The organism is Alteromonas sp. PRIM-21 (genome assembly GCF_027563165.1).
GTDB lineage: Bacteria > Pseudomonadota > Gammaproteobacteria > Enterobacterales > Alteromonadaceae > Alteromonas > Alteromonas macleodii_A.
In genome coordinates this window covers 1-115,343 of sequence record NZ_JADOEK010000010.1, presented here as the reverse complement: position 1 = coordinate 115,343, position 115,343 = coordinate 1, and the positions used below count along the sequence as shown (strand labels likewise).

Sequence of the window (115,343 nt, the reverse complement as noted above, 5' to 3'; positions counted from 1 at the left end):
GAAAACCGGCCCCAATATTTTAAATGCGCCACGCTTCACCGCTATGGGTGACGTTTGTGTTACCAATCTAAGTAAATCATCTCTGTCTTCGTTACGAAGCGGTGGACCACCACCTGAAATAACACGGTTATCACTTATATCGATGGCCACCATTCGCCCTCTCCCTCCACGGGAATGACGATCTAGCGCTCCGCGTAATGGTGCGTCTTGGAAACGATCCTCTTGTATGCGCTCCACCACTTGATTAAGAGCAGCAACTTCACGTGGCTTTATAGGCACAATTTCAAGATCTTCAAAGAAAAGGCGGCTGCCCCATATAGCCAATAAGGCGGTTACAATGAATGTAGCCCAAAACCAAAGAAACAATCGGCCCATGATGGCCCGCGTTGGGCTTATACTGCGTAACAGTTTTACCATCAATGACTTCCAACAATTAGCATATACCCTACACCTCGGATAGTTTTAATTTTTTCATCCCTGGCTACTGCACCGATTTTCTTGCGCAAGTTACTCACGTGCATATCAATACTTCTATCAAAAGCCTGTAATGGCTTACCCAGTATTTTTAAGCTTATCTCTTCTTTTGTTACTCGCTGAGCAGCGTTGAGCATTAACAGGCGCAGAATTAAAAATTCCGTTGTTGTAAGCGTTAGTTCGACATCATCCACTTTCGCCAGCTGACTGCTAGGGCTTAAAAAGATACCGTTAACGAATAAGTCCTGCTCAACGGCTCCGCCCGTAGATGACAAATTATGACGGCGAACAATCGCTTTTATTCGCGCAACGAGCTCCCTGTGATTAAAGGGCTTAGGTAGATAGTCATCGGCCCCCATCTCGAGGCCCAAAATGCGGTCGTAGTCATCGCCTCTAGCGGTAAGCATAAGCACCGGCGTACTGTGGCTTGCTCGAAGCTTTTTCAATACGTCAAATCCATCCATTTTAGGCATCATCACGTCAAGCAATATCAGGTCGTAATGACGCCCAGAGATCGCTTCGGATAGCCCCTCTTCGCCATCGTTGCGCACTTGCACCTGATAACCCATACCCGATAGATACGTGGAAAGCATTTCTGTCAGCTCTAGGTCATCATCAATAACAAGGATAGACTGCAAGTGAAAATCTGTACTCATGGTATTAAACTCTTTAACTGCTAGATTCATGAAAATGCCTGTAAATTAGATAAAACTCAACCTACGCTTTCGGGGTGCTTCGCCTTAAGCTTACAAACAACACTGACAAAACGCGTACTATATCTTTTCAGACCTTTACAATCACAAATCGGCTTTACCTTTACATAAGCTTTACACTGCATTGACTGCTTTTTTAGGTGCGCACGCTAGAGTTAGCATGTCCGAAAAAAGGAGACGACAATGAAAAAGTTATTAATTGCTAGTGTAGCAGTAGCAGCGATTGGCTTAGGTGGCCTTGCACTGGCGCAGCCAGCCGGGCCTGGAATGCGTCACCACGAACCGGTAAAAGAAATTGTTAAACATCTTCGCGGCATCAGCTTAAGTGACGCTCAGCGCGAAGAAATAAAAACACTCGTAAGCGCATTCAAAGACGCTAACCCTCGACCTAAATTTGGTGATATTGAAAAACCTAACCTAGATTTTGCAAGCGCCACTGAAGCCCAGATAAGCGCTTTTATCCAAACCCAGATTGAAGAGCGCGAAGCAACGCATTTTGCTTTTGCTCAACTGCGCCACGATATCTACAACGTGCTAAATGAAGAGCAACAGGCAACTCTCTTAGCTCGAGACGCTAAAAGAGAATTAGATAGACAAAAACATCATGATGCTTTCGCAAAACAAGAAGCACGCTTTGCAAAACGAATGGATGGTGAGGTTAAAGGTCCTAAACGCAAGCCTAGGGAATTTTTGTTCGAAGGCATTGAATTAACCGACGAACAAGTAGCCAGCCTTACAGAACTTCGCGAGTCATTCAAAGATACATCTAAAGCGAATAGAGAGAAGCTACGCAATTTTAAAGATGCCCAGCGGGATTTGGTTCGTAGCCAGTCTTTCTCTCAAGACGCTTGGGACGCGCTTTTCGCCCAATACAAAGACGACCTTGTAAATGCTAAAGTTGAGAAAGCCAAACAGTATCAAGCCATGTTTCAAGTTTTGTCATCTGAGCAACAAGCGAAACTAGAAGCACTGCGTGAAGAAGAACGTAAGCTACGCGAGATATTTAAGCCTTAACGCTTAGCCTTTTTTACCCATCTTACCCACCGTAAAAAGTGCTGGCTTCGGCCAGCCTTTTTTATGGCTGAGCCTCAGATAATTTTTGTTTTACGGATAAGGTTAGTGGCGTCACAAAATCACCAACATGTACGCTATCACTACCTGGCTCAGCCTTAAGCAAGCTAACTTCGTCAGCCACTTCAAATACCTCTAAAGTAAGGGTATTACTAGAAAATAAACCCGATTTTCTTGATAACCCTAGGGTGGGTAACGCGCGCTGCTTTACGAGTGAAAATTTATCTCCTGCCACCAAACCGCTATTTTTACCTAGGTCGATTGCAATATAGTCAGGCGATATATCTATAACCTGCGCATAGGTTGTTTCACACTGTAATGCCCCATGAATATCGGTAATGGCAGCGTGTATAGTGTTTAGCACCATTCGACCAAAATCACTTCGCCACAAAAGGCTATTGTTACTGTCTACAGAATCGTGTTGAGAGAACGGCCAGTCTGCTTCACTGTGATAGCTATCATTAAAAATAACCTTTGCTTTAAACGTATCGAGTACGTAAACCTGAACAGTAAAGTTTCTGCGAAGTGCCGTACTATCGCTTTCAAATACCGACGTTGCTTGTGACACTTGCTCGAAAAGCGAAATGTCTTTAACAAACCCAAATACCACAAATTGCTGACCATACTCATTTCGAAGGTACGTGGACATCGCCGTCAAATCGACATCAGAGAGACTAGAGGTTAGCCAAGTATTTACGTTAATGAGTGAAACGGGAATCTGGCTAACACTATTGCCGTTATAAAGCCCATTGAGCTGCTGTGTAAAACGTTGAGATACATGACTACCAAAAGAATAGAGCATACCGGTTGCGGCTTGCTGCGGTGAAGTTAAAGAAAACTCCGTTACTAGTATCCGATGGGCTAACCCATTATTAGTACAGTTAAACAAAGGCGTAATATTAACGTTTACCACTACCGTAAGTAGGTCGTCTTTAAGTGTTTCACTTATAATTTCTACACGCTGTATTCTTCCCTGAGAGCGAATTTCTGCCTTACTAGAAAGCAGTAAACCATCTACCATAATATCTTGCGCTGAAATCGTGCTGCCACTTTGAAAAGCCGCATCTGCGATAGCGTTTTGTATAGCACTGGTTCTTATATCGCTTAACTCAGCCCCTGCGAGAGCCACGGTAGACTCGCCTTGCACCCATTGAGCACACGCTTGCTTAATCACCATTAATGACGAGAACAAAACTAACCCAGTAAGCGTTTTACGTAATCGGCTTTTGTACATGGGGTTCTCGTCACTAACCAAAAATTGAAAACAGCTTGCCGATTACCGAAGGCTGCTGATTGTCCTGCAGTTCACCCGTACCGCTGTATTCAATTAATGCGTTACCAACTTTAGATGACAACACGGTATTACTTTCATCAACGTCTTTTTTACGTACTTCTCCGGAAAAGCGAATGTACTCTTTTCCCCTATTCATGGTTATCCACTTTTCTCCGGTAACAAGTAAATTTCCAGCAGGGGTTATGCCGGTTACGTACACTGTAATACTGCCGCTCATTGAGTTTGATTGTTTGGTTTGAGCGGAGCTAGCAAATTCGCTGTCTTGCTCATGCTCTACTTCAACATCATCTCCTTCAACCTGAATACCACCTAGTTTCAATGTGACAGGCGCTAAATCGAACGAAGTATTTTTGTCGGTATTAAAATCAAGAGACTTCTCTGATTGGGTCTGCTCATCAAGCTTAACCAGTATCATATCCCCTACTTTAAAGTTCGCATGACGCTCATAGAGCCCTATTGATTGCTCAGGGTTAAATAAAGAGCCGGTAGGCACATGTAAAGTGGGCGTGGGCTGCGCTCTGGGTGGTGAATAGCGCGGATGACCAGGTTTCGGTTCGTCTTCTACTTGACTAACTGCCCGTTGCGACACATTGGGGTTAGTGGGGCTATTTTGAACCACTTGCTCCTCTTCAGTAATTGTTTGGGCGCAGCCCCCAAGTGTAAAGATTGCGATAAGTGTGTGTATATGGCATCGAACTTTCATGACATTGCTCAGTATTATTTTTTATGCAGTGTGTAATTTAAGTGCCATCCATGACCTGACAGGAGCAAGTTTAAACGAACAAATCAGAAGAAATCTCGTTCACTTTCTCTATTTGCAAAACCTTTACAAATCAACTATATGCCTGCGGGTAAGGGGATGTTATGGCCTTAGAAAACACAACCACCAGCTCTGTTGGATCTGGCTTCAATGCACTGTTATCAAAGCTTGATTTAGCGTCAGGCTTCAATGGCAGTAAAGCTGTGGAATCGACAAATTCTTCAACAACATCAGATATTGAAGCGGCAAAAAGCGGCGAGTCTTTGCCGTCTATTTTCTCATTATTACTTGAACAACAGAGTCAGACGAATGAACCAGTGGGTACATCAGATACCGTTGCGGATATCAGTGCTACAAGTCTTGCAGAAGATGCTCTCTCACCACTGACAACTATAAGTAATGCACTTTCAGATGATGCTATAGCCGCTATGCAAGGTACGTTATTAACTGCATTGCAAAACAATATATTTCAAGCGTTATCCACTAATAGCGACACCACCAATACAGCTACCAGCGCAACTTCTAACCTTAGCAATGCTAGTATTAATCAAAGTGAAACCAGCCCAACTTTATTCGACACGCTATACACAAACGCATTCGGTGATGACGGGCTTAACCTTAAAGATGGCTTTGATGTCTTAAATATTGCAAACCACCTGCCCGTAGTTTCTGATATTTACGAGGCAACCACCTCTAGCCACACTGCCGCCGCGGCTAGTTTGGCTGGTAGCTTTTTATATGGCGGCATAGGCGGCCTTATGTATAACGCTGTAGACTTAGCCGTAGAAAACGTTACTGGGCAGAGTATTTCAAATAACCTGTGGTCAATGGGCCAAGCTTTTGTGTCGTCGTCCTTCGGCAAAATCAATGCTGATAGTGCTTCACAGGTGTTAAATGAAAGTGTATTGACCTCAACGCCCATCGAGACTAATGATATAAAGGCAGGAATTGCCAATAAAGCCGCGGACGCTACTTACCAATTCGTTCAACGAGGCTTAAATTAAAGCCTCTACTTTGAACAAAGGCACGTAGCGACAATAGTGTGTACCTTAAAGCCTTAGAAGTTAGGTTTAACTGGCTTGTATTCGGGAGATAGGAAGAGCGGTGACGTGATCACTAAATCTGCTGTGGCTGGTGTGCAGGCTACTGGTACGTTCCACACTGAACACAGCCGCAATAGCGCTTTCACGTCGGGGTCGTGGGGCGCTGGGTTCAATGGGTCCCAAAAGAAGAATAGTGCGTCTAGCTTGTTTTCTGCGATCAACGCGCCTATTTGCTGGTCCCCACCAAGCGGGCCACTTTTATAGCGTGTGACGTCTAACCCTGTTTCGTTGGCAATTAAGCCGCCCGTAGTTCCTGTCCCCACCAAATTACACTGCTTAAGCACGTCAATATGCTGTTTAACCCATGCTAGCAATTCGGGCTTCTTATGATCGTGCGCAACCAGCGCTAAAGTAAGTTTGCTCATTTTATTTTCCGAGTTTAATCCCAACAACCTATTTTCACAGTCTTCTGTTTAGGTCTATAGCAACCTATCACTTATCACTGTCTGATTTCATGCGCTACTTGCGCTTTACAATTAGGGCCCGTTTTCCTTTGCAAAAACAGACTAGATTCTTAGCTGATTAAGCAGCAACGCTGCCATAAATAAGTACAACGACTACTTATTAGGTGCCAGATATAAATATTCAGTTCTATTGGGCTTGTTGTCAACTTACTGTCATAACTATAAATATATTATTAAGTATCTTTTTAAAGACGAAACAGCATAAATATAAGATAAAATATTTATACATTTTTATTGCATAAACATTCAAATTAGATACACTAGTCCACGGTTAAAGCATCCAACCCGTAAATTCGGGTTGTAACTTTATAGGAATTGATGATGACACAACCAACTCGCGTTGTTGGTTCAACCACTAGCAACGATAAAGAGTTTATCTCTCCCCTGGCTGGCTACACCATGCATAGCGCACGACGATGCGTGTGCACATCTATGCTTATTCAGTAGCACACTTTTTACCTTTGTAATGTGGTCGCGGTTAGGCAAGGATATTCGCCCAACCAGTTTACAAAGGTAAAAAGTGATTTTTTTCTCCTTTTATTGAATTTTTAAATTATGTATAGCGTTTCAATTATTGGTGCCAGTGGTTACACAGGTGCACAACTTGTTCAGTTGGTTAATCAACATCCAAAACTTGAGTTAGCGGGTACTTATGTATCTGAGAAAAGTAGCGATGCGGATAAAAATATCGCACAGCTTCACGGCAACTTGGCCCATGTCAACGCTACGCTCACGCCTATCTCAGATGCAGCCCTAAAAGAGATGGCTAATGGTGTTGATTTTATTTTTTTAGCAACGCCACATGAAGCAAGCCACGACTGGATGCCTGTCTTATCTTCAGGTAAAGCAAAGGTACTTGATTTATCAGGTGCCTTTAGGTTGAAAGACACCCAAGTTTTCGAACAGTTTTATGGCTTTCCTCATACGCAAAAGGAAAGCCTAACTCAAGCCGTTTACGGTCTTGCCGAGTGGCACGAAGCACAGATTGCTAGCGCAGATGTTATTGCTGTTCCGGGTTGCTACCCCACGGCTAGTCTTAGTGCACTTAAACCACTTGCTGAAAATAACTTGCTTGATGCAAATGTACGCCCTGTAATTAATGCCGTTTCCGGCGTATCAGGTGCAGGTAGAAAAGCCAGTTTAACCACCAGCTTTTTTGAGGTCAGTCTTCAAGCATATGGCGTACTAGGTCATCGCCATACGCCTGAAATTGAAGCGTATTTAGGCACACCCGTTATCTTCACCCCGCACCTTGGCAACTTCAAAAGAGGTATTTTGGCAACGGTCACCGTGAAGGTAAAAGCTGGTACCACCAGCGAGCAGCTTGAACAAGCGTACACTGACGCCTATGCTGATAAACCTATTGCGCGTTTGCGTACCAGTTTCCCAAAAATTGACGACGTTGCTCATACCCCATTTGTTGATCTTCACTGGAAGCTAGATGAAGCATCTGGGTATGCGGTGGTTACCGCTGCAATAGACAACGTAATGAAAGGCGCAGCCTCTCAGGCTATTCAGTGCCTTAATATAATGACGAAACAACCAGTAGAAACAGGGTTAGTACTATGAGTGTTTCACCTATCGTAATTAAAGTTGGTGGTGCATTGCTTGACGATGCAGCAGCAATGACACGCTTATTTTTAAGCGTAAAAGAAGTTCAAGCCATACGCCCAGTTGTGGTAGTTCATGGTGGCGGCCCGTTGGTTGAGACCCTAATGGCGAGCCTAGGTCTTCAAAGTACGAAAATTGATGGCCTTCGCGTTACGCCCGATGAGCACATGCCTTATATCTGTGGTGCGCTTGCGGGCTCTGCGAACAAACAGCTTTGTGCAGCGGCACTTGCCACGGGTATTACGCCAGTTGGTTTATCTCTGCTAGATGGAAATATGGTGGTATGCGACCCACTGGCTGATCAATATGGTGCGGTAGGTGTACCTTCAACAGCTGATGCTTCTTTCCTAAAAAGCGTACTAGCACAGTCTACACTTCCGGTAATTAGCTCTATTGGTTCAAGCCCACAAGGTAGATTACTGAATGTAAATGCTGATCAAGCAGCCACGGTTATTGCTGAACTTCTTAACGCGGAACTTTTATTACTTTCTAATGTTGAAGGTGTACTAGATGGCGACAAATCGCTAATTAGCGAACTTAACGCTACAAGTATTTCAAAGTACGCAGATGAAGGCGTAATCACAGACGGAATGAAAGTAAAAGTAGATGCGGCACTTGCGTCTGCAGAAAGCCTAGACCGCGCGGTTTACATCGCAAGCTGGGCAGCTGATATCAACGATATTTTAAATAAGAAAACGGGCACACAAATTCTGCCCGCAGCGCTGGCAAACTCAGAGTCGACAAACGCTGACTTACACCACACCGACGTAACAAAAGGCAATGCCGGAGAAGTACAATGAAACAGGACCTACTTACTTTTGCAGACTGGACACCAGACGCAATGAAAAACTTGCTGCAATTGGCTGTAGAAATTAAACAAGCACCGGCAAGTTACAACAATGTGCTAGCAGGAAAATCAATCGTTGCCCTGTTTGAAAAACCGTCTTTGCGAACCCGTGTAAGCTTTGATATTGGTATTAATAAGCTTGGCGGTCATATGGTGTACTTAGATGCACAGTCGGGCAAATTAGCAGGTCGAGAAGATGCAGTAGATACCGCAGCTAACTTAGCCTGCTGGGCTGACGCGATTGTCGCTCGCGTGTTTTCTCACGAAACCCTAGAGACCTTTTCTAAAGCGGCCAAAGTACCGGTAGTTAACGCACTGTGCGATAAATACCACCCATGTCAGGGCCTTGCCGATTACCTCACTATGTTTGAACGCTTTGGCAAGACCGAAGGTCTTACCATGGCATACGTAGGCGACGGCAATAATGTGACCCATTCACTATTAATTGTTGGTGCGCTTTTAGGTTGCAACCAAGTGGTAGTAACACCAAAAGGTCACGAAGCGGCCCCTGAAATTGTGGCGCAAGCCATGGCGATTGCAAAAAAGACAGGTGTATCGATTGTTGAAAGCACGGACCTTAGTGCAGCTAACGGCGCAGACGTTATCTATGCAGATACATGGCTTTCAATGGGTGACGATACGCCACTTGAAGTGATCAAAGAAAAGTTCATGCCTTATCAGGTAAATGAGGCGCTGATGGAAGCAACGGGTGCTAGCTACGTAATGCACTGTCAGCCTGCCCATCGCGACCTAGAAATTACAGGCTCGTTAATTGATAGCGATAAGTCGCTATTAATGCAGCAAGCCGAAAATAGAATGCATGGCCAAAACGCCATTCTTACTCAATTACTTAATGCCTAAAAAGGCACCTAAGAGGTTTACTTAGATGCAAAACGTTAAAAAAATCGTACTGGCCTATTCAGGCGGGCTTGATACATCAGCTATCATTCCATGGCTAAAAGAAAATTATGGCTGTGAAGTTGTCGCATTTGCGGCAGATGTGGGCCAAGGTGATGAAGAGCTAGAAGGCCTTCACGAGAAAGCTATCGCGTCTGGCGCGAGCGAATGCCACATTGTTGATTTAAAAGAAGAGTTCGTAAGCGAATATATCTTCCCTACTATCACGACAGGTGCGGTATACGAAGGTGAATATTTATTGGGTACGTCAATGGCGCGCCCGGTAATCGCAAAAGCGCAAGTTGAGATTGCCCGTAAAGTAGGTGCCGACGCCCTATGTCATGGTTGTACCGGTAAAGGTAACGACCAGGTGCGTTTTGAAAGCACCTTTGCCGCCCTTGCCCCAGATCTTACCGTGATCGCGCCATGGCGTGAGTGGGATATGGTAAGCCGCGAAGACTTACTTGCTTACCTAGCTGAACGCAATATCGCGACAACAGCGTCAGCGACAAAAATTTACAGCCGCGATGCCAACGCATGGCACATTTCACACGAAGGCGGCGAGCTTGAAGATCCATGGCAAGAGCCTACCAAGCAAGTGTGGACTATGACGGTTGACCCAGAAGATGCCCCTGATGCCCCTGAGCGCGTTACCCTGACTTTTGACGAAGGTAAGCTGACGCACGTTGATGGTGAAGCATTATCGCCTTATCAAGCACTTGTTAAGCTAAACACAGTAGCAGCAGCCCACGGTGTTGGACGTATCGACATTGTTGAAAACCGCCTTGTAGGCATGAAGTCTCGCGGGTGTTATGAAACGCCTGGCGGCACTGTATTGCTTAAAGCGTACAAAGCGCTTGAAACCATGGTGCTAGATAAAGCCGCACTTAAATACCGCGAGCAAATTGGCCTTGAGTTCTCGCACGTTATGTACGATGGCCGTTGGTTTACTGCCCTTAACGATGCACTACTTGCTGGCGCTGCGTCTTTCGCTAAGAAAGTGACAGGCGAGATAGTGGTTAAGCTTTATAAAGGCCAAGCTACTGTTACCCAGCGTAAATCGCCCAACAGCCTTTACTCTGAAGACTTTGCAACCTTTGGTGCAGACGATGTTTACGACCAGAAGCACGCTGAGGGCTTTATCCGCCTATTCAGTCTTTCAAGTCGTATTGAAGCACTAAAAAATCAAGGTTAATTGTATACCGCGCGTAGCTTTTAACACCTCCGCGCGGATAGCAAAGGCAACAAACAGTATTTAAGGAGCATCGCATGGCGTTGTGGGGTGGCCGGTTTGAATCCGGTGCAAGTAGTATGTTTAAACAGGTTAACGACTCGCTGCCGTTTGACCAAGTTATGGCAAGCCAAGATATTCAAGGCTCTATCAGCTGGTCTCGTGCGCTGCAAAAGGCAGGCGTACTAACTGCTGACGAACAAGCTCAGCTTGAAGCAGCACTTAGTGAGTTGAAAGCGAAAGCCGATGCGGGTGAATTAGACTTTGACGCATCGAGTGAAGAAGATATTCACAGCTTTGTAGAAGCTGCGCTTATTGAAAAGCTTGGCGATATTGGTCGTAAACTACACACAGGTCGTAGCCGTAACGACCAGGTGGCTACTGACTTTCGCCTGTGGGTACGAGAACATATTGCCTCACTTCGCGCTGATGTTTTAGGTGTTATTAAATCACTTCTAAATGCCGCAAGCCGTCATCAAGAAGCTATCATCCCAGGTTACACTCACTTACAGCGTGCACAGCCTATTCACTTCGCACACTGGTGCTTAGCTTACGTTGAAATGCTAAAGCGTGACTTGAGCCGCTTAGACGACTTAAAAGCGCGCATGAATCAGTGCCCTTTAGGCTCTGGCGCATTGGCAGGTACCACGTTTCCTGTAGACCGCCACGCTATTGCAGAGGAATTAGGCTTCGACTCTCCCTGCCTAAATAGCCTTGATGCCGTGTCGGATAGAGACTTCGTTCTTGAACTTTTGTTTGTGGCCAGCACCAGCATGATGCACTTATCGCGTCTTGCTGAAGATATGATTTTCTATAACTCTGGCGAAGCAGGCTTCTTACAGTTAGGCGATAGCGTAACCTCAGGTTCATCGCTTATGCCGCAGAAGAAAAATCCAGACGCGCTAGAGCTTATGCGCGGTAAATGTGGCCGTGTTTTTGGTTCTTTGCAGGCGCTGTTAGTTACCATGAAGGGTCTTCCACTTGCGTATAACAAAGATATGCAAGAAGACAAAGAAGGCGCTATCGATACGGTAAATCAGTGGCATATTTGTTTATGCATTGCCAGCGAAGTGCTCGACTCCCTGCAGCTTAATGAAGAACGCTGTCGTACCGCAGCAACTCAAGGCTTTTCTAACGCAACCGAGCTTGCCGATTATCTGGTAGGTAAAGGCGTGCCGTTTAGAACAGGTCACGATATCGCGGGCCGTGTCGTGCTTCAGGCTATAGATAAAGGCTGTGCTATTGAAGATTTACCGCTAAGCGACATGCAGGCGATTTGCGATAAAATCGAAGACGATGTTTATCCTGTACTTCAATTGGAATACGGCGTAAACCAGCGAAATATCCTTGGCGGAACCAGCAAAGAAACAGTTACTAAAGCACTGTATCAAGAGTTGGAAGACTTGGATAAGCAAGGGTAGCGGTAAGGAACTACTTAGATGGTACTAGCGCAGCAAGATGGCATAAAACTGTTTCGCAGTTCACTGCCATACATTAATGCTCATCAGGGAAAGACCTTTGTACTGATGTTCGGTGGCGAAGCCATTGAACATCCTAATTTTCCCAACATTATTCAAGATATCGCCCTATTGAACAGCCTTGGCGTACGTGTGGTAGTGGTGCACGGTGCCAGACCTCAAATAGACCAGCGAGTTGCGTTACGCAATATAGAAGGCCGCTTCGAAAACGGCGTGCGCATTACCGACAAACAAACACTTGAATGTGTAAAAGACGCAGCAGGCTCGGTTCGTTCACAGGTAGAAGCCTTACTTACTATGGGGCTTCCAAATTCCCCCATGCACGGTGCACAAATACGGGTGTGTTCGGGCAACTTGGTGGTGGCCAAACCTATGGGCGTACGTGGCGGTGTAGACTTTGAAAACACGGGTTTAGTACGTCGTATTGATACGACTGGCATTAACGACCATCTTAACGACGGCTCGATTGTGCTGCTATCGCCTATGGGCTATTCATCAACAGGTGAAGTGTTTAACTTATCCCATGAAGATGTAGCTACACAGGCAGCTATCGCCCTTAAGGCTGACAAGCTGATTGTGTTTTCAAACTATGATGGCGTATACAACCGTGACGGAAGATTACTTCGCACCATTGAACGTCCTCAGCTAGAACAGCTAACTCTAGCAGGTGACATCACCACCGAAGATACAGTACTAAGCGCACTTACCACCAGCGTTGCTGCCGGCGTTCCCCGTGCGCACTGTATCAGTTTTGAAAAAGACGGTGCCCTGCTTCAAGAATTGTTCACCCGCGACGGTACGGGCTCGCTTGTAATGGAACACCATTACGAGCAATTACGTGCAGCGACCATCGAAGATGTGGGCGGGATCTTAAAGCTAATAAAACCGTTAGAAGAAAGCGGCGTGTTAGTGAAGCGTTCTCGTGAGCGTTTAGAGAACGAAATAAACCAGTTCATAGTGATAGTGCGTGACGGCATGATCATCGCCTGCGCTGCTTTATACTTGTACCCAGAAGATGGCTGCGCCGAATTAGCCTGTGTGGCGACACACCAAGACTATCGCGGCAAAAACCGTGGCGAACGGATTTTAGATGAAGTGCGAGTGCGTGCTAAAGAAGCCGGTATTAACCGCATTTTTGTATTAACAACGGTAACAGCGCATTGGTTCTTAGAACAAGGGTTTGAGCCCGCAGACATTAGTGCTTTACCTGCCGTGAAAAAAGAGCTGTATAACTTCCAGCGTAATTCTAAGGTGTTTACTCTGTCAGTCTAGTTTGCAAGTTAGATCATACGAAGCACTTATTTATTAAATAATATGGTGTTTCGTATGTTTTGTAACATATTGTGTAAATCAATATTAATCCTTCCTAATGCCTATCCCTAGCACTATTTAGCGGTTATATTAGCTTATCTAGTTACGTGAATTAGTTTCAATTCTTTGTATTGAACTAATACTAATCCCAGCGGTTTAATAGTGATTTCTCGCGCATTAAAAATAATAAAAAACTACCTTCTTCTTAACGACGACAACTTAAAAACAACTGACGCTAATATATGGCGACTTAGCGTGCTAAGGTCAATATTACTTATAGGTGTTATTCTCACATCAGCCATTGTTGTTCATTCATCCTATACCGCTTATGTTCAAGAACTTTACTATGTTCTTTACTTAACAATAGGGTTTACAGCCTTCCTTTTTGCGACACTTTCTATTGGCTTAAAACACATAAAAGTTGCTTCAGCTTTTTTAGTTTTCGTTGTGCTTGCAGCTTCGCTGTGTATTTTATTTTTTACTACCGATTTAATTTCAGCTCAATACGGCTTACTCTTTCTTTTCACCCTTCCTATTATTGTTCGTGTTCTATACGGTACAAAAGCGTCAATAGTTACCATGCTTTTAAACCTTATACCCTACTTTCTGTTGGTGACTAAAACTAAAGTTTCGCCTTTGTTTGGTATAGATATCACATTACCCGATACGCACACTTATCTGGCGTCATTACTATTCTTATTCTTTAATTTCTGTATTCCAATGGCCGTGTTACGAGTTATGTCTTCGTTAGAAAAACAGTCTGAGCATAACCAGTTACAAAGTAAGAAACTCGACAAAATAGTAAAAGGGTACCAAGAGATATTTAACAACGGGGGAACGCCTTCATTCTTTTGTGATGAGCAAGGGCGAATACTACAAGCAAACAAAGCAGCCAGAACCTTAGTCAAAAAATTTCGTCCTAATAGTAAATACATTCAAGACCTGTTTTCTTTGAGCTTGCCTATAACACGTGGAGTTAATCAGACCGCTTCAATTTATAATAACCCTGAACAAGAATTTGAAATTCAGCCAGCTAGCTTAATGCACCATAAAAAACAGCTCATTCACTGCCATGACTTGTCTGTAAACAAAAAGAATCTACTGGAATTCGACGCGTACAAAAAGCAGCAGTACGAAAAGCACTACTTTAATGAACTTACAGGTTTAAAGAACCATCACTTTTGGAAACAGATGGAAACTAGCGATAGCATTTTGAACCAACATATTGTGCTATTGAAGCTAGCTAACCTCCGCGAAATAAATCTTCAGTATGGCTATAGCCAAGGCGATAAACTTTTGATAAAAGTGACATCGCAGCTACAAAACGAACTCGCTAACTGCGCGAGGCTCTATCACTTTCCCGGCGCGAAATTTTTATTTACTCTGAACACCAAGCAATTATTTTCTAGTTCCATCGAACACTTTTTGATCCGAAAACTGCCGAATACTATTACCGTAACCTCCAATAATGTCAGTGTTGAGCACACGCTAAAATGGCGTGTAGGGCATTATCATGTAAGTCGAGAGATAAGCGCTGATGCCGCAGCTGAGTGCTGTGCTATTGCGTTAAGCCAAAGCAGTGAATTGTCGCCCTACATGTCATTTAGTATTAATACGGTGAAGTCTATTAGGGAAAATACTCAGCAAAAAGATAAAGTAAAAGCGCTTATTGATAATGGCTGTCTTGCGGTTTATCTACAGCCCCAGGTCTCAATTGATGAAACTATTATCGGTTTTGAAGTCCTTGCGCGTTTAAAAGACCCATCGACAGGGTCGATATTACAACCCCATCATTTTCTTTCATTGATAGAAGCGAACGGTTGGGAGGTGTTGTTTACTCAAAAGATTATCGACGCAACTCTGTCACTTCTTGATACGTGGCCAGCTAGCCTGCCGCAAGTGCCTATCGCTATCAATCTATCTGGCCCTGAGCTATTAAGTGATCTTTTCTACGAAAAGCTTTTACGCCGCTTTTCAGAAAGCCCAGAGTTATGCCAAAAATTAAAGCTAGAGCTCACTGAAACCTCGGTACTGGCAAGCCATAGTGAAACAAAGCGTCGCCTAACCTCTTTAGCTAACGTAGGAGCGACTATTATTATCGATGACTTTGGAACAGGTCACGCTTCCCTATCTCAGCTGATAGACATGTCAGCAAGTGTCATGAAAGTTGATAGGGAGTTTGTTGACCGTGTGGAAACTTCTGAACGACACCGAAAAATCGTTAAGATGACTTTAGATCTAGCTAAGAGTTTAGAAATGCAGACAATAGCTGAGGGAGTAGAAACACGGGCCCAGCTGGCAGTATTAAAACAAATGGGGTTCAAACATTTTCAAGGTTACCTTTTCGGTAAACCAGCTCCCATTGAGCACTGGATAAGTGAACTAAAAGCGCAGGCGTAACTAAGCGACCAAAGATTGAATCAAACCTAATATGAAATTATCACGAATTGAAATAAATCTTTTTGTTGCAAACTCTGCATAAGAAGGCTTTACTGGTATGACCAGATGAAGTTAAAGAGTAAGGTACACCTAGTGAGCACCCCAAAACCTAACAATATTACTGTTACGTGTAAGGACAGCATAAGTTTAAGCGCAACGCTTTTCACCCCCGAGCGGCCTGCTAAAGCAGCCATTATGATTGGTCCTGCCACGGGTATTAAACGTCAGTTTTACAGCGCATTTGCCACTTATTTATGTGAGCAAGGGTTTGGCGTTATCACGTTCGACAACCGAGGTATTGGCGAGTCGGTAAAGGGCAGCGTTAAACAAAGCGATGCATCACTAGTAACCTGGGGTGAGCAAGATATGCCGGCGGTGCTAGAGACACTAAAGATTCATTTTCCTAATGTACCCTATTTTCTTGTTGGCCATAGTGCAGGCGGTCAACTACTGGGTTTGATGTATAACGTACACGACCTTACTGCATTTTGTAACTTTGGCAGTTCATCAGGTAGCTTACGTAATATGCGTAAAAGCTATCTGCTAAAAGCGCATTTCTTTATGAATTTCTATATCCCGGTGAGTAATTTACTGTTCGGCCATACAAAATCTCAGTGGGTAGGCATGGGAGAGCCACTGCCTAAAAAAGTAGCGCGCCAATGGCAAAAATGGTGTAACGGTAAAGGCTACGTAAAAACAGGGTTTGGCAGTGATGTTAACCAGCACCACTACGACACCATTCAGATACCTTCTAAGTGGTTACTCGCCAATGACGACGACATTGCTAATATTCACAACGTCCACGATATGATTAGCGTATTCCCCAATATGGAAGCTGAGGTGGAGGAACTCGACCCACTGGCTCATAACGTAAAAGAAATAGGCCACATGAAGTTTTTCTCACGGAAATGCCAGCACTTATGGCCTAAAGTCACCGATTACTTTAATCAATACGTGTGATATCGCCTTCAACCGAGCGCTTTTATCAAAGCGCTCGAACTTAACGAAGGTGACGAGCTCCACCCTAAACAAGTGTATAAATTCTTCCTTCGTCTGAGGGAATCTGACCTTGTTGATGCTGGCTAAAGTCATCTTGTAATGCGCTTAAGCCTTCACGCTCTTTAACGTTCAACCAACCGGCGCTCCACCCAATGGCTTTTGATACAAACCCGCTACTCAACTTTTGGTACTCAACAGCCCCAATCTCAGACATACGCTGCTGAATATGAGCAGGGGCAAAGAAGAACTCCTCATCGCTTGAGGGCTTAACGTCCTGCCAGTGAGTAAGCCCAACGTTGATGTATCTAGTTAGGTGCGCACCAAGTCTATGTCTAATTGATTCCTTGATCTGCGCGTTACCAGACATGTCGACCACAACGGTGCTTTTCAGTTGCAACATTTCCAGTTTTTCATAGCTAATAACGGTGCTGTATACATCCAATGCTTCTAGTGATGCAACACGCTTTTCAGAGGTTACACCTATTGCGTCTATGCCCGCTTCTTTTAACGCAAAAGCAAGCCCTAAACTGGTTTTGCTTGAAGCACTTAGTATTAATAACTGTTCTCTTTGTACCCCAGGTATAGCATCGACCACTTCTGATAAGCAGTAAGATGTTGCGTAAAGCGGCCACAGCAACATCTGATAATTTTCTTGCTCATGCTGCTTAGTGTTTACTTCATCGTTAGCATTGCTCTTTAGGGCGGGCAGTGGGCGATAGACGTTATAACCTTGCGGTAACTTCAAGCGATGAGTACTGCAGTCAATAAGGTTACTGCCATTAACTGTGGTGTTACCCATCACCAAGTATTCAGCGGGCGGGAAATAACCGAGAAAACGACTTCCTACTTCTACTGCATCGTTTTCAGAGCTAATTACTTGACCCACGCCCCATACCGGAATAACGCCCCAGTTTTCGTTGCTATTTGTATTAACAGGTGGAAAAAACTGCCAATAACCAAGCTTGTCACCCACCATATAATAGGTCAGGTTATTGGCAGTAAATGCGAACCTTTCAATTTTGATTATTAGGCTTTTCGCCTTTCCAGCTCCCTCTATCTGTGCGTTATCATGACTATCTTCTGCTTGCGTTATCCGAAAGCGGTTTGGGTTCGTTTTGTCTATTTGAAACTGTTTCATCGTTATTTCTAACCTTTTAAAGTTGTCCGCTCGCTTTTAAGCTGTGTATGTAGGTCATCAGTTTTTGCATTGCCGGAGCCGCTGCTTCTTTCAAACGCCCTAATACCTGCATTTTTTGCATATCGTCTTTTGCCACGCCATGTACTATTTTTGAAAAGCCATCCAGCCGACAATGGTAGATCCACGCTTTAAGCGCCGAATCTTCACCCCAAATTTGCATATTCCGTAACATGGCGGCGGTCATAGGCAACCAATCGACGTCTCGATTAGGCAGCGGGACCACTTGTGTCAGCATCTGCTTTTGTTGTTCATCGCTGTAGGCAGCCTCAACGTGGGCAATAAGCGCCGCACTAAAAACAGGTTGATAGGCACGCACTGTTTGAGGGGTGATGGTGTCGCCATCGAACACTGCTTTCATCTCTAGGTTAGTCAGCGCTGAAGCAGAACAATCAATAACAAGGGCGTTATCCGGCATACTCCATGTTGTATTTTCAAATTGGAGTTTATCGCGGCTGATATGCTTAACCCGACCTTCCCTAACGATAGACGGAAGCGTTTGTAAAGCTTTTAGCTCTAATTCACTCACCGTTGCGCCGTGGAACATACTCGGTCTTACTTTCTTATCAATGCGCAGTAAAACACCGCGCTCTTCTAGTTTGTCGAACATATCTTCTATGGAAGTTGACGCAGCAATAGCTTCCATCTGATTCGCTTGTGCCCCAATAGAGTCGAAGAAGAAGTCGTCCAAAGGCTGGGTATTTTTACGGTTAAGTAACCACGCATCTCGCGATACCACCCAGTGGATGTTATTTGGGGCCACATGGTTTTCGAGCAGCCATAGGCAGGTATCAATACCTGTTTTCCCCCCACCGACCACCACGTAGTTATCAAAGCCTTCGATATTTTCAACCACGGTATTAACTGGCGTAAATGCAACATCGTTGTCGCGAGTAAAGCTTGGAGTATGGGTAAGTGGAATATTGGTATTTAAATAAGTGGCATCAACAACTTTCTTGTTCACGGTGACGTTGTAGTGCTTGCCATTTAAAGTTGATACAAACTGTTTATTTCCTTTGTACTCGCAAAGCGGGTAATACTGTACACGACTTGAAGGTAAAAAGGTTTCGTTCATTACCGCATCGAAATACGCACTAACTTCTTGCCCTGAAGCTAACCCCATTAGGCCTTCATTCATTCCGCACTTGTCGATTACGCCCCGATTTAGCTCTTTTGAGCACACACCATAGAACGCTGAAGGCTGGTGTAAGGTGACAAAGGGGTAAGCGTAATTCCAATGCCCGCCAGGCTTCGCATTTTTATCTACAATCAGAATGTTAGCGTTAGTTTCGTGAAGCAGTACATCGGCGAATGCCATCCCTACCGCGCCAGCGCCTACAATCAAATAATCGCAGGTTAATTGCTCAGTTTTCATATATAGTGTCCTTATGAATAACCTGCGGGCAGGCAGGTTAAATGTTAAACCAAGAGATATAACAGCGTTATAAACCCACTTTACATAACGGTGTTATATTGCGCAACATGTAAATGATGTGTAAATGAAAAAAGATACCCGACAAAAGATCTTAGATGCTGCTTCAGCACTGTTTTTAAAAGGCGGTACAAATGCGCTGAGCGTGCGTGCTATAGCCGAAGGCGCTGGTATGTCTACTATCGGCATTTATAGCCATTTTAAAGGTAAGCAGGGCATCCTAGATGCGCTCTATATTGAAGGTTTTGGATTGGTAGAGCGTGAAATGTTGGCGGCGGATGGCAATACTGCGGCGGAAAAAGTGATTAATGGCTGCGAGCGTATTTTAACGTTTTCAGAAACTCACGCGGCTCATTATCGACTAATTTTCGCTTCTAATTTGAAAGACTATACCCCATCAGATGAGGCGATAGAGGCAGGTGAAAAAGCGTTTATCACGCTAACTAAGCTTACCGCGGCGTTGATTAAAAAGGATCTGTCTGTTGAAGAAAAGCAAGATGTGGCTATGCAGGTATGGGCGCTTAATCACGGGTACATTACCTTAAATCAGCACGAAATTAGCAACCGTATTACCTGGAACAATTGGAAAGAACGCGCGCTTCAAGCCATTCGCTTACACGTATACGCCCTAGTCGCTACCCAGTAAAAAAAGGGGTCAGAGTATATTTTAATAAAGTACTCTGACCGCATTTACTCTATTTGCTGGCAACCGCCTCTCTTACACGAGCGCCATAATCACTATCAGCTAGGTCGTATTGTACGAACATGGCTTCTTGAACATCTTGTGTCGCTTGGCTTAGACCATCAGCGATATTGTTTACTAACTGCTGTTTTTGATCTTCACTCATAATGCGATACAGATCGCCTGCCTGAGAGTAGTTGTCTTCATCACGGTTATCATAAATGTCTAACCATGCATCTTGCTCTAATGGCATCGGTGGCTCTTGTACCTCTGACATTTCAGCAGGCTCACCAATTCGTGCTCGGTTATTCGGATAGAAGTTTGCTCCACTTCCCGCAAGCGCTGGGTTAATCCCTGCAAAAGCGCCATCTCGCTGATAATTGTGTACCGGACAACGTGGTGCGTTTACCGGTATTTGATTGTAGTTTGCACCAATGCGGTATCGATGCGCATCTTGATATCCAATTAATCGCGCTTGAAGCATTCTGTCTGGCGATGCGCCAATACCCGGTACCAAATTGCTCGGCGCGAACGCTGCTTGCTCAGTTTCTGCAAAGTAGTTATCAACATTGCGGTTTAACTCCAACTGTCCTACTTCAATTAATGGGAAGTCGCTGTGCGGCCATACCTTGGTCAAGTCAAACGGGTTAATATGATAATTGCGGGCTTCCTCTTCGGTCATGATCTGCACGTTCACTGTCCACGATGGAAAATCACCGTTATCGATACTTTCAACCAGGTCTTGTTGGGCACCAAAGGCAGGCATTTTCGCTGCTTCTTCATTAGTTAGCGTTTTGATACCTTGGTTAGTTTTAAAGTGCCACTTCACCCAATAGCGCTCACCTGCGTTATTCCAAAAGCTTAAAGTATGTGAGCTATAGCCATTCACGTGGCGATAGGAAAGCGGAATACCGCGGTCAGACATCAAAATTGTTGATTGGTGTAATGACTGCGGGTTGTTAGCCCAAAACTCATATACCGCCTGCGGATCTGGCAAGTTAGTGCGTGGGTTCTTCTTCTGGCTGTGTATGAAGTCAGGGAACTTAATACCATCTCGCAAGAAGAATACAGGTGTGTTATTTCCCACCATATCCCAGTTACCCTGTTCCGTGTAAAACTTCACCGAAAAACCACGAGGGTCACGAGCGTAATCGCTTGAGTCTTGACCGCCACCTACAGTAGAAAATCGCAAGAACACATCGGTTTTCTGCCCTTCTTTTTGCAAAAAGTCGGCAATAGTATAATCAGACAAGCTTTTAGTTAGCGTGAAAGTACCATATGCTGCACTGCCTCTTGCGTGAACTACGCGCTCTGGAATTCGCTCGCGGTTAAAGTGCGCAAGCTTCTCGAACAAATAGTGGTTGTCGAAAGTAACGGGGCCGCGGGGGCCTGCAGTTCGGCTTTGGTTGTCATTGGCAACGGGCGCACCATTGCTAGACGTTAGCGTGGTAGGGTTTATAGCTGTACCTGAAAATGGACACTTACTCATTGCGAATTCCTTCTAGTTCTTTTCTCGCCCTCTTTTCAGCTTTACTTAACGTGTCGCTAAAATTGGGCACTACGTACGTAACTAACAATGTTTGTTAATCACCTTTTCGTTTAAAAAGATAATCGCTGATTCACCCATGTAATTAAAGTGAACAAAATAGATAATGCTAATCGTGATTTCAAATCACGCTAAAACACTTATCGTTAGGTGAATTTTTTGCATATGTGTTTTTGCTACTTGGACATCGCACGATGAGGGTAAGCGTCGGCGAGCTTTGTATGACTGGAAGGAGCGAAAGCTACTCATCGCTATTGTTTGGCATCTTGGATAGTTGATTAAGCTTACAGGTCGAATGGATTTTTCGACTCAAACGTTTGGTTAACTGAGGTTAAAAAGCTATACAGAAATAAGGTAAAGAGAATTACTTTTTTGCAATGAAGGTCTAGCATTGTGCTTTTTTCGTAGCAAAGAACTAAACATTCGTAATCTACTAGGGGCTTGTGCCATGACAAAGCCACTCATATTCATCACCGGTTTTATAATGTTGTGCGTCATTGTCTTTGCATCTTGGAATACTTTTGAAACGCTTTGGCGTATTAACCACAAGAACAACGAGCTAACTTTTATGGGAAGTTCAGGTTGGCAGTGGCATAACAAATCACAAGGGCTTCAAATTAAGCGGGTCGATGGCTATTTGCCTGCGATGAGGAAAGTATCAGACAGCAAAGAATATGCTTCGCTTATTACCATTACCGAAAGCGGAAATTATCGCGGCTTTGTATTTTTTGACCAGGACTGTGAAGAAGGCGCTATTGTCTCAGAGCGTGTAACTTACAGTGCGGCAGAGCCGCCAAAACTTGAAGTATTACACTGCCTGCATGGAAAGCTGGTGTATATGAAAAACTGGACAACAGCACCTACAGAAAGATGGCGTGGCCGTGTGGGCGACTTCGAATTCGACGAAGCCTTAAATGAATGGGATTTCACACCGCTTCAACAAGCCTATTTAAAAAGTGTGGCAGAGCTCATTTGAAAATTGGGGGTCAGAGTACTTTTTGTCCCGCTTTTTGTCGATGCCCCTCTTTAGCCACTGTGATGCTAAAAAGGAAATTAACATAACTAAAGTACACTGACCCCATAATTTGAGTAATGTACTCTGACCCCATTATTTAGGTGTTGGCGAGGGCGTCGTCGATATCTTTTGCGCTGTGGCGGTTTGCTAACTGGCCGTCATCGCCCCAGGTTTTGTTGACAATACGACCTCGTTTGACGCCTTCTCGTTGCTCTAGCTGTTTAGCCCATCGTACCAAGTTGGTGTACTCGTGTACTTGAAGAAACGTTGCGGCATCGTAAAGATTTCCAAGCACTAAATTGCCATACCATGGCCATACAGCCATATCAGCAATGCTGTATTCACTTCCCGCCATAAACTCATTATTTGCTAAGTGCTTATCTAGCACGTCTAGTTGACGCTTAGTTTCCATAGTAAAGCGATTGATAGGATATTCCATTGGGTAAGGTGCATAGCTATAGAAGTGCCCGAAACCGCCACCTAAGTAAGGCGCCGAGCCTACCTGCCAGAATAGCCAGTTGAAACATTCCGTCTTGGCATGGGCATCTTGTGGAATAAACTTTCCAAACTTTTCCGCTAGGTAAACTAAAATTGAACCCGACTCGAAAAGCTTGGTTTCTGGCGACGTGGTCCTGTCGACCATAGCAGGAATTTTACTATTCGGATTAACGTCTACAAACCCAGAAGAAAACTGATCGCCCTCACCAATGTTTATTAGCCAAGCGTCGTATTCTGCTTCGTTCACGCCAGCAGCTAACAGCTCTTCAAGCATGATAGTCACTTTTTGACCGTTAGGTGTGGCTAACGAGTAAAGCTGCAAACCGTGTTCGCCATTCGGACGAGCCTTTTCATGGGTAGCGCCCGACACTGGGCGATTGATACTGGCCCATTTGTTGCCATCATCCTCAGCCTGAGTCCAAACTTTGGGTGGCGTGTAGTTACTTTCTGTCGACATAGCAATTCCTTTAAATGACTTTATCGTTAAGATTAGTGCAATACATAGCTACTAAGAACAGCTTTTAAAGACTTATAGCTCAACACTGTCGACTAATAAACGGCGATATACGTTTACTGACATAAAAAAGCCGCGTACCAGAGTTACCCGAAGCGCGGCGTTTGAATAAAAGGCGAGCAGTCCTTTGCCCGCAAACTGGTACTATTCGATAACTGCCGTTTTGGTGTCGCCAGCTTCAACTGTGGCAGTATCGATAGTGTGAAGAAAAGATTGGTCGCGAGTCACTTAACCTTGTAGTAGGCGTCAATTAAGTCGGATTCATCCAAATAGGCAAACATTTCACTTTGTTCATCCAGCGCGCTTTCTGAAACTGCACTAGCAGTCGTTTTAGTCGCTTTCTCTTTTTGTGCTGCCATATCAATATCGGTTGCATCGCAAGCAGAAAGTGTTGCAAGAGCAGCCATAACTAGCGACGTAGAGAATGAGCGCTTAATAATTCGCGCACAGAAAAGACTTACCTTGTTTTTAAACTTGGTCATCAATAACACCTCTTGCTCCTTGTTGTGACTGCCAAGAGGTCTTTCAATTATTGTGCCAACAAGAATTAATCGTTTAATTACATATAGTTAACCATTAGAACACGGTAAATAGTGCAAGTTGAGCGAAGGAAATGTTGCGCATAGGCAACACCGTTTTACATTTGAAAGATGCTTTGCAAGAAATGGGTAAAATACCGGCAGGTGTACCGTTAGTTTAAGCCTCTATTAAGTGAGAATGTGTTCTGCAAATGGTATTTATGCATAAAAAAAGCAGGCTTTGCCTTAATGCCGATCAGTTAAGAAATATTTTAGCGATCGGTTGACCGATCTTTTATAGATGTAAAAATCCGATGAGCACTCGCCATCGGATTTTTTTATGGATATCAAAACAGCGTTAGATACTGCTTTCAATGCCAGTACCCAGTTTCACTCATTCGAAAAGCTCTCAACTTTCTTAGACCCTTCAATTATCGACGAAGCCTTTGTAGAAGCAGGTGTGGCAACCGTTAGAAAGCGCCGCTTACCGCTTGAATCGGTAATGTGGTGTGTCATGGGAATGAGTCTTTTTAGGCAAGAATCAGTGTGGAATATTGCTACTAAGATGGATATTGCATTGCCCGGTAAAGCACCGCTGGTAGCGCCAAGCGCTATGGTTCAGGCGCGACAGCGCTTGGGAACTGAGGCCGTTGAACAGTCTTTTAAAAAGATGGCTAAACATTGGTACCAGCAGAATCAATTCGAAACATGGAACGGGTTGAATTTACTTGGTGTCGATGGTGTCGTATGGCGAACGGCTGATACTGCAGAGAACCGAGAAAAATATGGCTCTGGCAGCACACAATATGGTGATACAGCCTTTCCTCAGATTCGCATGGTCTGCCAGATGGAGCTGACAAGTCATCAACTTATAAACAGTGTATTTGACAAGTATAAGTCTAACGAGATGGTGCTAGCAGAACAGCTAATTAAAGACGCGCCTAACCACTCGCTCACTATGTTTGACCGTGGTTTTTATTCGTTGGGTTTACTCCACCAATGGCATAGCGAAGGACAAGAAAGACACTGGATGATACCCGCCAGAAAAGGCCTCCAGTTTGAAGTATTAGAGAGCTATAGCCGTGTTGATAAGCGGGTAAAACTAACAACCACACCTCAAGCGAGAAAGAAACTTCCCACGCTTCCCAATGAAATTGAAGCGCGACTGATTACGAAGAAAATTAAAGGAAAAGAGTGTCGAATTCTTACATCTCTTACCGATGTCATGCGCTATCCCAGTGACGAGATTGTAGATTTATACAGCCATCGCTGGGAAATTGAATTAGGGTACCGAGAGATGAAGCAGACACTACTGAATAGTGAATACACGCTTCGGAGTAAGCGGCCTGATATGGTTGAGCAGGAGTTATGGGGATTACTGCTGGCTTATAACCTGATACGAGTGGCAATGACTGAAGTTGCACTGCGCAAAGGCATCTGGCCTAATCAGCTAAGCTTCAGTGGGTGTTCTAGCGCAGTGATTGCATTCCTTCTAACAACAGGGCTTACAAGCCCCGGGAAGCTGCCCGTGTTGTATGAAAATCTTATCAATCAGCTGACTTACTACGAGCTACCGACACGCCGAGAAGACAGGTTATATCCGAGATGTGTTAAACCTAAACCGGGTAAGTACCCCACTAAAAAGAAAAATGCCAGTCAGCTTAACTGACTGGCATTAAGGCTTAGCCTGCTTTTTCAAAAGCGTTAGCTGCTTTTAGATGCTAACACGCTTGTAAGGGCGATATTCTGCTTTCCAGAAGTTACGCTCAATGCTGGCGCGCAGTGCGTCGTCAGACATTTCGAGCGCTAACCCTTGCTCCATAGCAACTTTACCTACTTCAAAAGCGATTTCGCGGCTTATTTCAGCAATGGCTGCAAGGGGTGGTAGCAGTGAACCCTGCCCCGTGTTGACTAATGGCGACGCTGCCGCTAGCGCGTTACTTGCTGCCATAAGCATTTCATCGCTTATCAGCTTCGCTTTTGATGCGACAACACCAAGGCCGATACCCGGGAAAATATACGAGTTATTACACTGAGCAATAGGAATAATATTGCCATTGTACTCAACAGGCTTAAATGGGCTGCCTGTTGCAATAATCACTTCACCTTCGGTCCATTCAATAACTTGCTCAGGACGCGCTTCAACCTGACGCGACGGGTTACTCAGTGGGAAGATTATTGGCAACTCACAGCCTTGTTTCATGGCACGAATCACTTGTTCAGTGAACAAACCTGGCTGGCCTGAAACACCGATAAGTACGTCAGGCTGCGCACAGTACATCACATCTAAGAGTGACGCGTAATCTCCACTGAATGTCCAATCAGCTAAATCTGCATTTTTCTGCTGAAGCTTTTGCTGGAAGTCGCGTAAACCTTCCATACCCTCAGTTACCAAGCCAAAGCGATCAATCATAAACACTTGCTTACGCGCTTGTTCGTCAGTAAGGCCTTCAAACACCATTTGTTGAATAAGCATTTCGGCAATGCCACAGCCAGCCGAACCTGCACCCACGAACACAACTTTCATGTCGCGTAGTTTTTGCTGCTTGGTTTTACACGCCGCCAAAATAGTACCAAGGGTAACGGCAGCGGTACCTTGAATATCGTCATTAAAACAGCATACGTCGTTGCGATAGCGGTTTAATAACGGCATAGCGTTTGGCTGCGCAAAATCTTCAAATTGAATCATGACATCAGGCCAGCGACGCTTCACAGCGTTAATAAACATATCAACGAATTCGTCGTATTCTTCCTGCCCAATACGCGGGTGGCGAGCGCCCATATACATTGGATCATTCAGTAGCTTTTCGTTGTTAGTGCCTACATCTAACATCACAGGCAACGTGTACGCCGGGCTAATTCCCCCACACGCGGTGTAAAGTGATAGCTTTCCGATAGGAATGCCCATGCCACCTATACCTTGGTCACCCAAGCCTAGGATACGCTCACCGTCGGTTACAACAATGACTTTTACCTTGCGTTTTGTCGCATTGCGAACGATGTCATCTAGCTGGTGGCGTTCTTCATACGATACAAACAACCCACGCGAGCTACGATATATGTCGGAAAACTGTTCACACGCATCACCCACTGTTGGCGTGTAGATAATAGGCATCATCTCATCGATGTGCTTTTGAATAAGACGGTAAAACAAGGTTTCGTTGTTGTCTTGTATAGCGCGCAGATAGATATGCTTATTCAGAGCTTCATCAAAGCTGCTGTACTGCATGTAAGCACGTTCAACCTGCTCTTCAATGGTTTCGTACCTCGGTGGTACTAAACCCGTTAAGTTAAACGCTGCTCGCTCACGAGCAGTGAAAGCACTACCTTTGTTAAGTAGGGGCGTTTCCAGCAATGAAGGGCCGGCATGAGGAATATAAAGATATCGCTGTGAATCTTCTGACATTGGTTTTCCGATAATGTGTTCAGGCAAATATACCGCCTAAGCTCGAAGCGGCACGCTCATGGCGTGCCCTTTTTTGTAATTAGAATATTTCTTCTGGCTCTGGCGCAGTAGTCTTGTCCTGCGTGGCGGGATCTAACACTTCGTCATCGCGAACGTAAGTCGTTGGTTCCGTACCTTGCAGGAAATATTCGAATAGTGTCGTATGGTCTGTACGTCTGGTCAACTTTCCACTGGTACGATCAATGCGAACACGTACTATATTCTCTGGTACGGGCATAGGCGTATGCGGTTTATTTTCAAGGGCATGCTGCATAAATCTTATCCATGCAGGCTCCGCCGCTTTCGCGCCATCTTCAATACCAATCAAAGCGTTACCAATCCAGTTGAACTTCTCAGGGTCCTTGTTGATCAGGTTTTGGTTACGCGTTGAACGGCCTAATTGACGGCCCATATTGTCGAACCCAACCCAGGCAGTTGCTACTAAGTCCTTATGGAAGCCACTAAACCAGGTATCACGAGAGTCATTTGTAGTACCCGTTTTACCAGCAATATCGGTGCGCTGAAGAATATTTCGGGCACGCCAGCCTGTGCCTAACCAATAGGTCTTTTTGCTCCAGTTTCCGTTTGCTCTAACAGCTGTTCGCATCATTTCTGCCACTAAGAAAGCGTTTTGAGCAGTAATGACCTGCGGCGCTATTACCTTTTCCGTGATTTCATCATCACCGTTGATGTCACCAAGTAAAATATCTTGATTCAGTTCAGCAGCTAGTAAGGCTTCAATATCCGCTTCTTCGTCTTCCGGTAATATTTCCGGGTCGCTTTGATTCTCACAACGATTGCACGCCCAAACTGGGTTCGCTTTCCAAAGCTCATCACCGTTTTCATCAAGCACTTTGCTGATAAAATGGGGGTTTACTAAGTAGCCACCGTTCGCAATGACCGACATGCCCCGTACCACTTCAAGTGGCGTATGTGAGCTGGACCCAAGGGACACAGTTTCATCAAGCGGAATATCGTCTTTATTAAATCCAAAGCGCGTTAGATAATCAGCCGTTTCTCTAAGACCGACACCACGGAGTAATCGAACCGATACTACGTTTTTCGATTTACCAAGGGCTTTACGCATTCTGATTGGACCGTCGTATTCAGCCGGCGAGTTTTGGGGGCGCCACGCTACACCTGTAGCCGCGTTCCATTGGTTAATAGGCGCGTCGTTTATAATAGAAGCAAGGGTGTAACCACTGTCTAACGCTGCTGAATAAACGAAAGGTTTAATGTTTGACCCCACTTGGCGCTTAGCCTGCGTTGCCCGGTTAAACTGGCTTTGATAGAAGCTATAGCCACCAACAACTGCTTCAACCGCACCGTTTTTCGGGTTAAGTGCGATAAAGGCTCCGCTTACCTCGGGAATTTGCGAAATACGCCACTGCCCTTCTTGCTGCCTAATGTAAATAACCGCACCTTCTTGGGTTACATCTGACGCGGTTTTAGGGTCACTGCCCTGTCTAAAATCCGTAATGTAACGTCTCGCCCAGTCCAAGCCATCCCACTCTACCGTAATGGCTCTTCCATCAACGGCAAGCACATCGATTGACTGTTCATTTACCTTTGTTACCACAGAAGGCAGTAGAGGCTTAATGTGAGGGATTTCTTCTAGCACTCGAATAAGTGATTCGTCATCCCATTCTTCTCGCGTTGTTTTATTACTTACGTCAAAGCTTAGCGAAAGCTGAGGAATTACGTCATCTTTGCCTTCTTGCTTTGGAATATCCCATAGGTACCCCAACGCCCCTTTATAACCATGACGTTCATCGTAATCGTGAAGGTTTCTCACTACCGCTCGTTGTGCGGCTAATTGAAGGTCAGACGTTGCTGTTGCGAATACTTGATAGCCTCCAGTTTCTGCTTCTTCTTTGCCATAAATTTCGACCATTTCGTTGTAAATGGTGTCAGCCAAATAGGGCGCATCAACTTCAATTTCGGCGCCGTGCTTTTTGGCCGTAACTGGCGCATTAGCAGCTTCATCAAACTGTGCTTTAGTGATGTATTCTTCATCTAACATTCGAAGCAGCACAACACGTCGGCGCTCTACAGAACGCTGTGGCCCGCTGATTGGGTTAAGCACTGAAGGTGCTTTTGGAAGACCTGCGATAGTAGCAATTTGGGCTAAAGAAAGCTCGTTAAGCGGTTTACCATAATACACCTGAGCCGCCGCACCGAAACCAAACGCTCTATGGCCTAACTCAATTTTATTTAGGTACAGCTCCAAAATTTCTTGTTTGGAGAGCTCTTGTTCCATATGAAGGGCAATGAAGATTTCTTTAATCTTACGAATGTAGGTTTTTTCGCGGCTAAGAAAGAACCCTCTTGCAAGCTGCATGGTTAAGGTGCTTGCACCCTGACGCTTCTCGCCCGTTAGCACTAAACTGACTGCAGCACGCATTATGCCGATAGGGTCGATACCGTGATGTTCGTAGAAGCGGCTGTCTTCGGTTGCGAGTATGGCATCGATTAATTCTTGCGGAACTTCCTCAAGTTTTACCGGGATCCGCCGTTTAACTCCATACTGCGAAATAAGTTTTCCGTCTTTGGTGTATATCTGCATAGGGGTTTGCAGCCTTACATCCTTAAGTACAGTAACACTTGGTAGGTCAGGTTTGATATAAAAGTAAATACCTACCAGTGCTGCAAAACCGAGAAGGCCTGATAGAAAACTAAATAAAATAAGTGGTTTAATGTACTTCACTGTAACGGATACCAAGACATTTTGTTGAAATGACGTATATTCTATACGTATGTGTTATCTGTAGAACCATACGCACAATACTAATAGAGTAATATTGTACTTTAGAGCAACTACCTTTGAAACTGGACACTTGCACATGAAATCGCTGTTCAAAAAAAAGCTGCCGCCCATTGTGGGCTTAGACATAGGCACGCGTCAAATAAAAGCGGTATGGCTAGAACAATCAAGAGACGGGTTCGTCCTTCAAGGGTATGCCTGCGAACCCATTACTAAGATCGCTTTTTCAGAGCGAGATATCAAAGATTACGAATCGGTCAGCATCGCGCTTAAAAAAATTCGCAAATCTTTGAAGACAAAATTAAAGTTAGCGAATGTTGCGGTGGCAGGTACGTCGGTAATTAGTAAAATTGTATACATGGATCCTGAACAAAACGATTACGATCTTGAAAATCAAATTGAGATAGAGGCAGACAGTCTTATTCCCTACCCCCTTGAGGAAGTTTATTTAGATTTTGAAGAAATGGGCCCAAGTACAACGCATACCGGCAAAGTAAACGTATTGCTGACCGCCGCTCACAAAGATTTAGTAGATAGTCGCCTTCTACTGACAAGAGAAGCCAATTTCGAGCCTAAAATTGTTGATATGGAAAATTACGCTATTGGTAATGCGTTAGACTTCTTTCATGCCCCTCAAGAGGAAGATGAGCCGCTTTGCTGTATTAATGTCGGTGCCTCATTACTTCAGATATGCGTGATTAGAAATGGTGACGTGATTTACACCAAAGAGCATGCATTTGGGCTTAACCAACTAATCAATGATATTAGCGCCATCCATATGGTAGAACGAGAGGTGGCAGAGCGTCAGTTATTAGATGGGACACTTTCAGGCAATTGGGTAGAAGACACCCTCCCCATTTTTGCAGCTAACCTTCAACAGAACATCAATCGTGCACTTCAGATGTATATGAGTACTCTGCATGCAGAGCGACCAAAGAAGATCCTGTTAAGTGGTGGCGCAGCAACTATCGAACCATTGGTAGACATTCTGAAACAAGACTTAGGCCTTGAAGTGGATTGCTTTAACCCGTTTAGCAATATGACAATAAATCCAAAACTAGATACCACTCGACTTAACAAAATTGCGCCGCAGCTTGCGATTGCTGCAGGTCTGGCGAGCCGGAGTTTTACGCCATGGCACATGTAAACTTACTGCCCTGGCGAGAAAAACAGCGCCAACATCAAAAACAACAGTACTTAGCTGGACTAGTTGCCGTAGCGGCTATTGTGGGACTCATTTTTTGGTTTATTGGGCAAGCGATTGACCAGCAGATAAATAATCAAAATTCACGTAACCAATACCTTGAACGTGAAATTGCCGTTCTTGACGCACAAATTGGTGAAATAAAAAAAGTTAAAGACAAAAAGAACGCTGTAGAGCAACGTATGGCCTTAATTGAACAACTTCAGGCCAGCCGAAACGTAGCACCTATCGTGTTTGATGAGTTAGCCAAACTGGTCCCTCAAGGCGTTGCTTTTGAGTCAATGACAAGAAGTAATAACAGCATCAAAATAGAAGGGATAAGCGATTCAAACAACCGGTTATCAGACTTTATGCGAGCCTTAGATAACTCTAAAGTATTCGTAGGCGCAGAGCTTTCTACTATAAAATCTGACAGCAGTGCGGCAAGAGCAATCAGTAACTTTACCCTTACGTTTTCGATAAACCCGAATGTTGCTCCCCTAGAAAGCACAAGTAGTGAGGCGCAATAATTATGAAGTTTGACGTTTCGAAACTTAAAGAATTAAACGAGCTCGATTTTGAACAAATAGCAATCTGGCCGAATGAAGTGCGTATTGTCGTTGCTGCATTCGTTGCAATTTTAGTAGGCGCGCTGAGCTACTATATGTTGGTAAGCCCAAAACTCCCTATAAGAGATGCTGCTGAGTTAAAAGAACAAGAGCTAAAGCTGCAGTTTGAAGCGAAGTATCGTATCGCGGCGAATTTAGAGGCCTATGAGGCGCAGCTAGCGAAAATTAAGGAAGACTTTTCTTCCATGCTTAAGAGCTTACCCACGAGTAACGAGACACCAGGTTTACTTGACGACATCACCTACGTTGGTACGTCGGCAGGCCTGACATTTGAACTGCTCAACTGGCAACAAGAAGTACCAAAAGAATTCTATACTGAGCTCCCTATCGAAATGGAAGTCAGTGGCGGATACCACAACTTCGGCGAGTTTGTATCTAAAGTTGCTGACTTACCTCGTATTGTTACGCTTCACGACTTTGATATTAAACGTGAAGTAGGCGGCCTATCTCTTAAGCTTCAAGCTAAAACCTATCGCTCTGAAAACTCCTCTGATTTTGAAGGAGATGAGCAATGATCCGTTCACTTATCGCCCTTTTGACCTTAGTCCTCATCGCGGGCTGCTCGCCAAAACTGAATGACCTTCAAGCCTACACACAAAGTGTGAAAGAACGCGCGCAGCCTCAAATTGAGCCCTATCCAGAATTTAAAAGTCACCCGCCATTTAGCTATACGTCAAGCGCGTTGAGAAGCCCATTTGACCGCCTGCGCAACGATGCAGCGCCAGTAGTTAAAGCGCGCGTGGAAAACTGTCTACAACCTAACTTTCAACGTCCAAAAGAAGCATTGGAGGCTTATGGCGTAGATGCCCTCGCACTTGCAGGCAATTTTGCTGTTAAAGGAGTGAACTGGGCATTATTAAAAAGCAACGATGGCGCTCTACATAAAGCTAAAGTAGGGAGTCGTATCGGATTGTTTTATGGCAAAATTATGCAAATTGGCACCGACTCAATTACTATTGAACAATTGTTACCTGATGGTGCAGGCTGCTGGCAAAGGAAAACAACAACAATGACTACAGCATCGAAGGCGGGAGAGTAAGCATGGCCGAACGATACATTTTCAATAAATCTCTCAATCGTAGAGCGCCTAAATGGTATTGGCTGGCCTTCGCTGTCGCTGCAATATTTTCGTTTACTTTTTTAATTTCTCACCCTGTTAAAGCACAGGAGCCACTACTGGTAGATCCTAACGCTAAGCGAAACGAAACGGCGCCCACAACTACCATTACGAACATAGACTTTACCCAAGCTGCAAATAGCACTGCGGTTACCTTGGTAGAATTTGTAGGCACAGCACCAAAGGTGCAACTTATTGAATCTCAGGGCAAGGTAACACTTACGCTTACTAACACAGCATTAGCTGAAGATCAGCTAGTAGAACTATCCGTGGCTGATTTCGGCACTATCGTTTCAACCATAGAAACCTTCGAAGACAACAGCGACGCTCGTATTGAGATAAATTACTCAGGTCAAGTTACTGTAAAAAACACGGTGAAAGATAGTGTTTTACGCGTAGCAATCTCGCCAATGGACAGCGAACAACAAGAAGCCCTTGAGGCAGAGAAAAAATACACTGGCGACCCTATATCTTTAGACTTTCAAGACGTACCAGTAAGGCAAGTTCTACAAATTATTGCGCAAGTAAATGGCTTTAACCTTGTAACGACTGACACCGTATCAGGTAATGTCACCATTAGTTTGTCTGGCGTTCCTTGGGACCAAGCCTTAGATATGATTTTGCGCGTCAAAGGATTAGACAAGCGTTTAGAGGGCAATATCTTGTTGATTGCGCCGGCAGAAGAATTGTCTGCTCGTGAAACTCAAGCGTTACAATCTAAAAAACAAGTTTCAGATTTGGCCCCTCTGCATACAGTAAATATTTCTGTTAACTACGCTAAAGCTTCTGCATTAGCCACTATTTTGAAATCTACCGAAGGCGGTATTCTTTCCGAGCGTGGCGGTGTTACGGTAGATGAGCGGACCAACACCCTACTTATTCGCGATACCTTAGCGTCTATTGATGAAGCAAGAAAAACCATCAACGCGCTAGATATTCCCGTAAAGCAAGTGCTGATAGAAAGTCGCATGGTTACTGTCCTTGACGATGTTGACGAGCAGTTAGGCGTTCGGTGGGGGTTCAGCGACCGCCAAGACGATAACGGCGTATCAGGCTCCCTTGAAGCAGCCGATACCATTGCCGGAGGCGTAGTGCCTAGCATTGATAACCGTCTTAATGTGAACCTTCCAGTGACCAGCGCTGCGGGAAGCATCGGCTTTCAAATTGCAAGTTTAGTAGACGGCACAATTCTAGATCTTGAACTTTCTGCGCTGGAATCAGAGAACAAGGGTGAAATTATTGCAAGCCCCCGTATTACCGTGGCTAATCAGCACGAAGCTTACATTGAACAAGGTACAGAAATTCCTTACGTTCAAGCAACGTCGAGCGGTGCAACGTCGGTAGAATTCAAAAAGGCTGTGCTATCACTTAAAGTTACGCCGCACATTACGCCAGACAATCGCATAATTTTGGATTTAGTTGTAACCCAAGACACCCGCGGTGAGACTGTGTCTACCTCAACCGGTGATGCGGTAGCCATAGATACCCAGGAAATCAAAACCCAGGTATTGGTAGAGAATGGTGAAACTATCGTGCTTGGCGGAATTTTCCAACAAACCAGTTCAGACGGCGTATCTAAGGTACCTTTATTTGGTGATTTGCCTTTTATAGGCGCCTTATTTAGAAATACCTCACAGCTTCAACAGAAGCGAGAGCTACTTATTTTTGTTACACCTAAAATTGTTACAGAAAGACCATAAGTAACATTTCACCGACAAAAATCGCGCATCTTGATGCGCTTTTTTTGTTTTAAGGCTTTTTTTGTAACTAAATTTACAGGTATACGCTATTTGTTAGTAACAAAACTTGCATCGCCTTGCATGAAACTGAGATAATCCCCGCCTCGAAATTTAAGCGAGGTTTAAGGAGTGGTGCTTATTGGACACTAAATAGGCACGAGTCAATGGGTAGGCTGGTAAGGCAACAGTGCACTGCCCCTAACATGATTAAGTTGTGATATAAGCAAATATGGCTGAAAAACGTAATATCTTTTTAGTTGGCCCAATGGGTGCTGGCAAAAGTACCATCGGTAGACATCTGGCAGACGAACTTCACCTAGACTTTTTTGATTCGGATCAGGAAATTGAGCGCCGTACCGGTGCGGATATCGCCTGGATCTTCGACCTTGAAGGCGAAGACGGTTTCCGTAAACGCGAAGAAAACGTCATCAACGATTTGACAGATAAGCAAGGTATTGTACTTGCCACTGGCGGCGGTTCTATTGTAACTAAAGCAGTGCGCAATCGTTTATCTGCCCGCGGCATCGTTGTTTATCTACAAACCACAATCGATAAACAAGTAGCCCGTACACAACGCGACAAACGTCGCCCTTTGCTACAAAACGAAGATCCAGAACAAGTTCTTCGCGATCTTGCAGAAATGCGCAACCCGCTTTACGAAGAAGTTGCTGATTACATTGTTGATACAGACGACCAAAGTGCACGTGCTGTAGCAAATCAAATTATCAGTAAAATCGGTCTATAAATTAAATATGTAATAGGAGGTGCTACGCCAATGTCAACCTTAACTGTGGAACTTGGAGAACGTAGCTATCCTATACAGATAGAGGCTGGGCTGCTTTCGCAACCCGGCCTTTTTAGTGCCTACATAAAAGGCCCGCTGGCGGTTATCGTAACAAATGAGACCGTTGCCCCGCTTTACTTAGAAACCGCTAAAGCAGCATGTGGTGACGTTCACGTTGAAACCATTATTTTGCCAGATGGCGAGCAGTACAAGAATTTAGAACAATTCGAAGTAGTCATGACTCGCCTTCTCGAACTAAATGCGGCAAGAGATACAACACTTATTGCCCTTGGCGGTGGTGTGATAGGTGACCTCACAGGCTTTGTTGCAGCAACTTACCAACGCGGTGTGCCTTTTATTCAAGTCCCTACTACCCTGCTTTCTCAGGTAGACTCATCGGTAGGCGGGAAAACCGCAGTAAACCACCCTCTAGGTAAAAACATGATTGGTGCTTTTTACCAACCTGTTTATGTTGCTATCGATACTGACTCACTTGCGACACTACCGCCAAGAGAATTTGCTGCTGGTATGGCAGAGGTTATTAAATACGGCATTATTTACGATGCACCGTTTTTTACGTGGCTTGAAGAAAACGTTAATGCACTTACGTCTCTTGATACTGAAATCCTTACCTACGCCATTTCTCGCTGCTGCGAAATAAAAGCAGATGTGGTTGCGAAAGACGAACGGGAAGGTGGCTTACGCGCCATTCTTAACTTAGGCCACACGTTTGGTCATGCTATTGAAGCTGAACAAGGTTATGGCAATTGGCTACACGGCGAAGCGGTAGCCGCTGGTACTATAATTGCTTGTAAAGCTGCTGAAGCATTAACATGGTTTGAAGCGTCAGAAACACGACGCGTGACAGCGCTATTCGAAGCTTTTGCACTGCCTATTGCAGGGCCTAGTAGCATGACGAAAGACGACTATGTTAAGCACATGAAACGCGATAAGAAAGTGGAAGCCGGCAATATTAGATTTGTACTTCCTCAAGGCATTGGCAAAGCGGTTGTTACTAAAGACGTCACCGACGCCATTCTTACTGACATTCTCTCTTAGTCAATCGCGTTCGCGACAAACTGGCAGCGTGCCCTTTCATTATTCCCGAGACTTGGGAACTAATAACAAGGTGCGTTGCTAGACTAGTTTTAAAGCAACGGTGAATAAGGGCAAACTCCCATGCAAAGTGAACTGCATGAACGTTTGGAATATCTGGTTAATTACTCCTCTCAGCTGATCTTTGTCAGCGGTGAGTCTATTGCTCAACAACAAAAAACCCTTGAAGCCTTTGTCTTTCAACAGCACGACGATACCGAAATTGCGTATTTGACCGCGCAAGATAATATGGAGCCTTCCGACTACCGTAGACAGCTTTGTCGGCAGCTACTTGGTCAAGTAGTGGGAAGCTTTGTTCGCCCCCTTAATGAATTACTTTCTGATTTGAATAGCCACGAAGGCCCAATTCTAATCGCTATCACCCAAGCCCATAACCTTCCTGATGCACTGTTACAAGAGCTGTGGGATTTGGTCTTACAAAGTCGATTTGCTGGAAACAAACAACATTTAAACGTGCTTTTATTTGCAAATAACGCATGGGCCGAGCGCGCTAAACAATGGCTTCCTGCTAAAAATACTGAAACTCCGCTTATTATTAGCAGCCAGTCTGTGATTAGTGAGCAGCCTAATTACGAGTCAGACCTCGATAAAATGATAGCTTCCCGAAGAGAAGCGTTTCAGGCTCATTTAGAAAATAGACAACGTGAAAATACTAAGACATTCACTAACCCGCTAAAAACAAAATGGTTTTATGCTGGTGTAGCTCTGGTGTTTCTGGCCACATTCTCTGGCCTAATTTATTGGCAGTACGGTGAAAAGCTGGCATCAATTTTCACTCCTATTAGCCAGCAAACTCTTGAATCTAATCAAACTCAGGTTGAACCGGGTTCAGCCTATAACAAGCTAATTGCTGACGGCAATGGTGACGAAAGGCTTAATGCCGACGAGGAAAAAAACAGAGAAGTCACAGCTGCTGAAAAGCAAAATGACGTAAGCGCACAAACCGGTAATGTGGAAATTGTCTCGGCTCCAAGTGTAACTTTTGAGCTAACCGGTCAATCAACCCTTGATAAGCCAATGGAAAATGAAATAGCAGAGAATGACTCGCTAATTACCGACTGGGAAAGCGCAGTATCATCATTACCTGATGCAGGCTCTTTGTCTGAAACAGAAGGCGTTAATAGTAATATTACTTCAAGGGCGCAAAGCAGTAACTCTTCCTCTGTCGAGACTAGTCGAGGTGAAAGTAATGGGCAAACGGCTTCAGAGAATACACAAACAGCACTAACGAACCCGCAAAACACTGATACGGCGCTCAGCAACGATAATGTAAACCAAACATCACTGCAGGCAAACCAGTGGATTAGCGCTAACGATTACGCCATTCAGATGCTAGCGATGAAAAGCGAATCGGTGCTCAATGCGTTCTTGCGAGAAAACAATCTTGTAGACCAAACCCGCATTTATAAAACTGAACGCTACGGTGGCGATTGGTTTGTGGTTGTTTTTCGAGAAGTTTACCCCTCACTATCGCAAGCACAGCAAACTCGCGCAGCGTTACCCGAATACCCTGGCAGACAAAATGCGTTTATAAAGCGGGGGAGTCAGATCCTAGCTGAAATAGACAGAGCGCAAAATTAAGCCGATTCGAAGTCATAAGCGCCTAGTTAGTTCTGATTATTTAGCTAAATTCCACTCTTGCGACACTTGTTGGTTGTCCGTTTTACTGATGAAAGTTACAATCTACCTTTAGCGTGGTGATATCTGATACTGATCAGCGTAAAAGTATAAAGACGACCCTTTCCCTTGGAACGGCGGCGCAAGGAAAAACCACCGTCTTCATTCCGTCTAGGTAGTAACGTTTAAGCATGATGCAGAAAAAGAACCGTGCCTTTTTAAAGTGGGCCGGTGGCAAATACAGCTTGGTTGAGCACATTCAGGCCAGATTACCGCAAGCTAACAAACTTATAGAACCGTTTGTTGGTGCTGGATCTGTATTTCTGAATACGCAATACAAACGCTACCTGCTTAATGATATCAACCCTGACCTCATTAACTTATACAACTTCTTAAAAGCCCAACCCGACGCGCTTATTAACGATGCGCGCTCATTTTTTGACGGGAGCCGTAATGAAGAGAAGATGTATTATGACCTACGTGAAGAATTCAACGGCACGCAAGACGAATACTATCGCGCCATTCTTTTTCTTTATTTGAACCGCCACGGCTATAACGGTTTGTGCCGATATAGCCTTCAAGGTCGCTTTAATGTGCCTTTTGGCCGGTACAAAAAGCCTTACTTTCCAGAAGACGAAATGTTTGTGTTTTCCGAAAAAGCACAAAAGGCCACCTTTACCTGCCTACCGTTTGAGAAGGTTTTTTCAAGAGCTAGGCGAGGCAATGTTATTTATTGCGACCCACCCTACGCACCTATTAGCAAGACAGCAGCTTTCACCAGTTACGCGGCGCGAAGTTTTGGGCAAGAGTCACAAGAAAAGCTAGCAGAACTGGCCACCCGAGCTTCTAAAAAGCGTGGTATACCTGTGTTGATATCAAACCACGATTTACCGCTAACCCGTGCTTTATATCAAGGTGCAGACTTTAGCATGCTGTCAGTTAAACGTTCGATTAGCCAAAATGGCGCGAAGCGACAGCCAGTAGATGAGATATTGGCTTATTTCCCACCCGCTAAAGTCGTTGTGAAACGAAAAACACGCAAGAAAAAAACAGCTCAGCGCCCTTCTGCTGAATAATTATTGCAAGATGAAAGGTTAGAAAACACCTATTTGAAGCAATGAAGCGCTTTTGCTAAGTGTGAAGACCTATCAACCGTAGCCTGTATACCACTTTACGAACATAAAAAGTGAAACGACGAATATCACAACTAAAACAACACCGATAATAGCAAAGCTGATAAAGGTACCTTTGGTAAAGTCGCGTTCATAGTTTTTGTGGCTTTGAACACCGAACAAACTTGCCACTACACTACCTAGAACTGACCAGAAACCAGTACCAGATTGCATAATATCCCCTTAAGAGTCGTTTGAGGGTGAGGTGAAATCGCGATTACCATCGTCGCTGTGTAGCAACTCTAGTAAATCTAAAAAGTGAAACTGGAAGGACGGTGACTTTCCTGCTATCCATGACAGCCAGCTAACCTCTTCAACTCCCTCTTGATGACGGGCGCATTGGTTTTGAATGTGGCTTGCAGGAAGTTTTGGATTAAACTCGGTAACAGGCTGAAATTCACAAACAGACGAGCGTGAGCTTGGCGGGTTTGTAACGGCCACGCTAACTAGGGCGACGGCTCCACAAATCGCAAAAAAAGGAAGAACTTTCATCCTGAATACCCCTTACACTCGTTTAAAATTTAATCTCATTATAATCAAAAGCAGGTAACGAACAAGTTAAAAATACGTGCTATTTAAAATGAAAAGCCTAATGCAATTACATTAGGCTTTTACTACTCAACGTTTTAATAAAGAGGTCGATCCATCGGACTCTTTTTGAAAAATTAAAGCTCGAAGTCTACTGAATAAGCTACAGTAAATTTAACTGCATCGTTATCATATTCGTCGTCACCGCCCATATCATCAAGGTCAGTGCCTGTAATTGCAAAACTAAATCCGTCTTTTGCAATTGAAACACCGTAGTCTACATAACCTTCAACGCCATTGAACGCTTCAGCAAAGTCACCTTCGTGATAACCTACGTGAAAACCAAGTTCAGTACCGTTTAAAATTTCGGTGCTGTAATCAAGTGATGTGTATGATGCTTGAGCGAAACCAAAGTCCTGCCCTTCGCCCTCATCGGCCTCAGTGTGAGCTAATAAGTAAACAGTAAGGCTAAAGCCCCCCATGCCTACTGAGCCATATACTTCTGCGAAGTCGAAGTTCGCTTCATCATCGTAGTTGTAGTAAAGGTAACCGAAATCATACGCGATGCCGTCAGACTCGCCAGCAAAACCAAAATACATATCGTGCTCGTATGAATATTCATCACCTGCACCGTAATTCACGTTAGACGCCCACGTACCCGCATAGAAACCACTCTCGTGTGCGTAGTCGATACCGCCCTGTACAGCAGCTTCGTTAGTTGTCTGTGTTAGACCACGCCAAATGTAGTTGCTGGTAGCACTTGCATTGGCAGTAAATTCGCCTTCGGCATAGCTCGGCATTGCAGTTAGTAGACACGCTGAAGAAATAGCAGCGGCAAGTAGGGTTCTTTTTGTAGATGTTTTCATGTGTGTTCTCCAGTCAAATTCAAACTTGTTGTAATTCGTTTTTTCTGTCTGTGTTTTCTTTTTTGGACTGGGTAACGCAAAGTTAATGCCCATTTATGGTTCATTAAAAATGCCTGCTAATTTATTCGTAACGCATTGATAAAAAACAATTTATAAATGCATCCTTAAATCCTTCTGTAATTTATTCAGTTGAAGCGCAGTTTAAAAATGCACCAATAAAACGCAGCCTCACCAAAATTGGGCAGCAGCACGCTTTACGGTTGTCTGTCTTAAATTTATGTCAAATCAACCTTGATGTGCCCTTTGCATAGTAAAGAAGCATGGTTTTGGGTAAACTTTCGCTACCTTATACCGTAAGTGGCAACGCACCTTGTTGTTTTTGACTTGAAGGACACGCAATGAAACCCTTTTTAATTGCCCCATCAATACTCTCTGCCGACTTTGCTCGACTTGGTGAAGACGTAGAAAAAGTATTAGACGCAGGCGCCGATGTGGTGCATTTCGATGTGATGGATAACCACTATGTGCCAAACCTTACGTTTGGGCCAATGATTTGCGAAGCATTGAGAAAATACGGCATAACCGCGCCGATTGATGTTCACCTTATGGTAAAACCAGTAGATGACCTTATTGAGAAATTCGCCAATGCAGGGGCAAGCTACATCAGCTTTCACCCAGAAGCGTCTGAACACATAGACCGGTCTCTTCAGCTTATTATTGATGCAGGCTGCAAACCCGGCTTGGTATTTAATCCAGCCACGCCGCTACACTACTTAGATCATGTTATGGATAAACTACACCACATTCTTATAATGTCGGTGAATCCTGGCTTTGGCGGCCAAAAGTTTATCCCCAGCACCCTAGATAAAGTACGTGCGGTGAAGCAGCGTGTACTAGAAAGCGGCTATGACATTCGAATTGAAATTGACGGTGGCGTAAAAGTCGATAACATTCGCGCAATAGCAGAAGCTGGTGCAGATATGTTTGTGGCTGGTTCGGCCATTTTTTCTCAACCCGATTACAGCGATGTGATTGCGCAAATGCGCGATGAACTTTCATCGCTATCTAAAGCTTAGTTTTTAACAAAATTTAACGTATTACAGGTAAATAGAAATGAGTAATAAACCCGTTGTATTAAGTGGCTGCCAGCCTTCAGGACAACTTACCCTTGGCAACTATATGGGTGCACTTAAACAGTGGGTTTCCATGCAAGACGATCACGACTGCTTATACATGATTGTCGATTTACATGCGATCACTGTAAGACAAGATCCAAAGCAGCTTGCCGAAGCCTGTCTTGATGGCCTTTCTCTTTATCTAGCTTGCGGTATTGACCCGCAAAAAAGCACGCTATTTTTGCAATCACATGTGCCTGAGCATGCGCAGCTGTCGTGGGTATTAAATTGCTATGCTCAAATGGGCGAGCTAAACCGCATGACGCAGTTTAAAGATAAGTCTGCGAAAAACGAGAACAACATAAACGTGGGCTTGTATAGCTACCCTGTGCTTCAAGCAGCAGATATTTTGCTTTATCAAGCGGACAAAGTACCTGTGGGTGAAGATCAAAAGCAACACCTTGAGTTAACACGCGACATTGCTACCCGCGTGAATAACTTATATGGCGATGTATTCCGTTTACCTGACCCTTATATTCCAGAGTTCGGTGCTCGTATCATGAGCCTGCAAGAACCAGAAAAGAAAATGTCTAAGTCAGATAACAACCCCAATAACTTCATTGGTCTGTTAGAAGATCCTAAGAAGCTAGCTAAGAAGATTAAACGCGCGGTAACCGACTCTGACGAACAAGCCAATATTTACTTCAATCCAGCCGAGAAACCAGGTGTATCTAATCTACTTACCCTGCTTTCATTAGCAACGGGTAAAACAGTAAAAGAGCTTGAGCCTGAATATACAGATAAAATGTACGGCCACTTAAAAGGTGATGTTGCAGATGCCGTGGTATCTTTACTAGAGCCTATCCAAACCCGCTATGCTGAAATTCGTGCGGATAGAGCGTACTTAGACGACGTTATGCGCCAGGGTGCGGAGAAAGCATCAGCACGCGCAGCAGAGACTTTAGCCAAAGTTTATAAAGCAGTGGGTTTTATTCCAAAGCCGTAACTTAAATACTGCAACTAAAAGACATGAAGCGTTAATAAAGCGCTTCATGTCACAACCGTTGCTTTATAGATATACCAAGGATTAACACTGCTGTGTTGCTGTTAATTGATAACTTCGATTCGTTCACTCATAACCTTGCTAGGTATTTCACAGAGCTAGGTGCTGACGTTGAAGTAGTGCGAAACAACGCCCTCAGTCTTGACGATATATCGCGCTTAGCACCTTCTCAGCTTGTTATCTCGCCAGGCCCTTGCACACCTAACGAAGCGGGTATTAGTTTATCTGCAATAGAGCATTTTGCCGGTGAAATTCCCATAATGGGCGTTTGCTTAGGTCATCAAGCCATAGGTCAAGTTTTTGGTGCAGAAGTGGTAGGCGCAAAAGAAATAAAACACGGTAAAGTTTCAGCATTGTCCCATCACAATACAGGGCTATTTAAAGGGCTACCAAACACCTTTAACGTAACCCGCTACCATTCATTAGTATTAAGCCCTGAATCTTTACCTCCATCACTACGCGTCGATGCTTGGTGTGAGACAGCGTTGGGTACAAAAGAAATTATGGCCGTTTCCCATAATCGCTACCCTATATGGGGTGTTCAGTATCACCCTGAATCATTACTTACCGAACACGGTCATAGCGTGCTTGAAGCTTTTCTTCACCATAAAAAGGTTTAAGTCTACAGTCTTGTTGCCGATACCCTACATAGTGTAAAAGGTTGCGCTTGAAGGCCGTTAAAATTCGCAATTCACTGATTTTTCGTTTAACTTTTCATAATCAAGTTTAGCCAAGCGCTAACTGAGCGTTATGTTGAAAACTACATAAGCGATATCAATCATTGTAGGGTGCTAACTGTGCTTTTAAGTGGTAGCTACATCTTCATCATTACCGTAGCTAAAGTTATAAAGGCCCCTAATGTACGATAATATCGCCGTTCACCAAAAAGTTATGAGCAGGAGTGCTTTTAATATGACCATGGGGGCAACCACACCGCCGACGATAGATGATCGATTTGAAAATATGATCATCTCACCCGAGCGCGTGCTTGAAATGCTAGGAAAGCGCAAGGTGGGTCAAGTCAGCTTCGAACAGTCAGAACAGGGTGACGCACGCAGGCTTCTACTTCACGTTGAAAAAGTCGCAATTGAAAACAAACGCCTACAGGAAAAAACAGAAGCCTCTTATTTAGAGTCGGTTAGCCACCACCTTCACGAGATTTTGCTTGGTGAACTTACTGAACAACTTAGCTACACCGATGAACTCGTTCAGAAAGTACTTAACTTGCCAGAAAACATTGGTGAGCTATTAGATGCCTTATCTGTAAAAGCATGCTCAGTGTCAAAGCTAGAGCCTATAGTCGCCACTATGCCATGGCTTTACGACGAACTTATCGTAGTAGTAAATACGCCCCGATTTAGGCGAAAAGACTCGCGAGGGCGTATTATTGTTGTTGAAACCTTACGTACCGCTTTAAGCTTTTTAGGTATCGAAAACTTACGTACGCTAATCCCGTCGCTGATATTAAAGCGTGCAATGCCCCAAATTACCGATCCTTACCCGCTGATAAAACAAAAACTAACGCATTACTCTACGGGCGTCGCGCTCACTGCTAAGCGCCTTGCTTCATTAAGCGACCTTAATAAAAACCAAGCCTACGTGTTGGCAATGGTAAGTAATTTAGGGCGCTGCGCTGTCACGCGGCTTTACTTTAAACTGTTTGATAAAATTCAGCTGCATCTGCTGCAAGAGTGTCAAAAAGATAAAGAACAAAAGCGTCACGAAGCTTTACTCAGAATTGCGCCATCAGCGAATCACCTTATTGCCTTACAGCAAGAGTTTGCTGATGCAATTAGCGCAGACATTTTAGAGTGGATGCACTTTACCCGTCTGCCAATTGCACAGCCAATGCGTGCTTGTGCTGATAAACAGCCGGCACAGACCAAGACGTTGAGCAAAATACTCCACCAAGCGCGCGCGTATACGCAAATACGCATGTTGCATCAATTAAAGCTTGTCGACATTAAAGAAGTTAAACCACTTTTCGCTGAACAAAAATACCCTGCGGGTGCACTTGAGGCACTTAAAAGCACGGATATCTTTACCCTTCCGTTGGTGAAGAATGAAGATAGTTACTAGAGCTAATTGCTACACTCTACTCGTTTAGAACAAAAATCAGCCAAAATAGCGCACTAAACGTGAAATATTTTATGGATATTCATGCATTGGTTATGCACTTTTCGCATACTAGCTGTCTGATACTTAAAAATATTGACCGTAACTCAGTACTTTGCCTGTTTTCAGCTTGAGTAAACAGGCAAATTTGTCGCGGCGCACTACCCTCTTTAATTCCGTTAAAGCACCATAAAACCTCTACGCGGCGCTTTTCTTAGCGTAAAAATTGATTATTACTAATTGATATAGCCCAGTAGTTAATAGTTATTCACTTTTCCTGCAAATTAAGCCACAGTCCTTATAAATAAAGGGCTGCAGCCCTTTACATAGAAGACAAATGTTAAAAAAAATGGCATACTGTAAATCAAATCCGATTAGTTTTTATGCGCCCAATTAATGCTTATTGACTCACGCAGCACGTATAAAACGTGCGCATTGATTATACAAGCAAGCTCACATAGTGTGATTGGCGCCCAATGCAGAGGTAACAAAGATGAACGTAACTCGCGCTACATTTGATGATGTAATGGTTCCTAACTATAACCCAGCAGGTATGGTACCTGTTCGAGGTGAAGGTTCACGCGTATGGGATCAAGATGGAGCTGAGTACATCGACTTTGCAGGCGGTATTGCAGTAAACGTTTTAGGTCACTGCCACCCTGAGCTAGTTAAAGCACTTAATGAACAAGGCAGCAAGCTTTGGCATTTAAGTAATGTATTTACCAACGAACCAGCGCTTCGCCTTGCTAAAAAGCTTAACGATGCAACTTTCTCTGACAAAGTTTACTTTGCCAACTCTGGTGCGGAAGCTAACGAAGCGGCACTTAAGCTTGCTCGTCGTTGGGCACTTGATAAGCACGGTGAAGACAAAAATCAAATCATTGCTTTTAATAAAGGCTTCCACGGTCGTACTTTCTTTACCGTAACAGTAGGTGGTCAAGCGGCTTACTCTGATGGTTTTGGTCCTAAGCCAGGCGCTGTTGATCACTGTGATTACAATGACCTAGCTGCTTTTGAAGCCCTAATTTCAGATAAAACTTGTGCTGTAATGATGGAACCGCTTCAAGGTGAAGGCGGAATCATTCCACCGGACGCCGACTTTGTAAAAGGTGTACGTGAGCTTTGCGACAAACACAATGCACTACTAATTTTTGATGAAGTTCAGTCAGGCGTTGGTCGTACTGGTCACCTTTATGCTTACATGGGTCTTGGCGTAACACCCGATATCCTAACTACAGCTAAATCGCTTGGTGGTGGCTTCCCAATTGGCGCTATGCTAACGACAAGTGAAATTGCTGCACACCTTAAGCCTGGTACCCACGGTAGCACTTACGGTGGTAACCCACTGGCATGTGCTGTTGCGGAAAAAGCATTAGATATCGTAAATCAACCAGAAGTGCTTGAAGGCGTACTTAAGAAAGAAGCGCTTTTCCGCGAGTTGCTTGGCGCAATCAATGACAAGTACAACGTATTTGAAGAAGTGCGCGGCCAAGGCATGCTGTTAGGCTGTGCACTAAATGAAAAATATCAGGGCCGTGCACGCGACTTTATGATGGCAGCCACCAAAGAGAACCTAATGTGTCTTGTTGCTGGCATGAACGTTATTCGTTTTGCACCTTCACTTGTTATTCCTGATGAAGACATTAAAGAAGGTCTTGCACGTTTTGAGCGCGCCGTTGCCGCCGTTGTAAACGCCGAATAATTACAACACGAGTAGCGAACATGAAAATCATTCGCCCTATCACGAAGGCCGACTATAACGCGCTTAAAGAAATCGCTGTTGAATCAGGTATTGGCTTTACGTCTTTACCTGTCAACGACGAGTTGCTGCAGCGTAAAATTGATCGTGCAGAAACCGCGTTTAACAAGCCAAACGTAACTGAGCCTGGCGATGAGTCATACTTGTTTGTGATGGAAGATACCACTACCGGCCAGGTAGTGGGTACAACAGGTATCGAAGCTGCAGTTGGCATAGATGACGCGTTTTATCACTACCATTTAAGCAAGGTGGTACATGCCTCGCGCGAGCTGAACATTCACAATACGGTAGACATTCTAACGTTTTGTAATGACTACACTGGCGTTACTGAGATATGTACCTTGTTCCTTCGCGAGCAAGCCCGTGGTGGAATTAACGGCCGCTTCCTTTCGAAAGTTCGATTCTTATTCATGATGGAGCACCGCGAACGCTTCTCGGAAACCGTTATTGCTGAAATGCGCGGTGTGAGTGACGAAGAAGGACGTTCACCGTTTTGGGAATGGCTAGAAACTCACTTCTTCTCGATGGACTTCCCTACAGCTGACTACTTAACGGGTATAGGCAACAAGGTGTTTATTGCTGAGCTTATGCCTAAGTACCCGATATACGTAAATCTACTCAGCAAAGAAGCACAAGAAGTCATTGGTGAGGTGCACGACAAGACCCGACCAGCCCTTCAGCTTTTAGAAGAAGAAGGCTTTTCGTGCCGCGGTTACGTAGACATTTTCGACGCAGGCCCTACGGTTGAGGCGAATTTAAGCCACATTCGCACGGCTCAAACGAGCTTGAAACTGCCCGTTGTCATTGATGATAGTGCAGCTGCTCAAGGGCAAACCTACTACATCATAAACACATCAATATCTGATTTTCGTGCAGTAGCCACCGAAATGACGTTTAGCGAAGAAAAGCAAGTTGCCGTGCTTTCTCGCCAAACCGCTGCTGCATTGAATGTCAAAGAGGGTGAGCACGTGCGTTTTGCCCCCGTTACATTCAGAGATTAAAAGGACACCCACTATGCTACATACACATTTTATCAACGGTGAATGGGTTGCCGGACAGGGTCACGATTTAACGTCAGTTGACCCTGCAAAAAACGAAGTGATTTGGGAAGGTAAGTCTGCAACTGCCGCTCAAATTGATGACGCAATTAACGCCGCTCGTGCTGCGCTTGTAGCGTGGAGCATGAAAACGGTTGAAGAGCGTCTCGAGATCATAAAGGTTTACGGCGCTAAGCTAGAAGAAGCCAAAGCGCACCTGGCCAAAGTTATGGCAAAAGAAACGGGCAAACCAGAATGGGAAACGGCCACTGAAGTTGGCGCCATGATGGGCAAAATTGGCATTTCTGAAAAAGCCTATTTTGAGCGCACGGGTAACGTAGAAAACCCAATGCCAGTAGGTAAAGCATTCATTCGCCATAAACCTCATGGCGTTGTTGCGGTATTCGGCCCATACAACTTCCCTGGCCACCTGCCAAATGGACACATTGTTCCGGCCCTTATTGCAGGCAACACGGTTGTGTTTAAACCAAGCGATTTGACACCTATGGTCGCGCAGGAAATGGTGAAACTATGGGACGCTGCCGGACTGCCGGCGGGCGTACTTAACCTAGTTCAAGGTGAAGTTGAAACGGGCAAAGCGTTGGCGTCGCATAACGACATTGACGGCCTTTTCTTTACGGGCAGCTCACGCACAGGGAAAATCCTTCACGAGCAGTTCGCAGGACACCCGGGTAAAATCTTGGCACTCGAGATGGGCGGCAACAACCCACTTATCGTAAAAGACGTGGCTGATGTTGATGCAGCAGTACACGATATCGTGCAATCTGCTTTCATTACTTCAGGTCAGCGCTGTACTTGTGCTCGTCGCTTATTCTTGCCAACTGGTGCCAAAGGCGACGAGATCCTCGCTCGCCTTATCGAAGTAACCAAAAACATTAAAGTTGGCGATTACGATGCTGAAGACCAGCCGTTTATGGGCGCTATGATCTCAAGCAACGCCGCTGCACTTATGGTGAAAGCGCAACAAGAACTTGAAGACCTTGGTGGTAAGGTGCTGGTTCGTCTTGAACAAAAAGACGAAAGCAAAGGTTTTGCTACCCCGGGGATTATTGATGTTACTGACATGCTTGCTTCACTGCCAGACGAAGAACACTTTGGCCCACTACTTAAAGTAATCCGCTACAGCGACTTCGATGCTGCCATTGAGGAAGCGAATAACACCAGCTTTGGCTTGTCAGCAGGCCTTCTAGGTGACAACGAAGAAGACTATCGTTACTTCTTCGCGCGTATTCGTGCGGGCATCGTAAACTGGAACAGACCTATTACCGGTGCGAGCAGCGCTGCGCCGTTTGGCGGTGTGGGCGATAGTGGTAACCACAGAGCAAGCGCGTTTTATGCCGCTGACTACTGTGCATACCCAGTAGCTTCCGTAGAGCTAGACAAAGTCACTATGCCGGGCAAATTAAGCCCAGGCTTGTCGATGTAAGCCAAGCTTTTACAGCGGTATAAAGGCCGATGCAGAGTGCGTCGGCCGATTAAGCACCAACCCTATACGAACTATTCATTTAGAAATAGTCGACGACAGAAAGGACCCTATCATTATGCATAGCAACATCGATACGTTGTTTAGCAACATGTGGGACGATTACGTAACTATCACTCCCTCAGCGCATAAAATCCATGCACTTTTGGCCGGTGAAGAAAACACGAACGATATCGTTAACGACCATGTGGCTTTTAGAACTTTTGCTTTAGATAAAACTCGCTTAGATAAGCTTGCTGCACATTTCTTGGCATTGGGTTATGAAGCGAAAGGCGACTATGACTTTGAAGCTAAAAAGCTGACTGCAAAGCACTTTGAGCACCCTGACGATACTAAACCAAAAGTATTTATCAGCGAGCTTCGCGTAAATGAGCTTTCTGAAACTGCTCAAGCAATTATCAAGAAGATGGTTGATCAAATGCCTGAATCTGTAGTGGATGCAGATAACTTCTTGTACTCGGGTAAGCATTGGGACGTCACGAAAGCTGAATACGACACACTGCTTAACGAGTCAGAATACGCGGCGTGGATGGCAGCATGGGGCTTTCGTGCTAACCACTTCACGGTAAGTGTCAATCACTTAACCCGCACTGACGAGCTGACCGACGTAAACACATTGCTTAAAGAAGCAGGCTTTGTGCTAAACACCTCAGGCGGCGAAATTAAAGGCGGTCCAGACGTATTTTTAGCGCAGTCGTCAACTATGGCTGACCGTGCTGACGTAGCATTTAGCGATGAGACTGTGGCTATTCCAAGCTGTTTTTATGAATTCGCACAGCGCTATGAAATGCCTGACGGTAAACTATATAAAGGCTTTGTTGCTGCATCAGCTGATAAAATCTTTGAAAGTACAAATGCTAAGTAACGCGCTTGCTTAGTCATTAAAAAAAGCCCGTTAGGGCTTTTTTTGTTTAAGCTTAGCAAAAGACATTACCGATTAGGCTCAGTGGTATGCCTGGCAAGAAACTGGTCGTAAGGCATAGGTTTATCAAAGTAGAACCCCTGCATTAACTTGATATCTGCTTGCTCCATAAAAGGTAGGTAAGACTCTAATTCTACCCCTTCAGCCACTACATCTATCTGCAGGCTCTTCAACATAGCTATTAGACCATTAAAAAGCGCGTTTGCTTTGCTATCTTGATGTATACCTTGAATTAAGCTTTTATCTACCTTGACCACCTCAAACTGAAAACTCCTCAGGTAGCTAAGTGATGAGAAGCCACTGCCAAAATCATCTAAAGACAACCTAAACCCACTCTCTCTGAGTGTATTTAATGCTCTTAGCGCTGACTTTTCGTCCCGAATAAACACCGACTCAGTAAGCTCTAATTCTATAAATTCCGGAGATATATTGTTATCCAGACAAATGGAGGCTGCTTGGTCGGGAAATTCCGGGTCGAGCATCTGATTTGCACTAATATTAACCGATAGCGGAATAGCTTCGCCTTGTTGCGACTCCATTATCGAAATATAATCACAAGCAGCTTCTAGCGCTTGTAAACCAATGGCGCTATCTAACTTGTGCTCTTCTGCTATGGGGATAAACACTGCTGGCGAGACGACACCGTGCAGACCTGAGATCCAGCGGCACAACACTTCGCCACCTTTTAATACGCCATTTAAGTCATATTTACCCTGAATATAAAAATCAAGAAGATGGTTTTCTACGGCCTTGCGCAAGTCGTTCACCATACTGACCTGCTGCGTCATGCTCTCATAAAGCCCTGGCTCATAAACAAAAGTTTGCCCTTTCCCAAGCTCTTTTGCGCGATACATTGCTGCATCGGCGCACTGAACTAATCCTTCAATATTGCTGCTGTGTTCTGGAAATTCGGCAATGCCAATACTGGCCGACAGTCTGAGCTCTGTCCCTTTTACAACAATGGCGTCTTCTTCAATTTGGCTAATAAGTTCCTGTGAACGTTCGGCAATGTCTTCAATATTTTGGTTAGGCACTACGGCAATAAATTCATCACCGCCCCACCTGCCAACTTCCCCTATGGGACCGAACATACCGGTTAATAATGCTCCCATGCGCTGCAGTTCTGCATCGCCTCTTTCATGCCCCGCGTTATCATTTACAGCTTTAAACCCATCTAAGTCTATAAATACGAGAGAGAAAGGCTGCACTTTTTTCACTAATGCTGAAATAGACTCACGTAGCGAGTTACGATTAGAAAGACCGGTTAATTCATCGTGCAAAGCGAGTTGACGTAGCTTCGCCTCGTTGCGCTTTCTATCGCTGATGTCGCGCATTGTTGCGATTAAGTAAGACGAGGTTTGTTGATAGGTTTCGAACAAAGCCACAGAAATATCTACCACTTTCATTTCGCCGCTTTGGTTTTTTATTTTTGACTCAAATCTAACCTGCTTATCGATGGCCAATTGCGCTTTATCAACTTTCTCTGCGATAAATATTTGATTGAAATCTAACCCTACACATTGCTCTTTTACTGACATACCAAGTAAATGGATAAAGGCATCATTACACTCTGTAATAACAAGGTCGGGAGAGAGGACTAACATTGGCTCTCTTGAACTAGCGAACGCAGAGGCCATTAAATGAAAAGATTGTTCGGCTTTGCGCTGCTGGGTAATATCTTTGGTCGTTCCCACAATGTGCAGTGCTTCACCCGCGCTGCCCCGCTCTAGTACACGGCCGCGTAACCTTACCCATTGGTAGCTTTTTTCTAGCATTAAGCGAAAGGAGAATTCAACGCGATCGCGATTGCCGTGAAGTGCCATGGTCCAGTGAAACTGAAGCCCTTCCAAATCGTCCTCATGGACCCGTTCAAGAAGCTGAATTAAGGTGCCCGACCACGTAGATACGCTTTGTGAGTGGAGAGAGAAAGAGCGAATCTCCATTATGTCGCTTTGCGCCTCCCAACTCCAAAATGACTCTTGCGAAGCCCACAGAGCAAGCTCTAGATCCTTTTGCGCTTGTTGGCTCTCTTGCAAAGTAGCATATAAGCTTTGAGTCTTTTCTCTGAGCAAGCTTTCAGCTTGCTCTCTGGCATTTCGCTCTCGTTTTAAACGACGCTCCATTAAAGCTGACGCGTCATTACTAACAGGCTTGCCATTCGATGATTCATCTGACATTACATCCCCCGTTAAACAACAAGAGATATGCTAAATTCGTACGTGTGAGGCGTTTCTAGTTGATGGGTTTCCCTTTCAAGTTTGCAGTTGTAATGGGCTGCAGCGGCGTCCATCAGCCCCTCAGCTAAGGGGTATAACTCTCTTTCAGAGTAGTATTGTAGGCGCATGGAGGTGTCTGTGCGTGACAGCACCTTAAAACGAGGGAGGTCTGCGTCAGGATAAAGCTTTTTAACCTGGACATGGATATCGCCGTCCAAGTGTTCCAGCATGTCTAGCATGCTATTGGTATTGGCTAACACGTCACCGTGTACGGCACCTAACTTACCGAATAAATAAAAACCAAAATCGTATAAGAGTTCATTAGCAGATTTACCCGTTCTCTCCACCAGCACGCCTACCAGGCGTTGCATCTGTTCAAACGGGTAATAACCCACTGCAGTATAAGCTCCGTCGTTCTCTAACCCAGCTTCCATGATGACATCATCAGCGAACTCGGGAGAAACCTTCTCCTCAAGCATATCGATTAACGATGTAAAAACTATGCCTAACATGTAAATTCCTCATTCATACCTTTAATGAGTGTAGTTCACCTAAGCATAAGAACAACTTAAACTTTATGACAAATCTTCAGGTGCTTCGTCTTTATTTGGTAGCACCACTTCTACGCTATCAACCCGCTGTAGACCACGAGGTAATTTATTCCCCCTACGGCCCCTTTCCCCCTGATAATGGGTAAGGTCTTCAGCACTTAACGTCATGCTGCGCTTCCCTGCTCCAACCTTAATGGCCGCGCCATCAGGTACAACGGTCAGCACTTTGACAAACTCTTCACGGGACTGTGATTTTGCTGAAGGAATATTGATTAGCTTATTTCCTTTTCCTTTGCCTAAACTGGGCAAGTCGCGAAGCGGGAACATAAGCATTCGCCCTTCGTTAGAAATACTTAAACACCAATCAGAGTCAGGGTTAGTCACAGGCATTGGTTTCATAACTTTCGCTGCTGTAGGTAAGGACAAGTAAGCCTTACCCGCTTTATTCTTGCTAACCATATCTTTGAACGTGCCGACGAAGCCATAGCCCGCATCAGAGCCCACCAAGAACTTACTCTCGTCTTGCGCCATAATCACGTGTTGGAAGGATTCCCCACCAACGATATTGAAGCGGCCGGTTAAAGGTTCGCCTTGACTTCGTGCAGAAGGAAGACCGTGAGCGTCGCACGAGAATGTTCGCCCTGAGCTATCCATAAATACGGCAGGTTGATTACTTTTGCCTTCGGCGCTAGATAAATAAGCATCACCCGCTTTATAACTTAGTCCTTCAGCATCAATATCGTGACCTTTTGCACAACGTGCCCAGCCTTTTTCTGAAAGTACAACTGTGACTGATTCTGCAGGCACTAACTCTTTTTCAGACAGCGCTTTAGCTTCGCTACGCTCGACAATAGGTGAGCGCCTATCGTCACCGTATTTCTCAGCGTCAGCAAGGATTTCTTTTTTAATGAGGGTTTTAAGGCGACGGTCTGAGCCAAGTAGTTGCTGTAGCTTGTCACGCTCGGCAGCTAGCTCGTCCTGCTCACCCTTAATTTTCATTTCTTCTAATTTGGCTAAGTGGCGAAGTTTAAGCTCTAAAATGGCTTCGGCCTGTTTATCACTTAAACCAAAACGCGACATAAGCTCAGGCTTAGGTTTGTCATAGGTACGAATAATTTCGATAACTTCATCGATATTCAAAAACGCAATTAACAAACCTTCTAAAATATGTAGACGCGCCAATACTTTATCTAAGCGATACTGCAAACGTCGTGTCACTGTATCTTTTCGATACTGCAACCACTCAGATAAAATAGTACGCAAGTCTTTAACCTGAGGGCGACCGTCTAGGCCGATCATGTTCAGGTTAACTCGGTAATTTTTCTCAAGGTCGGTAGTTGCAAACAAATGCTGCATTAATTGGGTAACGTCAATGCGATTTGAACGAGGAGTAATAACTAAGCGGGTTGGATTTTCGTGATCAGACTCATCGCGAAGGTCACTTACCATTGGCAGCTTTTTCGCCTGCATTTGCGAAGCTATTTGCTCTAGAATCTTTGCGCCAGACGCCTGATGAGGTAGAGCAGTAATCACCACATCCCCATTCTCTTCACCGTAAACAGCACGCATTTTTATTGAGCCACGCCCAGTCTCGTAAAGCTTTTTAATATCGGCTTTTGGCGTAATAATTTCGGCTTCAGTTGGGTAGTCAGGCCCATTCACATGTTCTAGGACATCGCTAAGCTCAGCTTTACTGTTGTCCAGCAACATCGCGCAAGCGTTAGCCAACTCCCTTACATTGTGAGGGGGAATATCAGTGGCCATACCCACTGCAATACCTGTCACACCGTTAAGCAGTATATGCGGTAAACGGGCAGGTAGTACACTTGGCTCTTCTAACGTACCGTCGAAGTTGGGCACCCAGTCTACCGTACCTTGACCAAGCTCGTTTAAAAGCACTTCCGAGAATCGAGAAAGCTTAGCTTCGGTATAACGCATGGCTGCAAACGATTTAGGATCATCCGGTGCGCCCCAGTTCCCCTGACCGTCAACCAAGGGATATCGATATGAGAAAGGCTGCGCCATAAGCACCATGGCTTCGTAGCAGGCAGAGTCACCATGTGGGTGAAATTTACCAAGTACATCACCTACGGTTCTGGCAGACTTTTTATATTTTGCATTCGCGCTTAAGCCTAAATCGGACATCGCATAAATAATACGTCGCTGTACCGGCTTTAAACCATCGGAAATATGCGGAAGAGCACGGTCCATGATGACGTACATGGAATAGTTTAGATAAGCGTCTTCGGTGAAACGTCGAAGAGGGAGTTGCTCTACCCCATCGCGATTAATGATGATCTCGTCACTCATGATAGTTTTTTCGTTTTGTTATTAATACCAATGCGCTCGTAATAGAAAGGCCGTCATTCTCGTTGTGTTGTAGCGCACTACTTACTGAATGTACGCGAGCGTTTAGGCTATTGTGGGGTAAACCGCATTTGTGTGCAATCTTTGAAAACAATTGTCATCACTTTTCAAATAGCCAATGCCTCACCGTCTTTGCCATTTAGCAAAGATCCTTGCAATGTAAATGCTATCAATGTGTTAATGGTTTGCTTTGTTATTCTGCAAATAGAGTGTTTAAATAGAGCGGGTTGAAGTTTCCGTTCAATATTCACCCTAAAAATAATAAAACCCTTATCTAAATGGTAGTTAAAGTACAGAATAATATGGCAACCTTTCGCGCACTTTCTTTCCTATTTATTTTGCTAGCTAGCTTCTGGCCTTCTTGTTCCCAAGCGCAACATATCGAGCAGTTGTTTGATGAACAAAGTACGCTAGATTTATCAGACTCGCTGTACTTTCTATTCGAAACCGATTACCAGCTTACTATTGGGGATGTATCAAGAAGACGAAATGACTTTCTTATGCATCCTCACGGAAACCCTAACTTTGGCTTTCGCAATAATGGGATGTGGTTACTAACATCCGTTGCCAATGTTTCAAACGACAAGAACTGGGTGTTTTCAATAAACTTTAGTCAGCTCGATAACGTTGATTTCTATTTAGTACAAAATGGAAAGGTGATTAGCCAAAGTCATCAAGGTAAGGCGCAAAAAGAGCAGCGCTTTCGCGTTCCTACCTTTCGGGTTGAACTCGCTAACAGCGACCCCGTTGACCTTTACATACGCATTGAGAGTCATTCATCAAGCCTCATCGCTCCACTTCGCATACAAGCTGAGCCTTTACACAGCAGTTATTTCCAAATGGACAGTTTGCTCTGGGGCTTTTTTTACGGTGGCTTACTCATACTTGCCATTTATAATTTGGCCTTATTTTTCGGCGTAAAAGAGAAAAGCCTGATTGCTTATGTTGGTTACATATTAGCGGTGATCTTGTGGCAATTCGTGTGGGGCGGTCATACACACCTTTTATTTACTCAAGGAATTCCCTCTTGGCTAGTCGGTCATTCGGAATTGATATTCGTCATTATCGGTATCAGTTCAGGCTTGTTTACCATAACCTTCTTAGAAACCGAAAAGCACTCGCCCACTGCACATCCTATTATAAACTTATTATTAGTGTGCCAAGCACTCACTGGACTCGTGTGCTTTGTCGATCTTCTTCCCTCTATCTGGAAGAACAACCTGGTATATGGCGTAGGGCTGGTAGCGATTTTGAGCTATATCTACGCAGGGGTGGAAGCCTTCCTCAATAATTTCAGGCCCGCACGCTACTTTATTTTTGCATGGGGTATGCTTGCTACCGGTGCCATTATTGGCATGTTAAGCCTTATCGGTCTGCTGCCCTCAAACGACTTTACTACCTACTGCTTCCAAGTTGGCGTTTTCCTAGAAGCTGGACTTTTTTCTTTTGCACTCATGGAGAAAAGTCGAAGCCAGCTTGAAAGTGAAGTAGAACAAGCAACCGATGATTTACGCAATAATGTGGAGCTTATTGAAGAGCAAAATGCACGCTTAGACATTGCGCGAAAAGACGCCATCAAGGCCAGTAACGTAAAGTCTCAGTTCCTTGCCAACATGAGCCATGAGATACGCACGCCGCTAAATGCAATATTGGGGTTTAGCAAAGAACTCAATAACGCATTGCTTCCTACGGACCAGCAAGAACAGGTTCGGATCGTTAATACTGCTGCTGAAAACCTGCTCACTATTGTTAACGACGTACTGGACTTTTCAAAAATTGAAGCGGGCAAACTTCAAATAAACAACCAACCTTTTTCACCTAATAAACTGCTCGAAGAGATGGTCACCATTATGGCTAAATCTTCGCACAGCAAGCGCATCGAGTTCGTTTTCGACTTAAATCCGCTGCCTGAAAAACTTATTGGCGATGTATTTCGCATCAAGCAAGTGCTTAATAACTTACTCAGTAACGCGCTTAAGTTTACCTCTAGTGGAGCCATTACATTCTCAGCAAGCGGACGCTCGCTTCCTCATGGTATCCACGAATTAAATATTGTCGTTGAAGACACGGGAATTGGCATTAGTCGTCAAGACAGGAAAAAGCTCTTCAGCGCTTTTTCACAGGTAGACGATGCGCTAAATCGAAATTACCAAGGTACGGGCTTAGGCCTTGTTATTAGCAGAGAACTCGTTCGTCTGATGAACGGAGACCTTTCACTTAAAAGTGTGCTGGGCCAGGGCTCTACGTTTAGCGTTTCTCTTCGCATGAATCAGCTTAGCCAAAAATATTCATTGACGAGTAGCGAAGACTGGAAAGGCAAAAGCGTTGTTATTTTCGACCCCATTCCCGCAACCCGCCGCTCAAGCGCTAACATGTTGTCGATATTAGGTGCCAAGGTTACTTCAGTGGAATCGTTAGATTATTTAGCTACGATAAACGGTCAATATGACTTCTTCATGGCAACGGTACCGGTAAGTAAAATGGCATTGCGTGATACTTACCTAAGCCGGTTTGTACAGTTTCCAGCCACAAAACGAATTCTCTGGTACTCTGGCCCCGAGCCGTACGCTCAATATCCAAGCCTATCGCAGCACTTTTACTCTCAGATACGTATGCCAATAACCTTGACTAAGTTAGATAGCTTGGTAAACCAGCACGCTACCCCTGCGAAAAATGCCATGCAAGAGAAGATCAGCAGTTTGCCTAACGTGAAAGTATTGGCTGTTGATGACATGGAAATGAACCTGAAACTCCTACATACGTGGCTTGACCATTCACCTGTAGAGCTCATTACAACGATTAGTGGGCAAGATGCGGTAAATCAGTGTCAGACACAAGAGTTCGACCTGATTTTAATGGACGTTCAGATGCCTGGGATGGATGGTATACAAGCAACTAGGGAAATTCGCAAATCCCCCGTAAATATGGGTACACCTATTATTGCTGTCACCGCTCACGCATTTAAGGAAGAACAGGAGCGACTACTCGCATCAGGTATGGATGATTATCTCCCTAAGCCTATCGAAGTAGAGTTACTTATTAACCTAATCAAATCCTGGTGCCATAGCATTGAACCTGGGGAAATAGAGCTTCCCTCAGTTGATTGGCAGCTTGCGCTAAAACGAGCCAATCAAAACCAAGACACCGCGAAAGAAATGTTAGAAGGCTTTATAGAGCTGCTCCCTGAAACCATTGAATTACTTTCAACGCTGTGGGAAGAAAAAGATTATAACGCGCTAAAAACCGAGGTACACAAGCTTCATGGAGCGTGTTGTTATACTGGCTTGCCGCGCATGCAACATCTGGCGAATGATACTGAAAGCGCGCTCAAGTTAGGCCAGCATAAACTTGTTGATGAGCATTTACCTGCACTTATCGCTGAAGCAGAGAAAGTGTTACGGGAGAGCAAACCCAGCGTATAACAAATTATTGGCCACGCATATAGCACTGGTTATTGCGTGGCATTTTGCTCTTGAAAAAACTTCCGTGATTGCTGACATTCAGAGATCAACCTAGCAAATTCGCTGGCGTCTCTATCTAACTCTGAGCTTGCGATAAAAATATCAAAACCGAGTCGTTTTCGAAGCTCTACCATACGATGAGCTAACATGGCTTTTATTCCTTTAATGATAGTACCGTCTTCCATAACGTATTGCTTATCGTCAAACATTGATTGTTCGTAACAACTTCCCGACGCGCAGTTTTCGTCAGTATTTTGCATTAGCAGAGGCCGCTGCTCCATCAGTAAGTGTGTAGCAAGCCTAGGTGATATTGTATTTAAAAAATCAGTATAGCTTTTTATTTTGAAGCCGACTGTTTCTAAGGGAACGTGATCCAACCCATGGCGCACACGTGGGCAATCTGCACGCTGTAGGTTGTCCCAGTGAATTCGCCAACTGCCAAGACGGTGGCGATAGGTGATGTAATCTCTGGCTATTTCTAAGCTGAAGTCTGGCTCGCGTACCTTAAAATAACCAACTAGCAAACACACCAGTGCCGCACTTGTCAGAAAAATACCGGCTAAAAACAACCAATCTGGCAAAAAGACCAGCCACAAGGCTGCGACGAACAGCCCTACACAACCCAATACCAGGCTAGTAATGCCGTTACTTTTTGACGCAGCTCGGATATAGATAGGTTCAACACTAGTGCCAGACATACAAGTACACCACCAACATAATTATGGCCCAAACGATATAGAGTCTGACCCGTTTACATTTCACGCAGTCAGTCTGCCACCAGCGCAATATTGGATAAGATTTTCGCATACGCTGATACACCCTTATTATACGCTCATTAGAAAGGGATAGTTTAACCGCAAAATTAAGCTAATGTATGGTTTCTATAACGATATCGTTGAAATGCCGCCACTATAGTTGGCGTAAATACTAACGACAAGATAACCGAAAAACCAACTCCACCTGCGAGCACTACAGCCAATGGCGGCCAGAAGCTTCCTTCACTGAACAACAACAGTGGAATTAAACCGCCCACCGTTGTAAAGGTTGTCGATAATATGTGGCGGCTACAACTCATGGTTTCTTCAACAATGGCCTTGGTATCGCCTTGCTTTGCTTTGGGATTAGCATTGATTGCAGCAATGACCACTATCGAACCATTGATTGCAACACCAATAAGCCCTGCACAGCCAAGTAAAGGGTTAAATCCTACTGGCAAGCCTGAGATCCACAAACTAAACATTCCCAACCCCACCGAAAGTATCGCGACTAGGGCAATAACACCTGCCATACGCAAACTTGTGAATGTCAGTATAAGCGTAGTTATCATAAGAACTAATAAAACAGGTGCATAAGTAGCAAGTTTACCTAGTGCCTGCTGCTGTTCATCTGCATCACCCGCCAAGTGAATTCTATAGCCCTCGGGTAGTTCAAGTTGGCTGTCAAGCAAGTCTCTTAACTGATTACTGGCATCAACGGCCGGTACGCCAGGTAATAAAAACGCCTGAATGCGGTTAAGCCTTTCTCCGTCAACACGGGTAATGCTGCTAGTTGCAGGCTGTAGCGTTAAATTAGTAACCGCGGCCAGTGGTGACCACGAGATTGCATTATCACCCGCAACAGGTATTGGCATAGCATCCACACTAGTGACGTTTTGTCTGTAAGTCTCATCCAGCCTAACTCTAACCGGAATTTCTTCTGTGCTCTCTAGTACCGAGCCACCGGTGATCCCCGAGAAGTTAACCTGCATTTGATTAGCAAGCTCAGAAAGGGTTAGGCCAAGGTAAGATAAGTTATCACTATCGGCATTGATTTTAAGTTCAGGCTCGCCCATAGAGATACTGGTGATGGACTGAGATATGCCGTCAACTTGTGACATCAACATACGAACTTTATCGCCTAGGTCATTCAGTATATTAAGATCTGGGCCAAATATTTCGACTTCTACAGGCGCGGCAATGGGTGGACCTTGTCCAAACGCCCGTACTACAATTTGTACCTCTGGGTACTCGCTATCAAGAGAATGTTGTAACTCGCCCACCAACGCTGCCGCCTCTTCTACCGTGTGGGTAGAAACCACGGCATTGGCGAAATAAGGCATGTTGTCGCGGGTCATCATTTGATTGTAATACACCGAAGGGGCAGAGCCGCCCACCAACCAGCTAACCTGCTTCACACCTTGCTCTAAGCGAATAGCGGCATCAATTTCTTTAACGTAATGGGTGGTGTTGTCAATGCTGCTTCCTTCTTTCGTCCACAGATAAACTTCGAACTGGTCTCTATCTGCGCTTGGGAAGAACACATTGGCCAGTGTCGAAGACAGCACAAAGCCAGACAGGCAAAGTATAGCAACAGCCGGTAGCACGAGAATGGGCTGTTTTATCCAACGACCTAACTGCCTTTTAAAAGCTAGGCTTAACTGCGGCGCTTGAAGACCAACTTTCCACCACGAATTGGATACGGCTTTACTTTGCGAAGCATCATCGTGCTTTGGTAAAAATCTTGCGGCTAGCGCGGCAATAATAGTCAGTGAAATAAATAAAGAGCCAATGAGCGCCATGACCACGCTTATCGCTATTGGCCCTACGAAATCACCTATATTTCCATCAAGAAGAAAGATAGGCATAAAGCCAAGAATAGTCGTAAGTGTTGAAGCTAAAAGTGGCGCAAATAAGTGAGAAACACTTTTTGCCATAGCCCCTACCCGCGTTAGGTTAGGGTCTTGTAAGTTAATCCGTATTTCATCGGTAATTACGATAGCGTTATCAATAAGCAGGCCGATGGCGATGATCATGCCGAAGATTGACATTTGGTGTATTTGCTCGTTGTAAAAGCTCAATGAAAACAGCGCAAAAGCGGCGCACAATGGCAGTGCTAACCCCACAATCCATGCTGCGCGAAACCCCATGAAAAGTAGAATAACCATCATGACAACGGCACACCCCATCAATAAGTTCATCGATAGGTCGGCAAGGCGCGTAGCAGTATATTCATTTTGCTCAAATGCCACTGTCGCGGTTAAGGTGCCGCTGAAATCTTTATTAAACTGCTCTACCACCGCTAATGCATTTTTCGTCCATACGTCAGAACGCAATGACGGCTGCATGCGGGCGGCTACAAAGATAGACTCTTCACCATTTAAAAAGGCTATTTCGCTTCGTGGAGTGGTGTAACTGCGTTCTACCGACGCAACATCTTCGACTCTCAAATAGCGCCCTTGTTCATTAACAAGAGGAATAGACGCTATCATGTTTACACCATTTAAGCCCTCTCCCACCGTAAAGCGCAGGTTACTTTGTTCGGTATTCAGTATACCTGCAGGCAATTTGGGATCAGCACGACTGATGGTATTGCTGACCTGCTGCAATGTAAGGCCTGTAGCAGCTAGCTTGATAGGGTCTATGTTGACACTAATTTCTTCCTGCGGTGCGCCGTATACACGCACTAACTCAGTACCGTTAACATTGCGAAGTCGGTCGGTAAGTTCTTGAGCCAAACGAGCGGTGAGCGTGATAGGTGTATTATCAAAGTGTTCAGCGCGCACAGAAAGCAACAAGGTAAAGGCAGTCGCGCCGCGTTTTTCATCAAATATCGGCGCCATTGCGCCTTCTGGAAATGACTCAGCGGCAGCACCTATTGCATCGCGGATCTCACTAAATAGCTGTTCGTTACTTGTGTTGTCTATCCAGTCCTGTGTTTCAATCAGTATGATGGAAATCCCTGCACGAGAGGTAGATTTCACTTCCTTAATCTCAAATATTTCCCTTAACCTATCTTCAAGTACGTCGCTGACTAAGGCTTCAACTCGCTCGGCTGATGCGCCAGGATACTGGGTAATAATTAGCGCGTTTCTTGTATCAATTCGAGGGTCTTCTATTCGTGGTAATGAGCCCAAAGCTGATAACCCTGCGGTAATCAAAATCAATAGACTCAAAACCAGCAAGTGACCCCGACGATAAAAAAGCGTGTACCACGGGTAGGGTTTATCGGTATCGAAGTTAAATGACTTCATTAACGGGCCCCAGCATGTTGTTCACTGGGTATAGCTACCATTTGCCCTGGCGCTAATTTATGGGTGCCCTCTTTAACATAAACATCACCGTTTTTGAGCGCGCCGCGAACAAACGCTTTTTTACCGTCGGTATATACCACCTCGACAACACGTGCTTCTATGGTGGTGTTTGACTCACTGGATAAAACAAAAACACGCCACAAGCCTCTAAGGCCATTACTTAGCGCGTTTACAGGAAGCCAAGCACCTGTTTCAGAATGAGAGCGGAAGGCAGACAGGATTGCCATATCGCCAGGACGAACCTGTTCGTTACTATTAAGTGTGACCAGAATATCTACGGTTCGAGTCTGCACGTTACGTGTGGGAAGGCGCTGAGATACCGTACCCGCAACGTCAATGTCGCCAACACGCACAAGCACAGGTTCATTAACATCAAACTGCTCTACGACGTCAGCAGGTACCGCAAAGCGGGCTTGATAATTGTCGATACTTGTAATGCCAAATACAGGGCTTCCTGCACTCACCACACTGCCTTCATCAAAAAATCGGCGATTAACAACACCATCAAAAGGCGAAACGAGCGTAGTTTTTGCTATCTCTACATTGAGAGATTCGAGCGCAGCCTGCATTTCGCTAACCTGCGCTTTCGCTACGTTTAAATTCGCTTTTGCTTCATCCAGTCGTTGTGCTGACTCTAGCTTTCTCTTTACCAATGAGGTGGTTCTATCACTGTTAACTTTAGCAAGTGCAAGGTCAGCATTTGCTCGCTCAAGCGCTGCTTGTAGCTCTCGCTTTCGTGCATTTAGGCGCTGCAAATCTTGGTGAGCAAGTATATCGCCTTGACTGACTACATCGCCTTCTTCTACAAGCATTCGGGTAACTTGACCAGCGACATCAAAGGATAAAGATGTGGCCTTAGGTGATTCAACTAAACCAAATACGTTAATAGGCGTTTCAAAACCTGATTGAATGGTGACCGTACCTGTTGATACCGCGACGGGTAGTCTTGCCTCCGGCGTTTGCGTTGCGTTCCCCAAACCAGCAGTCATCAGTAATACCACCAGTGCTGCTGTAAAAACGGCAATTGAAATAAGTAACGTGAATTTGCCACTTTTAGACGGTGTATTTGCAGCAGTCATAACAGTTCCTTTAACCAATTCAGCGTGTGCTTTAGGCTATATTTGCATACTTATTGTGCTATGCTAGTATATAAATACTAGACCGTCCAGTTTGATATTTAAAAATTCTGCAATAAAGTGAGAACGTACGTGGCTACCATCAAAAAGCAAGGCCGTCCCAAAAGTGAAGAAAAATATCATCTTATATTACACGCTGCGTCTTGCCTGTTTTTAAAAGAAGGGTTTGCTAGTACGTCAATGGACACCGTGGCTAAGGCCTCTGGAGTGTCTAAACAAACGGTTTACTCTCATTTTGAGAGTAAAGATGCTCTGTTTAAAGCCGCAATCTCTTCCAAATGCCGTTCTTATCAACTCGACACTCAGCAGCTTATTGACGCCTCCTTAGGCTCGCTTTCACTGTTTGAATGCTTGCAAAAAGTGGGGTGTCAGTTTGTTCGTCTATTACAAGACCCTGAAGCTATCGCTATATTTCGCGTCATTATTGCCGAAGCAGTAAATAGCCCCCACGTAGCCACCTTGTTTTATCAAGCCGGTCCTGAGGCATCACTCGCCACACTTAGCACAGTGATAGAGAAATTTGGACAAGGTAGCTTAAGTGCTGATGTTGCGCAGCAGCTAGCCGTGGATTATTGCGCACTACTTAAAGGTGAGTACCACACCATGATGTTATGCGGCATACAGTCTCCACTGACAGACGACGAAATCACAGCGCATGTTGATTGCGCCGCTGAAAAAATTCTGCTGCTTTTTACTCATTACACGCAGCAAAGTGGTGAAAGCTGAACATTGTTCGGGCCATTTCACACAGCACAAATACCATTTAACCATGTGGTCAAACCGGCAAAAACGTAAAGCAAGATTAACCTTGGCCTAATGACTTAACACCTTCGGTATTATAAACTAGCGGCGTTTTCGTTGATGATTGAGAAGCGCATGTCTGACTTTACGGGTAACCACATTCTTTCGGTTAATCAATTTGATCGCGAGGCCATTGAGAAAGTCTTCTCAGTCGCCAATTCCATGAAGCCTTATGCGAAGCGGCAAAAGCGCACTACCGTACTAGACGGCGCTATTCTCGGAAACCTTTTCTTCGAACCAAGTACGCGTACCCGCGTGAGCTTTGGCACCGCTTTTAACCTTCTAGGCGGCGAAGTAAGAGAAACTACAGGCATGTCTAGCTCTGCACTTGCTAAAGGCGAATCACTTTATGATACTGCCCGAGTGCTCAGCGGCTATTCTGATATTATCGCCATGCGACACCCTGCAGCCGGCTCCGTCGCTGAGTTTGCAGAAGGTAGTCGAGTGCCTGTAATTAATGGGGGAGACGGCGCAAACGAACATCCCACACAAGCACTGTTAGACCTATTTACCATTAAACGTGAACTTGAGTACAACGGTCACGGTGTTGATGGATTACACATCGCAATGATTGGCGATCTGCGATACGGCCGAACGGTACACTCTTTATCACGCCTATTATGCCTGTTTAAGAATATTCGTTTCACGCTGATATCCCCGAAAGAGCTGGCCATGCCTCAGCCAGTTATTGATGCAATTGAGAACGCTGGACACCAGCTTACTATTACCGATACGCTCGAAGGAAATATGGATGCGGATATATGCTACCAGACTCGCATTCAAGAAGAGCGCTTCCCTTCTCAAGAAGAAGCGAACAAATATCGAGGTAAGTTCCGCTTAAATCAGTCGATTTACACAAAACACTTTCAGTCGAAGACCGTTATTATGCATCCACTTCCTCGTGACTCACGTATGGAAGCCAACGAATTAGATAACGATCTAAACCTTAACCCAAACCTCGCTATCTTTAGGCAAACCGACAATGGTGTGCTTGTAAGGATGGCCCTGTTTGCGCTAACGCTTGGTGTAGAAAACCTTCTGACCAAGTACGAGCGCGATGTCGTTTGGTACAGCAATAAGAGTAAGTAATTACATGCAAAAATCTGAAGCCCTATTTACCCGCGCCCAAAAAACCATTCCTGGTGGCGTAAACTCACCTGTTCGCGCATTTAAAGCCGTAGGCGGCACACCCCGCTTCATTACCAAAGCTGATGGCGCTTATATGTGGGATGCGGATGGTAAGCAATATATTGACTACATCCAGTCTTGGGGGCCGATGGTACTAGGTCATAACAATGAAAAAATCCGCGAAGCAGTGATTGAAGCATCATACAGCGGCCTTTCATTCGGTGCGCCAACCGAAGCAGAAGTGATCATGGCCGAACTTGTTAGCGAGTTGGTGCCATCTATGGAGATGGTACGCATGGTTAACTCTGGCACAGAAGCCACCATGTCAGCCATTCGACTAGCTCGCGGCTACACTAGCCGCAACAAAATCGTTAAGTTTGAAGGCTGCTATCACGGTCATGCCGATTCACTTTTAGTGAAAGCAGGCTCTGGCGCATTAACCCTTGGTGTGCCTAGCTCTCCGGGCGTACCTTCCAACGTAGCCGAGCATACGCTAACGGTTGAATACAATAACCTAGATAGCGTAAAAGAAATTTTTGAAGCCCACGGCGATGATATTGCGTGTATTATTGTTGAGCCAGTCGCTGGCAACATGAACTGTATCCCACCGGTGGAAGGTTTCCTTGAAGGGCTTCGCGCTATCTGCGATGAGTACGGCAGCGTACTCATTTTTGATGAAGTAATGACAGGGTTCCGCGTATCTCGCGGCGGAGCACAAGAACGCTACAAGGTTAAACCAGACCTAACTTGCTTGGGTAAAGTTATCGGTGGCGGTATGCCTGTGGGCTGTTTCGGTGGTCGCCGCGACATCATTACTCATATTGCTCCAACCGGCCCTATCTACCAAGCCGGTACACTTTCGGGTAACCCTGTGGCTATGGCGGCAGGACTTGCTGCGTTAACCCAAATCAAACAGCCTGGTCTTTACGATTCTATCTTTGAGAATACACAAAAACTCGTTGATGGATTTCAGGCACTAGCAGACAAACACAATATTAGCCTAACTACTAATATTGCTGGCAGTATGTTTGGGATATTCTTTACAGACGTAGAGAAAGTCACTAACTACAAGCAGGCGATTAACTGTAATACCGAGCAATTCAATAAGTTTTATCACGGTATGTTAGAACAAGGTGTTTATTTGGCTCCCGCTTCCTATGAAGCAGGTTTTGTCTCGAAAGCACACGATGCTGAGGTCATTGAAAAAACATTGGCTGCGGCAGATAAAGTGTTCTCAACCCTATAAGTTAATTGCCCCTTACCGTTAATTAAAAATCGGCGCTAACACTTTTTGTAAATGTAATTAAAAGTAATGTGTTAACGCCGAATTATCCTTTATACTTTCTTGGCAGCATAATTATTGACCGCATTTTTGCTGTTTTTCTGTAGGAAATTAAAAGGTGTGATTAACAATGGACTGGCAAATAAGCGCGCTTGTTGCACTTACTGTTTATAGCACTGTTATCAGTATTCTTTATGTAAGGCGAAGCAGGCGCTTCAAGTATCGACTTAGAACGGCCCTATCCCGCAACACGAGTAAGTATGAAGCAACACTGCAGGCTGCAGACGAAGCCCGGTTTCAGGCCGCTGCTGATGAAGCCTTAAAACTTACCCAAACTTTCCAGAAATTTGTACCCCGCCAGTTCGTTGAGCACATGGCAACTACCGATGTAGATTCATTGGAGCTTGGCTATGCGGCTGAAAACGATGTTGCCATCATGTTTTGTGATATTCGTGGCTTTGCAGGTTTTTCCGAGCGTATTACTCCACAAGAACTAATGAACTTCCTCAATTCGTATTTCACGCGAATGAATGACCCTATTCACCAAAACCGAGGCTTTATCGACAAATTTATGGGTGACGGCATCATGGCGTTATTCGACCATCAAGGTGGCACGCCTAAAGAAAAAGCATTGGATGCGGTACAAGCTGCATTAGATTTACGTAAGGCATTAACGATTTATAACGGACATCGGAAAAACTGCGATTACGAAGCTATAAATATGGGGATAGGTATTCATTTCGGCCAAGTCATTATGGGAACCGTGGGCTCGGAAGATAGAATGGATACCACGGTTATAGGCGATAGTGTAAATATAGCCTCTCGACTAGAAGCCCTAACGCCTAAGTATCAAGCCGACATTATTGTGAGTGCTCAGGTGCTTCAAATTATCGGCCCTAACGATTCTCTTAGAACCCGCCTACTTGACTGGGTTAGAGTTAAAGGGCGAAAAGCGCCAATCGAGATATACGAAATTCTCAGCCACCTGCCAGAAAAAGAGCAGGAAAAGAAACTTGCGGTGCAAACGAAAATAGCCGCGGGTTTGGCATGTAGAATCAATCAGCAATGGGATGAATCTATTGCATACTTTGAAACGGCCTTAGCAATAAGCCCCAATGATTCACTTGTACATCACCACCTGGATGTGTGCCGTATCTACAAAAACTTAGATCTTGCCCCTGACTGGGACGGTGCTTTGGTTCTTTAGTCTTTATCGCGCTATCACCTTCAAGCGACTAACATCCTGATGGAGTATTCCACCTTCTAATCAAGATGGGCGTTAATTCAACACTCTTAGTTTTCCGATAGCTTCGCTTGTTGCCGAATAAAGGTCACAGAGGGTGCAAAGAAAGCAGCACCTGTTTCGGCACTGGTGAAATCTAGCCAGCGGTCGTAGTCGCCTTCTCCGTTGCCGTATATCTGACTATGAAGCATTTGTTTAAAAGGCCGCGCGCTCGCACTACAACTTACAAAGAATAACCCTTGGGAAATCATATCGCCGTAAGGCATGCCTTGCTTTATTAGTCTTGGTTCATCGCCATCAGGGGCCACCGTACTTGCCCTGACATTATGTGACGACTCTGACTGCTCACTACTGACTAAGTTATGCTCTTGCGTTGTGCCCATGACCTGTTCTTGTTGACGGCTAGACAGGCTGTTCCAGCGCCTTAAATCATGGCGATAACGTTGGACGTGAACATAGCTGCCACCGCTAAAATCAGGGTCATCTTCTCCGATAATCCCCACTTTTCTGCGCTTCATGCCGCGAGGGTTATCCGCGCCATAAAGATACCCATTGAGGTCACGCCCATCTAAATATCTAAACCCTCTTATCTGTTCAACAAGCTCTACGTGAATGCGCAATAGGTCCATCACTTCAATGCCAACGGCGTGGCAGATATCTAGCCTATCAGCGCGAATTTGAATAAAGAGATCACAAGGCATAGTGGGCGCACTTCGGTCTTCGCATTGCATATCGGGAAAGGGGGCAAGTTCAATGGGTATCAAACCCGGGTAGACTTCTGCCCAATAACCAGTACCTATGGCTACTACTCCTGTAACCATAGCCTCGTAATGCTCATTTTCGAAGTGCTCAAAAATATCCAGCACGCGAGACAATTTTGCGCGCACGGCTTGGCTATCATCGTCAATTACGTTCAGTAACAAATACTGTGCATGTAAGTTGGGCTCAGCGCAGAGGCCTTTTTGTGGTTGTGTCATTGCCGCTCTTTTTGTTATTAACGTCTTACTATGACGCTTCGCTGCCGACGAACATTCGTCACGCTTTGTATTGCGAACCTTTTTATCAATTGTAGCAACTACTTCAAACTTAAAAACCTTTTCAAGTGAAGCTAAGTTTTATTGAGCAGATAGTCTATCGCTTAATATTTACTCTAGTGTGCTTAATAGCCCGCTGCTTGTCCATCTTTTCGCGTTTCTGACGCGCCAAAATAGACACCTTTTTGCTCATCCCAAGCAATGGCTTGGTAACCGCCAAATGCGCCTACAACGCGCTGTAGCTTATGCCCTCGCTCCATGAGCTCTCGTTGAACGGTTTCACTAAAGCCAGACTCTAAGCTCACATAGCCGCCATCGGTCATAAGCGCCCCAGTTGGGCTACTTGAACCACTGTGTAGTATGCGGGGAGCATCTCCCGCTTCTTGTAAATTCATACCGAAGTCGAGAATATTCACAATAATTTGTGCGTGCATTTGCGGCTGTGTCCCGCCGCCCATTACCCCAAAGCTCATTACGGGGTTGCCATTTCTTGTTACGAAAGCAGGAATAATAGTGTGGAAAGGACGCTTGCCTGGGCGGTACTCGTTAAAGTGCCCTTCTTCAAGCGTAAACATCTCGCCTCTATTTTGAAGAATAAAACCAAGTCCAGGCGGCGTCATTCCTGACCCCATGCCGCGGTAGTTGCTTTGAATCAAAGACACCATATTGCCCTCTTTATCAGCAACGGTAAGATAAATGGTATCTCCTTCATAAATGCCCGCATCAACACGATTTGCAGCGCGTTCGCTGTCAATCAGCTTTTGGCGCTCAGCGGCATATTCTTTTGAAATCAGCCAATCGACGGGAATCTCATTAAAATCTGGATCAGCGTAGAACTTAGCGCGGTCTTCGAAGGCAAGCTTTTTGGCTTCAACAAAGGTATGTATGTAGTCAGCTGAATTAAACCCCATTCCTTCGATATCGTAACGTTCTAGCACATTAAGAATCTGTAGTGCTGCGATGCCTTGTCCGTTTGGCGGAAGCTCCCATACATCGTAGCCGCGGTAGTTAGCGGAAACAGGCTCTACCCACTCAGAGGTATGTGAAGATAAATCCTGGTATGACAAAAAGCCCCCTTGGGACTTCATATAAGCATCGATAGTACGGGCGATATCCCCTTTATAAAAGGCATCACGCCCCCCAGTTGCGATCTTTTCATAGGTCACGGCTAACCCGGGGTTTTTAAAAATGTCACCCTTCTGCGGTACCTTACCATTGATAAGAAAGGTCTCCGCAAAGCCATCGTAATGGCCAATTCGTTCTTGATTCATCTGCCAGTAGTAAGCAATGACCTCGGAAACCGGAAAGCCTTCACGGGCATATTTGATAGATGGCGTGAGCAACGCTGACATAGGCAGTTTGCCAAACTTCTCGTGTAGCGCAAACCAACCGTCTACAGCACCAGGGACAGATACGGGCAGAGGACCAAATTTGGGTATTTGATGAAGACCGCGTTCAGCAAAGACCTTTTTGGTTAGCTGTCTTGGCGATCGGCCAGAGGCATTTAAACCTACCAGCTTTTCTTCTTTTGCATCCCACACAATGGCAAATAAGTCGCCGCCAATACCGCTACCTGTTGGCTCAACCAACCCCAACATGGCGTTCGCCGCAATGGCTGCGTCAACCGCGCTACCACCTTGTTTTAAAATATCCAACGCTACTTGCGTGGCTAATGGTTGGCTAGTGGCCGCCATGCCGTTCTTTGCAATAACTTCTGAGCGACTTGCGAAGGGTTGCCCCGTTATTCTGTCATAGCCCAAACAATTGATACTGAAAAAAGCCAATATCAAAGGTAGTAGTCGCACACTTACAGTCATAACTATCCTTTTACAAAAACGTTGCCGTTGATAAATCTAGCCTAAACCCTTTAAAACATAGTGTAGCGTTATTGTCACATTACGCCTAGGGCCTTTTCTTTAGTCTTATAGCAACTAAAAAGTACATGACTTTGAACGAAAAAAGCCCCGCAAGTGCGGGGCTTAAACGAAGTAATAAGGCATTATTATTGTTATTTCATTTGCCTAATCGAGACTCTCTTACGAGCGGCCGCTTGTAAAGTCTGGGTATGCTTCCAGACCACACTCGCTCATGTCTACGCCGTCGAACTCTTCTTCTTCGCTCACACGTACACCCATTACCGCTTTAATCACTAGCCATACCACTAGGCTTACTACGAATACCCATACAAAGATAGTCGCGGCGCCAATTAGCTGACCAGAGATGCTTGAACCGTCATTTGTGAAAGGTACAAGGATTAGACCTAGTAGACCAACCACACCGTGAACTGAAATTGCGCCCACTGGATCGTCAATCTTAAGTTTATCTAGTGCAACAATGCTAAGCACTACTAGGATACCGCCTAGGCCACCAAATAGAGTAGCTTGAAGAGGCGTTGGTGTAGATGGCTCGGCTGTGATTGCCACAAGACCAGCTAGCGCACCGTTAAGTACCATAGTTAGGTCAGCTTTACCGAATAGAATACGTGCAACGATAAGTGCAGCAATTGCACCACCTGCAGCTGCAGCATTCGTGTTCATAAATACGATTGCTACTGAGTTTGCACTTTCAACAGTTGCAGTAGCCAGTACTGAACCACCGTTAAAACCAAACCAACCCATCCAAAGGATGAATGTACCTAACGTTGCCAGCGGCAGGTTAGCACCAGGGATAGCATTTACTTTGCCGTCTGCAGTGTATTTACCTTTACGCGCACCAAGCACAAGCACGCCAGCAAGCGCCGCAGCCGCACCAGCCATGTGAACAATACCAGAGCCAGCAAAGTCAGAGAAACCTAAATCGCCAAGCGTATACATACCGAATACCGCTTCGCCGCCCCATGTCCAAGCACCTTCCATTGGATAGATGAAACCTGTCATAACAACTGCAAATGCTAGGAATGCCCAAAGCTTCATACGCTCGGCAACCGCACCAGATACGATAGACATTGCTGTAGCAACAAAAACGACTTGGAAGAAGAAGTCAGCAGAAGGTGCGTATGTTGCTGGATCTTCAGCTACACCTGTTGCGCCGTCACCCATGATACCGCTTAGGAATGGACCCCAGTCGCCACCGCCATACATAATTCCGTAGCCGCAAATCATGTACATGGTGCAAGCAATTGCAAATAGTGCCACGTTTTTAGTTAGAATTTCTGTGGTGTTTTTCGCTCGAACTAGACCAGCTTCAAGCATCGCAAAACCTGCAGCCATCCACATAACCAGTGCACCGCAGATTAGAAAATAAAAGGTATCTAGCGCATACCCAAGTTCAAAAGTGATTTCCATTATGGTTTTCTCCGCAAATATATCGTTGTGGCTTACAGCGCGTCGCTATCCGACTCACCAGTTCGAATACGAACGGCGTGTTCAAGGTCATAAACAAACACCTTGCCGTCTCCAATTTTGCCTGTTTTGGCAGCGCCAACGATGGCTTCTACCAGGCGCTCTACTTGATCATCCTGAACAGCAATTTCCAGTTTGACTTTAGGTAGAAAATCCACCTGATATTCCGCTCCGCGGTAAAGTTCAGTGTGTCCTTTTTGACGTCCAAAGCCCTTCACTTCGGTCACGGTCAGACCGTCGATACCGATTTCTGAAATGGCTTCACGAACATCATCTAGCTTGAACGGCTTGATGATCGCTGTGACTAGTTTCATGAGTTGCTCCCAGTTTGTTTTGGTTATTCTGTGATTTATGGTCGTGTTTCCAACTACGGGAAGATAAACCAAGAGCCATGCCACAAATGTTTCCATATAAAAATCATATATATAGCTACAAACAAGCGGTCCTTGCACAAAAATAATGCACATTAATGGTGCACAAGTTAAAAATTGCCCAACAATGAAGCGGCAAAAGAAATTACTGAGGTAAGGTGACTAAAAAGTGCGATGAAATTAGGATGGAACTATTCGATAGCGTGAATGGTCTGTTGTTTACTATGACAACTATCACTCCTACTTTCTTTGCGCCTGAACGCAGCATCGAACACCATGCCCTTGCTAAAAAAACGGCGTGGCGGCCGCTATTAATTTCAGGAGGTGTACACGTATTTGGGGTGATTTTGGTTGTCTTACTTTCTCAGTTGAGTATTGATGATCAAAAAGCACGTGTAAACATTTTGGAGCGAACATCCGAGATAAAAGCTCGCCTGTATTACCCTCCCATGCCACGACCTCAAGTGACAGAAGATAAGCAGGTTGAACGCCTTAATGAAACACGTAATAACGAGCTTAAGCCTGATGTGTTTAAGAGTCCGCAAGCGACTGATAGTAAACCCAAACCATCAGAAAAAGTAGAAGCCCACCAAGAGATAAACCCAGCGACTGAGGAACAGCTAGCACCGGTTGAAAGTAAGCCGGATAAAACGCCGCCATCCTCGAGTCTTTCCAATGATGTAAATCGACGGGCGGGTTCGTTAAACCTATCGGTTAAAGACGGGGCTGCACGCTATTTTGAAGAATATAACAACAACAAACTCGCTGAAGACGCTAAACAAGCAGCAAGAGAATTTCAAGAACAAAAAAACAGCCCTATATTAAGCGGGCCAAGCACACAGCAAATACAAGCAAAAGAAAATCGACGCCCTTCAAAGCGCGTAAACTGTAGCAGTACGACCAATAAAACCTTGGCTATATTGAGTGGAATTGCGGGTGGTAGCCTGGAATGCACCAAAATGGACGATCACAAACGTTTTATAGACGCCAGAGTGAAAAAATTACCCCAAGATGAAAATCGAAACTAGGGCGTGTTGATTATTGCTTTGCTTTTTTATAGTAGTCCGTAGCTAACGAGTGCTCCCCTTTAGCAAGGCGTATTACTTTCTCTTAAAAGTCTTTGGTGGTTGCCCGAAATACGTTTTAAAACGACGGCTGAATGCCGCAACGTCTTCATACCCCGTGGTTTGAGCTATGCTCGACATAGGCGTATCGGTATTTCTAAGCAGCGCTTTGGCTTTCTCCATCCTTATCTTCACTAGGTAATCACGTAAGCTAAGCCCAGTGGCTTGTTTAAACCGAGTTTTGAACTGTGTGGTTCCCATACAGGCCATCTCTGAAAGCAACTGCAACGTATGCGATGCCCCTAAGTCATCATGTATATGGCTTATTACTTGGGTGATTCGCTTGTCTGCTCCCGCGCCCACCTCACTTTTTGCCAGCAATACCTGAAATAACGCGGTCATTTCATCGTGCCCGTAAAAAGCGTAATTGGTTAACTGCACTTCGACAAAACTTAAGAAAGCTTGAAGGGCGGTATTAACCTGGAAAATAGGGTTGTGTTTGTCTTGCAACTGTACTGGTACTGAACGTAAGTCGGCAACCACAAACTTTGCATTTTCGTTTGCACTAAAGCTATGTACTTCGAGGGGCGCAATACACACTCCCTCCCCTACACCAACGCTGCCTGTAAAATAGTCTTGCGCTATTTCTATATGCCCGTTTACAGGCAATACTAACTGATAAAAAGGATGTGCGTGACTACAGGCTTTTCTGGCATAAGAACGAACTGAAAGCGACGGTAATTGTGTTGCTTCATCTATTTCTCTGTCGTTACTCACACTGACTCCTGCCTTTTTCTCTGATGTCACGTTATTCATAAGTTGCCAAAGGTAAGATGCTGCGCGTATTCTTTGTATGCCGCAACTACTTATCGCTTGCCGATTTGCTATGTTAGTGAAATATAAAAACAGCACACTTAATAACAACGAATACAAGGAAAATCACTGTGGCCGCAGCTAACTTACTTGCCCTACTTGATGATATTGCAACGTTAATGGATGACATCGCAACCATGTCAAAAGTCGCAGCACAAAAAACAGCGGGCGTTTTAGGTGACGATTTAGCAGTAAATGCCGATCAGGTTCAAGGGGTTAAAGCAGATAGAGAACTGCCTGTTGTATGGGCTGTTGCAAAAGGCTCGCTTATCAATAAGGCCATCTTGGTTCCCGCAGCGTTAGCCATAAGTGCCTTCATACCTTCACTTATTACCGTGTTATTGGTGCTGGGCGGATTATATTTATGTTTTGAAGGCGCTGAAAAACTGCTTCATAAATATCTCCCCCATGAAGATGAGGAAGAAATACGAGAAGCCCGAATTGAAGCGCTCTCTAAAGACGATGTTGATATGGTGGCTTTTGAACAAGACAAAATCAAAGGCGCTATACGCACCGACTTTATATTATCTGCTGAAATCATTGTTATTGCGTTAGGTACCGTGACAGATGCAACGCTCACAACGCAAATTGGTGTGTTAGTGGCACTAAGCTTAGCCATTACACTTGGCGTATATGGACTAGTCGCGGGCTTGGTTAAAATGGACGATGTGGGCCTTTACATGCTTCGTAAGTCACTAACAGGCTCAATGAACACCCTTCAACGACTTATCGGCAGAGCATTGTTAGTTGCCGCGCCCGCGCTAATGAAAACCCTTGCGGTAGTGGGTACGGTGGCAATGTTCTTAGTGGGCGGCGGCATCCTTACTCACAGCATAGGCTTTCTACATATTTTTACCGACTGGTTTACCACACTTATCCCAAGCGCATCATTGGTTATGTCTATACTGGCAGATGGCGTAGTAGGTATTGTTGCTGGCGTTATCATTGCGCTAGTAGTGACAATGGTTTCCAAATTTAAAGGCAAAAAGTCCTAGGGCCGTGCTCTGTGCTTTATCTTTTTGTTTAGTCTTTTTTCTTTGCTTTTTCACCTTCTCTCTTAAGGGAGGGCGTCGCGGTTTTCTGTACCGCTGCCCCTCCCTTTAGCACTTTATCTAACAAAAAATACCTTAGCCCACGCTTTCTAAATCGTTGCGTTAGTCATTTTGACCACCCTCATATGAAAAGCACTAAATTTTAGTATTTTTGTTATAGGCAAACTTTTCACCTACTTTCCCAATAAAAATAAAGTTCCATAATTTCAAGCATATAGACTTTTTTAACGAGTTGGCACATCCCTCGCTATAAACTAATTGTTAATTGATAACGACTTATTATCGAAACCTTTAGCAACATGATAGCTGCCACGCAGTATGTTCAAGTGCAGTGTCTAACTTACTTTTTTAGGAGATTACTATGTTTATCGGTCGCAAAACTTTCACTGCACTAACTTTAGCAACTAGCGTATTGAGCGCAGCAGCATTCGCTGACGAATCTCAGAACAACATTGTTTCACATACAGATTTTATCGTTGAAAGCGCCATGAATGACGTAAAACAGAACTTAGCGCTGGATGTGACCTATGACGTGTTAACTACAAGTCACACATTTGAACCAGAAGTAGAAGAAGCGCGCTCATTGGTTGCAGAGATAACTATTACACCAATTGAGTCAGTCAGCTCGGACGATAACGACGCATAAGGAGAGTGCACATGTTAACCGCCGCAACCCTATTTATGATAGTACTCGGGCCGGTTATTGCGTTTGCTGTAAGTGCGCTGGTGTTTTCTACAGCGCGCCTATTCCTTCAGAAAGGGCATTGAAAACGCAATAAAAACAAATAGGTGCCGAACCGACTACCACAACTTGTTTTGCCTTCCCTGGGCCTTTTACTCCAGAGGGAGATAGAAAGCACGGACTGTACGCTAGCTATGCGTTCCCAGAGCCAAGTGATTGTGTTTTCTATCTTCTTACTGGAGTTTTTTATCCGAATATGCGTTCCCACCAGCTTTTTTCGTCTTTATCGCTGTCCTTATCTACTGGGCGACCCGAGCAGTCTTGCTGAGGCGGAGGTAGTACATCCAAAATAGCCGGTACGCTTAAGCTTTCAGCACAACCTGCAACAACGACTGCACCGGTTTTTGCATCGAAATGCGCAATGCCCAAACCTTTCGGGAAACGCCTTGATAATGATTTAGGTGACTGAGACTTCATGTAGTTAATGAAAACGGGAAGCGCGCCACCTGCACCGGTTAAATTAACGGGTTTATTATCATCGTTACCTACCCAAACTGTGACCACATTATTTCTATCGAAACCGCTAAACCAGCTGTCGCGGTAATCATCTGTGGTTCCCGTTTTACCGGCCATGTTCACATTACCAAAGTTCCAACCTATACGTTTCGCAGTGCCTTCTGTGGTTACTTTGTACAACGCGTAATTAAGCAGATAGGTGGCAGCCTCATCAGTTCGCTGACTAAAGAACTCCGCTTTTTTCCAAAGCAAAGCATTATCCGCTGTCACTACAGAGGTCACTGTATGAAGGGGTATATAGCGCCCGTCGTTAGATAGGGTTTGATACATTTGATTAGTGCTAAACGGTGTCAGTTCGAAGGCGCCTAGGGTTAACGACGGTACTTTATCTACTGGCGTAGTAATTCCTAAGCGCTCAATGGTATCGGCTAACGCATCTAAGCCTATCTGCATGCCTAAATTAACTGTTGGCACGTTCAAAGATTCGACTAACCCCTGAAGCAGAGGCACCTGCCCTCTGAACTCTTTATCGTAGTTTTGCGGCGACCATTCGGTGCCGTTTCTACTTTCAAGGGTAATTGGCTCGTCTTTAAGAGGTGTAGCCAGGTTAAACTGGGTGGGATCTTCTAAAGCTGTTAAATACACCGCAGGTTTAATCAAAGAACCTATTGGCCGCTTAGCATCTAGTGCTCGGTTGAAACCCTTAAATGCAAAGTCCTTACCGCCCACAATCGCGCGCACTTCACCACTTGCACTGTCGGTGACTACCATGGCACCTTGCAATGGTACGCTTCTATCTTTTTGTAGGCCATTTAGGGTGCCAGACAATGCTTTTTCTGCCCTGCGCTGGGCGACAATATCCAATGTTGTAAACACCTTCACGCCCGAGTCTCTTAAGCTTGGCTCTGCTAAAATTTCATTAAGCTCTCGACGTACCTGCTCCATGAAAGCAGGGTGTTTGCCGCTTGCTAAACTCGCACCACTGGCAAGCCCTATCGGCATGTTCACGAAACGTTCGTAGTCTTGACGACTTATTTCATTTTCATCGAACAACATGCGAAGTACTAAATCACGTCGCTCTTTTGTTCGCTCGGCATATTTGCGTGGATTGTAATAAGATGGGCCTTTAATAATGGCAACAAGCGTGGCTATTTCAGGCGTACTTAACTCGTTGGCTGGTCGGTCAAAGTAGAAATAGCTGGCAAGTCCAAAACCATGTACGGCCATGTCACCGTTTTGACCTAAAAACACTTCGTTCAAATAAGCTTCAATAATTTCTGACTTGCTGTAACGTGCGTCAATGATCACCGCCATGATAGCTTCTTTTGCCTTACGCACAATTGAGCGCTCACGGGTTAAAAACATGTTTTTAACCAGCTGCTGCGTCAGCGTGCTGCCACCTTGAACCGTACGACCAGCAGCAATGTTTGCCATTAGGGCTCGCAATATTGAAAGTGGTGCAACACCATGGTGGTTATAAAAATTGCGATCTTCCACCAGCGTCAGCGCTTTAGGTAACATTTCAGGAATAGTATCGAGGGTCACAAGCATTCGGTCTTCTTGCGAACCGCTTGTCATACGCGTTACTAACCAAGGTTCTAGTTTTACAGAACCATAAGGTCGCCCTTGCGATTTGTCATAAATTTCCCCAATGCGTGCACCTTCCCACGTTATTACCAAGTGTCGAAGAGGCTCAGCGCCTTCAGGGAACTGAAACGCTCGGCGCTGCACGGTTAACACCTTGTTTTGATAGCTGTATTCACCGCTACTGTCAGCAAAAGTCACCTTGCGATAGCCAAGCAAATTGAGTTCATCAATGACTTCTTGTGGCGTGATCTCCTCGCCTTTACTTACTTCTAAAGGACGTGCGAAGATTTGCGCAGGTACTTCCCACTTGTTACCCGAGAACGCATGTTTAATTTGTGCGTCGAGATAAAACGCATAAGCCCCGAGCACCACTAAGCCAATTAAAGCGACTCGCCAGAACAGCTTGAAAAACCACGAGCGCTTGGCTGAACTCTTACCCTTGTTGGTTGCTTTGCTTTTTGAAGATGATTTGTTTTGTGTCTGTTTTTTTGCCACGTGAAAACGCCATGAAGATCATTGAAGATGACATCGCATACTTTGCGATATAGGTTTAACGAACGTCGCTTAAAACGTTAGTTTTAATAGTATCAACATTACCATTCGGGCCGCCGCTCAACAACTGTTTCCAAATATACACACCTATTGCCCATTTACTATTGATGCGGAATAAAGTACTTCTGTACGCACTAGGAAAAGTGAATTTTACTCGCGTTTCACGGTCACAATGCGATAGCATGCTGGTAAGTAACACAGGAATCGTACTATGCGCTTAGCTTCATTTAAGTCTTCTTTTCTTTCTGATCGTTCACCTAAGAAGGCCAAGTCTTACACCTCATTCATTCGTACATCTTTGGCTCTGCTTATTGCTAGTGCGTCAATTAACTCCGCGTATGCAAATGAACAATTTGCTAGCTGTACCGCCGTACTTGCAGATAAAGCAAAGCAAGAAGGGGTTAGCCAGCAAACCATTGATGATGTATTTCCTCACCTTATTCATCAGGACCGTGTGATTGAGTTAGACCGAAGCCAACCAGAATTTGTACAAACCTTTCCAGGATACTTTAGTAAACGCGTTACCGATTGGCGCACTCAGAAAGGCAAAGAGATGTACGCTAAGCACGAAGCGCTTTTGCATAAACTCAGTGATAAGTACGGCGTGCCTCCTCACTACCTGCTCGCTTTCTGGGGCTTAGAAACAAACTTTGGCTCTTACAAAGGCAAAATGCCGGTACTTGACTCTCTTGCCACGCTGGCTTGTGACAAACGAAGAAGTAAGTACTTTACCCAAGAGTTTCTTGTGGCCGTGAAGCTAATGGAACGGGAAAAGCTTCAAAAAGAAGACATGATTGGTTCGTGGGCTGGCGCTATGGGTCACACTCAGTTTATGCCTTCAGCCTATACCCACTATGCCATTGACGGCGACGGCGACGGGCAAATTAATTTGTGGGCAAGTGAAGAAGATGCGTTATCTTCTGCCGCGAACTTCCTTGCAAGCCTAGGTTGGGAGCGCAGCTTCCGTTGGGGTCGTGAAGTGCAGTTGCCTGAGAACTTTGACTATCAAGAGTCTGGCTATAAAAATAGAAAACCTCTTAGCGAATGGAACGCTCAGGGTGTGAAGAAAGCCGATGGTTCTGCGCTGGGCGAAGACGATACCACAGCTTATGTTATCGTGCCTGCAGGGCATAACGGCCCTGCCTTTATCGCTTACAAAAACTTCCGCGTTATTATGCGCTGGAACAACTCTGAATTTTATGCCATCGCCGTAGGCGTATTGGCCGACCGCATCGCTGGGGCGTCTGGTATTAAAGCAACCTTACCTGATCTCCCCGCCTACAGCCGCAAAGACATTATTGCGCTGCAAAGTAAGCTAAATAATTTAGGCTTCGATGTGGGCAAACCAGACGGCATCATTGGCCCTGCCACTCGCGAGGGTATCCGCAACTACCAAATTAGCAATAATATGATCGCAGATGGTTTTCCAGGTTTGGAAGTAATGGCAGCACTTAATATTGACCTTGCAAGCAAGGCTACCTCTTAGTCTTGATTAAAAAAGCGCCCTTTCAAGGGCGCATTAATCATTTGGTATTTTTAGTAATCGGTAAGGTGAACACCGTCCAGCTTATTGGTTACTGAACGTATTCAAACGTTAGACTTGAAAAGTAAGTTTCAAAATCTGCTGCAGAACTATTTGTAAGGGGTACGCCCCAAACCGTATTTAGCATAACAGGCCCTTCGACATTAAGTTTAAACGTCGCCTTTCCTTCACTGTCAGTTTTAACCGCTTGCACTTCCACGCTGTGATCAACTAAGGATGCTGCATCGATAAGTGCATTGCTTAGGGGCTTTCCTTTGAACAAAACCTGAACAGATAAAGTGTTATCTGAGAGTTTATAAGGGTGTTCAAGGGGCACTATTTCTAACGTATGGCCAATTGGTTTTAGGGCATTGTCGGTCATTGCCTCACCTACTTGCACAATAGTTTTTGCTTTCCTTGAATAAAGCTCTTTTCCGGCGATATCGTTTTGCCCTCTCGCCTCACGATGGGCTAGTATTTCTGTTAAACCTTCATCTTTCGCATACTGATTAAACTTCTTCGCTTTTAGTACACTAGTAGCATGATAGCTTTCAAACCCTATAACGTGAGTGCCAGGTGAAAGCTCGACCGTTTTAGCCATGCCAGGTAGCATTGACGTTTTAGGTACTACGCTAGCGGCCATATCACTCACGCCGTTAGAAGAATAAGTGCGCAACGCGACTATCCTATCCCATGAGAGGTTCCAGTGAGAGGTATCTTCTTTATGGCCTACTTTAAACTGCAAGGCAACAGCACTTGGCTCTTGTGAACGGTAGCTTGCTGGCTCTAACCAAAAATCGTGAGCCTGAGCACTTAAAGATGTAGCAAACAGAAAGCCCGCGGTGGCTAAACTGGATAATTTCATAGCGTAAGGTTACCTAAATAAAAGTTTGTAATTGCTACCATCAACTTAGCTTAGTTTTTATTGTGTAACCACTGTCGTTAAAAACAGACTGTGTAAGAAACTGGCGTATAAGCAATGGCTGGTGTTTGAAATACACAACAATCAACTAAAAACATTAAGAGGTATAGCCGCAGTAGCGGCTACATATGTTTTTTTGTCTTGCTGGTCGGCAATGCATTGGCAGGATCATCCGGCCAAAAGTGCTTGGGGTAACGCCCCTTCATCTCTTTTTGTATTTCCTTATAGCTGCCTTGCCAAAACGCACCTAAATCACTGGTGGTTTGCAGTGGCCTACCTGCTGGCGACAGCAGCTCGCACACAACAGTCACTCGCCCACCCGCTAAGGTCAATGGAGCGCTTTGCGAATACAATTCTGGCATTTTGACCGACAGCACCACATCTCCATTGTCGCGATAATCTAAGCTAGCCTCTCTACCCGTAGGAATAGGCATGTGAGTGGGCAATAGCGTGGCCAATGCATCTTGCTGAGGCCAAGATAACCCATTATTCAAAGCTGTTTTCCACGGTAACTGCTTAAGGCTTTTAATACTTTTACAGCTTTTCAAGACAGGCTCTAGGCTGTCTTTTGCCCTATGCACCAGGTCGCTTAATGACAATGGCCAGGGATCTGGTTCATCAAAGGCTTTATCTTGCGGCAGATTTAGCTTTGCCGCCATCTGAACTCTTCGCCACCATTGCCAATCGGCATCCGACAGTGGCCAACTGGATAACGGCAAGGTATCGAGGTAGGCAAACCAAGCTTCGCACATTGCGCTATCCCAAAACGCTTTCTCGCGGCTTTTTTCTTGACCGGATACTGGCGTACTATTTAGCGTTATGTCATAAAACCCCGTACTTACTCTGGCTTCCATTACGCCAGTATCGCTGTTAAGAATAACGCTACGCTTTTCGCTAAATGCGTCAGGGAAAGCTAAACGCAACCAGCGCTCAGGGACACGCTCAGCTAGGCGTATTGCCACTGTGCTTTTGATTAGCTGCCCCTCAAGCACCGCTATCCAAGGTTCGTTATCTTTCTCGCTTTCATTGGAAAATGTATTACCGGCTGTAGCGGTTAGCTCAGCCCCCTTCCCACTCGCCAACTTGTACTCAATAATATGTGACTGTGAAGCACCGCTTCCCGTAGCCCCTTTCGTTGTGACTTTCGAATTACCAGAATTACCGCCATGGTTGCTTGGCGCATTTCGCCGGTAGCCTACTTGCAAAGGAAAGGCGATGGCAATACAAAGGCCAAGGGCGCGTTCGTCTAATGCGTTAATGTCAGGCTTAAAAGTCTGCGCTTTCCCCTTCTCGTTTTGCACATAACGCGCATAACGGGAAGCTTGTTGTATAAGCTGATTGCGAGTGCTGCTATTAGCATGAAGCAGCGCATCCATTACGTTTGTCGTACCATTTACATTAATATTGCTTTCGCTTATTGCCACAACAAACGGCGCAGCAAAGCGAAGCGCACTATTTTCATCAGCACTTAGCCCCTCTATACCTGTTTTTGCCGTTAGCAATAAGTGGGCTAAATGGGGCTGGCATGGCAGCTGGGCCAACGCTCTTCCATAAGGGGTAATGTTTGCCTTTGAAACAGCATTAACTCGGCAAAGCTTTTGCTGTGCGACCTGCAGTTGTGCTTGTGTAGGTTGAGTCAACAATGCCAACGTATCTGGGCTGCTACCCCACGCCAGAGTATCAAGCAAGAAGCTGCTCAAGTCCTCTTTTTCTATTTGAGCCGCATTATGTTGGGCCAAACGCTCGAAGCTGCTTTTGCTGCATAACCTGTAGCAGGTACCGGCCATTACCCGTCCCGCTCGCCCTGCTCTTTGCGTGGCAGATGCTTGCGAAATACGTTGCTGGGTAAGCGCAGTAATATCGCTTGAAGGGTGATACTGAGCGCTGTTCTCCCACAGAGTATCAATAACTACTGTCACGCCTTCAATGGTTAAACTTGTCTCTGCAATGTTGGTAGATAATATGATTTTTCGCCTGCCCTGAGGGTCTGGCGCGATGGCTGCTTGTTGTGCTGATTTTCCTAAAGCGCCATAAAGCATGTGAACGGCTATGTCCGCACTTTCAGCTAACCCTTTTATTTCTCTGGCAACAGCATTTATGCTTCCTCGGCCGGGAAGGAACACTAAAATATCACCATCGTGCTCGCTTACTGCCTGTTTTATGAGATTACTGGTTTTCGGTACTAACTCATAAGCCTGCACATCTTGGGTGTAGCGAACATCAACAGGAAACATACGACCTTGCGTTTCCAAGTTCGCTACTGGCAGTACGCTAAACCCATTGAGCAATGTTTGAAGTGGCGCAATATCCAAGGTTGCCGACATCACCACTAGGCGTAAGTCATCGCGAAGCCCTGACTGGACTTCAAGTGCCAGCGCCAAACCAAAGTCACTATGAATACTGCGCTCATGAAATTCATCGAATACAATAGCATCTACACCGGTAAGCTCTGGGTCTTGCTGAATCATGCGCGTTAATACGCCCTCGGTTATTATCTCAAGCCGAGTAGCTGACGACGTTTTTGACTCGCCCTTTATACGATAACCAACTGTTTCACCCACGTTTTCATTTAACTGTTTTGCTAAGTGGTCAGCAAGATTTCTTACCACCACCCGGCGAGGCTGCATAAGCAAGATTTTTCCTTTTAGCGAAGATTGCAGCAGCGACAAAGGCAGCACAGTAGATTTCCCTGCCCCCGGAGGCGCCCCTATGATGATGTTGTTAGTCGCTACGGCTTCTTGTAGCGGCGTAACAAGTTCATAAGCGGGTAGGTGAGAAAACGGTTGTAACATAAAGGGCATAAAGGTGTTATAAGTTGGTGGGTATAGTGTACCTGATGTAAACAATGCACTCGAACATCACAGCTATTTTTTTAAATTTGGTAAATACTCAATACGCGGGACTTGTTTTGGAACTCGTCCACAGCGCCATGATAAACTTATTATCGTACAGACGTTCGCTGCCTTCTTAAGCTTGTGGACAGCAATACTGTTTAACGTACATAGATAGGGCAAATTTAAAGGAGGAAAGCTATGCGAAGCTTTATTGGTTTAGACCTTAGCGCCACAGAAAAACTTGCTCTAGATAGCTGGCGTCAACAGGCGTTGCCTGAAGTAATGCCACGTCAATGGGTGAAAAGCGAGGTAACCCGTACTCGTAAGTCTGGCAACAAGCGTAACGAGCACATCAACAGCCAAGGGCCCGCAGTACCTTATGCTGTGCCAGCAGCAAACTTTCATATCACGCTTTGCTTTTTAGGCGAGATAAATCACCGTCAGCACGAAGCGCTTGTGTATGAACTCGATCAGCTCGTCAGTGAACCATTTTCTCTGACTCTCAATGCCACTGGGTTATGGAATGGACCTAAAATACTCTTTGCTGCACCTACTGATACGCCAAAGGCACTTAATGAGCTCGCTAAACTGGCGCGAAAAGCGGCCCGTAAAGCGGCAATCGAAGTAGAAAACAGAGAGTATAAGCCTCACGTCACTCTTGTGAGAAAGGCTACGACGACATTGCCGCTACCGCTTTACAGCCCAAGCGTAGACGTTCACGTCTCAGCATTTCACCTATTTGAGTCTGTAACTACGCCGCAGGGAGTGACCTACCCTATTCGTCAATCTTGGCCGTTGAAACATAATATGTCGGTAAGAGAGAAACTTCGCCGCGGTATTACGGACGAGTAAACCAGCTAAATAATGAGTGGCGAGCAAAGAAAAATGTACTGCCGCACCGGATTATCCGCACCTGTAAAACTATGACAAACGCCTTTTTATGGCTAAGCAGCTGTGATCTTTGAGTGTGATTATGAGTTATAGCAATTTAAGCTGGTTTTAAATTGCCTATAGCCTTTACAACGCCTAGCGTCACGGGTAAAAAGATAACCTGTTTTTTATTCACACTGCCCACATGCAACAAACATTTAGATTAGTTATAGACTGCCCTGACCAAATCGGGCTAGTTGCCAGCGTGTCGCAATTTTTAGCCGACCATAACGCTACCATCGTTGAAGCCAGCCATCATACCGATTTACAGACCGGCCGCTTTTTTATGCGCCATGAAATTAGTACTGATTCGCTAAAACTAGACCACCAAAGCTTTGTTAAAGAGTTCACCCCACTTGCTAACGAGTATCAGATGAACTGGAAACTCAGTGATTCAGACAAAAAGCAGCGCGTTGCTTTGTTAGCGAGCCTTGAATCTCACTGTTTAGTTGACCTGCTTCATCGCTGGCATACTGGCGAGCTGCACTGTGATATTCCAGTGATTATTGGCAACCACCCGCAAATGAAACAGTTTGCTGACTGGTACAAAGTCCCTTTTCATTGGGTAGACTTTAAAGCCTTAGGAAAAGAAGCAGCGTTTGCGCAAATCACCACCTTACTTCAAGAGTACAAAATTGATTTGACCGTGCTTGCCCGCTTTATGCAGATTTTACCTGATACGCTATGCCAAGAGCTGGAAGGTAAAGCCATTAACATTCACCACAGCTTCCTACCTAGCTTTGCTGGCGCTAAGCCATATCAGCAAGCGTATGACCGCGGCGTAAAATTAATTGGCGCAACGTGTCATTACGTCACCAAAGACTTAGATGAAGGTCCGATCATCGAGCAAAGCGTAAAACGTATCAGCCATAGCGACAGCGCAGCTGACATGGTGCGCAAAGGTAAAGACTGTGAAGTAACCGCACTGGCTCACGGTGTGCGTTACCATTTAGAAGACCGCGTAATTATTCACAGAAACAAAACCGTGGTATTCGCGTAAGCTTTTACAATTGCCTAATAAAAAAGCCCGACAGTAACATTACTCTCGGGCTTTGATTTGGTCGAGTCTCGCTCTATCTAGACATTCTTTTTCACGTTATTGAACCCATCTTCACCAAGTACTTCTTGAAGCCTAGCTTTTATTACGGCTCCCTTGTGTGGATAGTGAAAATCAAATCCTCTGCCATTCTTGTCTAAAATTACCCCTAGATATTGGTTAGAGTAATTAAGCGCATAAATTCTGTCAGCGTTCACTTTCAGTGGCTGGCGGTCATAACCGTGTAAGAAGTGAAACACAACGCACTCATTCTCTTTTTCTATTAAGCTTTCGATAGAATATTTCTTGCTGAGGCCCCTACTTCTGAAATAGGAAACAAAGCCAATAAGAACCCCTACACTACTAATGGTCATTGCAAGCTTTAGATCGTCTTCTACATTTAAGCGCAGGACAAAAAGCGCCAATAGAAAAGCAGGAACAGCGAAAAATAGAGCTTTGTCGATGGATTTACGTTGCATTACCTTGCCTCTGGGTTCAATTCCGTTTGACCATAAATACATCACAAAACAACTATATATTCAACTAAATTGGGCTAGTGCGCATGGCACGTCTAAGCTTCATGTAGTACCACAGGTTTGATACTGCAAATAGCGCTTCGGTAATAGCTAAGCCCCACGTTTGAGTAATCACACCGTATGCCGTGAAGTTGATTGAACCTATAATCATACACACGCGAAGGCCAGCCTCTTTACAGTGCAGTTCGCCAAAGCGATAAGCCATAAAAGTTAACACAGGCATAGCCTCAATCAGCGAGGTTTTACCGGTTAAATTATTTACTGTCAGTACAATCACCATCATAGTGATTAAAGTGATGTAAGTTGCAATAGGCGACAGGAGCTTATTTTTTATTATGCGATAGCTGGTACTCATTCCTGCTACCGTTATAACTACCACTCCTCCCCACGCTTGCTCAAAAGCCAAAAGAGAACCAATAGCAATACATAAACCTAAATTCAGCAGCAGTAATTTGCGTTCAGTATTCGACCAAAAGGAGGCCAAGGCGAATGCTACGGGAAACCCGTGGAGAAGTAATTCAAACATGGTGATCACAGTAAATAAGTCAGTGGTTTACGCGCTGTGGAATACAGCTAATTCAGAACGCGCGCAGTGTAATTTCCAACCAGCGCAAAGCCAATCAAAATTTGTGCAATTTCGACGAATTGCATACCAGTACGATTTCCCCTCCAAACCGCTGTACTGCAAGGAATTACGTTAAAGAGCATTTAACTTATTTTTACATTATCTTAAGATGGTTTTTGTCAAAAAACCTATAGATAAAAACAGACAGGAAAACTCATGGGTAAATTTAAAACATCACTTACCGCTATAGCGGTTGTGGTTGCACTTGGTGCATGTTCACAGCAAAAGGCACCAGAAACGTCTAGCACAGAAGTGCAAAATACAACGGCATCTCAACAAGCACAGTTTGATAACGTGCTGCTTCAAGAGTTTAAAGGCCCCTATGGCGGTGTACCTGCGTTTGATAAGATGAATTTGGAAGATTTAAAGCCTGCGCTAGAAAAAGCTATGGAATTGAATCTTAAAGAAATTGAAGCTATCGCGAACAACGAAGCGCCACCAACGTTTGAAAACGTTATTGTAGAAATGGAGCGAGCAGGTGCTGAACTTAGTCGCGTATTCACTTACTACGGCATTTGGAGTTCAAACAAGTCGAGCCCAGAATTCCGCGAAATTCAGGCAGAGATGTCGCCTAAACTATCGGCTTTCTTCACACAAATTACGCAAAACGAAAAGCTTTTTGAAAGAGTTAAAGCGGTATATGAATCTGACGAGTTAGATTCACTTACGCCAGAAGAACAGCGTATCACATGGATGACTTACAATAGCTTCGCACGCAATGGCGCGACCTTAGATGGCGAAGCGAAAAAGCGCTACGCTGAAATTAACCAAGAGCTTGCTACGCTACACACTAAGTTTTCTAACAATGTACTAGCAGACGAAGAAAACTACGTTACCTATATTACTGAAGACCAGCTTGACGGTTTGCCTGCCTCATTTGTTAAGGCAGCAAAAGCGGCAGCCGAGTCTCGCGGCGAAGAAGGTAAATATGCAATTACCAACACGCGTTCTTCAATGGACCCGTTCTTAACATACTCCACCAATCGAGAGCTTCGCGAGAAAGTATGGCGTACTTACTACAACCGCGGTGACAATGCTGACGAGTTTGATAACAACGACATTATTAAACGTATCTTAACTCTTCGTGACGAACGCGTTGAGCTATTAGGTTACGAAAATTACGCTCAGTGGCGCTTAGAAGATCGCATGGCAAAGAACCCAGAAAATGCCATGGACCTTATGATGAAAGTATGGCCTGCCGCTATTGCTCGTGTTGAAGAAGAAGTGGCCGACATGCAAGCCATTGCCGATGAAGAAGGTGCAGATATTACTATTGAACCTTGGGACTACCGCTTCTATGCGGAGAAAGTACGCCAAGCGAAATACGACCTAGATTCAAACGAAGTAAAGCAGTACTTACAGCTTGATAAGCTTCGCGAAGCCATGTTCTACGTTGCTGGTCGCTTGTTCAACTTCAATTTCACGCCTGTTGAAGAAGGCAAAGTGCCGGTTTTCCACGAAGACGTAAAAGTATGGGAAGTAACCGACAAAGACAGCGGTGAACACATTGGTCTTTGGTATCTTGATCCGTTCTCACGTCAGGGTAAGCGCTCTGGCGCTTGGGCAACTACATATCGCTCTTACACTACCTTTGATGGCAAGAAAACTGTATTGTCTTCTAACAACTCGAACTTCGTAAAAGGCGCTGAAGGCGAAGCCACGCTTATTTCGTGGGACGATGCTGAAACCTACTTCCACGAATTTGGCCATGCACTTCACTTCTTAGCGTCTGATGTAGAATACCCGTCGTCGCATTCTGGTGTACGCGATTACACTGAGTTCCAGTCTCAGTTGCTAGAGCGCTGGTTAACTACTGATGAGGTTATTAACAACTATTTAGTTCACCATGAAACAGGTGAGCCTATTCCTGCTGAGCTGGTAGAAAAAATTAAAAAGGCTTCAACCTTCAACGAAGGCTTTAAAACTACCGAGTACATGGCTTCTGCCATTATGGACCTGAAGTATCACACCACCGATCCTAGCAAGATTGACCCTGATACTTTTGAGCGCGAAGAGCTTAAGAAGCTGGACATGCCGGAAGAAATTGTGATGCGTCACCGCTCACCTCATTTCGGCCACGTATTCTCAGGCGAAGGTTATGCGGCGGCCTATTATGGCTACATGTGGGCAGAAGTGCTAACTGCTGATGCTGCAGAAGCCTTTATGGAAGCACCGGGTGGTTTCTACGATAAAGAAGTGGGCGACCGCTTAGTGAAATACCTATTTGCTGTGCGTAACGCAATGGATCCAGCTGAAGCGTATCGCAAATTCCGTGGCCGTGATGCCAAAGTAGACGCACTAATGCGCGACCGCGGTTTCCCTATTCCTAAGGAAACGAAAGAGTAAGCGTTAGCTGATGCTCTAATAAGCATTGCTTAAACTAGCCCTCGGTTCTATGAGTAGTCCGAGGGCTTTTTCGTTTATGTTTACTACCAGTCCACATAGATAAAGTCTAATATTTTTTGTTGACCTTTTGGTCAATTATGCTTCACAATCGTTTTGACCTATTTATTAGCAAAAAGTATAAACTTTACAAACAATAGGTCGATAACTTCTCTGCGCTTTAAAAAATAATAAAAGCATTAGCGTAAGAATCATAAAGTAGTACTGGCCCGCCTAGGATTCAGTATCAGACGTTGCTGTGCCTGCAATGCCACGTCACCTTTAATCTATAAATTTTCAGCATTAACTTACGTGGTCGAAAGTCATGACTTTCAGTATTAAACAAAAACTCATTATTTCTCTTATTGTGGCAGTACTTGCCGCAGCTATTCTTGTAGGTTCAATTAGCCAATGGATTGCCCGTGATCTCGTTAAAGAGAACATGGAAGAACTACAGCTCCCTTCTTTACTGAAACAGGTTGGCAACCGCGTAGACAGAGAGGCTAGTGTGATGCTTACCGTAGCACACAGCATTGCCTCTAACCCCGATATTCTCGCTTGGTCATCAGCCGGCGCCGATAGCGCTGGCGAACGGCGTTTACTGGGCTATCTAAATAATATAGTTGAATTTAACGATTTAACGGTAGCCTCGTTTGTAGACAGAAACACCTACAAATATTGGAACCAAGATGGCTTTTTGCGTGTACTTAAGAACGATGAGTTCGATGGGTGGTTTTTCGCTTACAAAAATAGTGGCGAACCCATCTCGCTGAGTTTGTACAACGAACCCGGACAGGGTTACCGCCTGTTTGCGAATTATCAGCAAATAAACGGCAGAGGTATGTCGGGTGTCGCTAAATCGGTAGATGAGTTATTAGGTATTATCAATGCTGTTAAAATTGCACAAACCGGATTTGTCTTTCTTGTAGACGGTAGCGGTACTATTATCGCGCACCCCAATACTGAGTTACTGGGCAAAGCCAAATTAGCGTCAATAAGTGATTCGGACACAGCAGGACAGCTACTTAATCGTCAGGGTTTCGCTATGGCCACCAGCGACTCAGCAGGCGATACTCAGTTATTTGCCAGTACCTATGTGGAAAAGGCGGGCTGGTACGTAGTAGCGCAAGTACCCGAGCACGAACTTTATGCATCGTTAGATGCTGGTAGCCGCCAAATCATTATATGGGCGTTGATCATAGCCGGTGCTTTTGCATTCATCGGAATATGGCTAGCTGGAACCCTTACTAAACCACTTGAATCACTCGCTGATGTTTTCCAACAACTTGGCAGAGGTCAAGGCGATCTGCGCTCGCGAATTCCTGTGCCTGAACAAAAAGAAATTGCCCGCTTAGTAGAAGGGTTTAATAACTTTATCGACCACCTTCACGGCACTATCTCTCAAGTGGCTAAAACAAGCCATGCATTAAAAGCATCGGCTCAAGATGTAGCAAAGCAATCTCATCAAACTGAAAACTCTACTAAAAGCCAACGGGATCAGACGTTGCAAGCAGCTGCGGCATTAACGCAGATGGGCAGTACAGTAAATGAAGTGGCACAGTCAGCTACTCATGCCGCGCAAAATGCGAATTTAGCAACCACAAACTCGGCTCACGGTCGCGAAATTACTCAGCGTGCAGTGCATGCGATAAACGGCCTGTCAGAGCAAATTCAAGATGTATCACGAGTTATTCAGTCGCTAGATGAACACACCGCAGCCATTGGCGGTATCCTTGATACGATAAGAGGTATTTCGGAGCAAACTAACCTACTTGCGCTTAATGCTGCAATTGAAGCAGCGCGGGCTGGCGATCACGGTCGAGGCTTCTCGGTTGTTGCCGATGAGGTTCGAACTTTGGCGCAACGTGCCGCCCAAGCGACTGATGAAATACAGGTTAAAATTGACAAGTTCCAGCAAGATTCTAAATCTGCGGTTTCGCAAATGGAGTCGAGCCGTACGCGCACCACTGATGTTGTAACCGCAACCACTGAGATTGACAAGTTGCTTCAAGATATCGCCGAAGAGATTGCTCATATCAATGATGTGAATACGCAAGTTGCCACTGCAACCGAAGAACAAGCGACTGTGGTTGAAGATATAAACCGAAACATCAACGATATTAGTGCATCTAGTGAAGAAACCTTAAATGCAACGCAAATATTGGTGAATGTAAGTGACAAACTTGACGAGCTGGCGCAGGAACTTTCGCTAGAAGTGAGCAGGTTTAAGTTGTAAGAAGCTTATAGTGCTATACGCCAAACAGTTGGTAAAAAACCTTGTTCGCCATTATTTAGAAGGTAATGGCGTATTGCACTTTTACTTGATTATCACGGCTTGAGCGCCATGGTAGTTGAAGTGAGGCACCACCACTTTCCCACGATTCTCTCATGGCGCCTATAGTAAGTAGGTGCCTATCTTCGTTAAACGGAACTTCAACATATAGGCCAGCCGTTGTGCTAGTTGGTAGTCTTATCGTATCAGCAACCGGGATACGCATTTCATGACGAGGGCGCACTTTATGGCTCAACCCTAAGCGGTAATCTCCTCTATCCCACCAGCTGACTACTTCGAACTCGTGGCTTTTCACGCGCTGAGATAAAACACCGTAGTCAAGGAGCCCTTTGTTGTAGTGCACAATGGCTTCAATGTTAAACATTGGCGCTATTTTTTGGCTGAATGCTAATTGGTACTGCTTCTGTTTACAGCCTTTGAATTTAATTTTGTTTTTGGTGAGAGTTAAAGAGAAGATATCATCGCTGTCTGAATACTTGTTTAGCCATTGTTGCGCTTTTTCAACCACGGAAGCATTAGCAGCACCTGCCATCATTAAACATGAGCAAGTGCACATTGCCAAAATAGCATGTACGAAACGTCTCATCTTCGCCCCTCTTAAAATGTGGTTGGTTAAAACAAACGTAAACACAGTTTTAGTATAGGCAGGAAAGAGGGAAATTGGGTATTAGCCATTTTACTAACAACAGCTAAAAGATAACTTAAATAGAATTGTGACGAGTGATGAAAGCGCGCTTGTTCACGATTGTTAACAAGCGTAACGACCGAATTTTGCTTATTTTTGTGTTACTTGAGCGCTAGACAATGACGCCTTGCGCCCTTCCGTTGCTTCTTCACTAAACCAATAGGTGCCCTTGTTATCTACGCATACACCTTCAACCTGCTTATATCGCTCTAACGGCCATATATCAAAAAGCGTATAGTCTTGTGAAATTTGAGCGATAAATGTTGCGAAATTGCCAAAGGGATCTGATTTATACCCTGTGATAACGAACATGCCTTGATGATGGTCGAAATCAACGCCAGTTACTACACCTGGTAGGCCTTCAATCGATGCAAAGGGGCTGATGGTTTGTTCTGTTTCCCCTTCGTTGACCTTGTAAACATGAGTAATGCCCGTTCTCCAGCTTTTTGAGAACAGAAGCAGTTCATTACCGTACTTGACCATCGCTTCTGAGTCGAAATCGTGTGCGTAAGGAATATTGCTCGAAGCATTATTGCCTGCATATTTTAGCGTGAAGGTAGTAATTTCGTTTGTGTTGCGGCGATTTACTTTGTGAACTTCAACCTTCTCTCTTTTTCCTTTATTGTTTCCAACATCTGCAATGTAAAACGACGTGTCATCAGCGGTTATTGCTTCCCAGTCTCTATTAGTCAGTGGTAAACCCGTCCGCTCGGTTATCTCACCTTGGTAATTAATACGGTAAATTACCGGTGCGTTGCCTGAGTCATTAAGCGAATACATACTATCAATTTCACAAAACAAACCCGACGTTTCCGAAAGCTCTTCAGGCAATTCCACAACACTCTTAACGTTAAACGAAGCGCTCGAGGTGGGATATTGATTCGCGCATGCAGACGCTAGTAAAAGCGCAGACATAAAAAATGCAAGTTTAGAAAGAGAGTTCAAAAAGTCGCTCCGAAAAGATCAGTAATCTCTTGTAATAATACCAAAGCTTTTAAATATCGAATATGTATTTAGCGCGCTAAAAATGGTCTATTGGTCTAAACTTCAAACCCAAGCGTATATCGCTATGGGCTAATGCTTGGCCTAAAGTCTCTATATGACAAATATTTAGGCTGATATAGGATGAATAAATAATAACGCGATAAGGATTCACTTTGTCAGACCCGCTTCTCTCACTCGTTGCAGTAGGACTACTGTCAATTACATGCCAATACTTAGCTTATAAGGTGAGGCTTCCTGCAATTTTGCCGCTCTTAATAGTCGGTATTGTTGTCGGCCCGGTATTCGGTGTACTTAATGCAGACGACTTATTCGGCGATTTATTGTTTCCCGTCGTTTCTCTTTCTGTTGCCATTATCTTGTTCGAGGGCTCACTGACGCTAAAGTTTAGTGATATTGCGGGCCATGGCAATATGGTGAGGAACCTGTGCTCTATAGGTGTATTAGTCACCTGGGTGGTTGCGGCGACAGCCGCACACTATAGCCTAGACCTTTCATGGCAATTGTCCTTTTTGTTCGGTGCAATTGTTACTGTAACTGGACCTACCGTTATTGTTCCCATGTTAAGGACTGTACGACCTAAAACTAACCTGGCCAATATCTTACGTTGGGAAGGTATAGTTATCGATCCCATTGGAGCCTTGTTAGCGGTACTGGTATTCGAATTCATCGTAGCGTCACAAGAAACAGCTATCACACATACGCTCATTGCCTTTGGAAAAACCGTCGGTATAGGCTCCGTATTGGGGCTTGCCTCAGGCTATTTACTGGGCCTATCTATTCGTAAGGAATGGATCCCCCACTATCTGCTTAATACCGCTGTGTTAACCGTTATTTTAGGTGTATTTGCAGCATCAAACTACGTAGCGCATGAATCGGGCCTTCTGGCGGTGACCATCTCTGGTATGGTGTTGGCCAATATGAAAGATGTTGATGTAGAAGACATCCTCGAATTTAAAGAAACCCTAAGCGTTTTACTTATTTCAGGTTTATTCATACTGCTTGCTACGCGACTGAACTTACAGTCTGTCATCGATGTAGGGTGGGGATCGATTGTGGTGCTAGCTGCTATTATGTTTATAGCCCGCCCCCTGTCAGTATTAGCATCGTCCATTGGTACTGGACTTAAGCTAAATGAATTAGCGTTGCTAAGCTGGATTGCTCCACGTGGTATCGTTGCTGCAGCAGTCTCAGCCCTGTTCTCTCTTAAGCTTGAAGAAATTGGCTATGAAGGAGCGGGTATTATCGTTCCTATCGTCTTTATGGTGATTATCGCGACGGTTGTAGTGCAAAGTCTTACCTCTCGCAGTGTTGCATCTCTTCTTAAGGTTAGAGCGCCGGCGCCTACTGGCTACCTTATTTTTGGAGGTAGCAAATTCAATCGCGCCCTTGCGTGTGAAATGTTGAATCAAAAATTGGACGTGACTATTGCAGATACTAACTGGGATGCCATTAGAGAGGCGCGCATGATGGATATTCCGGTGTATTTCGGTAATCCTATGTCCGATCATGCTGCTCGACATCTCGATTTAAACACCTTTGGCACTGTATTGATAATGTCGCCTTACAAACAATTGAACCCACTTATTGCTTATCACTTTGAGTACACTATGGGTAAAGACAAAGTGTGGGCGCTAACCAATAATGAACAGTCTACACGACCTAGTCACCAAGTTAGCGAGCAGTATGCTAAAAAGCTTACGTTATTTGATGAGGGTGTTACCTATGGCTATTTAGCGTCAGCCATTGCCCGTGAATCTGCGGTTAAAACGACCCGGCTTTCGGAAGAGTTTACCTTTGAGCAGTATACGAAGCAGTATGGTGAACGGGCTACGCCGCTTATTGCTATTAACGCCGAAGGTAAAAGCTACACCTTTATCAACGGTAACAGCATTCAGCCGAAAGCTGGCTGGCGTATTATCAGCTTGATTGAGCCAGAGCTTGAACAAAAAATAGAAGAGTAAAAGTAAGAAAACCTCCTGCCTCTCGGCAGGAGGTCTCTCCCTGGAGAACACGTAACACAGTGCCCTTTTTAAAGGTGCGTTTTTATTTGGATTTTACTGCCATTACGCTGTCGTACGCTTTATAGCAAACAGTAGACCAAAACAACAAAAACCTTGCTTTACAGCAACTTACATTAATTTACACATTCTAGCTTTGCAGGCACCTCATAGAAAACCCCATTTAAGTGCACAATGCGCACTATTTAGGGGCCCACTTTTTAACCATAAAACAATTAGTTAACGTATTTTCGTATGCATTGAACAGTAGCTTCAAGAGCACCACTATTTTCTTCTAGTACTTTACGGCCTGATTGGCCTGCTTTTTCTCGCTCATTGGGGTTTAGAAGCCATCTATTCACAATCGCCGACATTGCTTCCCCACTCTCTACTTTTATCAGCGCGCCACATTCTTCTAAGTAACTGCAGATAACCGGATTATTATAAGTGTGAGGGCCCATTATTATTGGGATGGAAAAGCTTGCAGGCTCTAGGGCATTGTGACCCCCTCTATCAGCTATGGAGCCACCAACGAAGGCGAAAGAAGCCACCGCATAGGCATCATTTAATTTTCCCATCTCGTCGAGTAACACCACATTGGTAGCTTCTGGTACAGATTGCACTTGAGAACTTCGAACAAAGGGTAGCGACCTAGCTTCAATAAGCTTAGCTACCGTATCGAAACGCTCAGGGTGACGCGGAACAATAATTACTTTCAAGGAAGGGCTTTGTTGCCACAACTTTTTTGCTGCTTGAAGTACCGCTTCTTCTTCAAGGTCATGGGTACTCCCCGCTACAAGTATGGGGTAATCTGCTTGATTCAAACCTAAAAAAGGATGGTCCGGCGCGGTAGCAGAAGCTACTTGGTCAAACTTAATGTTGTTAGTAAGCGTAAGCTTTTTATCGGGCACCCCAAGCCATGCGTAATTTTTGTAGTCGCGCTGCCCTTGGGCGCAAATATGGTAAAGCTTAGCGAGCATAGGGTTAAACAACTTACCAATCTTTTTATAACGTCTGGCAGACCTATCGGTCATACGGGCGTTGACGACCATTACAGGTATATCCCGTTTCCAGCATGCGTGGATAAGGTTAGGCCATAACTCTACCTCGGTGATTAGCACAGCTTTGGGCTGAATTCTTTTAAGCATTCCTGCCATAGCCATATGCAGATCGTAAGGTAAGTAAAAGTGATGCACGCTGTCACCGAAGATTGCGCGTACCCGGGCAGAGCCCGTAGGCGTAGTGGTGGTCACCGTAATCTGGCAATCGGGCTCGTCCGCCATGATACGTTTAATTAAACAAGAAGCCGCAACCACCTCTCCCACTGAAACACAGTGAAATAAGTATCCGTCTTTTTTTGGTGCATGTGCGACGAACCCAAAGCGTTCAAACCTTCTCCGGTTATAGTCTTTGTTTCTGGTGGTACCTCTTAGCATTAACTGTAAAAAGGCGAAGGGAATAATGAACACTAATATCAGCGAATATCCCCATCGGCATATATCTTCGATAAGTGTGGGTTTGTAGCCGTTACGCTCGGCAGCAAACATAAATTGTCCTTAATGGTAAACATAAACGCATACATAACCGTTAATACAATGTGCGTCATTAAAGTGTCGTCAAACTGTGATGATATTGCTAGCTAGTTAGCTTCACGTGAATTTTGAAAGCCTATTCTAATGCCTAAAGACGTACAACAAATTCTTTTTATCAGGCTTAGCGCAATTGGCGATATTGTAATGGCTTCTGGCCTACCGTCTAGCATAAAGCAAAGTTATTCCCAATACGGAGAGCCTGTTGAATTAACTTGGCTAGTAGAAGCTCCCTATGTCGCGCTAGTTAAAAGTCAGCCCTATGTAGACCACGTTATTGCGTGGCCTAAAAACGAATGGCGAGCGCTATTAAAGGCTAAAAAGTACTGGGCGCTTTTTAAAACTATAAAAGCGTTTAGAAAACAGCTTAGAGAAAAGAACTTCAAAGTAGCAATTGAAGCACAAGGACTGTTGAAAAGTGCCTTTTTCGCTTACGTCAGTGGTGCTTCACAACGCATAGGTTTTAAGAGCAAGGAAAATAGCCAGAGATTACTCACTCTCGCACTAGATAAGCCAACATCACAACAAATTAGCAGCGAATATCGACACCTCGCTAAAACACTATATTCACTTTGCGGCGCTGAAAACAATGATAGCCAAGGCTATGAAATGTGCATTAGATCAAGTAGCGCTGCCATGCAGTCAGCGATATCGAAAACTAGTCACTTAGGCTTAACAGAACCCTTTATAGCCATCGCGCCTTTTACCACTCGCCCTCAAAAGCATTGGCCTTCTGAACACTGGCAAAATTTAATTCACAGGGTACGTAAACACTCTAGTTTAGCTATAGCCATTTTAGGAGGCCCTGGTGATGCAGCCAAAGCTGAAGCCTTAACCTTTGAATGTAACGGCGTAATTTCGCTCGCAGGAAAAATTAGCTTAGAGGAGTCCGTGAGCGTGCTGTCACTTTGCCATGCGTTTGTTGGTGTAGATACGGGTCTTACCCATTTAGCTACAAGTTATAAAAAACCTACTGTTGCCATTTTTGGTTCAACAAGACCCTACACTATAACCGACAATGCATATACCCATGTACTGTTTAAAGATATGCCTTGCGCCCCATGTAAACGAAAACCCACGTGCAATGGAAGCTTTGACTGCATGACGCTAGTTACACCTGAACAAGTCTTTAATCAGCTTAAACCATACATAAGCCACTAGTATGAGCAACAAGCATTCTTTCGACATTAACGTTTTGCATATCGAATTGGGAAGGCATTTATACGGTGGTGCGAAGCAAGTAACTTATCTTATCGATGCGCTAGATAAAGACAGTGGGTTTACCCAACAGCTTGTTTGTGCTGCTAACAGCGAAATCAGTCATTACAGTTTTGCCCGCTGTAAAACTTTCTCTATTAACTACAAAGGCGATACTGACCTAATAGGCTTTAAGCGTTTACTAGTCGTTGTAAAGCGCATTAGGCCCGACGTAATTCACGTACACAGTAGACGTGGCGCCGATGTCTGGGGCGCACTGGTAGCAAAAGTCACGGGAATACCGGCAGTATGTACCCGACGTGTAGATAATACTGAAGGTAAATTGGCCCGCTTTAAATATCGAGAGTACGAAGCGGTAGTCAGCATATCGGAGGGTGTCCATAATGTAGTCTCTAAGCATTGCGATAAAGTGAAATACCAAGGAATTATTCACTCTGCCGTTGATGAGGAAGAATACGGACAGCCTTCTGACCAGCAGTGGTTAAGGAATAAGTTTGCTATTCCACACCACCACTTCGTTATCGCTAATTTTGCACAATATATCCCCCGCAAAGGGCAAGCCGATTTAATACTCGCTATGCGAGAGCTAACAACGCAATTTAATAACCTAACTTGCCTTCTTTTTGGTAAGGGCTCTCAAGAAGAACACTATAAGTCGTTAATCGACAGGTATAAGCTGCACAGTAATGTAAAGCTGTGCGGTTTTACTAACGACGTCGCGAGCATTTTGCCTAATATAGACGTGCTGGTTCATCCCGCTTACGCTGAAGGGCTTGGCGTTATACTTCTACAAGCAGGGATAAGCAAACGTGCTGTTATAACAACCCCCGTTGGCGGAATTCCAGAAATTATAAAGCATAAGGAAACGGGTTTAATGGTGAGCCCTGGCGATATTAGCGGGCTGGTGCAAGCAGTAAGCTTATTGATAGCAAAACCCAAGGAAAAGATAGCATTAGGTAAAGCACTTCACCGGCATGTGAAAACACACTTTAGCATAGAGAATATGGCAAGAGAGTATGCTGCACTTTACAACCAGATTGTGAAAGCGTGAGTAAAACAAAGCGCGAACGCTTTTTAGGACAGGACACAGAAAACAAAAAAGCCGCTCGAAAGCGGCTTTTTTAAGACTTTGAAAAAAGTTAGCGATTAAACGCCAGCTTTTTCAACAACGTCAACTAGCATCCAAGATTTGTTCTTAGATAGCGGGCGACATTCACGTACTGTTACTACGTCACCTTGGTTGCACACGTTGTTTTCGTCGTGGGCGTGAAGCTTAGTAGAGCGCTTGATGAACTTCCCGTAGATTGGGTGCTTAACAAAACGTTCAACTACAACAGTGATGGTTTTATCCATCTTGTTGCTAACCACACGACCTTGTACTGTACGAATTTTTTGCTCAGTCATTACGCATCAGCCTTTTGAGTCAGAATGGTTTTAACACGCGCGATGTTACGACGTACTTTTCTCAACTGATCAGTTTTTTCAAGCTGACCTGTTGTGTGCTGCATGCGTAGGTTGAACTGTTCGCGTAGCAGGTTAATCAACTCTGCGTTCAGCTCTTCTACGCTTTTGTCTTTCAGTTCAGTCGCTTTCATTACATCACCGTCCGAGTTACAAAGGTTGTTTTAAATGGCAGTTTAGCCGCTGCCAATTCAAACGCTTCGCGTGCAAGATTTTCAGGAACACCTTCCATCTCGTAAAGAACACGACCAGGCTGAATTTGGCATACCCAGTACTCAACGTTACCTTTACCTTTACCTTGACGCACTTCAAGAGGCTTCTCAGTAATTGGCTTGTCAGGGAAAACTCGAATCCAAATTTTACCTTGACGCTTAACGTGACGAGTCATAGCACGACGCGCTGCTTCGATTTGGCGCGCAGTCATTCGACCACGGCCAACTGCTTTAAGGCCGTAAGTACCAAAGGCAACAGTGCTACCCGCTGCGAAGCCGCGGTTGCGGCCTTTGTGCATCTTACGGAACTTCATGCGTTTTGGTTGTAACATGATTAGCCCTCTCGCTTAGCGTTGCGGCCTTTCTTCTTAGGTTGAGCAGCTGGTGCTTGCTCTTGAGTTGTAGGTAGACCACCTAGAACTTCACCTTTGAAGATCCATACTTTAACGCCGATGATACCGTAAGTAGTTGACGCTTCAGAGGTTGCGTAATCGATGTCCGCACGGAAAGTGTGCAGAGGAACGCGACCTTCACGGTACCATTCAGAACGTGCAATTTCTGCACCGCCCAAACGGCCGCTAACTTCAACTTTAATACCTTTCGCGCCTAGACGCATTGCGTTTTGAACTGCGCGCTTCATAGCACGACGGAACATAACACGACGCTCTAGCTGGCTAGAGATGCTGTCAGCTACTAGCTGGCCATCTAGCTCTGGCTTACGTACTTCAGCGATGTTGATCTGAGCTGGCACACCGGCTAGCTTAGATACGTAGTTACGCAACTTCTCTACGTCTTCACCTTTCTTACCGATTACTACGCCTGGACGAGCAGTGTGAATAGTCACACGGATGCTCTTAGCAGGACGCTCGATCACGATTTTAGAAAGTGAAGCGTTCTTAAGTTGTTTAGTCAGATACTGACGTACCTGATGATCGTTATACAGGTTGTCTGCATAGTCTGCAGTATTAGCGTACCAGGTAGAAGTCCATGGTTTGCTGATACCCAGGCGTATACCTGTAGGATGTACCTTCTGTCCCATTATCTACTCCTAGTTATCCGCTACAACCACAGTAATGTGACTGCTGCGCTTAAAGATACGATCAGCACGGCCTTTAGCACGTGGCTTGATGCGTTTCATAGTTGGACCTTCGTCAACGAAAACCTTGGCAACGACTAGCTCGTCGATGTCCGCGCCTTCGTTGTGCTCTGCGTTAGCAATCGCAGATTCCAAAACTTTCTTTACTAGCGCTGCGCTTTTCTTCGGGCTGTACGCAAGAACTTCTAAAGCTTTCTCTACGTGTAAACCGCGAATTTGATCCGCAACCAAGCGTGCCTTTTGAGCCGACGTGCGGGCAAAACGGTGTTTAGCTAATGCTTCCATCTTCCTACCCCTTAACGTTTAGCTTTCTTATCCGCGACATGGCCGCGGTAAGTACGCGTTGGCGCAAATTCGCCCAACTTGTGGCCGACCATTTCGTCACTAATAATGACAGGTACATGTTGGCGACCGTTATGGACCGCAATGGTCAACCCAATCATATCTGGGATGATCATAGAACGACGAGACCAAGTTTTGATTGGTTTACGTTCGTTCTTTTCCACTGCAGCCTCTACCTTCTTCAGCAAGTGAAGGTCAATAAAAGGACCTTTCTTGAGAGAACGTGGCATGGTGAATCCTCGCTATTACTTGTTTCGACGACGTACGATAAGCTTATCAGTACGCTTGTTGCTTCGGGTTTTCTTACCTTTGGTAGGAACACCCCAAGGAGTTACTGGGTGACGACCGCCTGATGTACGACCTTCACCACCACCGTGTGGGTGATCAACCGGGTTCATGGCAACACCACGAACGGTAGGACGAATACCACGCCAGCGTGTAGCACCAGCTTTACCTAGTGAACGAAGCATGTGTTCTGCATTACCAACTTCACCAATGGTGGCGCGGCAATCAGAAAGAACTTTACGCATTTCGCCAGAGCGTAGACGTAGGGTAACGTAGTTTCCGTCACGTGCTAGGATCTGAGCGTAAGCACCAGCAGAACGTGCGATTTGTGCACCCTTGCCAGGCTTCATTTCAATTGCGTGTACAACAGTACCTACAGGGATGTTACGCATAGGTAGCGTGTTACCAGACTTGATCGGAGCACCCGAACCAGACTGGATTGCATCACCTGCTTTCATACCCTTTGGAGCCAGAATGTAACGACGTTCACCGTCTGCGTACAATACTAGTGCAATGTTTGCAGAACGGTTTGGATCGTATTCTAAACGCTCAACTTTGGCTGGAATGCCGTCTTTGTTGCGTTTAAAGTCGATTACACGGTAGTGTTGCTTATGACCACCACCAATGTGACGAGTGGTAATACGACCATTGTTGTTACGACCGCCAGATTTGCTGTTCTTTTCAAGCAAAGGTGCGTACGGTGCACCTTTGTGCAGGTCAGGATTTACGACCTGAACAACGTGACGACGACCGGCAGAAGTTGGCTTAGCTTTCAATAATGGCATTTCTAATCCCCTTCTTACTCAGCACCACCGACAAAGTCGATGTCCTGACCTTCTTTAAGAACCACGTAGGCCTTTTTCCAGTCGCTGCGCTTACCGAAAGACATGCCGTGACGCTTGGTTTTACCCTTAACGTTCACAGTACGAACACCTTCAACTTCAACTTCAAACAGTTTTTCAACTGCAGCTTTGATTTCAGCTTTGTTCGCGTCTTTAGCTACTTTAAATACAACTGTGTTGTTCGCTTCAGCAGCCATTGTAGACTTTTCTGAAACGTGAGGTGCTACTAGCACCTTCAGTAGACGTTCTTCTTTCATGCTAACGCCTCCTCAAGTTGTTTAACCGCATCAGCAGTAATTAGCACTTTTTCAAATGCAATCAAGCTCACTGGGTCGATGCCTGCTACGTCACGTACGTCAACTTTGTACAAGTTGCGTGCCGCTAGGAACAAGTTCTCATCAACTTCTGGAGTAACGATTAGAACATCATTTAGTTCATATTCGTTAAGTGCAGAAATAAGAGCTTTAGTCTTAGGTGCGTCAACACCGAACTTCTCTACAACAACCAAACGGTCTTGACGGATTAGTTCAGACAGGATGCTCTTAAGTGCACCGCGATACATTTTCTTGTTAACTTTTTGGTCAAAGTCACGAGGCTTTGCTGCGAAAGCACGGCCACCGCCAACCCAAATTGGGCTACGGATTGTACCAGCACGTGCACGGCCAGTACCTTTTTGACGCCATGGCTTCTTGCCGCCACCACGAACTTCAGCGCGAGTTTTCTGCGCTTTTGTACCCTGACGAGCGCCTGCACCGTAAGCTACAACTACCTGGTGTACCAGGGCTTCGTTGAATTCACGTCCAAAGGTCGCTTCGGATACTTCAAGAGCGCTTTGCGCGTCTTTCAATGTTAATTCCATCAGTTCACTCCCCAGACGTTACGCTTTAACAGCTGGCTTTACGATTACATCGTTGCCAGTTGCGCCAGGTACGGCACCTTTAACTAGGATAAGGCCGTTCTCTACGTCAACACGTACAACTTCCAAAGACTGAGTAGTCACTTGCTTGTTACCAAGCTGACCAGCCATTTTCTTGCCTTTGAATACTTTACCTGGTGATTGGTTTTGACCAATTGAACCAGGTGCGCGGTGTGACAAAGAGTTACCGTGTGTCATACGCTGTGAACTGAAGTTCCAGCGTTTGATTGCACCTTGGAAACCTTTACCTTTTGATGTACCAGTTACATCAATCTTTTTAGTGTCGTTAAAGATTTCAACAGTGATTTCACTGCCTACTTCAATATCGGCACCTTCGTTTTCTTCTAGGCGGAATTCTACTAGAGTGCGTCCAGCTTCAACACCAGCTTTAGCAAAGTGACCTGCTTCAGCTTTGTTGATGCGGTTAGCTTTCTTAGTTCCAGCAGTAACCTGAAGAGCGCGATAACCGTCAGTTTCCTCAGTACGAAGCTGAGTAACGCGGTTTGGGGTCGCTTCAATAACAGTCACAGGGATAGACGTACCATCTTCAGTGAAGATGCGAGTCATACCCACTTTACGACCGACTAGACCAATCGCCATTGTTATAACCCTCTCTTATTAGCCCAGGCTGATTTGAACATCAACGCCAGCAGCCAAGTCCAAACGCATCAACGCGTCAACTGTTTTATCAGTTGGCTCGATGATGTCTACCAAACGCTTGTGAGTACGGATTTCATATTGATCACGCGCGTCTTTGTTAACGTGCGGAGAAATCAGAACTGTATAGCGTTCTTTGCGAGTAGGTAGAGGAATAGGACCACTTACCTGAGCACCAGTGCGTTTCGCAGTTTCAACGATTTCAGCCGTAGACTGATCGATCAACTTGTGATCAAACGCTTTCAAACGAATGCGAATTCTTTGATTTGGCATCGATTAAGCTCCAATCGAAAGAACAAAAAAATTCACCTTTTCTCTTCCATTAATTCCGGAAAGAAAAGATGTGCGTAAACCGATGGTTCCCTATCGGAACCCTGTTCTTTTTTCTAGCACGCCAGCAACAGGCTAATCAGTAATGATGAATCCGTTACTTCGGCAACCACCCTAAAAGCAGTGAGGTTGCGGCTAAAAACTTCATACCCTAATTGGGCAGTGGGCGCGAATTATACAGAAAGCAGAGGGCAATGCAAGAGGCAGTTTGCTTTTTATACACATATTTTTACGCTAAAACAGTGTATGTAACTGTCTAGAAGTAGTATTGTTGCTTTTATGGTAACAGTATATCTTGATACCCTAGCGTAAAACATGCTTATAGCGTCAAAAGCGTAAAGGACTAGGCGCCAACATTATTAGTAGTGAGAATATGGAAGTAGTAAATAACCAGCAAACATTTGCACAAATAAAACGCATCTTAAATAACCACTCTACGTTGTTAGATGCCTACAGCCTATTAGAACCTATGATACTTGGCTTGTTTGACGCCACACGCATGAGTATTTTTCAACGCCGTCGTCAACACCAAGACCTGGTCGCCCGATTTAAAACAGGTAAAGAAACCCTAGAGATAAAAGTACCGATTAGCCCCATGTCTATTGCTGGCTACGTTGCGCTTTCACAAAAGCCTGTTGTCATTGATGACCCGTACAATCCTACCCTACTTCAAAGCATTCACCCTCGACTTCGCTTTGCCGATAAATTCGATAAAGACAATGACTTTAGAACTCAAAACATTCTTTGCGTACCAATAATGAACGCTGGCGTGTTAATGGGTGTTATTCAGATCATCAATAAGGCAAGCGGCGGTTTTACCGAAGAGGACCTCAAGCGTGGGAATGCATTAGCGCTAATTCTTGGTGATAAATTCAGATTCGAGTTAGGCGGCACCAATAACCCGTTTGACCTGTTAGTTCACAAAAGCTTGCTAGAAGAGGCCACCCTCGCCGATATACAAGCGACAACGCCAGATATACGAGCCTTAGTTCAACGGTTGATATCTGAACATCGCATATCGGAAGATGAAATTGGTAACTCTCTTTCAATCCACTATCAAGTACCATTCATTTCTTACCTGCCGGAAAAATATCACAGGTTCGAAAACGAAAGTCGTCTAAACGTTTCTTACCTCAAGCGAAACTATGTTGCAGTTATCGCCGATGCACACGATAAACCCATTGTGCTAATGGCTGAGCCAAACAATGCTGCGCTCTTAATGGAAATTGAGAGCGCTATGGGCATAGATAGCTACGAAATCGCGGTAAGTTTACCTAACCTTATTCTTCAATATTTAGGGGAGAATAGCGGTGGCGGCGGCCCTGGTGAAATGAGCGACATCCTCGATGAAATTGGCTCATCCAGCGACGACAATGAAGACCAGATTGATGAACTTTCAGACGATGCGCCAGCAGTTGTCCGCTTGGTTAGTCGTATACTGCACGATGCTAAACGTTTAAACGCCTCAGATATTCATATAGACCCTGAAAAGAATGCGCCTACTCGTGTTCGCATGCGCGTGGATGGCGTATGCCGCGATATGAACCAGGTACCTCACTCGCATCATAACGCGGTGATTGCGCGTATTAAGATAATGTCGAATCTTAATATTGCAGAGAAACGCGTACCTCAGGATGGCAAGCTCGCATTTAGAATGAACGGTAAACTCGTAGAAGTGCGTGTGGCTACTATTCCCACCGTCGCCGGTGAAGGTGTAGTAATGCGTATTTTGGCATCAGGCGGTGCGATGCCTATCGACAAGATGAACCTGGCCCCCACCAACCGTACAAGGTTGGAAGAAATGATTAAAAAGCCTCACGGTATTTTACTGGTTGTAGGCCCTACAGGTTCCGGTAAAACCACTACGCTTCACGCTATATTGGGATATTTGAATACGCCTGAAAAGAAAATTTGGACGGCTGAAGACCCGGTAGAAATTACTCAGCCTGGTTTGCAACAGGTTCAGGTAAGCCCTAAAATTGGTTTTAACTTTGCGGCAGCACTTCGGGCATTCTTGCGGGCAGACCCAGATATCATTCTTATTGGTGAGATGCGTGATAAGGAAACCGCTCATGCGGGTATTGAAGCGTCATTAACTGGTCACTTAGTACTTTCAACGCTGCATACTAACTCAGCACCGGAGACCATCACCCGTCTACTTGACTTAGGTCTTGATCCGGTCAACTTCTCAGATGCATGTGTAGGGATATTGGCCCAGCGTCTTATAAGAACCTTGTGTGGTAACTGTAAAGAGAAGTATGTAGCAGGCGAGAAAGACATGGCGTTTATTGAGCGCCAATATGGCAAAGAGCACCTACCAGAACTGAACATTCAGGCCCCACTTGAACTCTACAGAGCCAAAGGTTGCGAAGAATGTGGAAACACAGGTTATAAAGGCAGAACAGGTGTGCACGAATTACTGGGGATGACACCAGAGCTTCGCTCAATGGTATATAAAGAAGCCAGCGTTTCAGAAATGAAATCACAAGCGGCCAAAGATGGTATGCGAACCCTAGTACAAGATGCTATTTTCAAAGTATTAAAAGGCGATACTGATATAGCACAAGTTCAAATTATTGGCGGAGAGTAAATGCCCTTGCCGGGTGCCATAAAGAAAAAGGCTGCGAACTAACCGCAGCCTTAATCTTATAAACGCTTATCGTTTTAAATACTCTCGAATAACGTAGTGAAGTATTCCTCCGTTTTCGAAGTAAGTAAACTCGTTAGATGTATCAATTCTGATATCCATCTTAAACGTTGTTGTTTTTCCTTCATCCGACACGGCTTTTACTTCAACCTCGGTCTGCCCGCGTTCAACTGCATCGATAGAGAACGACTCGTTACCTTTAAGCTCCAAAGAGCTCGCGCTGTCACCTGACTTAAATTGGAGTGGTAGAATACCCATTCCTATTAAGTTAGAGCGGTGAATACGCTCATAGCTTTCCGCAAGCACAGCTTTTACGCCCATAAGAGAGGGCCCTTTAGCTGCCCAGTCACGACTTGAGCCAGTGCCGTACTCCTTACCACCAATGACAATTGCTGGTACACCGTCATCTTTATAACGCATAGCAGCGTGGAAGATAGACATGCTGTCGCCGCTCGGATAATGGGTTGTCGCACTGCCTCGTGTACCCGGCGCCAGTTGGTTTTGAAGACGAACGTTCGCAAACGTCCCTCTCATCATCACCTCATGGTTACCGCGACGAGAGCCATAAGAGTTGAAGTCTTTTGGCTCAACACCTTGTGCCTGCAGGTACTCTCCTGCTGGGCTATCATTTGCGATGGCTCCTGCGGGTGAAATATGGTCTGTCGTGATTGAGTCACCAACTTTCACTAGGCATCGCGCATTTTCGATTGCCGTTAAGGCTTCAGGCTCTTTACCCATCACTTCAAAGAAAGGTGGATGCTTAATGTAAGTTGACTCAGGCCAGTCATAAACTGATGTTTTACTCACTTCCAGTTCATTCCATTCGCCGGCGCCTTTAAACACATCCGCATATTTTTCTTTAAATAGGTCACCTGTTACGTTTTCAGCAATATATTGCTGAATTTCGTCTTCAGTAGGCCAGATGTCTCTAAGGTAAACAGGTGAACCATCACTTGCCTGACCCAATGGCTCTGTGGTGATATCTACATTCATGTTCCCTGCTAGCGCATATGCGACTACTAAAGGCGGTGATGCAAGATAGTTTGCCGCTACATCAGGGTGAATTCGCCCTTCAAAATTCCGGTTTCCAGACAATACAGACGTCACTGTTAGTTTGGCTTTTCGAATGGCATCTGTAATGGCATCAGGTAGTGGACCTGAGTTGCCGATACAGGTGGTACAGCCATAGCCCACCAAGTTAAACCCAAGTGATTCTAGCGGGTCCATAAGACCAGCATCTTCTAAATACTGAGTAACAACCTGTGAGCCAGGTGCTAGTGACGTTTTGACCCACGGCTTACGAGTTAAGCCTTTCTCCGCCGCTTTCTTAGCAAGTAGGCCCGCGCCAACCAGTACTGACGGGTTTGATGTATTGGTACAGCTTGTAATGGCAGCAATCACGATTGCGCCATCTTCTAAGTTGAACTTGTTACCTCTGAACTCAACAAAAGAGTCATGGTCTTCATCAACATCATCACTGGTACCCAGGCCAGCCTCGGCAATTAAATCGGTTTCTTCATCTAGTACTTTCACATCAATTTGCGAACGATGCCATTCATTGAATGCTTCTGCTGCCTTGTCTAGGGCAATGCGATCTTGTGGACGTTTCGGCCCAGCAAGTGATGGCACCACTTCGCCCAAATCGAGTTCAAGTGTTTCATGGTACTGTGCATCTTTTGAATGGTCGTCATGCCATAAGTGACTAAATTTAGCGTACTGTTCGACAAGTGCTATTTGGTCTTCATCTCGCCCTGTAAGTCTCAAATAATCTAACGCCACATCGTCTATTGGAAAGATACCGCACGTTGCACCATATTCTGGTGCCATGTTTGCAATAGTTGCGCGATCTGCTGTGGTTAAGTGTTTAAGACCTGGACCGTAAAACTCGACAAATTTGCCAACAACGCCGTGTTCACGCAATTGCTGTGTGATGGTAAGCACCATGTCAGTAGCAGTAACGCCAGCAGGTAATTTCCCTGACAATCTAAAGCCTACTACTTTCGGCAGTAACATAGTAACGGGTTGACCTAACATTGCCGCTTCCGCTTCAATACCACCGACACCCCAGCCAAGTACGCCAAGGCCATTAATCATTGTAGTGTGAGAATCAGTACCCACAAGGGTGTCTGGATAAACCAAGGTTTCACCATCTTGCTCTTTGGTAAAAGCACAGCGAGCCAGATACTCTAAATTGACTTGGTGCACAATACCGCGACCTGGAGGAACAACTTTAAAGTTATCGAAGCTAGACTGCCCCCACTTTAGAAATTGATAACGCTCTTTATTGCGCTCAATCTCTATATCGGTATTCTTTTCTAATGCATTCTCTTCAGCGAAATGATCAACCATTACAGAGTGGTCAATGACCAGTTCTACCGGGTTTAAAGGGTTAATTGCTTGCGCATCGCCCCCCAAGCGATTAACTGCATCTCGCATTGCAGCTAAATCGACTATGGCAGGAACGCCAGTAAAGTCTTGAAGAATAACCCGCGCAGGAACAAATGATACTTCGTGATCAGCGTGGTTGTCAGTGTCCCACTTAGCTACTTGCTCAATGTCACTACTAGAAACGAACTCTTCATCTTCATGTCGGATTAGGTTCTCGAGAAGAATTTTGATACAAAAAGGTAGCCGGTCGAGCGCATACTGATTACCTATACTGTCAAAATTGACCGCCTTGAAGTTTTTGCCGTTTACTTCAAGCTGCGAAAAAGACTTATATGTCATACGCTCTCATCCTTCTTTGCCTGTTCATGAATTTTGTCTACGTCTCAATTTTTGCCAATGCAAGAAACGAGCGACGTGTTTAATCCGTCGCGTTATTTTCAAGTTTGTACGGCATAAACATGAAAAAAAGTTCACCTATTATTAGTTATTCGTATCGCCGCTTCTCGTTTAAACATATGCTTCTAAAGAGGTGAGCAAAAAAAGTGTTCCCTATCAGCGAAAAGCAACCAGTTAGAATAATTGGCCTTTATGTTCAAATAAAAGCTCTTGGCCTTGCCCAACAAGGAGAGAGTTATTACAAATGAAATGTCATGCACCTCACTCATTTACAAATATGCAACATTATTATTTTCTTATAATCTTGCAAGCGGTATGCTTATTACCACGCTAAATGCCTAATGCCTTAATACATGCTCAGAAAGTCATTGAAGGACGAGCACCAGTAAAAAAGCAATAACAAGAATACGAAGTTATCATGACCCATCCACTTATTAAGAAGTACAACCTTGAACCTCATCCCGAGGGAGGTTTTTATCGTCAGGTTTTTCGTTCAGAAAATAAGACTACATCCTATGTCCATGGTGCCAGCCGTCCAGCACTCACCCATATCTATTTTCTTTTACTTAAGGGCCAAGTCAGTCGCTTTCATCGCGTTTTACATGATGAAGTATGGAATCACTATGAAGGTGCTCCTTTACAGCTATTCCAAATTCAGAAACAGCAGTTATGGGAACGCCGTATAGGTGGTGGCAACAACGATTATGTTGAAGTGGTTGAGGCGGGCAATTTTCAGGGAGCTGCAACTATGGGTGACTACTCACTTGTAGGTTGCACAGTCGCGCCAGGGTTTGATTTTGAAGATTTTAGCTTTATTGAAGAACCCTCAATGAAAGAGTGGATAAAAGTTGCCCATCCAGACCTGACACGGTTTATTTAATAAATCTCTTATCTGAACGGCAAAGACACGTCTTACCTGCGATTTTATACCCGCTTAAACTGGATTTTTAAGCGCCAATCAAGGATGATAACAGCAGTTTTTAAATATACGTCTGAACGTCCAACTTCTGGAATTATCTCAGACTATTTCACTTTAACGCCGCAGGTAACCCAACTATGTATAAATTGGTACTTATTCGTCATGGAGAAAGTCAGTGGAACTTGGAAAATCGTTTCACAGGCTGGCACGACGTTGACTTGACCGACACTGGTGTAGCACAAGCAAAGACCGCAGGTCAGCTTCTTAAAGATGCTGGATTTACATTTGATCAGGCATATACGTCTGTACTCCTTCGCGCAATCAAAACGCTTAATATTGCCCTTGAAGAAATGGGTCAACACTACCTTCCAGTTGAGCGTCACTGGCGTCTGAACGAGCGTCACTACGGTGCTCTAACCGGTCTAGACAAAGCGGAAACTGCTGCTAAGCACGGCGAAGAGCAAGTGAAAATCTGGCGTCGTAGCTTCGATATTCCACCTCCGGCAGTTGAAGACGACAGTGAACACTTCCCAGGTCACGACCCACGTTATAACAATGTAGATGCTGATATTTTGCCACGTGGTGAAAGTCTAAAACTTACCATCGAACGTGTATTACCTTACTGGCATGATGTTATTCGCCCAGACATCCAAGCTGGTAAGCGTGTAATTATAGCGGCCCACGGCAACAGCCTTCGCGCGCTTGTTAAGTATTTAGATGGTATGTCAGACGAAGAAGTATTAGGTCTTAACATCCCTACAGGTGTGCCACTAGTATACGAACTAGATGAAAACCTTAAGCCAATCTCTAAAGAGTATCTTGGCGATGCTGATGCAATCAAAGCAATGATGGATGCAGTTGCTAAACAAGGCCAAGCGAAATAAGGGTAAACCTTTTAAGTACTAAAAAGCCTGCTGAAGCAGGCTTTTTTTATGTGTGTCTGTTTGTACCAATCCGCTTAGAAAATTACTCGCTGAGTGAGTAATGATCTATGCGGATTTGTATTAAACTAGTTTTGCACTTTGACTAACCAGTTGTGAGTATCTTCAGCTTTACCCCACTGAATATCGTTAAGCGCCTGTCTAAGCTTCATTGTCACAGGGCCAGCTTCACCGCTTCCCACCTGATACTCTTTATCGTTATGGATAAACGTACCTACTGGTGTTAGTACAGCCGCAGTACCTGAAAGCGCAGCTTCTGTATTTGGTTTTGCAGCGCGTTCTAATAGCTCCTCAACTGTAATATCACGCTCACTTACTTTCATGCCGTGATCTTTAGCAATTTGAAGAACGGTTGCACGAGTTACGCCGTGCAAAAAGCTAGAGTCCAACCCTTTTGTAATGATCTCGTCACCGTCAATAAGTAAGAAGTTTGCTGCACCGGTTTCTTGAACGTCACCATTAGGACAAAACAGTATTTGATCAGCCTCAACTTCTGCGCGGGCTTTGAGGATAGGTGGTAAAGCACTGGCATAATTACCGCCGCTTTTTACCATTCCCATATGAGGTGCACAGCGCATACCTGTTTCGTCTAGTAACAAGCGAAGTGGCTTTGCTCCGCCCGCAAAGTAATCACCCACTGGTGACAATAATACGTATAGCATCGAATCTGCTGACGGTGCTGCTGCTTTGCCAATAGACGCTTCTGTACCAATGTGAGTAGGACGAATGTACATAGAGCCAGGAGGCTCTGGAACCTCAGAAGCATACTTTGCAACAATATCGATAATCATCTTTTCAACTTGCGCTTTATCTATTTCAGGCAAATTTAAAAGGCGGCTACTTTGAACAAAGCGCTCAATGTTCTTATCCATTCTAAAAATATTGATGCTGCCATCTTCATGCTTAAATGCTTTTAAACCTTCAAAGCATGTACTTGAGTAGTGAAGCACGTGTGCACCAGGGTGAAGTGAAATACTGTCTGCACTGACAAATTCGGTGTCAGTCCACTTATCGTTGACAAAGGTAGCAAGCGCCATTTGTGGCATGAATACTGTACCGAATACGGCCATTAGTTCGTCCTATTTACTTCGACTAAAATGTTATTCGCAAGAGTTTACCAAAAAACCTGCACATTGCTAAAAGTAAGTCGATTCTATTAAGGCTTTTATCGAATAAGAATGTCTAGAAATACTGACAACAACCCGTATCTGTCGTTATTGTTCTCTTAGTGCTTTCTCAAGCAGCAACTCTATTCGCTTTACACTTTCAACAAGCGCCTTCATATCGCTGTTTTCATAATTTTTTTGTTCTGGTACCTCGCTAATTCCCGTTAACAACTTATCTTTTTGCGCCAGGATAGTTTCTCTAAATGTATCAGCATCATTGATACCAATTAGCGAGACTAAGGCACCTTGTGCAGACTGTCCTGCTGTTTCAAATGACAGTCTGTATAAGTTAAACATCCGCATTAACGGACCTTGCACCATAGCAACATCGGTTATCTTTTCTAAGGGGATAGATTTCTCTTCTTTTTGAAACACCCCCCGTTTAACGACAAGTTTTCGCTCTGTCACTGTTGCAGACATAGCAGCCAATATTTTGCTACTTATCAGGAAGAATAGAGGAACAGATATGATCAAAAAAGGTATGCCCACTACCGTAATCGTAGACAATAATAATAAATTTATAATCCAGTAGGTTTTTACCGCTGGGTTGAAGGTGGCATTTAGAATTATTTTTTCAGACATAAGCAGTTCCCTGTTATAGGCTATTAAAGCGTCTAGCTAATCAATGTTTGAAATGACGTACCGCTAATACACCAATAGCAAGTTACCTAGACTAAATTTGAGATTTATTCCGATACACTTTTCAAGTTTGAAATGCCTAACATTCTATAATATATGGCTAAAGAGCATTTGTAAGAAAATTCTACGCTCAAACGCTTATAGCTTATTGGTAAGCTGTTCTTGATGAAATAAACGATGGAAGTACACAGCGAGCACAGCTGTTAGCCGCTGTATTTATTGAAGAGCACAAAGCAAAAAACCCGCCGTTAGGCGGGTTTTTCTTAATGGGACCTGGCAGTGTCCTACTCTCACATGGGGAAGCCCCACACTACCATCGGCGCTAATACGTTTCACTTCTGAGTTCGGAATGGATTCAGGTGGTACCGTATCGCTATGGCTGCCAGGAAAAAACTGGTAACAATTTGGGAAAGATAATATTAATTCAATCAGTGAGTAACTGCTTTTTACTCTACTTGCGGCTCATGTTTCAGAGCTTAGCTTGTCTACAACACTCAAAAGCCTAAAGCTTCTTGGGCGTTGTATGGTTAAGCCTCTCGGGCAATTAGTACAGGTTAGCTTAACGCCTTACAACGCTTCCACACCCTGCCTATCAACGTCATCGTCTATAACAACCCTTCCAGAACTTAAAGTTCAGGG

98 protein-coding genes and 2 rRNA genes (1 of these 100 running past the window's edge) are annotated in these 115,343 nt (G+C 44.8%); 50 read left to right on the top strand and 50 right to left on the bottom strand.

The window, feature by feature from the left end; all coding sequences use genetic code 11:
* Both IW644_RS14540 and IW644_RS14535 read right to left on the bottom strand, forming a co-directional pair.
* Positions 1-417, bottom strand: the 5' portion of a protein-coding gene (locus tag IW644_RS14540) for an ATP-binding protein (protein WP_269918198.1). The gene continues 942 nt to the left of window position 1, outside the view; the window shows 417 of its 1,359 coding nt (coding positions 1-417); its start codon is at positions 415-417; the stop codon falls past the left edge of the window.
* Positions 417-1,160 carry a response regulator transcription factor gene (locus IW644_RS14535; protein WP_179982186.1) on the bottom strand — a complete coding sequence of 248 codons (744 nt, stop codon included), beginning with the start codon at positions 1,158-1,160 and terminating at the stop codon, positions 417-419. Before IW644_RS14535 ends, IW644_RS14540 begins: the two co-directional genes overlap by 1 nt.
* A gap of 210 nt (positions 1,161-1,370) precedes the next feature.
* Between IW644_RS14535 and IW644_RS14530 the strand changes: the two genes are divergently transcribed.
* A complete protein-coding gene (locus tag IW644_RS14530; RefSeq protein WP_269918197.1) occupies positions 1,371-2,201 on the top strand; it encodes a Spy/CpxP family protein refolding chaperone in 831 nt (276 codons plus the stop codon).
* 61 nt (positions 2,202-2,262) lie between these two features.
* Here the strand turns inward: IW644_RS14530 and IW644_RS14525 are convergent, their stop codons facing one another.
* Positions 2,263-3,492 carry a flagellar assembly protein T N-terminal domain-containing protein gene (locus IW644_RS14525; RefSeq protein WP_269918196.1) on the bottom strand — a complete coding sequence of 410 codons (1,230 nt, stop codon included), beginning with the start codon at positions 3,490-3,492 and terminating at the stop codon, positions 2,263-2,265.
* 13 nt (positions 3,493-3,505) lie between these two features.
* Positions 3,506-4,255 (bottom strand): flagellar basal body L-ring protein FlgH, encoded by a 750-nt coding sequence (locus IW644_RS14520; protein ID WP_269918195.1) that lies wholly within the window; start codon positions 4,253-4,255, stop codon positions 3,506-3,508.
* A 161-nt stretch (positions 4,256-4,416) separates the two neighbouring features.
* On the opposite strand from IW644_RS14520, the gene IW644_RS14515 reads away from it, so the two are divergent.
* Positions 4,417-5,316, top strand: a complete 900-nt coding sequence (locus tag IW644_RS14515; protein WP_269918194.1) for a hypothetical protein — start codon at positions 4,417-4,419, stop codon at positions 5,314-5,316.
* A 53-nt stretch (positions 5,317-5,369) separates the two neighbouring features.
* On the opposite strand, the gene IW644_RS14510 is transcribed toward IW644_RS14515, so the two are convergent.
* Positions 5,370-5,780, bottom strand: coding sequence for a methylglyoxal synthase (locus IW644_RS14510; RefSeq protein WP_269918193.1), 411 nt, complete (start codon positions 5,778-5,780; stop codon positions 5,370-5,372).
* Between the two features lie 420 nt (positions 5,781-6,200).
* On the opposite strand from IW644_RS14510, the gene IW644_RS14505 reads away from it, so the two are divergent.
* From IW644_RS14505 to IW644_RS14465, 9 genes are all read left to right on the top strand, one after another.
* Positions 6,201-6,326 (top strand): hypothetical protein, encoded by a 126-nt coding sequence (locus IW644_RS14505; RefSeq protein WP_259462663.1) that lies wholly within the window; start codon positions 6,201-6,203, stop codon positions 6,324-6,326.
* A gap of 108 nt (positions 6,327-6,434) precedes the next feature.
* On the top strand, positions 6,435-7,448 hold the full coding sequence (gene argC, locus IW644_RS14500; RefSeq protein WP_269918192.1) for an N-acetyl-gamma-glutamyl-phosphate reductase: 1,014 nt from the start codon (positions 6,435-6,437) through the stop codon (positions 7,446-7,448).
* Positions 7,445-8,290, top strand: coding sequence for an acetylglutamate kinase (gene argB / locus IW644_RS14495; RefSeq protein WP_269918191.1), 846 nt, complete (start codon positions 7,445-7,447; stop codon positions 8,288-8,290). Before argC ends, argB begins: the two co-directional genes overlap by 4 nt.
* Entirely contained in the window at positions 8,287-9,198 is a 912-nt protein-coding gene (locus IW644_RS14490) for an ornithine carbamoyltransferase (protein WP_269918190.1), read from the top strand. The genes argB and IW644_RS14490 overlap by 4 nt, the downstream gene beginning before the upstream one ends.
* A 25-nt stretch (positions 9,199-9,223) precedes the next feature.
* Positions 9,224-10,429 carry an argininosuccinate synthase gene (locus IW644_RS14485; protein ID WP_179982177.1) on the top strand — a complete coding sequence of 402 codons (1,206 nt, stop codon included), beginning with the start codon at positions 9,224-9,226 and terminating at the stop codon, positions 10,427-10,429.
* A 74-nt stretch (positions 10,430-10,503) separates the two neighbouring features.
* On the top strand, positions 10,504-11,886 hold the full coding sequence (gene argH / locus IW644_RS14480) for an argininosuccinate lyase (RefSeq protein ID WP_269918189.1): 1,383 nt from the start codon (positions 10,504-10,506) through the stop codon (positions 11,884-11,886).
* 18 nt (positions 11,887-11,904) lie between these two features.
* Positions 11,905-13,215, top strand: coding sequence for an amino-acid N-acetyltransferase (argA, locus tag IW644_RS14475; protein ID WP_269918188.1), 1,311 nt, complete (start codon positions 11,905-11,907; stop codon positions 13,213-13,215).
* Positions 13,216-13,509: 294 nt separating this feature from the next.
* Positions 13,510-15,654 (top strand): EAL domain-containing protein, encoded by a 2,145-nt coding sequence (locus IW644_RS14470; RefSeq protein WP_269918187.1) that lies wholly within the window; start codon positions 13,510-13,512, stop codon positions 15,652-15,654.
* Positions 15,655-15,786: 132 nt separating this feature from the next.
* Positions 15,787-16,653 carry an alpha/beta hydrolase family protein gene (locus IW644_RS14465; protein WP_269918186.1) on the top strand — a complete coding sequence of 289 codons (867 nt, stop codon included), beginning with the start codon at positions 15,787-15,789 and terminating at the stop codon, positions 16,651-16,653.
* A gap of 64 nt (positions 16,654-16,717) precedes the next feature.
* On the opposite strand, the gene IW644_RS14460 is transcribed toward IW644_RS14465, so the two are convergent.
* On the bottom strand, positions 16,718-17,830 hold the full coding sequence (locus IW644_RS14460; RefSeq protein ID WP_269918185.1) for a DUF2855 family protein: 1,113 nt from the start codon (positions 17,828-17,830) through the stop codon (positions 16,718-16,720).
* A 16-nt stretch (positions 17,831-17,846) separates the two neighbouring features.
* Positions 17,847-19,262 carry an NAD(P)-binding protein gene (locus tag IW644_RS14455; protein WP_269918184.1) on the bottom strand — a complete coding sequence of 472 codons (1,416 nt, stop codon included), beginning with the start codon at positions 19,260-19,262 and terminating at the stop codon, positions 17,847-17,849.
* Between the two features lie 124 nt (positions 19,263-19,386).
* On the opposite strand from IW644_RS14455, the gene IW644_RS14450 reads away from it, so the two are divergent.
* Positions 19,387-19,965 (top strand): TetR/AcrR family transcriptional regulator, encoded by a 579-nt coding sequence (locus IW644_RS14450; protein WP_141151490.1) that lies wholly within the window; start codon positions 19,387-19,389, stop codon positions 19,963-19,965.
* 49 nt (positions 19,966-20,014) lie between these two features.
* Here IW644_RS14450 and IW644_RS14445 read toward each other — a convergent pair whose 3' ends face one another.
* Entirely contained in the window at positions 20,015-21,490 is a 1,476-nt protein-coding gene (locus IW644_RS14445; RefSeq protein ID WP_269918183.1) for a catalase, read from the bottom strand.
* A gap of 505 nt (positions 21,491-21,995) precedes the next feature.
* On the opposite strand from IW644_RS14445, the gene IW644_RS14440 reads away from it, so the two are divergent.
* Positions 21,996-22,523 carry a hypothetical protein gene (locus IW644_RS14440; RefSeq protein ID WP_269918182.1) on the top strand — a complete coding sequence of 176 codons (528 nt, stop codon included), beginning with the start codon at positions 21,996-21,998 and terminating at the stop codon, positions 22,521-22,523.
* A gap of 136 nt (positions 22,524-22,659) precedes the next feature.
* Here the strand turns inward: IW644_RS14440 and yghU are convergent, their stop codons facing one another.
* Together yghU and IW644_RS14430 are read right to left on the bottom strand one after the other, a co-directional pair.
* Positions 22,660-23,517 (bottom strand): glutathione-dependent disulfide-bond oxidoreductase, encoded by an 858-nt coding sequence (gene yghU, locus IW644_RS14435; protein ID WP_269918181.1) that lies wholly within the window; start codon positions 23,515-23,517, stop codon positions 22,660-22,662.
* A gap of 281 nt (positions 23,518-23,798) precedes the next feature.
* Positions 23,799-24,056, bottom strand: a complete 258-nt coding sequence (locus IW644_RS14430) for a hypothetical protein (protein ID WP_269918180.1) — start codon at positions 24,054-24,056, stop codon at positions 23,799-23,801.
* Positions 24,057-24,432: 376 nt separating this feature from the next.
* On the opposite strand from IW644_RS14430, the gene IW644_RS14425 reads away from it, so the two are divergent.
* Positions 24,433-25,761 (top strand): IS4 family transposase, encoded by a 1,329-nt coding sequence (locus IW644_RS14425; RefSeq protein ID WP_269918179.1) that lies wholly within the window; start codon positions 24,433-24,435, stop codon positions 25,759-25,761.
* 45 nt (positions 25,762-25,806) lie between these two features.
* Here IW644_RS14425 and IW644_RS14420 read toward each other — a convergent pair whose 3' ends face one another.
* Together IW644_RS14420 and IW644_RS14415 are read right to left on the bottom strand one after the other, a co-directional pair.
* The gene (locus IW644_RS14420; RefSeq protein WP_136783613.1) at positions 25,807-27,498 is read right to left on the bottom strand and encodes an NAD-dependent malic enzyme; all 1,692 of its coding nucleotides are present in this window, start codon (positions 27,496-27,498) and stop codon (positions 25,807-25,809) included.
* A gap of 79 nt (positions 27,499-27,577) precedes the next feature.
* On the bottom strand, positions 27,578-30,244 hold the full coding sequence (locus tag IW644_RS14415; RefSeq protein ID WP_269918178.1) for a penicillin-binding protein 1A: 2,667 nt from the start codon (positions 30,242-30,244) through the stop codon (positions 27,578-27,580).
* A gap of 136 nt (positions 30,245-30,380) precedes the next feature.
* Between IW644_RS14415 and pilM the strand changes: the two genes are divergently transcribed.
* The 9 genes from pilM (at position 30,381) to IW644_RS14370 (ending at position 39,562) form a co-directional block, all read left to right on the top strand.
* Positions 30,381-31,448: a type IV pilus assembly protein PilM gene (pilM, locus tag IW644_RS14410; protein ID WP_269918177.1), complete on the top strand. Its 1,068-nt coding sequence runs from the start codon at positions 30,381-30,383 to the stop codon at positions 31,446-31,448.
* Positions 31,436-32,014: a PilN domain-containing protein gene (locus tag IW644_RS14405; protein ID WP_269918176.1), complete on the top strand. Its 579-nt coding sequence runs from the start codon at positions 31,436-31,438 to the stop codon at positions 32,012-32,014. Before pilM ends, IW644_RS14405 begins: the two co-directional genes overlap by 13 nt.
* A 2-nt stretch (positions 32,015-32,016) precedes the next feature.
* Entirely contained in the window at positions 32,017-32,628 is a 612-nt protein-coding gene (locus tag IW644_RS14400) for a type 4a pilus biogenesis protein PilO (protein ID WP_269918175.1), read from the top strand.
* Positions 32,625-33,152: a pilus assembly protein PilP gene (locus IW644_RS14395; protein ID WP_269918174.1), complete on the top strand. Its 528-nt coding sequence runs from the start codon at positions 32,625-32,627 to the stop codon at positions 33,150-33,152. Before IW644_RS14400 ends, IW644_RS14395 begins: the two co-directional genes overlap by 4 nt.
* A 2-nt stretch (positions 33,153-33,154) precedes the next feature.
* On the top strand, positions 33,155-34,930 hold the full coding sequence (locus tag IW644_RS14390) for a type IV pilus secretin PilQ (protein ID WP_269918173.1): 1,776 nt from the start codon (positions 33,155-33,157) through the stop codon (positions 34,928-34,930).
* 268 nt (positions 34,931-35,198) lie between these two features.
* On the top strand, positions 35,199-35,714 hold the full coding sequence (gene aroK / locus IW644_RS14385) for a shikimate kinase AroK (RefSeq protein ID WP_014948032.1): 516 nt from the start codon (positions 35,199-35,201) through the stop codon (positions 35,712-35,714).
* A 30-nt stretch (positions 35,715-35,744) separates the two neighbouring features.
* A complete protein-coding gene (gene aroB / locus IW644_RS14380; protein ID WP_269918172.1) occupies positions 35,745-36,812 on the top strand; it encodes a 3-dehydroquinate synthase in 1,068 nt (355 codons plus the stop codon).
* A gap of 120 nt (positions 36,813-36,932) precedes the next feature.
* Positions 36,933-38,450 (top strand): SPOR domain-containing protein, encoded by a 1,518-nt coding sequence (locus tag IW644_RS14375; protein ID WP_269918171.1) that lies wholly within the window; start codon positions 36,933-36,935, stop codon positions 38,448-38,450.
* A gap of 227 nt (positions 38,451-38,677) precedes the next feature.
* The gene (locus IW644_RS14370; RefSeq protein ID WP_269918170.1) at positions 38,678-39,562 is read left to right on the top strand and encodes a Dam family site-specific DNA-(adenine-N6)-methyltransferase; all 885 of its coding nucleotides are present in this window, start codon (positions 38,678-38,680) and stop codon (positions 39,560-39,562) included.
* 72 nt (positions 39,563-39,634) lie between these two features.
* Here IW644_RS14370 and IW644_RS14365 read toward each other — a convergent pair whose 3' ends face one another.
* The 3 genes from IW644_RS14365 to IW644_RS14355 all read right to left on the bottom strand — a co-directional run bounded on the left by IW644_RS14365 (position 39,635) and on the right by IW644_RS14355 (position 41,145).
* Entirely contained in the window at positions 39,635-39,832 is a 198-nt protein-coding gene (locus tag IW644_RS14365) for a DUF2970 domain-containing protein (protein WP_269918169.1), read from the bottom strand.
* A 9-nt stretch (positions 39,833-39,841) separates the two neighbouring features.
* On the bottom strand, positions 39,842-40,150 hold the full coding sequence (locus tag IW644_RS14360; protein ID WP_039217648.1) for a hypothetical protein: 309 nt from the start codon (positions 40,148-40,150) through the stop codon (positions 39,842-39,844).
* 173 nt (positions 40,151-40,323) lie between these two features.
* On the bottom strand, positions 40,324-41,145 hold the full coding sequence (locus IW644_RS14355) for a TorF family putative porin (RefSeq protein WP_179982155.1): 822 nt from the start codon (positions 41,143-41,145) through the stop codon (positions 40,324-40,326).
* A gap of 305 nt (positions 41,146-41,450) precedes the next feature.
* Between IW644_RS14355 and rpe the strand changes: the two genes are divergently transcribed.
* The 8 genes from rpe to IW644_RS14315 all read left to right on the top strand — a co-directional run bounded on the left by rpe (position 41,451) and on the right by IW644_RS14315 (position 50,510).
* Complete coding sequence (gene rpe, locus IW644_RS14350; protein WP_269918168.1) at positions 41,451-42,128, top strand: ribulose-phosphate 3-epimerase; 678 nt, start codon at positions 41,451-41,453, stop codon at positions 42,126-42,128.
* 37 nt (positions 42,129-42,165) lie between these two features.
* Positions 42,166-43,173, top strand: a complete 1,008-nt coding sequence (trpS, locus tag IW644_RS14345) for a tryptophan--tRNA ligase (RefSeq protein WP_179982153.1) — start codon at positions 42,166-42,168, stop codon at positions 43,171-43,173.
* A 92-nt stretch (positions 43,174-43,265) separates the two neighbouring features.
* The gene (locus IW644_RS14340; protein WP_269918167.1) at positions 43,266-43,850 is read left to right on the top strand and encodes an anthranilate synthase component II; all 585 of its coding nucleotides are present in this window, start codon (positions 43,266-43,268) and stop codon (positions 43,848-43,850) included.
* Between the two features lie 292 nt (positions 43,851-44,142).
* Positions 44,143-45,309: an HDOD domain-containing protein gene (locus IW644_RS14335; protein WP_333473874.1), complete on the top strand. Its 1,167-nt coding sequence runs from the start codon at positions 44,143-44,145 to the stop codon at positions 45,307-45,309.
* A gap of 529 nt (positions 45,310-45,838) precedes the next feature.
* Positions 45,839-47,047: an aspartate aminotransferase family protein gene (locus tag IW644_RS14330; RefSeq protein WP_269918165.1), complete on the top strand. Its 1,209-nt coding sequence runs from the start codon at positions 45,839-45,841 to the stop codon at positions 47,045-47,047.
* 20 nt (positions 47,048-47,067) lie between these two features.
* Positions 47,068-48,105: an arginine N-succinyltransferase gene (gene astA, locus IW644_RS14325; RefSeq protein WP_179982151.1), complete on the top strand. Its 1,038-nt coding sequence runs from the start codon at positions 47,068-47,070 to the stop codon at positions 48,103-48,105.
* A gap of 13 nt (positions 48,106-48,118) precedes the next feature.
* Positions 48,119-49,588 carry a succinylglutamate-semialdehyde dehydrogenase gene (gene astD, locus IW644_RS14320; protein WP_269918164.1) on the top strand — a complete coding sequence of 490 codons (1,470 nt, stop codon included), beginning with the start codon at positions 48,119-48,121 and terminating at the stop codon, positions 49,586-49,588.
* Positions 49,589-49,703: 115 nt separating this feature from the next.
* On the top strand, positions 49,704-50,510 hold the full coding sequence (locus IW644_RS14315) for a DUF1338 domain-containing protein (protein ID WP_039217670.1): 807 nt from the start codon (positions 49,704-49,706) through the stop codon (positions 50,508-50,510).
* 65 nt (positions 50,511-50,575) lie between these two features.
* Here IW644_RS14315 and IW644_RS14310 read toward each other — a convergent pair whose 3' ends face one another.
* The 3 genes from IW644_RS14310 to parC all read right to left on the bottom strand — a co-directional run bounded on the left by IW644_RS14310 (position 50,576) and on the right by parC (position 55,644).
* The gene (locus IW644_RS14310; protein WP_269918163.1) at positions 50,576-52,744 is read right to left on the bottom strand and encodes a putative bifunctional diguanylate cyclase/phosphodiesterase; all 2,169 of its coding nucleotides are present in this window, start codon (positions 52,742-52,744) and stop codon (positions 50,576-50,578) included.
* Positions 52,745-52,755: 11 nt separating this feature from the next.
* Positions 52,756-53,295 (bottom strand): heme NO-binding domain-containing protein, encoded by a 540-nt coding sequence (locus IW644_RS14305; protein ID WP_269918162.1) that lies wholly within the window; start codon positions 53,293-53,295, stop codon positions 52,756-52,758.
* A 63-nt stretch (positions 53,296-53,358) separates the two neighbouring features.
* Positions 53,359-55,644, bottom strand: coding sequence for a DNA topoisomerase IV subunit A (gene parC, locus IW644_RS14300; protein WP_269918161.1), 2,286 nt, complete (start codon positions 55,642-55,644; stop codon positions 53,359-53,361).
* 359 nt (positions 55,645-56,003) lie between these two features.
* Here parC and IW644_RS14295 point away from each other — a divergent pair, with 359 nt between their 5' ends.
* On the top strand, positions 56,004-59,123 hold the full coding sequence (locus IW644_RS14295) for a hybrid sensor histidine kinase/response regulator (RefSeq protein ID WP_269918160.1): 3,120 nt from the start codon (positions 56,004-56,006) through the stop codon (positions 59,121-59,123).
* Between the two features lie 29 nt (positions 59,124-59,152).
* On the opposite strand, the gene IW644_RS14290 is transcribed toward IW644_RS14295, so the two are convergent.
* From IW644_RS14290 to IW644_RS14280, 3 genes are all read right to left on the bottom strand, one after another.
* A complete protein-coding gene (locus IW644_RS14290; RefSeq protein ID WP_269918159.1) occupies positions 59,153-59,860 on the bottom strand; it encodes a DUF2982 domain-containing protein in 708 nt (235 codons plus the stop codon).
* Between the two features lie 164 nt (positions 59,861-60,024).
* Positions 60,025-63,171, bottom strand: coding sequence for an efflux RND transporter permease subunit (locus IW644_RS14285; RefSeq protein WP_269918158.1), 3,147 nt, complete (start codon positions 63,169-63,171; stop codon positions 60,025-60,027).
* A complete protein-coding gene (locus IW644_RS14280; protein ID WP_269918157.1) occupies positions 63,171-64,310 on the bottom strand; it encodes an efflux RND transporter periplasmic adaptor subunit in 1,140 nt (379 codons plus the stop codon). Before IW644_RS14280 ends, IW644_RS14285 begins: the two co-directional genes overlap by 1 nt.
* 129 nt (positions 64,311-64,439) lie before the next feature.
* Between IW644_RS14280 and IW644_RS14275 the strand changes: the two genes are divergently transcribed.
* The 4 genes from IW644_RS14275 (at position 64,440) to IW644_RS14260 (ending at position 68,785) form a co-directional block, all read left to right on the top strand.
* Positions 64,440-65,093 carry a TetR/AcrR family transcriptional regulator gene (locus tag IW644_RS14275; protein WP_269918156.1) on the top strand — a complete coding sequence of 218 codons (654 nt, stop codon included), beginning with the start codon at positions 64,440-64,442 and terminating at the stop codon, positions 65,091-65,093.
* A gap of 150 nt (positions 65,094-65,243) precedes the next feature.
* Positions 65,244-66,257 (top strand): aspartate carbamoyltransferase, encoded by a 1,014-nt coding sequence (locus IW644_RS14270; protein ID WP_269918155.1) that lies wholly within the window; start codon positions 65,244-65,246, stop codon positions 66,255-66,257.
* A gap of 4 nt (positions 66,258-66,261) precedes the next feature.
* Positions 66,262-67,542: a glutamate-1-semialdehyde 2,1-aminomutase gene (hemL, locus tag IW644_RS14265; RefSeq protein WP_269918154.1), complete on the top strand. Its 1,281-nt coding sequence runs from the start codon at positions 66,262-66,264 to the stop codon at positions 67,540-67,542.
* Positions 67,543-67,708: 166 nt separating this feature from the next.
* Positions 67,709-68,785, top strand: coding sequence for an adenylate/guanylate cyclase domain-containing protein (locus IW644_RS14260; protein ID WP_269918153.1), 1,077 nt, complete (start codon positions 67,709-67,711; stop codon positions 68,783-68,785).
* A gap of 86 nt (positions 68,786-68,871) precedes the next feature.
* Here IW644_RS14260 and IW644_RS14255 read toward each other — a convergent pair whose 3' ends face one another.
* From IW644_RS14255 to glnK, 4 genes are all read right to left on the bottom strand, one after another.
* On the bottom strand, positions 68,872-69,798 hold the full coding sequence (locus IW644_RS14255) for a Dyp-type peroxidase (RefSeq protein ID WP_179982138.1): 927 nt from the start codon (positions 69,796-69,798) through the stop codon (positions 68,872-68,874).
* Between the two features lie 182 nt (positions 69,799-69,980).
* Positions 69,981-71,672, bottom strand: coding sequence for a gamma-glutamyltransferase (ggt, locus tag IW644_RS14250; RefSeq protein WP_179982137.1), 1,692 nt, complete (start codon positions 71,670-71,672; stop codon positions 69,981-69,983).
* A 219-nt stretch (positions 71,673-71,891) separates the two neighbouring features.
* Complete coding sequence (locus IW644_RS14245) at positions 71,892-73,139, bottom strand: ammonium transporter (RefSeq protein WP_118490503.1); 1,248 nt, start codon at positions 73,137-73,139, stop codon at positions 71,892-71,894.
* Positions 73,140-73,171: 32 nt separating this feature from the next.
* Entirely contained in the window at positions 73,172-73,510 is a 339-nt protein-coding gene (gene glnK, locus IW644_RS14240) for a P-II family nitrogen regulator (protein WP_012516988.1), read from the bottom strand.
* Between the two features lie 242 nt (positions 73,511-73,752).
* On the opposite strand from glnK, the gene IW644_RS14235 reads away from it, so the two are divergent.
* Complete coding sequence (locus IW644_RS14235) at positions 73,753-74,595, top strand: hypothetical protein (RefSeq protein ID WP_269918152.1); 843 nt, start codon at positions 73,753-73,755, stop codon at positions 74,593-74,595.
* A 72-nt stretch (positions 74,596-74,667) separates the two neighbouring features.
* On the opposite strand, the gene IW644_RS14230 is transcribed toward IW644_RS14235, so the two are convergent.
* Positions 74,668-75,408 (bottom strand): AraC family transcriptional regulator, encoded by a 741-nt coding sequence (locus IW644_RS14230; protein WP_269918151.1) that lies wholly within the window; start codon positions 75,406-75,408, stop codon positions 74,668-74,670.
* Positions 75,409-75,575: 167 nt separating this feature from the next.
* Here IW644_RS14230 and IW644_RS14225 point away from each other — a divergent pair, with 167 nt between their 5' ends.
* Together IW644_RS14225 and IW644_RS14220 are read left to right on the top strand one after the other, a co-directional pair.
* Entirely contained in the window at positions 75,576-76,499 is a 924-nt protein-coding gene (locus IW644_RS14225; protein ID WP_269918150.1) for a DUF808 domain-containing protein, read from the top strand.
* Positions 76,500-76,917: 418 nt separating this feature from the next.
* Positions 76,918-77,202: a hypothetical protein gene (locus IW644_RS14220; RefSeq protein WP_269918149.1), complete on the top strand. Its 285-nt coding sequence runs from the start codon at positions 76,918-76,920 to the stop codon at positions 77,200-77,202.
* A gap of 282 nt (positions 77,203-77,484) precedes the next feature.
* On the opposite strand, the gene mrcB is transcribed toward IW644_RS14220, so the two are convergent.
* Complete coding sequence (gene mrcB / locus IW644_RS14215; RefSeq protein ID WP_269918148.1) at positions 77,485-79,836, bottom strand: penicillin-binding protein 1B; 2,352 nt, start codon at positions 79,834-79,836, stop codon at positions 77,485-77,487.
* Between the two features lie 268 nt (positions 79,837-80,104).
* Here mrcB and IW644_RS14210 point away from each other — a divergent pair, with 268 nt between their 5' ends.
* Positions 80,105-81,379 (top strand): lytic murein transglycosylase, encoded by a 1,275-nt coding sequence (locus IW644_RS14210; RefSeq protein WP_269918147.1) that lies wholly within the window; start codon positions 80,105-80,107, stop codon positions 81,377-81,379.
* 88 nt (positions 81,380-81,467) lie between these two features.
* Here IW644_RS14210 and IW644_RS14205 read toward each other — a convergent pair whose 3' ends face one another.
* Both IW644_RS14205 and hrpB read right to left on the bottom strand, forming a co-directional pair.
* Complete coding sequence (locus tag IW644_RS14205; protein WP_269918146.1) at positions 81,468-82,280, bottom strand: DUF4198 domain-containing protein; 813 nt, start codon at positions 82,278-82,280, stop codon at positions 81,468-81,470.
* 179 nt (positions 82,281-82,459) lie between these two features.
* Positions 82,460-85,183: an ATP-dependent helicase HrpB gene (hrpB, locus tag IW644_RS14200; protein ID WP_333473870.1), complete on the bottom strand. Its 2,724-nt coding sequence runs from the start codon at positions 85,181-85,183 to the stop codon at positions 82,460-82,462.
* A gap of 186 nt (positions 85,184-85,369) precedes the next feature.
* Here hrpB and thpR point away from each other — a divergent pair, with 186 nt between their 5' ends.
* Both thpR and purU read left to right on the top strand, forming a co-directional pair.
* Positions 85,370-86,023, top strand: a complete 654-nt coding sequence (thpR, locus tag IW644_RS14195) for an RNA 2',3'-cyclic phosphodiesterase (RefSeq protein ID WP_269918144.1) — start codon at positions 85,370-85,372, stop codon at positions 86,021-86,023.
* 223 nt (positions 86,024-86,246) lie between these two features.
* Positions 86,247-87,101, top strand: a complete 855-nt coding sequence (gene purU / locus IW644_RS14190; protein ID WP_179982126.1) for a formyltetrahydrofolate deformylase — start codon at positions 86,247-86,249, stop codon at positions 87,099-87,101.
* Positions 87,102-87,178: 77 nt separating this feature from the next.
* Here the strand turns inward: purU and IW644_RS14185 are convergent, their stop codons facing one another.
* Both IW644_RS14185 and IW644_RS14180 read right to left on the bottom strand, forming a co-directional pair.
* On the bottom strand, positions 87,179-87,616 hold the full coding sequence (locus tag IW644_RS14185) for a hypothetical protein (RefSeq protein WP_269918143.1): 438 nt from the start codon (positions 87,614-87,616) through the stop codon (positions 87,179-87,181).
* A gap of 64 nt (positions 87,617-87,680) precedes the next feature.
* A complete protein-coding gene (locus tag IW644_RS14180) occupies positions 87,681-88,199 on the bottom strand; it encodes a YgjV family protein (RefSeq protein WP_269918142.1) in 519 nt (172 codons plus the stop codon).
* 255 nt (positions 88,200-88,454) lie between these two features.
* On the opposite strand from IW644_RS14180, the gene IW644_RS14175 reads away from it, so the two are divergent.
* On the top strand, positions 88,455-90,644 hold the full coding sequence (locus tag IW644_RS14175; RefSeq protein ID WP_269918141.1) for a M3 family metallopeptidase: 2,190 nt from the start codon (positions 88,455-88,457) through the stop codon (positions 90,642-90,644).
* 361 nt (positions 90,645-91,005) lie between these two features.
* Positions 91,006-92,916: a methyl-accepting chemotaxis protein gene (locus IW644_RS14170; protein ID WP_269918140.1), complete on the top strand. Its 1,911-nt coding sequence runs from the start codon at positions 91,006-91,008 to the stop codon at positions 92,914-92,916.
* A 55-nt stretch (positions 92,917-92,971) separates the two neighbouring features.
* Here the strand turns inward: IW644_RS14170 and IW644_RS14165 are convergent, their stop codons facing one another.
* Positions 92,972-93,559 carry a hypothetical protein gene (locus IW644_RS14165; RefSeq protein WP_269918139.1) on the bottom strand — a complete coding sequence of 196 codons (588 nt, stop codon included), beginning with the start codon at positions 93,557-93,559 and terminating at the stop codon, positions 92,972-92,974.
* Between the two features lie 189 nt (positions 93,560-93,748).
* Entirely contained in the window at positions 93,749-94,603 is an 855-nt protein-coding gene (locus tag IW644_RS14160) for a hypothetical protein (protein WP_269918138.1), read from the bottom strand.
* Positions 94,604-94,815: 212 nt separating this feature from the next.
* Here IW644_RS14160 and IW644_RS14155 point away from each other — a divergent pair, with 212 nt between their 5' ends.
* Positions 94,816-96,624, top strand: a complete 1,809-nt coding sequence (locus tag IW644_RS14155; RefSeq protein WP_179982119.1) for a cation:proton antiporter — start codon at positions 94,816-94,818, stop codon at positions 96,622-96,624.
* Positions 96,625-96,896: 272 nt separating this feature from the next.
* Here the strand turns inward: IW644_RS14155 and waaA are convergent, their stop codons facing one another.
* Positions 96,897-98,207, bottom strand: a complete 1,311-nt coding sequence (gene waaA, locus IW644_RS14150) for a lipid IV(A) 3-deoxy-D-manno-octulosonic acid transferase (protein WP_269918137.1) — start codon at positions 98,205-98,207, stop codon at positions 96,897-96,899.
* Positions 98,208-98,336: 129 nt separating this feature from the next.
* On the opposite strand from waaA, the gene IW644_RS14145 reads away from it, so the two are divergent.
* Together IW644_RS14145 and IW644_RS14140 are read left to right on the top strand one after the other, a co-directional pair.
* The gene (locus tag IW644_RS14145; protein WP_269918136.1) at positions 98,337-99,410 is read left to right on the top strand and encodes a glycosyltransferase family 9 protein; all 1,074 of its coding nucleotides are present in this window, start codon (positions 98,337-98,339) and stop codon (positions 99,408-99,410) included.
* A gap of 1 nt (position 99,411) precedes the next feature.
* Positions 99,412-100,518: a glycosyltransferase gene (locus IW644_RS14140; protein WP_269918135.1), complete on the top strand. Its 1,107-nt coding sequence runs from the start codon at positions 99,412-99,414 to the stop codon at positions 100,516-100,518.
* 95 nt (positions 100,519-100,613) lie between these two features.
* Here the strand turns inward: IW644_RS14140 and rpsQ are convergent, their stop codons facing one another.
* The 11 genes from rpsQ to rpsJ are packed head-to-tail and all read right to left on the bottom strand — an operon-like array spanning position 100,614 to position 105,551.
* Positions 100,614-100,871, bottom strand: a complete 258-nt coding sequence (gene rpsQ, locus IW644_RS14135; protein ID WP_012516966.1) for a 30S ribosomal protein S17 — start codon at positions 100,869-100,871, stop codon at positions 100,614-100,616.
* Positions 100,871-101,062, bottom strand: a complete 192-nt coding sequence (gene rpmC, locus IW644_RS14130) for a 50S ribosomal protein L29 (RefSeq protein ID WP_012516965.1) — start codon at positions 101,060-101,062, stop codon at positions 100,871-100,873. Before rpmC ends, rpsQ begins: the two co-directional genes overlap by 1 nt.
* Complete coding sequence (rplP, locus tag IW644_RS14125) at positions 101,062-101,472, bottom strand: 50S ribosomal protein L16 (protein ID WP_012516964.1); 411 nt, start codon at positions 101,470-101,472, stop codon at positions 101,062-101,064. The genes rpmC and rplP overlap by 1 nt, the downstream gene beginning before the upstream one ends.
* 2 nt (positions 101,473-101,474) lie before the next feature.
* Positions 101,475-102,179, bottom strand: coding sequence for a 30S ribosomal protein S3 (gene rpsC / locus IW644_RS14120; protein ID WP_014947978.1), 705 nt, complete (start codon positions 102,177-102,179; stop codon positions 101,475-101,477).
* 9 nt (positions 102,180-102,188) lie between these two features.
* Positions 102,189-102,521, bottom strand: a complete 333-nt coding sequence (gene rplV, locus IW644_RS14115) for a 50S ribosomal protein L22 (RefSeq protein ID WP_012516962.1) — start codon at positions 102,519-102,521, stop codon at positions 102,189-102,191.
* Positions 102,522-102,532: 11 nt separating this feature from the next.
* The gene (gene rpsS, locus IW644_RS14110) at positions 102,533-102,808 is read right to left on the bottom strand and encodes a 30S ribosomal protein S19 (protein ID WP_012516961.1); all 276 of its coding nucleotides are present in this window, start codon (positions 102,806-102,808) and stop codon (positions 102,533-102,535) included.
* 15 nt (positions 102,809-102,823) lie between these two features.
* Positions 102,824-103,648 carry a 50S ribosomal protein L2 gene (rplB, locus tag IW644_RS14105; RefSeq protein ID WP_012516960.1) on the bottom strand — a complete coding sequence of 275 codons (825 nt, stop codon included), beginning with the start codon at positions 103,646-103,648 and terminating at the stop codon, positions 102,824-102,826.
* A 14-nt stretch (positions 103,649-103,662) separates the two neighbouring features.
* Entirely contained in the window at positions 103,663-103,962 is a 300-nt protein-coding gene (gene rplW, locus IW644_RS14100) for a 50S ribosomal protein L23 (RefSeq protein ID WP_012516959.1), read from the bottom strand.
* Complete coding sequence (gene rplD, locus IW644_RS14095) at positions 103,959-104,564, bottom strand: 50S ribosomal protein L4 (RefSeq protein WP_118490523.1); 606 nt, start codon at positions 104,562-104,564, stop codon at positions 103,959-103,961. Before rplD ends, rplW begins: the two co-directional genes overlap by 4 nt.
* Before the next feature lie 18 nt (positions 104,565-104,582).
* A complete protein-coding gene (gene rplC / locus IW644_RS14090; protein WP_014947975.1) occupies positions 104,583-105,221 on the bottom strand; it encodes a 50S ribosomal protein L3 in 639 nt (212 codons plus the stop codon).
* An 18-nt stretch (positions 105,222-105,239) separates the two neighbouring features.
* On the bottom strand, positions 105,240-105,551 hold the full coding sequence (rpsJ, locus tag IW644_RS14085) for a 30S ribosomal protein S10 (protein WP_010179497.1): 312 nt from the start codon (positions 105,549-105,551) through the stop codon (positions 105,240-105,242).
* A 430-nt stretch (positions 105,552-105,981) separates the two neighbouring features.
* On the opposite strand from rpsJ, the gene IW644_RS14080 reads away from it, so the two are divergent.
* Complete coding sequence (locus IW644_RS14080) at positions 105,982-108,198, top strand: GspE/PulE family protein (protein WP_269918134.1); 2,217 nt, start codon at positions 105,982-105,984, stop codon at positions 108,196-108,198.
* A 66-nt stretch (positions 108,199-108,264) separates the two neighbouring features.
* Here the strand turns inward: IW644_RS14080 and acnA are convergent, their stop codons facing one another.
* Complete coding sequence (acnA, locus tag IW644_RS14075; RefSeq protein WP_269918133.1) at positions 108,265-110,982, bottom strand: aconitate hydratase AcnA; 2,718 nt, start codon at positions 110,980-110,982, stop codon at positions 108,265-108,267.
* A gap of 475 nt (positions 110,983-111,457) precedes the next feature.
* Here acnA and IW644_RS14070 point away from each other — a divergent pair, with 475 nt between their 5' ends.
* A complete protein-coding gene (locus tag IW644_RS14070; protein ID WP_179982112.1) occupies positions 111,458-111,919 on the top strand; it encodes a cupin domain-containing protein in 462 nt (153 codons plus the stop codon).
* Between the two features lie 176 nt (positions 111,920-112,095).
* Positions 112,096-112,842, top strand: a complete 747-nt coding sequence (gpmA, locus tag IW644_RS14065; protein ID WP_012516952.1) for a 2,3-diphosphoglycerate-dependent phosphoglycerate mutase — start codon at positions 112,096-112,098, stop codon at positions 112,840-112,842.
* A gap of 125 nt (positions 112,843-112,967) precedes the next feature.
* Here gpmA and IW644_RS14060 read toward each other — a convergent pair whose 3' ends face one another.
* The 4 genes from IW644_RS14060 to IW644_RS14045 all read right to left on the bottom strand — a co-directional run.
* A complete protein-coding gene (locus tag IW644_RS14060) occupies positions 112,968-113,969 on the bottom strand; it encodes a branched-chain amino acid aminotransferase (RefSeq protein WP_269918132.1) in 1,002 nt (333 codons plus the stop codon).
* A 144-nt stretch (positions 113,970-114,113) separates the two neighbouring features.
* Complete coding sequence (locus IW644_RS14055) at positions 114,114-114,647, bottom strand: PH domain-containing protein (protein WP_269918131.1); 534 nt, start codon at positions 114,645-114,647, stop codon at positions 114,114-114,116.
* A gap of 328 nt (positions 114,648-114,975) precedes the next feature.
* Positions 114,976-115,091 (bottom strand): 5S ribosomal RNA (rrf, locus tag IW644_RS14050).
* A 136-nt stretch (positions 115,092-115,227) separates the two neighbouring features.
* A 23S ribosomal RNA gene (locus IW644_RS14045) occupies positions 115,228-115,343 on the bottom strand; the annotation flags it as partial.

Bases quoted from the DNA above. Each gene is read 5' to 3' on its own strand.
- IW644_RS14445 (WP_269918183.1), bottom strand. From the start codon at position 21,490: ATGAGTAAGTGTCCATTTTCAGGTACAGCTATAAACCCTACCACGCTA.
- IW644_RS14430 (WP_269918180.1), bottom strand. From the start codon at position 24,056: ATGACCAAGTTTAAAAACAAGGTAAGTCTTTTCTGTGCGCGAATTATT.
- IW644_RS14515 (WP_269918194.1), top strand. From the start codon at position 4,417: ATGGCCTTAGAAAACACAACCACCAGCTCTGTTGGATCTGGCTTCAAT.
- IW644_RS14535 (WP_179982186.1), bottom strand. From the start codon at position 1,160: ATGAATCTAGCAGTTAAAGAGTTTAATACCATGAGTACAGATTTTCAC.
- IW644_RS14400 (WP_269918175.1), top strand. From the start codon at position 32,017: ATGAAGTTTGACGTTTCGAAACTTAAAGAATTAAACGAGCTCGATTTT.
- IW644_RS14485 (WP_179982177.1), top strand. From the start codon at position 9,224: ATGCAAAACGTTAAAAAAATCGTACTGGCCTATTCAGGCGGGCTTGAT.
- rplV (WP_012516962.1), bottom strand. From the start codon at position 102,521: ATGGAAGCATTAGCTAAACACCGTTTTGCCCGCACGTCGGCTCAAAAG.
- IW644_RS14270 (WP_269918155.1), top strand. From the start codon at position 65,244: ATGTCTGACTTTACGGGTAACCACATTCTTTCGGTTAATCAATTTGAT.
- hemL (WP_269918154.1), top strand. From the start codon at position 66,262: ATGCAAAAATCTGAAGCCCTATTTACCCGCGCCCAAAAAACCATTCCT.
- aroB (WP_269918172.1), top strand. From the start codon at position 35,745: ATGTCAACCTTAACTGTGGAACTTGGAGAACGTAGCTATCCTATACAG.
- IW644_RS14205 (WP_269918146.1), bottom strand. From the start codon at position 82,280: ATGAAATTATCCAGTTTAGCCACCGCGGGCTTTCTGTTTGCTACATCT.
- IW644_RS14140 (WP_269918135.1), top strand. From the start codon at position 99,412: ATGAGCAACAAGCATTCTTTCGACATTAACGTTTTGCATATCGAATTG.
- IW644_RS14070 (WP_179982112.1), top strand. From the start codon at position 111,458: ATGACCCATCCACTTATTAAGAAGTACAACCTTGAACCTCATCCCGAG.
- IW644_RS14505 (WP_259462663.1), top strand. From the start codon at position 6,201: ATGACACAACCAACTCGCGTTGTTGGTTCAACCACTAGCAACGATAAA.
- IW644_RS14055 (WP_269918131.1), bottom strand. From the start codon at position 114,647: ATGTCTGAAAAAATAATTCTAAATGCCACCTTCAACCCAGCGGTAAAA.
- IW644_RS14180 (WP_269918142.1), bottom strand. From the start codon at position 88,199: ATGTTTGAATTACTTCTCCACGGGTTTCCCGTAGCATTCGCCTTGGCC.
- IW644_RS14355 (WP_179982155.1), bottom strand. From the start codon at position 41,145: ATGGGCATTAACTTTGCGTTACCCAGTCCAAAAAAGAAAACACAGACA.
- IW644_RS14440 (WP_269918182.1), top strand. From the start codon at position 21,996: ATGACAAAGCCACTCATATTCATCACCGGTTTTATAATGTTGTGCGTC.
- IW644_RS14310 (WP_269918163.1), bottom strand. From the start codon at position 52,744: ATGTCAGATGAATCATCGAATGGCAAGCCTGTTAGTAATGACGCGTCA.
- argC (WP_269918192.1), top strand. From the start codon at position 6,435: ATGTATAGCGTTTCAATTATTGGTGCCAGTGGTTACACAGGTGCACAA.
- IW644_RS14525 (WP_269918196.1), bottom strand. From the start codon at position 3,492: ATGTACAAAAGCCGATTACGTAAAACGCTTACTGGGTTAGTTTTGTTC.
- IW644_RS14390 (WP_269918173.1), top strand. From the start codon at position 33,155: ATGGCCGAACGATACATTTTCAATAAATCTCTCAATCGTAGAGCGCCT.
- IW644_RS14165 (WP_269918139.1), bottom strand. From the start codon at position 93,559: ATGAGACGTTTCGTACATGCTATTTTGGCAATGTGCACTTGCTCATGT.
- IW644_RS14315 (WP_039217670.1), top strand. From the start codon at position 49,704: ATGCATAGCAACATCGATACGTTGTTTAGCAACATGTGGGACGATTAC.
- glnK (WP_012516988.1), bottom strand. From the start codon at position 73,510: ATGAAACTAGTCACAGCGATCATCAAGCCGTTCAAGCTAGATGATGTT.
- IW644_RS14420 (WP_136783613.1), bottom strand. From the start codon at position 27,498: ATGTCAGAAGATTCACAGCGATATCTTTATATTCCTCATGCCGGCCCT.
- IW644_RS14335 (WP_333473874.1), top strand. From the start codon at position 44,143: ATGACCATGGGGGCAACCACACCGCCGACGATAGATGATCGATTTGAA.
- yghU (WP_269918181.1), bottom strand. From the start codon at position 23,517: ATGTCGACAGAAAGTAACTACACGCCACCCAAAGTTTGGACTCAGGCT.
- IW644_RS14185 (WP_269918143.1), bottom strand. From the start codon at position 87,616: ATGCAACGTAAATCCATCGACAAAGCTCTATTTTTCGCTGTTCCTGCT.
- rpsS (WP_012516961.1), bottom strand. From the start codon at position 102,808: ATGCCACGTTCTCTCAAGAAAGGTCCTTTTATTGACCTTCACTTGCTG.
- parC (WP_269918161.1), bottom strand. From the start codon at position 55,644: ATGAGTGACGAGATCATCATTAATCGCGATGGGGTAGAGCAACTCCCT.
- IW644_RS14520 (WP_269918195.1), bottom strand. From the start codon at position 4,255: ATGAAAGTTCGATGCCATATACACACACTTATCGCAATCTTTACACTT.
- argH (WP_269918189.1), top strand. From the start codon at position 10,504: ATGGCGTTGTGGGGTGGCCGGTTTGAATCCGGTGCAAGTAGTATGTTT.
- IW644_RS14170 (WP_269918140.1), top strand. From the start codon at position 91,006: ATGACTTTCAGTATTAAACAAAAACTCATTATTTCTCTTATTGTGGCA.
- rplD (WP_118490523.1), bottom strand. From the start codon at position 104,564: ATGGAATTAACATTGAAAGACGCGCAAAGCGCTCTTGAAGTATCCGAA.
- ggt (WP_179982137.1), bottom strand. From the start codon at position 71,672: ATGACTGTAAGTGTGCGACTACTACCTTTGATATTGGCTTTTTTCAGT.
- IW644_RS14305 (WP_269918162.1), bottom strand. From the start codon at position 53,295: ATGTTAGGCATAGTTTTTACATCGTTAATCGATATGCTTGAGGAGAAG.
- IW644_RS14370 (WP_269918170.1), top strand. From the start codon at position 38,678: ATGATGCAGAAAAAGAACCGTGCCTTTTTAAAGTGGGCCGGTGGCAAA.
- astD (WP_269918164.1), top strand. From the start codon at position 48,119: ATGCTACATACACATTTTATCAACGGTGAATGGGTTGCCGGACAGGGT.
- rpe (WP_269918168.1), top strand. From the start codon at position 41,451: ATGAAACCCTTTTTAATTGCCCCATCAATACTCTCTGCCGACTTTGCT.
- trpS (WP_179982153.1), top strand. From the start codon at position 42,166: ATGAGTAATAAACCCGTTGTATTAAGTGGCTGCCAGCCTTCAGGACAA.
- IW644_RS14360 (WP_039217648.1), bottom strand. From the start codon at position 40,150: ATGAAAGTTCTTCCTTTTTTTGCGATTTGTGGAGCCGTCGCCCTAGTT.
- acnA (WP_269918133.1), bottom strand. From the start codon at position 110,982: ATGACATATAAGTCTTTTTCGCAGCTTGAAGTAAACGGCAAAAACTTC.
- IW644_RS14280 (WP_269918157.1), bottom strand. From the start codon at position 64,310: ATGACTGCTGCAAATACACCGTCTAAAAGTGGCAAATTCACGTTACTT.
- rpsJ (WP_010179497.1), bottom strand. From the start codon at position 105,551: ATGCCAAATCAAAGAATTCGCATTCGTTTGAAAGCGTTTGATCACAAG.
- argA (WP_269918188.1), top strand. From the start codon at position 11,905: ATGGTACTAGCGCAGCAAGATGGCATAAAACTGTTTCGCAGTTCACTG.
- IW644_RS14175 (WP_269918141.1), top strand. From the start codon at position 88,455: ATGGGTAAATTTAAAACATCACTTACCGCTATAGCGGTTGTGGTTGCA.
- pilM (WP_269918177.1), top strand. From the start codon at position 30,381: ATGAAATCGCTGTTCAAAAAAAAGCTGCCGCCCATTGTGGGCTTAGAC.
- rpmC (WP_012516965.1), bottom strand. From the start codon at position 101,062: ATGAAAGCGACTGAACTGAAAGACAAAAGCGTAGAAGAGCTGAACGCA.
- IW644_RS14290 (WP_269918159.1), bottom strand. From the start codon at position 59,860: ATGTCTGGCACTAGTGTTGAACCTATCTATATCCGAGCTGCGTCAAAA.
- rplB (WP_012516960.1), bottom strand. From the start codon at position 103,648: ATGCCATTATTGAAAGCTAAGCCAACTTCTGCCGGTCGTCGTCACGTT.
- IW644_RS14490 (WP_269918190.1), top strand. From the start codon at position 8,287: ATGAAACAGGACCTACTTACTTTTGCAGACTGGACACCAGACGCAATG.
- IW644_RS14405 (WP_269918176.1), top strand. From the start codon at position 31,436: ATGGCACATGTAAACTTACTGCCCTGGCGAGAAAAACAGCGCCAACAT.
- IW644_RS14450 (WP_141151490.1), top strand. From the start codon at position 19,387: ATGAAAAAAGATACCCGACAAAAGATCTTAGATGCTGCTTCAGCACTG.
- argB (WP_269918191.1), top strand. From the start codon at position 7,445: ATGAGTGTTTCACCTATCGTAATTAAAGTTGGTGGTGCATTGCTTGAC.
- thpR (WP_269918144.1), top strand. From the start codon at position 85,370: ATGCGAAGCTTTATTGGTTTAGACCTTAGCGCCACAGAAAAACTTGCT.
- IW644_RS14330 (WP_269918165.1), top strand. From the start codon at position 45,839: ATGAACGTAACTCGCGCTACATTTGATGATGTAATGGTTCCTAACTAT.
- IW644_RS14060 (WP_269918132.1), bottom strand. From the start codon at position 113,969: ATGGCCGTATTCGGTACAGTATTCATGCCACAAATGGCGCTTGCTACC.
- astA (WP_179982151.1), top strand. From the start codon at position 47,068: ATGAAAATCATTCGCCCTATCACGAAGGCCGACTATAACGCGCTTAAA.
- rplP (WP_012516964.1), bottom strand. From the start codon at position 101,472: ATGTTACAACCAAAACGCATGAAGTTCCGTAAGATGCACAAAGGCCGC.
- IW644_RS14145 (WP_269918136.1), top strand. From the start codon at position 98,337: ATGCCTAAAGACGTACAACAAATTCTTTTTATCAGGCTTAGCGCAATT.
- IW644_RS14510 (WP_269918193.1), bottom strand. From the start codon at position 5,780: ATGAGCAAACTTACTTTAGCGCTGGTTGCGCACGATCATAAGAAGCCC.
- IW644_RS14460 (WP_269918185.1), bottom strand. From the start codon at position 17,830: ATGAAACAGTTTCAAATAGACAAAACGAACCCAAACCGCTTTCGGATA.
- IW644_RS14455 (WP_269918184.1), bottom strand. From the start codon at position 19,262: ATGAAAACTGAGCAATTAACCTGCGATTATTTGATTGTAGGCGCTGGC.
- purU (WP_179982126.1), top strand. From the start codon at position 86,247: ATGCAACAAACATTTAGATTAGTTATAGACTGCCCTGACCAAATCGGG.
- rpsQ (WP_012516966.1), bottom strand. From the start codon at position 100,871: ATGACTGAGCAAAAAATTCGTACAGTACAAGGTCGTGTGGTTAGCAAC.
- IW644_RS14530 (WP_269918197.1), top strand. From the start codon at position 1,371: ATGAAAAAGTTATTAATTGCTAGTGTAGCAGTAGCAGCGATTGGCTTA.
- IW644_RS14395 (WP_269918174.1), top strand. From the start codon at position 32,625: ATGATCCGTTCACTTATCGCCCTTTTGACCTTAGTCCTCATCGCGGGC.
- IW644_RS14285 (WP_269918158.1), bottom strand. From the start codon at position 63,171: ATGAAGTCATTTAACTTCGATACCGATAAACCCTACCCGTGGTACACG.
- aroK (WP_014948032.1), top strand. From the start codon at position 35,199: ATGGCTGAAAAACGTAATATCTTTTTAGTTGGCCCAATGGGTGCTGGC.
- IW644_RS14220 (WP_269918149.1), top strand. From the start codon at position 76,918: ATGTTTATCGGTCGCAAAACTTTCACTGCACTAACTTTAGCAACTAGC.
- rplW (WP_012516959.1), bottom strand. From the start codon at position 103,962: ATGAAAGAAGAACGTCTACTGAAGGTGCTAGTAGCACCTCACGTTTCA.
- waaA (WP_269918137.1), bottom strand. From the start codon at position 98,207: ATGTTTGCTGCCGAGCGTAACGGCTACAAACCCACACTTATCGAAGAT.
- IW644_RS14365 (WP_269918169.1), bottom strand. From the start codon at position 39,832: ATGCAATCTGGTACTGGTTTCTGGTCAGTTCTAGGTAGTGTAGTGGCA.
- IW644_RS14295 (WP_269918160.1), top strand. From the start codon at position 56,004: ATGGCAACCTTTCGCGCACTTTCTTTCCTATTTATTTTGCTAGCTAGC.
- gpmA (WP_012516952.1), top strand. From the start codon at position 112,096: ATGTATAAATTGGTACTTATTCGTCATGGAGAAAGTCAGTGGAACTTG.
- rpsC (WP_014947978.1), bottom strand. From the start codon at position 102,179: ATGGGACAGAAGGTACATCCTACAGGTATACGCCTGGGTATCAGCAAA.
- IW644_RS14210 (WP_269918147.1), top strand. From the start codon at position 80,105: ATGCGCTTAGCTTCATTTAAGTCTTCTTTTCTTTCTGATCGTTCACCT.
- IW644_RS14235 (WP_269918152.1), top strand. From the start codon at position 73,753: ATGGAACTATTCGATAGCGTGAATGGTCTGTTGTTTACTATGACAACT.
- IW644_RS14260 (WP_269918153.1), top strand. From the start codon at position 67,709: ATGGACTGGCAAATAAGCGCGCTTGTTGCACTTACTGTTTATAGCACT.
- IW644_RS14255 (WP_179982138.1), bottom strand. From the start codon at position 69,798: ATGACACAACCACAAAAAGGCCTCTGCGCTGAGCCCAACTTACATGCA.
- IW644_RS14425 (WP_269918179.1), top strand. From the start codon at position 24,433: ATGGATATCAAAACAGCGTTAGATACTGCTTTCAATGCCAGTACCCAG.
- IW644_RS14245 (WP_118490503.1), bottom strand. From the start codon at position 73,139: ATGGAAATCACTTTTGAACTTGGGTATGCGCTAGATACCTTTTATTTT.
- IW644_RS14375 (WP_269918171.1), top strand. From the start codon at position 36,933: ATGCAAAGTGAACTGCATGAACGTTTGGAATATCTGGTTAATTACTCC.
- IW644_RS14080 (WP_269918134.1), top strand. From the start codon at position 105,982: ATGGAAGTAGTAAATAACCAGCAAACATTTGCACAAATAAAACGCATC.
- rplC (WP_014947975.1), bottom strand. From the start codon at position 105,221: ATGGCGATTGGTCTAGTCGGTCGTAAAGTGGGTATGACTCGCATCTTC.